Origin of the sequence: Paraglaciecola hydrolytica (genome assembly GCF_001565895.1) — a bacterium.
In the GTDB taxonomy this organism is placed as follows: domain Bacteria; phylum Pseudomonadota; class Gammaproteobacteria; order Enterobacterales; family Alteromonadaceae; genus Paraglaciecola; species Paraglaciecola hydrolytica.
The window spans coordinates 2,333-117,675 of record NZ_LSNE01000011.1 but is presented as its reverse complement, the minus strand read 5'-3'; the positions used below and the strand labels follow the sequence as shown (position 1 = coordinate 117,675).

Sequence of the window (115,343 nt, the reverse complement as noted above, 5' to 3'; positions counted from 1 at the left end):
CAAGCTTGTGACCATCGGCTTTAGCTGAAGATAACAACTGATTTAAACCATCACGTTTAGTTGACCAATCGGCTTCTTGTTTTTTGATTTCAACTACGCTGTCTTCAAACTGGCCTTGATGCACAATAATGCTGGCCGCTAACTTACTTAAGTCAAAATCAAACTGCAGTTTTAACTCAGCTAAACGTAACTCACTTTGGCTGAGTTCATGATCAGCGCGCTCTAACTTGGCAAATTCGGGGCGAATTTCATCAAACTCTTTAATTAAATGACATTCACGGATCCAATCTTCAACCCGGTTGCGGCTTAAGCTGGATGTGGGTGGTTGCACGCCATCTTCTTCTAAAATCGCTGCAATCATGGCCTTGATGGTTTCCATCTTGCCTTCTTTGGAATGCACCGCTTTAGCCAGTTTTTCAATATGACGTAAATGATGGTTGCTGGCACACAAACTAAAAATACGCGCATAACCTAAGACTTCGCGGCTGTTAGCGCAGCCATTGAGCACACCACGATCATTTTGTAATATCGCGCGATAATCTTTGGTATTCAACAAGTTAGTCACTAAGACATTAGAACGTTTGAGGCTGCGGGCCAGTTCATTCATTGACACAGGAACGTGTTCACCCCCTTTGTTTTTATACAAATAATCGCTTAACTCAAAGGGTTTGCCGATAAAACGATAGTTCACGCCATTACCGTTTGAAGCCAACACTACCTGACATAAATCCTGCTCATTACGCTCGTATTCGTAAATGATAAAACTCGACTCACGAGGCAAATACCAGCGCTCAAAACTATCGCGGGTGGCGGGCACCACGCGGCTGGGATATTCACCATAAAATACCGGGATCAAGCGTTGTAAGGTAGTTTTACCCGAGGCGTTAGTACCACAAATATTGGTATGGCCTTTTAGTTTTAATTCCACCACGCCGGGTAGATGGGTATCAATCAAAATAATGCGGTGTAAGCCTGGCATAAACATCCTTCAATCAAGGCTAAAAATCAATCAGTGCGCTGGCTGGAGCGCAAAGTCAAAGGCCGCATACTACCGAGTTTTAACTGCGTTTAACACCCTGTTCAGCACAAGAGTTCTATCTGCATAAAAATAGGCGCTTACGCCAATGATAAGTGGGTGATATCACTGCGAATTATTAATTTATAGAAAACAACCGGCCGAGTTTAGCGCTGAGGACATAAACTCCAGAGCTCGATTTTTAACCTTGATTTTATTTATAAGCTGGTTATTATCCAGAGTCTATTTTGAGGGAAAAATGCTTAAACATCGCACCACCATCAAGAGTAACCTACTCACCTTACCAAGTTAAGCCGAGCGTAATCTTTACGCTCGGCAGCTATTCCTGTTTGTTCATTTAATTTAATTTTAATAATTTAGTCCGGTTGGAGATTTCACCGTGCTTATGTCTTTGTTCAAGCCTAGCAACACGTTTGTTGGTTGCCCTTTATTTGTGAAAAATACAGCCTTCGGCTTTATTAACTGGCTACGTGCACTGAACATCGTACTTAATCCACACCGCGACCTAAATAAAAGCCTTAGAAAACCTAAAGACAAATAAAGCCCAAACACAAAACTAAGGGCTCTATAGAGCCCTTTTTTTGTTAATTGAATTTTTGTTTATTTACTTTTTGTTCATTTTAATAGGTAAAACATTATGTCAAAACAACCCGATATTATTATTTCAGATTTAGATTTAGCAGCGATAGAGCGTCAACTTGAAAAAGCCAAATTGCCTGCCGATTTTGTTAACGCCCTAGAACAAGAACTTTATCGTGCGACGATTGTGAAAGCCAAAGACCTGCCTACTGATGTAGTGGCCCTTGGCAGCCAAGTTACCTTTAAGATCTTAAATACCAACAACATATTTACCAAAACCTTATGTTTTCCTGCTGACATGAATAAACACCAAGATGGTATTTCGATATTTGCCCCTATTGGTTCTGCCTTGTTGGGTTTAAAAGCGGGTCAAAATATTAATTGGCAAACCCTGAGCGGTCAGCAATCTGTAGAAATTGTACAAGTTCAGGCTAAAGCAAGTTAAGCCAGCTTTAGATGACAACACTGCACTATTTTGCACAGCTAAAAGCGAATTAATTATAAAAAACGATTTTTCACCTGTTTCTAAACATTAACTTATAGGAGAGATGAATGGAGTACATTCATAAAACAATTTCGGACTTAAAGCATAGTAGCCCGGCGCAGGCAGAATTTTATCAAGCTGTTGGCGAGGTATTGGATTCTTTAGCCCCAATACTGGCAAGCAACACAAATTACCAGCGTCAGGCTATTATTCAACGTCTTGTTGAACCAGAACGTCAGATTATGTTTCGGGTACCTTGGGTTGATGACAAGGGCGAGATTCAGGTTAATAAAGGCTATCGAGTTGAATTTAATTCAGCGTTAGGCCCCTATAAAGGCGGTTTGCGCTTTCATCCCTCGGTGAATGCCAGCATTATTAAATTTTTAGGTTTTGAACAGATTTTTAAAAATGCCTTAACTGGTTTACCTATTGGCGGCGGAAAAGGCGGCGCCAATTTTAACCCTAAAGGGCGCAGCGACGGCGAAATCATGCGTTTTTGTCAATCATTTATGAATGAACTTTATCGTCACATTGGCCCAACAACCGATGTTCCAGCAGGTGATATCGGTGTAGGCGCACGAGAAATCGGTTATATGTTTGGTCAGTACAAACGCTTGACCGGTCGTTATGAGGGTGTGTTTACCGGCAAAAGTTTGTTATGGGGCGGCTCATTGGTGCGTAAAGAAGCCACAGGTTACGGTGCCGTTTATTTTGCCGATTATATGTTGCAAGCGCGCGGACATAACTTACAAGGTAGGCGCTGTTTAGTCTCTGGTGCCGGTAATGTCGCCATTTATGCGATGGAAAAACTTTATCATTTGGGTGCAACACCAATCAGCTGCAGTGACTCTTCTGGCACCCTTTACCATGCTGAAGGTATTGATCTTAAGTTGATCAAACAACTTAAAGAACAACAACGTGCTAGCCTTATTGGATACCTCGATAACTATCCTGACGCTAAATATACGCCGGTGTCCGACTATCCTGTCGATGGTCATGCGGTATGGCGCTACAAGGCAGACGCAGCCTTTCCTTGTGCAACACAAAACGAATTAACTAAAGCCGATGCCGAGGCTTTAATAACCAATGGTTGCCAACTTGTCAGTGAAGGCGCCAATATGCCATCCACGCAAGAAGCTATCGACGTTTTTATTGAAGCACGTATCGCTTATGGCCCAGGCAAAGCGGCAAATGCAGGTGGAGTAGCCACCAGCCAATTAGAAATGGCGCAAAATGCCAGCATGCAAAAATGGACGTTTGAAGAAGTGGATCAAAAACTCCAGCAAATCATGAAAAATATTTTTGTGACTGCCAGTGAAACAGCTAAAGAGTTTGGTCAAGAAGGTAACTTAGTATTAGGTGCCAATATTGCCGGTTTCCGTCGAGTAGCCGATGCCATGATTGAACAAGGTGTGGTTTAATTCAGCTGCTTTAAAAATATATGAGTTAGCAAAGTGAAAAGCGAATTCTGACCTACTGAAACTGGCGGGTGTAAAGTAGATTATGTTGAAATGAATGCAGTAACTTAAACAAACGTCGAAACCAGTTTAACGTTACTGCATAATTAAATCCCAAAGCGAGAGTTCAAATATCATCCAAAACTGTTACAATTAGTTAGAACGTTTAATTGAATGAGTTAGCTCTTTGAAATCTCAAGCCATTCATTAAGCCACTGTCAATTTAAAGGATTAAATATGTTTGCGTTTTTAAAATCTAACCCTGTCAAAAAACTTCGAAAGATCTATGATCAAAAATCCACTGAGGCGATGTTTGCCCAGCGCAAAGGCGATATACGCAGTTATTCTCAGCTAACCGCTGAAGCGGAAGAGCTGTGGCAACAAATTCTGGCATTTGAGACTAAAACCAAACGATAAACTTGCCAAATTAGTTACTAAGTTGGCGAATGGCATTTTGTTGCTACACTTTCTGTAAGAAGTTTACTGCTGGCAAAGTAGGTCTAACAGATGAGTATTAAAACATACCGCAAAATTTTTGCCGATTACCAACAAGGTTATCTCAGCGCTTTTAGCATTTTTCGTCAACCACTGCCGCAAAAATCAGAAGTCATTTTAGCGACAGAAGATTATAGCAAGTTGCAAGATTGTGTGGCTAAAGCGCTCAAAGGCCAAGTGATGACACTGCTACTCGTCGAGCAAGCCACCTCCAATAAAAGCTTGATCGTTAATAGCCTCGCTCAACAGTCCAAAAAAGCCATATGTGTAGTTGATTGTGTGCAGCTTAATAACAAATACATTGGAGAGACGGAAAAAAATCTGGCGCGCATTATTGCCGATGCCCATACCCATGATTGGATTTTGTTTTTTGATGAAGCCGATGCCTTATTTGGTAAACGTACTAAGCTAACGGCAAATCATGAGCATTATGCTAATCAGGAAGTGAGTTATTTATTTAAACTATTCAACCAACATGCAGGTTTGTATGTGCTGGCTTGCGACGAAGCCAATTTATGCAAAACCTTAAAACAACGTGTGTCCTATAGTCTAAGACCCCTGCCAAGCTCTGTACCAAGCCCACTCGCTTAGGCTGGCATTGGTATATGTCCATCCAATAAAAAATCCTCTCGATAAAAAGTAAGAGGTAGTGATCTGGCAGACTGGGTGAAACTGACTTTATCCGTTAAAGTTAAACATAACCAATTTTGGCAAGACTCTGGCTCAGTGGAAATGATCGCCTGCGGATTAACAATCGCGATATTTATGCCGTTTTCGATACGCGCGGATGGGTAACGAATGACATCGACCTGAGCTTGCGCCTGCAAATAATGCCCGACAGCTTGGCTAAAGAGGTATTGGCTAGGATCCAATAAAGTAGATTTTACCGAGGCAAAATCATCCAAACTTAAATCAGCACAGTTGCTGGTTTTTACTTCCAAATTAAACATCATATGCTGCGAACGGATAGGCTTGTCGTAGGCAACTTGCATATGGTGCAAAAACACAAATCGATAATAGGCGACTTCCCCCAAACACGCATGTTCATCTTCAGAGGCATAAAAAAAGCTTGGTAATAAACGGGTCCCAAAACGTGAACCATATTTGAGCGGAGGATAACGAAACGGGGTTTTAAGCAGATAGTGCATATGCTCCGTGCCTTCACGATAACAAGGTTTAACCTCATCAAGCATTTGTTCAAGTAAATATTGCTCGTCGAGATCATCCACTAATTGAGTTGTAGCAGCGACTTGCTGAGTTTCAACTAAACGTTTAACCCAAGCACGATAACTCAGTGGGCAGGGGCTTTGTTGATATAAACCTTTGAATTCATCCAATATTGGCATACAACAGGCGCTTAGATTTTGCCGCGCATAGCGTCTAAATAATCATTGGTTTGCATTAAACCCAACACACTTTGCACCAACTCCACAGGTTTACCACCTAAAGCCATGTTGGGCGTACTAAACCAATGGCGCATAAAGGCTTGATCACCACCGGATATGGCAAACAATGAGCGATACAAACGGATAAAATGTAAAGACAACTCAGAAGATTTAGACTCAGTACCTAAGCCTGAACCTTCTTTGCGCGATAGAGTAGAACGATTAACCCCAATGATTTTTCCCGCTAAGGCTTTACTGACACCGAGTTCTCTACAGGCATTATTAAAGGCCTTAAATAACACTGAGGCTTTATCACTGTTAGTTTTAGCAAGAGCAGACATGGCTGACTCCGTTTAGTTGGTTTGACATGACCCTACCTCAAAACGCAACATTTGTCACTTTTTACTATATTTTGATGCATATAAAGCAAGAATACACATAAATACTTAAGATAATAACCAACAAAACATATTGAATTTAACGCTAGTCAGGTCATGATTGGCTCCCAACAATTTTGTTAGCAAGCAGGTTTAAACATGAAAGCAGTTGCCTATCGCCACTCTTTAGCTACCGACGACCCATTGTGTTTAATTGATGTGCAAATAGAAAAACCTGAAGCCACCGGCTACGACTTGCTGGTAAAAGTGGCAGCAGTGTCGGTTAACCCAGTTGACTGCAAAGTACGCCTTAACGTTGATCCTATGGGTAATAATAAAATACTCGGCTGGGATGCGGTTGGCACTGTGGTCGCAATAGGTGAACAAGTCAGTCTATTTAAGGTTGGTGATGAAGTATTTTATGCTGGCGATATAACTCGCAGTGGTAGCAATGCCGAATTTCAGTTAGTTGATGAGCGTATCGTGGGGCATAAACCCAGCACCTTATCTAACGCCGAAGCGGCGGCACTACCCTTAACATCAATCACGGCTTGGGAAATGTTGTTTGACCGACTCGACATCAACAAAAACACCAAACCCATTTTGTTAGTGGTAGGAGCATCTGGAGGGGTGGGTTCTATCCTGATCCAATTGGCTAAAAATCTAACTCAGGCAACCGTCATTGGTACGGCTTCACGCCCTGAAAGCCAAGCCTGGGTAAAACAACTTGGGGCTGATTATGTTATTGATCACAGCCAGCCACTCAAACCTCAGCTTGCACAACTCAACATTGCACAAGTTAGCCATGTGGCCTGCACTACTCACGCACATCTACATTTGCCCGCCCTTGTAGACTTGCTCAAACCACAAGGAAAACTAGCCATAATCGAATACGCAGCGCCAAACTTAGATATTAATCTGTTGAAAGATAAGAGTATTTCACTACATTGGGAGTTTATGTTTACCCGCGCCAAACATGCAAGCGAAGACATGGTTGAACAACACCATCTGCTCAACAAGGTCGCTCAGCTGATTGATCGGGGCACTTTAATAACGACCTTAGGCAAACATTTGGGAAGCATCAATGCAGTAAATCTACGAAGTGCTCACCAACTTAGCGAGAGCAATCAAACAATAGGTAAAATAGTACTTGAGGGATTTTAATAGCTGGGCGCTGTTAGTTATCAGCGCCTAAACTAAGTAAGCTATTTTTTATTTAAGGCTGGCCTAAGTTTTATTTCAATATCAGTTTTTGAAGTGTTCTTTATTGCGTTTATTAATACGGCTACGAAATTCAGCCACCACTAAGAGTGTCATTAATAATCCACCTACTAAAAAAAATACCGTTGTCATACAACCTCCTGTTATATTTTTGATGGCGCACTCATCCGTAAAATATGTTCTTGTTTACATTCGTTAAAAATAATCTCGTCTTTACAACGCAACTTCTAGTTAACTACTAGGTGCACTAAGTATTGGCGTTATACGGTAACTATTTTTACTCTAGCGACTATGTTTGTTATTGGATCTGTTATTGAGTTTTGTCGCTAGCTCATAAAGTATACAGCAAATAGCACACCAATTCAGATAAAGTTGAGTAACAAATAAAAAATACCTAAACAAATCATACTGATAGCCTTATAAATAATAAATAACACACTATTCTAAGCCGTATTAACCACGCTGTTGCACCAAAATAAGTATCAATTGACATACAGGTGTGAACACGTCGCATAATTATAAAGTTTGATAGCTCATTATTATTCCGTTTCTTTACTTAAGGCTTTACCATGGTGTGATTAATAATTAACTCAGGTTTTTTAACATGACAAACAAGCTTAATGACGACACGCTGATGGCACTAAAAATTGCTTTTAGTTACATGCCAAAAGCCATCGAAGTCACTAAATACGAGTATGGTGAGCGCTATATAACTGTGCTTGAGCATATCGAAACGGTACGTGAAGAATTAATCAGCAACGATGTAGATCCCGAAGAAGTCTATGGTGAAATTAATGCTGATATTGCACCAAATTCCAGCTATTAAGCTTTAGTAAGGTCACTTTAAAGTCTACTGTATTAAAACACTCTAGCCGCTTTAAAGAGTTGCAAATGTGCGACAACCAAAGCGGTGATATCGCGCTGATAACCGCCACCTATCACAGCTACGATGGGAAAACCTTTATGCTCACAGGTAGAAAACACTAAGCTATCTCGTTGATAAATCCCTTGTGTGCTGATATGCAAATGACCTAGGTCGTCATTGATATGAATATCCACTCCTGCGTCATAAATAACAGCGTCGGGTTGAAAGGTGTTAAGCGCCAAATTTAAAGCCTGATCCACCGTTTCTAAATACTCGGCATCTTGTGTACCTTTAGCTAGATTAAAATCCAGATCAGATTGTTGTTTACGTGCCGGAAAATTCTTTTCGCCATGAATAGACACCGTATAAACCTGCGGATTATTGCTTGCAAGTTTTGCAGTGCCATCGCCTTGGTGCACATCACAATCAAAGATCAGCACCTTATCAATGCCCTTGTGTTGCAACATGCTCAAAGCAGCCAGATACAAATCATTAAACAAACAAAAACCGGCGCCATAGTTAGCAAAAGCATGATGATAACCACCAGTAAGGTTTAAGGCCTTGCCATGTTCAAGAGCTAATTTAGCGGTTAAGAGAGTGCCACCAACAGCAGTCAGTGAACGTGCAATTAGCTGCTCAGACCAAGGAAAACCTATCCTACGCATGGCTTTAGGATCAAGTTTTCCCGTTGTTAATTGCTCAACATAAGTGGGATTAAATACCTGAGACAATTCAGCTGGAGTAATCGCTTGAGGTTGGTAAAAATGCACATCAGGCACATGTAATTCGGCCAGTTTATCGCGAATGCCCTGATATTTTTCGATAGGAAAACGGTGTTTAACTGGCAATGTAAGTTGGCTATAAATTGGATGAAAAACTAATGGTGTCATTTACAAACCGAAAAATAAGAACTAGCGTACAGGGCTTAACTACAATAATAAAAGGCATGTAGATGAAGTACCAGCATATCAACAAACATTCAAAACAACTAAAACCCTTTTTTCTACCTTTGATTTTAATTGCCGGATTAAATCACAACGCGCAAGCCGACGTTACCTACCAAGACCAACAAAATTTGCATGAGATCGTTAAACAAATCTCACCAAAAAACATTGAAAAAGACGTTATTAGCTTGGTCAACTTTGGTACCCGTCATACCCTTTCTGAAACAGAATCTGATACTCGTGGCATCGGTGCAGCAAGACGCTGGATCAAAAGTGAGTTCGATGCCATTTCAGAAAAATGTGGAGGATGTCTTAAAGTTTATTATCAATCGCAGATTATCCAAGGTGAAAGCCGGATCCCCAATGCCACTGAGGTAGTCAGTGTTATCGCGGTCCAACGCGGTATCAGCGACCCAAATAGATTTGTCATGATGTCGGGGGATATCGACTCCCGGGTATCTGACCCGATGAACTCTAGTTCAGATTCCCCTGGCGCCAATGATAATGCCTCAGGTTTAGCTGGCACCTTAGAAGCCGCGCGGGTTTTAAGCCAATATAAATTTAATGGCAGCATAGTGTATGCAGCCTTAGCTGGTGAAGAACAAGGCTTGTTTGGCGGTAAAATTTTAGCCGAAGCGGCTAAAAAAGACGGTTGGCGTTTAAAAGCAGTATTAAACAATGACATGATTGGCAACATCGCTGGCATCAATGGCGTTATCAACAATACCAGCGCACGGGTATTTGCCGAAGGCACACGCATGACCGAAACCCCAGAAGAAGCCCGTTCTCGGCGTTTTACCGGTGGCGAAGTTGACTCACCAAGCCGCAACATAGCACGTTATATTGACTGGATCGCCGATCGTTATATTCCTAATCTCGATACTATGGTGATTTATCGCTTAGATCGTTTTACCCGCGGCGGCCATCATCGCCCCTTTAATGATCTTGGTTATCCCGCAGTGCGTATTATGGAAACCAACGAAAACTATAATCGTCAACACCAAGATTTACGCACTGAAAATGGTATTGAATATGGCGATACCTTAGCAGGGGTTAACTTTCCTTACGCCGCTAAACTCACCTCACTTAATGCAGCATCTTTAGCCAGTATGGCGTGGGCTCCCTCCCCTCCAGCTAAAGTCAGTATAAAAGGTGCTGTGCAACCTAGTACCACCTTAAATTGGGCAGCCTTAGATAAAAAACAAAACCCACAGTTAGCAGGCTATAAAATTTATTGGCGTTATACCGATGCACCACAATGGCAATACAGCAAGTTTGTTGGTGATGTCACTGAATACACACTCGACAATGTCGTCATCGACAATTACTTTTTTGGTGTAGCCAGCGTGAGTACAGAAGGTTACGAAAGTCCGGTGGTATTCCCAGGGGCAGCGGGTGCTTTTGGTGAGTAACCTGGAGATTTTTTAGCGACGATTTTATTAATCGCAGCTAAATGCAGGTTAGATATATTCCACACAGTGTCGCTCTGTTTTATCGCTTAGGTCTATGCTACTTAAAGTAGCATAGACCTCAAGCCTAAGCCTAAAATCAGTACGCCCGCAACTTCTCAACGCTTTTATCAGGCTTTTTTCTTGTCTAATTCAATGACTTCAGCAGTGTCTTCAAGTAACACCTGCTGAGCAGTACTGCCTTTTAATAACTTAGTAAGGGCATTTGAGTTTTTAGCTAACATGATACCTAGCTCTTCCAGTACCGAGCCTTCAATTGCAAGACCTTTCGCTTCAATAAACTCGCTAAGGTTATCTGCCAAATCCAGCATCTTGTCATACTTGTCTGCTTCTTTTTTATCTGCCGTCACAAATTTCTCAACCCCTTTATGTTCTACAACATAGCGAATGATAATGGCCATTTCAGGTTCCTCTGGTTATTACAATAAATTAATACAGAACACGTTTAAGCTAACACAAACAACCTTACTAAAATGCATTGTTTGAGTTGCGTTTTGTTATGGCAACATACTACTGTATAAACAACTGTATAAGCAATGAGTTATTGATCACTATTTTTCTAAACTCTGATGTTGTGTTAATTTTTGTTCTTTCTAAAAAATCGAATAAAAGCTCTCATTTTAAGGGTTTTATTTCTCTTCCATTCAACCTTATAGTGTCTATATAAATGCAACAATAGCGACTTTCATTTTTGTTAAAAGACACTCAACAAAGCTATGGCTGGCTCACTATCAGCCTACATTGGCTAACCACCTTTACCGTTCTGAGCATGTTTGCATTGGGTTTGTGGATGGTAGAACTGGATTATTATAACCCTTGGTATAAAGATGCCCCTCACTACCACAAGAGCATAGGTTTGTTATTAGCAGCCGTGTTAATACTGCGTTTGATGTGGAAACTCAAACAAGTCAAACCTGCTGGTATTGGTAAACCTTGGGAACAACGGACTGCAACTGTAGTTCATGCCTTCTTATATCTCGGTTTGTTTAGTTTGTTTTTAAGCGGCTACCTGATTTCTACCGCTGATGGACGCGGCATAGACATATTTAGCTGGTTTACTCTTCCCTCATTGGGACAATGGTTTGCTAATCAGGAAGACCTCGCTGGAGATATTCACGAATGGTTGGGTTATGCCTTAATCGCTCTTGTCGCGGTACATGCCGGCGCGGCACTAAAACATCATTTTATAAACAAGGATGCGACACTAAAACGCATCGTTAAACCATTAACTCCAATAAAGGATCCAAAATGAAAAAAACGTTACTCGCCGCCAGTTTGTTAAGTACTTTGGCGTTTAATAGTGTCGCAGCTGATTATGTTATTGATACTAAAGGGGCCCATGCTTCGATTAATTTTAAAATTCAACACTTAGGTTACTCTTGGTTAACGGGTAGATTTAACGATTTTAATGGCAAGTTCAGCTATGACGCTGCCACACCAACAACATCCAAAGTCAATGTGACGATTAATACTGGCAGTTTTGACTCTAACCATGCTGACCGAGATAAACACATCAAAGGCGAAGACTTTTTACACGCCAGTAAATATCCAGAAGCTAAGTTTGTCAGTACCAAAGTTGAAGACTTAGGTACTGGAAAGCTAAAAATTATCGGGGACTTCACCTTACATGGTGTGACGAATTCCATTGTGATAGAAGCCAGTAAAATAGGTGAAGGTCAGGATCCATGGAAAGGCTATCGTGTAGGTTTTGCAGGCACCACCCGTATCGCACTGGCGGATTATGGTATCACTTATAATTTGGGTCCTGCTTCTACTTATGTGGAACTTGAACTACAAGTTGAAGGCATCAAACAATAAGACAACTTAGGCTGCCTTGAGCCTGTCCTTGTGACAGGCTTTTTTTATTGGTTTTAAAATAACCAACGAGCAAGTAATATACCCAAAGCAGTGGAATTGCACGGCGGCGGCAATTGAACTCAGAACCATGAACTTAGCCGCACTAAGTGTTGCTTAATTTACAAATCACGGTGAGTGAGTGCAGCAAACAAACTTGCAGTTTCGAGGAAGAAGGGTATATCTTGTTTAGCAGTAAATAAATAAGGAACAGAAATGAACCAGAAAAAACTAATTGGATTGGTAATCCTGATTGTCGGTTTAGTCTTATTGTATTTTGGCTTTAATCAGGCTAACTCCGCAGTAGGTGAAATAGGTGAAGCCATTACCGGAAAATACAGTGATGAAACCATGGCATATTTAATTGCAGGCTTAATTGCCAGCGTTGTGGGTTTGTTTACTGTACTGAAAAAATAAATGCAAACCATCGGCCTAATTGGCGGTATGAGCTGGGAATCTACCGCTAGTTATTATCAACTGCTAAACCGTGAAGTAAAACAACGACTTGGTGGTTTACATTCAGCCAAAATAGTTTTGGTGAGTGTTGATTTTGCTGAGATAGAACAGCTTCAGCATCAGGGCAATTGGCAACAAGCTGGCGATGTTTTAGCTCAAGCCGCACAAAGTGTAGAGGCTGCCGGAGCAGACTTTTTCCTTATCTGTACCAATACCATGCACAAGGTAGCGGAGCAGGTTAGCGCCAGCGTATCCATCCCCTTATTACATATCGCAGATGCCACTGGTGCCGTGTTAATTGAGCATAAAATTAAAAAAGTTGCCTTACTTGGTACACGTTTCACCATGCAAGAAGACTTTTACAAAAAACGTATAACTGAGTCTTTTGGCATTGAAGTACTGGTACCTAGTGCAGATGAGCAAACTTTGCTGCACGACATTATTTATCAAGAACTGTGTTTAGGTATCATTAAGGATGATTCTCGCCGAACATTTATGCAGATTATGCAAAACTTAGTCACTCAGGGTGCAGAGGGCATTATTCTCGGTTGTACCGAAATTGGTCTACTAATCAGCCAAGCCCATACGCAGTGCAAACTATTTGATACCACCTCCATCCATGTCAACAGTGCAGTCAATCAAGCCTTAAGTTAAAACCAATTCTATTAAATGCACGGTTTTACATTTGTTTACATTGTGCTGCGAACCAAATGCTCTGCATTGAATCAAAATCCTGCACCATTGCAAAATCGAGATTCTGATAAACTGACTTAAGGATAAAACACCATGCCAAAAGTGAATGCTTGGATAGTACAACACCTCAAAGACAACCTGATTTTTCTGCTGGCAATTTTAGTTTTATTTGCCTCACGTAGCACCCTAGCAGATTGGTACATAGTGCCAACAGGCTCGATGCAGCCCACCATAGTCGAGGGAGATAGAATATTAGTTAACAAAATGGCTTATCGCATTGAACTGCCTTTTACTGATATTGGTTTAATAGACATAGCAACCCCACAACGGGGTGACATAGTCGTATTTAATTCTAAAGCCGCAGATACCCGTTTGGTTAAACGAGTGATTGGTTTACCCGGTGACAACATCGCCATGGTCGATAATCAACTGGTAATCAACGGTCAAGTCATTACCTACCAAACTAACGAGGACGCAAATGCAATCAGCGAATTATTAGCTGAGAAATCACACGCAGTGCAATTTATCCACCGTGAGCAAGTTATAGATAATTTTAACACCGTCACCGTGCCCACTGATCACTATTTGGTATTGGGCGATAATCGTAATAACAGTTCTGATTCGAGAGTTATTGGATTTGTACCTTTTAGCGAAATTCAAGGTAAAGCACATAGAGTACTGGTATCTCTTGATCCTGAAAATTACTATCTGCCACGTACATCACGAACGCTTAGCCCATTAATCTAAAAATAAAACACTTTAAAATCAATCAATTAAAAATTAATTAAAAAATATTTTATTTATTGAGTTGAAAAATGTTTGTGCAGATATATATCTAAGTTGTAGTCGCCGAAAGGGACTACAACTTAAACCAAACCGCCGCCGCTTGTCGGGGCATTTAAAATTATATTGCTTGAATTATGAGGATATACAATATGCGTAACATCGATCTAACTCCATTATACCGTTCATTCATCGGCTTCGATCACTTAGCTTCTATGATCGACAGTGCCACCCGGAACGAAAAACAATCCACTTATCCCCCCTACAATATTGAATTGATAGCCGAAGATAAGTATCGAATTACTATGGCAATTGCCGGATTTGCTAAAAATGAGGTCACTATCGAAGTGGTCGAAAACACCTTACAAGTCACTGGCACTAAACCAGAAAAAGACGAACAACGTAAGTTTTTACACAAAGGTATTTCAGAACGTAGCTTCGAGCGTAAATTCCAACTCGGCGATCATGTTAAAGTGCTTTCTGCCGACTTAGAAAATGGCTTATTACATGTTGAATTAGAACGTGTTGTGCCTGAAGCGAAAAAACCTCGCAAGATTGAAATCGGCAGTCAGCTACTTGAGAATAGCCAATAACTATTGGTTGATGCAAAACAAGTAAAACTAAAAATGGCGCTATAAAGCGCCGTTTTTTTTATGCTGGTTGATAGAGCACCAACACGTTTAATATCGCGATTTCTAGCAAAGCGATCAAGCTCAAAATCATGCCCGCCACTCTTTGCCAACTTGCCCCAGCATGTCGCTTTAAACCTATAGCATGCAATATTCGCCCTACGACTAAAGATGCTCCGGCAATATGCAGATACTGATACTCAATATGATTAATTTCGGCGATCAACATGAGTACGAGGATTAAAGGAACATATTCGGCAAAGTTAGCATGAGCTCTGATTAGTCTACTCATCTCTTTGTCATTATTATCCCCCAAACCTATTCTTTTAGTGCGGCGCCCTTGCATCACTAAGACACTGAGATAAACAAACAAAAAAGCTAATAAACCTGCGTAAAAAGCGGTAATAGGTGTATGCACTGTGCTTTCCTAAATTGTGTATTAACAATTAATAGTGGCTCAGTGTGGGCTAAAATTTGAGTAACAACAATAGATTAGCTAAACCTAAAATCTATTATCAGTAAAATAACCATTTTAAAGTTGCATTGGTAATTCTTTACGTAAGTTTAAATCACCCTCTTTTTTTTTACTTTTTATTAACACCGCTGTGTATTAATTAAGCTGCTTCGGTCAAACTATCGACCCAACCAGAACTCACCAAAGCTGCAGCTTACAACAGGACGTTAATTTGAAAGTATTAGTCTTGCTCTATCTTGTCTTTAGTTTAACACTTGTTTTAAGCGCCAAAATTAACGCCAAACCAAACGAAACAAATGCTGAACTCATGCAGCAATGGATAACACTAGAAAGTCAAAAAGGTAAATTGCAAACCGATTGGCATGAGCGGCGTCAACAATTAAAACAGCGTTTAGCCCTATTCGAACTTGAACATGAAGCCTTACAACAAATTATTAAAAAGTCTTCCGAAATAAGCTCAGAGGTAGATGAACGTCGTTTAGCATTAGTGTCTGAGCAAACAAAGTTAGAAACAGAGCAACAAAAAGTTAGTCAGCAACTTCAACATATCAGCGAAAATATTGAATATTTAATGCTGCGTTTGCCCCCTCCTATCCAAGAACAATGGCAGCAAAAAATCACACTTATTAATGATTCCATCGCCAGTAACAGCGAAAAACTGGAGCGCTTGTTAAATTTATTTATATTGGCCGAAGATTTTGATCGACGCATCGCAATAAACCGCACATCAATGTTGCTTAACAATAGTCCGGACAACCCCATACATATGATGGTTACGCAGATATACATCGGCCTAAGTCAAGGTTGGTATGTCAATGATGATGGCAGTGCTTATGGGTATGGACGCGCCAACAAACTAGGCTGGCAATGGTGGCATCAACAAGATACGCAACAAGTACTTGGCTCTCCCTTGTCATCCAAAGCCTTACTGAAAATACGTGACTCACTGGATAATCCAACCACTGCGACTTACCTTGCCCTGCCAATTACCCTGCACCAAGGGGCTGAAAATGATCTTTAATTTCAGCTCCCCCAAGACTTTATTGCTCAATAACATCGTGCTGATATTAGCCTTATCGGTATCGTATTGCAGTCAGGCCGCTCAGTCCGAGGCAGAAATTCAGGCAACCATTATCGAGCGCATCAGTAAATCCAAGGCCGAATTAAATAAGCTCGAAAAAGACATTAGCCAACAAAGTAGCGAGCTGGCGAACAAGTTAAACGATGAACAGTTGGCGATAAAAAAACTACGCGAGCAAGCCGCAGCCGTACAGCGTGTGGCAGATGAGCGTGTGCTCGGTTTAGATAAATTGCAGGAGCGGGTCAAACAATGGTCTAACCAAAGTCAATACCAATATCAGCTACTGAGCAGTTATGCAGATTCCAGTCACTTACTTGCGACCATCAATCAGCCTGATCTAACTGTGACTAATATTGATGTGACTATCATTGAATTAGCCTACCAGCAACTAGTCAAAAAACTCTCACCTGACTGGCGAAACAAAGAAGTAATCGCCAACGATGGCAGCATTAACAAGTTGGCGGTATTACAAATAGGTCCAATAGAAGTCGCGCTAAACAGCGCTCAGAATCAGGCCGGCCCACTTAGTCGAGGTACTAACAACGAAGCCCACTTGCTGAGTAATATTTATGACGATGATGCGGTACGGGCATTAATCAGCCTGCAAAATAGTGGCAAAGGTGAGCTTACTTTCGACCCAAGCCTTGGTAACGCCAATAAACTACTCAAACAAGAACAGGGTCTGCTTTCCCATATTGAAGCCGGTGGCGTTTGGGCGCTACCTATTCTATTTTTTGCAGCCTTATCTTTGCTTGTTTCATTAGTCAAAGCCATTCAACTACTGCGTTTACCACGCATTATTCCTTTACTGGCAGAAAAAATAGCAGCCCTTGAAGTTGCCTCCAACTTAACTGACGCCGAGCGCCATACACAATTAAATCAATACATAACTCAATGCCAAGGCGCACAGCTTAAGCTTGTGAAAATAGCTGAAAATGCTGAGGTTTCGCAACAAAGGGATGACTATTTAGTGGCCTATTTACTCGAGCACAAACATAAGCTCGAAAAATATCTGGGGGTGATTGCCACCAGTGCAGCCATTGCGCCTTTATTAGGATTATTGGGCACGGTGTCGGGTATGATCAGCACATTTAAAATGATGAAGATATTTGGTACTGGTGATGCGTCTACTGTGTCTGGTGGGATTTCAGAAGCCTTAATCACCACAGAATTAGGTCTGATTGTGGCCATTCCCTCGCTGATTATAAGTGCTCTATTAAATCGCAAAGTAAAAAGTTACCACGCGCAACTCGAAACTCTGGCGATCAAGCTCAGTAAAATTGACTTCAAAGGCAAGGGGCAGAAAGCATGACGCTAATATCTTCCCACCTCTTTCTATTAAACAATGGGGTTATCTGGGCCATTTTTATACTAGCGATTGTTTGTTATGCCTTACTCATCGAGTTATGTTTTATCAAACCTTGCTGTCACCACTGGCAACAGAAAACCCACAACTGGTCGGCAAGTATTAAGATCCTGTTGTCATCTTTACCCTTACTTGGGCTATTAGGCACCATTAGCGGTTTGTTAAAAACCTTTGAATACATGACTTTGAACAATGGATTTGCCATACAAGAGCTATTGAGTGGTGGTATTGCAGAAGCGTTATTTACTACCCAACTCGGTTTAGTAATGGTTATCCCAGGTTTACTGATGTTTAACTATCTACAGCGGCGCATGGTTAGTTGGCAACTCGAGCAATCAGCATGAAATCACCGATTGAGCAAAAAATCGAAGCAAGCCACTCACAGGATATTGATTTAGCACCCTTGCTGGATGTGGTATTTATTTTGTTAATATTTTTTATTGTGACGACCGTCTTTGTCAAAGAAACCGGCGTGGAAGTAGACAAACCCACCGCCGTATCCACCCAAGAATTGCAAAAAAATATTCTGATGATAGCCATTACCGCCAATAGAGAAGTGGTTTATGCCGGCACTACCATTGGGGTCAAAGGTGTGCGTGCCACCATAGCCCAGGAAATCAGACGAGAGAATAAACCGCTGGTTATCCAAGCCGACAAAAAAGTACCGACAGAACTGTTGGTCGAGGTTATCGATCAAGCCAAATTGGCTGGGATCGAAAGTGTTAGCATTGCTACGCTCAATGATTAATCCCTTATGACTGCATCTATGCCACTTGCCAGCCCCAATCCCAAGAATGGCAGGGTTGCAAGTAGACTTTCCACCCTACTCATTAGCGCAGTAAGTTGGAGTTTGGCAGTCGTTTTGGCGCTGATGTTTATCGCCTTATTATTATTACTACAACAACAGGTATTTGAGCCTGAAAGCGAGCTGCTGGTCAGAAAAGTCGAGCTTGCTTTACCTCCACCTCCCACTCCGCCGCCACCGATAAAAATGCAACAACAAGAAATAAGTCCACAAACACCTTCGATTAATGTCACTGGACTTGGCGGTGGACCGACCATGAACTTTGCCAGTGTGCCCTCGCTGGGATTGAACAATCTGGAAAAAGTTGAGCAACCAAAATTTGATATCAACACCTTAAGTGTGCGTCAGTCGATGTCGGTAGACTTTCCGATTATTGAAATGAAAAACCTCGACAAACGCCCTCGCTTGGTGTCATCCCAATACGTGCAATTTCCGCCGAGTTTAATCAGAAAAGGCGTTAAAAATGTCCATACCAAAGTACAGATTATTATTGATGACAAAGGCAATGTGTATATTAAAAAGATTACCGATCCCGTTTATGCCGACATGGTCGATGTTATCCGTATGTGGGTGAAAAATGCTCGTTTTACCGTTCCCACCAAAAATGGGTTACCAGTGCAAGCAGTGTATGACTACAACCTGATTTTTGAATACCGAATTTAAGCTAAGTGTTAACAACAGGAGCCCTACCTTGTCCATATTAAACAAAACAACGTTGCAGCTTATGCTCTTTGTGACGATCTGTATAATTCATTATCAGGGCCATACTGCCACGCCGATGCAAATTGAATTGGCAACACCTACTTTTGTTTTGCCTCAATTTACCGGACCTTATCGAGAACGTGAGGCCTCAGTAGCACCGGAAGAATATGAAATTGCCGAACGTTTACGTTCTTTGCTCGAAAACAATCAACGTGATGAAGTACTTAAAGAGCTGAATAACTTTTATGATATTGAGCTCAGCCCAGCGATGTTAACACTCAAAGCGCAGGTGTATTTTTCACTCAACATGTATGACGAAGCACTCACAGTCTACCAAGCTGTACTCGTGCGCAAACCGGAACTGGTCAGAGTCCATGCAGACTTAGGGCAGCTTTACCTTATTCGTCAAGACTTCACCAATGCACGTAAACATTTTGCCAAAGCCATCACTTTTGGTTCGAACTCGGCACTGATCCATGGCCAGTTAGGTTATCTTAACCTAATGCAGTACGGTGCGTTCAGCGCCATTTCATCCTATCAACAAGCGATGGCCTTAGAGCCTGAAAACTCGCAATGGCAGCAAGGATTATTGGCGGCACTCACTCAGGCTAAAATGTATCCTGCGGCCCAAGCTTTGCTAGAAGAAGCATTAAATAAACAACCTAGTGACCCACAGTTGTGGTTAAACAAAGCGGCATTGGCGCTCAATGTCAGTGATCCACAAGGAGCCTTAGCTGCGTTAGAAATGGCTATTTTGTTAGGTGAAGATAGCGACAAAAACCTTAAAACCGCGGCGCAGCTGCATTTACAACTCAATAGTTTTGCCCGGGCACTACAACTTATTAGTCAACATATCAATCGTACTCAGTTAGATATGGTTTTGTTAAATGAATATTTAACCTGGCTGGGACAAACCGAAATGTGGACTTATGCCGAGCAATTACTCGACAACGTCGCCCCCAAGTTAAGCGCCATGAGCACCAATGATCAAGGTTTGTATTACAGCCACCGCGCTCGTATCCAGCAGGTTCTACAACATCCCAAAGAAGCTGAAAAATTCTATGGCTTAGCTCTGGATAAAAATCCAGCCGAGGGTGAAACCCTGCTCAGTTATGCTGATTTCAGCGTCACCCAAAAACATTATGTACGAGCAGAGTTACTTTATGTTCGTGCCGAAGGAATTAGAAAAACTGAAAAACAGGCAATACTAGGCCGTGCTCAACTCTACATCAATAATAAAGATTTCCAATCAGCATTAACTCAGCTCAAACGTGCCTTGAACAAATTTCCTGAACTCTATGATTTAAAAGATAAAATTGAAACCATTGAAAACATAGTACGTGCGCAAAATCAACTCAGTAGTTAATTATTAAAAACCCAATATAAGGAAAATACACATGCTTAAATTAACGCTTATTTTAATAGGTATTAGTAGTTTACTCAGTTGTGGTTCAACCCCAGATACTGTGGTTAATTGCTCAGTGCAAAGCTGGCATGAACAAGGAAAAAATACGGCTTTAGACGGTAAATCAGTTCGCAACTTTGAACACTATGTTAAACATTGTGGTGAACGTCTTCCTGCCGAAGCCAAAGCAGAATTTATACAAGGGTTTAGTGTGGGGATAACAGAATATTGCACTTATGAAAATGGCAATAAACGTGGACTCAATAATCTGCCCATCACTAATAACTGCCCCTTAGAAGCCAGAGCGAATTTTGAGGAAGGTTACAAAAATGGCGATTTTGTCTATCGTGACAACCAGCGCAATATCGACAGGATGAGCAAGAGGAATGAGCAAGAGACGATGCAAGAAATGCGTGAAAAACCGGTAGAAGAAGTTAAGCAGTAAGCCCAAGTTATATTAATAACTTACTGATTGACTGATATATAAAGCCAAAAGCCCGCGCACGGCGGGCTTTAAGAGCAAAACACAAGATTAAACTTACGCTAACAATTGCGCCAGGTGCTGACTTACCTGTTCAACAGGTTGTGTACCATCTAGTTTATGGTAAGCACAGTGGCCAGCCTTCGCTTCAGCAGAATAATAAGCAACCAGTGGCTTAGTTTGTTCGTGATAAATCCCCAAGCGTTTACGCACGGTTTCTTCTTGATCGTCCGGACGTATAGCAAGTTCTTCACCTGTTACATCATCCAAGCCTTCAGCCTTGGGCGGGTTATAACGTAAATGATAAACACGACCTGAACCAGGGTGAACACGACGTCCACTCATACGTTCAACAATCACTTCATCGTCCACATCAAACTCGATGACGTGGTCAACTTTAATACCTGATGTTTTCATGGCATCAGCTTGGGGAATAGTGCGAGGAAAACCATCCAGCAAAAAGCCTTTGGCACAGTCTGGCTGAGCAATGCGCTCTTTGACTAATCCGATGATCAATTCGTCTGAGACTAATTTACCTTCACTCATAACTTGTTTTGCGGCGAGGCCTAATTCTGTGCCTGCTTCAATTGCGGAACGCAACATATCGCCAGTAGAAATTTGTGGGATGCCAAATTTGCCCATTAAAAATTGAGCTTGAGTCCCTTTACCTGCACCCGGTGCTCCGAGAAGGATAATGCGCATACTATGTCCTCTGCTTTAACCCTGCAAAAATATAAGCCCGCAACTTTACACATTCACCTTTAATGTTACAAGAATATTAAGTTTGCAAGGCCGTTCCTAATGATAATTTTTGAGGTTTTAGATAGTTGACACAAAAACGGGCACTAAGGCCCGCTTTTACTTATCTAAACCTAACAATGACAACGTTATTTCACTAAGTTAATTAGGAGCTTGTTTAAATTCTGCACAAAGCTCGCAGGGTCCTTCAAACTACCCTGTTCAGACAAGGCTGCTTGGTCAAACAAGACCTCTGTCCACTGTGAAAATTGCTCTTCATCTTGTACATCAGCCAGTAATTTAACCAGTTGATGTTCAGGATTGAGTTCAAAATGATACTGAGCATCTGGCACTGGCTGACCTGCAGCCTGCATGAGCTTAATCATTTGTGTGGTCATGCCATTTTCATCCGCCACGATACATGCCGGAGAATCCGTTAAACGATGGGTAAATTTCACATCTTTAACTTTATCACCTAAAGCAGCTTTAACTCGCTCAGCTAAACCTGAAACTTGTTTTTCTGCTTCTTTAAGGGCATTTTTGCTCTCTTCATCGTCTAAGTCACCTAAATCTAAGGCGCCATGAGTAATCGACTGCAAAGATTTTTCTTCAAAATCAGACAGATGAGACATCAACCATTCGTCAATACGATCAGACATTAACAATACTTCAATGCCTTTTTTGCGGAAAATCTCTAAATGCGGGCTGGATTTAGCTGCTTTATAGCTATCAGCGGTGATGTAATAAATCTTCTCTTGTTTTTCTTGCATGCGACTAATGTAATCAGCCAATGAAACGTTTTGCACATCAGAGTCATTATGCGTAGACGCAAAACGCATCAAACCAGCAATTTTATCTTTATTAGCGTGATCTTCAGCTGGGCCTTCTTTTAATACATTACCAAACTCACCCCAAAACGCTTGATATTTATCAGCATCGTTTTTGGCGATTTTTTCCAGCATCTGCAATACACGTTTAGTGCAACCCTGACGCATGGCTTGAGATACTTTGTTGTCTTGCAATATTTCGCGAGATACGTTTAAAGGTAAATCATTTGAATCTAATAAACCTTTCACAAAACGCAGGTAGTTGGGCAGCATCTGCTCCGCGTCATCCATGATGAATACACGTTGCACATAAAGTTTTAAACCATGTTTTTGCTCGCGATTCCACAAGTCGTAAGGCGCTTTACTAGGAATATACAGCAAACTGGTATATTCAGTTTTACCCTCTACCTTATTGTGTGCCCATGTCATAGGATCCGCAAAGTCATGGGAAATATGTTTATAAAATTCTTTATATTCCTCATCAGATACTTCTGACTTATCACGAGTCCACAAAGCAGTGGCTTTGTTTACCGCTTCCCATGTGGCTGGAACAGCTGGAATTTTTTCCTTTTTACCATCTACTTCAGGACCATCACGCTCAGGTACTTCGGCTTTGTACATTTTGACTGGAATACTGATGTGATCAGAATATTTGCTGACGATGGAGCGTAAACGCCAATCATCTAAAAATTCTTTTTCCTCTTCACGTAAATGCAAAATAATTTCGGTACCACGTTCAGCTTTTACGATGTCAGCGGTAGTGAATTCACCTTCACCCTCAGATTGCCATTCAACACCGGTGTTTTTATCTGTACCTGCGGCACGAGTGCGTACAGTTACCTTATCGGCAACAATAAAGGCTGAGTAAAAACCTACACCAAATTGACCGATCAACTGAGAATCTTTCGCTTGATCACCGGATAACTTACCGAAAAATTCTTTGGTGCCTGACTTAGCTATAGTGCCTAAGTGTTCGATTGCTTCAGCTTTAGTCATACCTATGCCGTTATCGGCAATAGTAACAGTGCCGGCTTCTTTATCTATGCTCAGCTTGACGTGTAAATCGCCATCACCTTCATACAAACTGTCTTGGGACAGTGCTCTGAAACGCAATTTATCTGCCGCATCGGCCGCATTAGAAATTAGCTCTCGTAAAAATATTTCTTTATTGGAATAGAGGGAATGGATCATCAGCTGAAGAAGTTGCTTAACTTCAGTCTGAAAACCATGTTTTTCTGGATGAATGGCTTCAGTCATGGACAAAAATCTCCTAATAATTAGTTACAAAAACGACAGACAGGAGATAGGGACTAAAAAACACTTTTCAAGCATTAAATTATTTAAGTTTTAACTGAGCTTGCGTAGCTGCGGTACAAAAAGCTCGCCAAGGTAGCCAACCAAAGCAGCAACGCCCCTCCCAAACCGCAGCTTGTTAGTTCATCTTTGCTATGTTATTAAGTTGCCAATTGCTTTAATAAAACAGGTTTTTCTATGTCGATGCCGCTTCGGGCATTCTTTTACAGTTTATTGCTCATTGTAACGCCGGTATCTGCCAGCTCTGCTATTCAAACGCCAATGACATTGCAGTTGATTACTGAACACAATCCACCCGCAGAGTTTTTAGATGACCAAGGTAAGGTTAGCGGAGTTACCGTCGATTTAATCACGCTATTAATGCAGCGCTTAGATGAACAAGGCAGCTTTATCATCATGCCTTGGAGTCGCGGTTTACTACATGCCCAAACCCATGAGAATGTGATTTTATTTGAAACGGTAAAAACCCTTAATAGAGAGCCCTTTTTTAAATGGGTTGGCCCACTGAAAAGCTATAAAATTCATTTGTACGCTCGATCACAGCGGCCAGACAGTGAGTTTACTGCGGAGCAGCTCAATCATAAAAATATTGCCTGCAGTTACCGTAAGTCAGCCATTGTCGATGATATTAAAAAGCTAGGTTTTTCGGAAAATACTAACCTTGTCCTCACCAGTAGAAGTGGTGAATGTATTGATATGTTGCGTTTAGGTAGAGTTGATTTAATTACCTTAAGCGAATTAATGGCTACTGAGGTAGTCGATGAATTAGCTCGACAACAAATCGACATCAAACCTGTGCTATATCTGAAAGAAAGCCAAATGTATTTGGCATTTTCAAAGGATTTTTCTGATGAAAAAGTGACACGCTGGCAACAAGCACTTGAACAAAGTTACTTAGACGGCAGCATGCGCCAGTTGTATCAGGGTGTGTTTGCTGAAACCATTATTGAACGACTGGAATCTTTTGCCAAACAACAGCAAAAGTAAACAAGCATCTTGAATGCGCAGTTATATTTTGTCGCCAATATTACTCACTATCTTTAAACCCAGAGTCCTTCTGCGTTACAAACGATACACACAATACTTGCAAACCACAGATTAGCGTATACGTTTAATCGGTCATTCTTTGTTACGACTGAGAGATAACACCTAGCGCAAAATACCTTAGACTGATTGGGTTTTGAGTACGAATGATTGAAACACTGTATACCCAAAGTCATTGGAATTGCACGGAGGCGGCACATGAATGCCCCTATGAGCTTAGCAGTACTAAGTGCTAAGTTTTTTTACATATCATGGCGAATGAGTGAAGCCAACAAACGTGCCGTTTCATAGATAACGGATATAAAACTAGAATAAACACACACTAACTACTGGTAATCCAAATGAAAAATATCAATAAAGCAGTTTTAGCCTTGTGCATCCAAGCAGCACTAGCAGGTCAAATAGCCAACGCTCAAGACTCCGGTAAAAAAGTAGAAGACAAAGGTCTTGAACAAATCACAGTTACGGCGCAAAAACGTACACAGAGCATTCAAGAAGTGCCGATTTCTATTGCCACTTTAAGTGGTGAAAAGTTTGAAAGCATGTTTTCAGGCGGCGAAGATATTCTGGCGCTAGCGGTACGTGTGCCCGGTTTATATGCCGAAACATCCAATGGTCGTGTAGCACCGCGTTTTTATATTCGAGGTTTAGGTAATACCGATTTTGACTTGGCTGCCTCACAACCGGTTTCCATCGTGATGGATGATGTGGTCAAAGAAAACGTTATCCTCAAAAGCTTCCCTCTATTTGATGTTGCGCAAGTTGAAGTGATCCGCGGTCCACAAGGTACCCTTTTTGGCCGTAACACAACCGCCGGTATCATTAAGTTTGACTCAGTCAAACCAACTGAAAGTTTTGATGCTTACGCAAAATTAGGTTTAGGTAATTTAGGCACGGTCAATTTTGAAGGTGCAGTAGGCGGCGGTTTGGCTGAAAATTTATCGGCCCGTGTCTCGGTTTTGTCGCAAAACCGCGAAGACTGGATTGATAATGCTTACACCAAAGAAAAAGACGCTTTTGGTGGCTTTGATGAAAAAGCCTGGCGTGCCCAGTTACTTTATTCACCGAGTGAAAATTTTTCTGCCTTATTCAATGTACATGGTCGTGAACTTGATGGCACAGCCTCGGTGTTTCGTGCCAACGTTTTTACCAAAGGCAGCAATGACTTAAATCAAAACTTTGACCGCGATGTGGTGTACTACGATGGCGACGTAGATGGCAATGGTGCTGATAACAACCCACAAACCTATGAAAATTATGGAGCCTCGTTAAAACTAGAATTTGGTTTTGATGGCATGGACGTTACCAGTATTACTGCCATAGAAAATGCCGAAGGTTTAAGCCTTGGTGATATCGATGGGGGTGTTTCTTTATTTGCTCCGGCGGATATTAATGGCGACGGCACTGAAGAGTTAACCTATCCGGGTTTTATCGCTTTTGGTGCAGTTACTCAGGATAACTTGGATGATCTAAAACAATTCACCCAAGAGATCCGTTTTGCTAGCGCAACTACTGACGCACTTAGTTGGCAGGCAGGTGCGTTTTATTACGACTCATCTTTCAACGTAACCAGCATTGATGGCTATTATGGTGCGACTACGGTATTTCACGAAAACACCAGTTGGGCAGTATTTTCACAACTATCTTACGCAGTAAACGATAAACTCGATATTACCGGCGGCCTACGTTACACCTATGACGAAAAATCATTACGTGTTGGTGCGCAAAACGTTAACGGTTTTGCTTTAGTAACCGGAGATGCCAGCATTCAAGATTACGACGATATCAATGTAGACGATGGGCAAGTGAACTGGGAATTAAGCGCAAACTATCGCCTAAATGAAACTACTTCTGTGTTTGCTCGTGTTGCTAATGGCTTCAGAGCGCAAACCATTCAAGGTCGTGATGTGGCATTTGAAGGCGCGCCTTCTGTGGCTGATTCTGAAACCATCAATTCTATCGAATTAGGTTTCAAGTCTGATTTATTGGACAACTCACTGCGTTTAAACGTAGCAACCTTTTATTATGTGATTGACGATGTGCAGTTTTCAGCCATTGGTGGCGGAGCCAACAACACTGCGCTGATCAATGCTGATAAAGGCATAGGTTACGGCTTTGAAGTCGATGCGCAATATGTGGTAAACGATAACCTGATGTTAACTGCCGGCTACAGCTACAACCATACTGAAATTCAAGATGACACCCTAACGGTATTGCCATGTGGCGCTAACCCAGCGTTTGGTTCAACCGGCAACTGTACGGTACGTGACCCACGTCCAGACGGATTTAAAGCCTCAATCGACGGCAATCCTTTCCCACAAGCACCTGAATCCATCTTTAATGTTACCGCGCGTTATTCAATGCCAATGGGTAATGACGGTGAGGTTTTTGTGTATACCGATTGGGCTTACCAAGGTGAAACGAGCTTATTCCTATATGACTCAGTTGAGTTCACGACTGATGGAAATGTGGAAGGTGGTTTACGTATAGGTTATGAAAACTTCGCCAATAATTATACTGTTGCCCTGTTTGGCCGCAATATTACCGACGCAGAAAACGTCAAAGGTGCGATAGACTTTAATAACCTGACAGGTATCGTCAATTCACCACGCATTTTTGGTATCGAAGCTAAAATTAATTTTTTCTAAACACTAAATAAAAGTAGAGCGCCAAAAACAACAAAGCCCCATTTTATGGGGCTTTTTCATAAATGAGTTTGACAACAGACATAAAAAAACGCGACATCACTGTCACGTTTTTTAGTTGCGCTAATACTTAAGCGTAAACGGGGAAAGCTTCACACAAAGTCACAACTTCTGTTTTAACACGCTCAACCACGCTTTCGTCGTTGATGTTATCTAATACATCACAGATCCAGCTAGCCACTTGTTTAGCTTGCTCTTCTTTAAAACCACGACGAGTGATTGCTGGTGTTCCGATACGTAAACCACTGGTAACGAATGGTGAACGCGGATCGTTAGGCACAGAGTTTTTGTTCACGGTAATGTGGGCACGACCTAGGGCAGCATCGGCATCTTTACCTGTAATGTCTTTCGCGATTAAGTCCAACAAAAACAAATGGTTATCCGTACCGTCAGATACAATTTTATAACCACGTTGTTGCATTACCGCAACCATAGCTTTGGCGTTTAGTAATACTTGTTGTTGGTATACTTTAAATTCTGGCTCTAAGGCTTCTTTGAAAGCCACAGCTTTAGCGGCAATAACATGACACAAAGGGCCACCTTGATTACCAGGAAAAACGGAGCTGTTCAGTTTTTTATAAATGGCTTCGTCACCACAAGATGACAAAATCAAACCACCACGTGGACCCGCTAAGGTTTTATGGGTAGTGGTAGTCACTACATGAGCGTGAGGCATTGGGTTGGGATATAAACCAGCGGCAATTAAACCGGCAACGTGAGCCATATCCACAAAGAAATACGCGCCGACTTTATCAGCGATTACACGGAAAGCCTGCCAGTCTACAATGCCAGAATACGCCGAGAAACCTGCGATGATCATCTTAGGTTTATGCTCTAGGGCTAAGGCTTCAACTTGCGCCATATCGATTTCACCTGTTTCAGGGTGTAAACCATATTGCACTGCATTATAGGTTTTACCGGAAAAACTCACCGATGCACCATGTGTTAAGTGACCACCATGAGCCAAGCTCATACCTAATACGGTATCGCCTGCATTTAACAAAGCCATAAATACAGCAGAGTTTGCTTGTGAGCCAGAGTGTGGCTGTACGTTAGCGTAATCCGCACCAAACAATAACTTGGCACGTTCAATGGCTAAATCTTCAGCCACATCAACATACTCACAGCCGCCGTAATAACGTTTGTGTGGATAACCTTCAGCATATTTATTGGTTAGTTGTGAACCTTGGGCTTCAAGTACACGTGGGCTACAGTAGTTTTCTGAAGCAATCAATTCAATGTGATGCTCTTGGCGTTGGTTTTCGTTTTGAATCGCTTGATATAATTCTGGATCAAAATCAGCAATATTCATGTTACGTGTCAGCATCGGCTATCCTCAAACTCATTTTTTGGCAAAAAAGACGGGGCATAAAAAAGAAGCGCATATTCTAGCCATTTTAATCACTTTGTATAGTCGCAAAGCGCCATGAACCATAACCAAATGATGTAACGCTTAGTTGGCACCAGAGATTTTTATGTCATCAGCTTTTCGCTGACATCTACCCAAGCAACTTGGAAATAGAGTGTAAACTCAATTAATGCTTGGTTTTGCGAAGACCTTGCTCGCTTCTTTTTACAGGCTGAATTGTGCCGTCGTCATTGAAATACAAATACTCAGCCGCCGTATGGCGCTGCCTCTGAATGGTGTCACACTGAGTGTTTTTTTCTAACCAACGATGGTAAAACAAAATCCACTGGCCTTGATACTCCACAATAGAATGGTGATTATTACCGTGCTCTTCACCCATAAAAACACCTCGATACAACCAAGGTCCAGTAGGTGATGTAGCGGTGTAATAAGCTAATTTTCGATTATCTTCTGGCATGGTGAAATAGTACAAGCCCTTGCGTTTAAACACCCAAGGCCCTTCCATTTTAGGTTCATAACCACCCATATCCATTTTAATTAACTCACCTTTTACGCTGAGTAAATCATCGGCCATTCTTGCCACGTGATAATCACTGTTGGTGCCATGAAAATACAAATAAGCTTGGCCGTCATCATCAATAAACAAGCTGGGATCATTAGCATAGGGCTCTGTCCACAGGGGTGCGCCTATGGCATCTTTAAACGGGCCAGTGGGTGAATCACTAACGGCCACACCTATGCCCATCCATTTAGTACTAAGTTCAGGATTAACGCGATCTTTATGACCCGTACCAGCCGGAAAAATCAAATAATATTTACCATTTTTGTAGGCAGCGTCGGGGGCCCAGGCGTAGTTATCAGCCCAACTAAGCTCATCCACTGACAGACTCGGCCCATGGTCAACCCAGTTAACTAAATCGCTGGATGAAAAGGTATGCCAGTTTTTCATCCAAAAGTCGACCTGACACTCTTCATCGTGGGAGGTATACAGATACATTTTACCGTCAGGCCAGACATGAGCAGATGGATCAGCGGTTTTAATCTTACTGCCAAAATTCAGTGGGTTTTGTGCAAAACCATTGGTCGCTTGGCAGAGCAAGCTCAGCAGCAACATCGTTTTTACGTTGATCGTCATTTTGTAAACCTTGCATAAACACAAAACATCACTCTAACAGTCAAGCAGCATTCAGCAGCAGATTTACTGCACTAAAAACGCAATTTATTTCGTATTTGAATCAGGCTCAGAGCGGGAAAAACAAGGCAGCACATCTTGCAGAAAATAAGGTGTTTGGTCGACCCAAAACCCAGGATGATAATAGGAGGAAAATCAACACGCTATATTTCCTCTTTGTTTCCTATTAATCGACAACTGATTTATTGAGCAGCATTGCGATCACCCTTCAGCCCTCGTTGTTCTACTCTCCTATAATATTCATTCATTTTTTTTGATTGAAGAATAGCGCTAATTTGCGGATTGATCCGTGATAAAAACTCACGATTGGCTGGATTGTCGTGGCAGGTAATAACAATTTTTTCTGACCATAATGGACTATTTACATCGTGGTTGGGAGAAGCAAAGTTTAATCTACTGGCTTGCAACAAAAAATCACCACGATCATGTACCGCAACGTCAATTCTGCCGAGATAAAGCATTTTAACCAGAGTGGCTAAATCATTGACGCCGACAAATTTAATATTTGCGTCTGCCATGTGGCTCGCGTAATTCCAGTGATTGTTGTCTCTGATCATGCCCACAATCTTTCTTTCTAAATCAGAGATTTGTTTAATGACCGGAGTATTAACCGTAAAAGCAGTAAAACGCCCCGTGGCGAAACTGGTACTGTGAATAACCGGAGTGCCTGTAAAATAGGGCGCATAATCTGCCGAGGGCACTAGGCAGTCGGCTTGCCCATTAAGAAAAATTTGTACACCCCGTGCCGGCACAAATACCTCATATTCCAAAGGTAAAGCCAACTGCTGCGCAATATCCTGCAACATATAATCAAAGGCACCATGTTTGTCAGACTGCACGGCACCAGTAAATTCCATGGCAACCAACTTCGCAGGCTCGGCGGCAGCACATTTTAAAATAATGCCAAACAAAAGTGCAGACAACAGGCTAACTAACTTCACTCGGCTCACTACCACATCCCTCTTATTTCAGTGATGGCTATAACTCAAAAACAACTGGTTCAGGCAATACTAATGGGCTTCTAACTCGTCGCCGTAACGCAAACCAATCTGCCGACGTATTTCATCCATCACCCGCATGACCGCCAAACTATCTTTATGCGGCATCAAATCACTGCACAACTTACCTTGTTCGATACAGGACATCGATTCTTCTATTTGATGTTCAAAACCATTTACTTGATGGGGAAAGTTCAATTTTTCAACCAGTTTACCATCCAGCCACAATTGGACTTGTTCACCCACCCAAAAATGCTCAGGCAAATGTATTCGGCCCTTGTCACCTACCAGCGTCATACTGTTACTGCACTGGGCTTTGATTGAACAGCTAAATTGCGAAAGTTGACCATCAGGATAATGCATATTCACTTGCGTCGTTTCATCTATGCCACTTTCACCTATATGGCTTATGGCCTGAATAGTATCGGGTACTTGCTCTAACAAAAACTGACTAAGACTGATGCTGTACACACCAAGATCTAACAAAGCTCCTCCGGCTAAGAGGGGATTGTTCAGACGGTGTTCTGGTTTAGGCCCAAAGGCAAAACCAATATCCGATTGTATATACTGCAACTTGCCAATTTTACCCTCTTGCAACAGGCTTTTGAGCTTGGCAAAACCGGGCATAAAGCGGCTCCACAAGGCCTCCTGAAACAAAACACCCTTGTCTTGTGCCAGCTCAATCAAGAGTCGAGTTTGCGCCGCGTTAATGGTCAAAGGTTTTTCAAGCAGAATATTTTTACCCGCCTCAAGGCACTGTTTAGCAAGTTGAAAATGATGACTATGAGGTGTAGCGATATAAATGATGTCGATGTTCGGATCAGCCATCAGTTCACTATATTGGCTGTAGATCTGCTTAACGCCAAAACGTTGGGCAAACTCTTGAGCGCGCTCAGGTGAGCGACTAGCGATAGCGGTTAATGTGCCACGTTCAGATTTTACCAGCGCTTCGGCAAATTTATTAGCGATGGAACCAGGGCCAATAATGCCCCATTGAAAAATCGACATAGTACTTCCTATTCCTTGTTTGCTATTTATTAAGTAGAGAGAGGCGATATAACAACACCGCGGTTTTCTCAATGTTCTGAGCAAAAGTACTCATATCTGCCACTTCATCTTTAGTATGACCGCCAGTGCCCATCAGCCCCAAACCATCAATCGCCATATCGACATGGTCAGCCACAAAAGAGATATCCGCCGCCCCCGCATTACGTGGGTTAACCGCACTCACCGGTTTATAACCTAAATCCACACTGACCTTGCTATACATGGCTAATAAGGCCACATTGCCCTGAATTTGTTGCATAGGCGGATAACCTTCATCAAACACCAAGGTTGCATCTGTCTTGGCTAAATGTTGAGTCACGATATATTGCATGGCGGCTTGGGTATTGGCTAATTGCTCGGGCGAGACGGCCCTTAAACCACCTTTAACAATGGCGCTTTGTGCTACCACATTCCGTTTTCCAAAACTTTCAATGGTCGCACCTTTGTCAGATAAACGGGTGCCGCCGGCAATCACGCCAGGGTTAAAACTCAGTAAAGGGGTATCGGCTAACTGCTCACGAAATTCATTGAGAATTCTAGCGAGTTCAAAGATCGCCCCATAACCCACAGCCTCAGTAAAAATTTGTGATGAATGCGCGGCGTTGCCAGTGCTAGTCAATGTCCAGCCAACCGAACCTCGACGTGCGGTTACTGCGGTATTAATATCCCCATCGGCATCTTCAAAACCCAAGGCGATATCTGCCCATATCGCTGCATCCACTAGGGCTTTTTTAGACTTTTCCAAAGGCCTCCCGCTAGATTCTTCATCACCCGTCATCACCACTTTAATATTGAGCTGCTCTAACAACCCCAATTTATGCAAGGCTTGTAGTGCGGCCAACATGATCACATTGCCGCCTTTCATATCGGTAATACCTGGGCCCGCCAATCGGTTTTTGCCCATGTCAGTGACAGTCTGAAATTCATCGTCCTGCGCAAATACGGTGTCTAAATGGCCAATCAGCATAATTTTAGGCGCGGTGGGATTGACCGATGATTCGTAAGTGGCGACAAGGTGTCCGGCTCGGCCAAACTCACTACCATCAATCCACTGGGTGCTAAAACCAATACTATCAAACTGAGTTTTTAATATTTGGCCAACTTGCCGCACACCGGCAAAGTTCATGGTGCCGCTATTAATATTGACCAGTTTTTCTAATAATTTTTGCGAATCATCTAGTTCACTATTGATTTGATTAACGAGCTTTTTTTCAATGCTAACTTCAGCTAAGACCAGAGAAGAGATAAAACAACATGAAAGTAAAAACAGCGAGGTTTTAGTGAACATAGAACAATATTCCGCGACAGGCTAAAAAGTAAATACTAACCTAGCCTGCCATAAGATGCATCTATCCCCTTCATCTGTAACATGCATGTTGGTTGGCCACCTTAAAACTGCTGCTCTGCTTAGTTCAATGCGAGCGTTAGTGCCACGGGGCAATGATCAGAGCCATGTACTTCATTATATATTTCAGCCTCTGTTACTTGGCCGACCAAGCTTAGTGAACACAGAAAATAATCTATCCTCCAGCCAACATTTTTACCTCTGGCACCAGCGCGATAACTCCACCAACTGTATTTAACTTGTTCAGGGTATAAATGCCTGAACGTATCCACAAACCCAGAGTCGACTAAGTTATCCAAACCATCAATTTCCCGTTGAGTAAAACCCGCACTTTTATTGTAATTGGCTTTAGGACGAGCAAGATCAAGGGGTTTATGCGCCACATTTAAATCGCCACATACAACTACTGGTTTACTTTCTTCAAGCTTTTTAAGGTAAGCCAAAAAATCAGCGTCCCATTGCTGGCGATAATCTAAACGTTTTAACTCACTGCCAGAATTTGGGGTATACACTGTCACCAAGTAAAAATCTGCAAACTCAGCACATAGCACTCTGCCCTCTAGGTCATGCTCAGCAATGCCCATATCTCGGGTTACACTAAGAGGTGCTACGCGAGTGATAATACTAGTGCCTGAATAGCCTTTTTTAAGGGCAGAATTGGTAAATATCTGGTAGCCCTGAATGGTCGCCAAGGCTTCGATGACTTGCTCATCCTGGGCTTTGGTTTCTTGTAAACACAGCACGTCACAATCCATGTTGGCAAAGGAAGCCGCAAAGTCTTTGTTCATTGCCGCTCGAATACCATTTACATTCCAAGATACTAACTTCATTTTATGCTCCGTTATCAAATTGCCCTCATTGTAACGGCTAACACAACAAAAGCTAACCCGCTTCGTTGTACGCATCTTGGATAAAAGTAAACAATTCAGCATCCACCTGACTGACGTCAGTTAGTTGCACCCGATGAGTGCACATAGTACCAAATGGCCCTGAACTTTCTAAACGCCCAGCTACAGCTCGGTCATTAAACTTTAAACCCAGATCAATACGGGTTTTGGTACTGGGTTGCACTAAGGCAAACTGGCGTTTGCGCCGAAAAGACACCGCGGCTTTTTTAGGCGCAACCTCCACGTCATCAGCTAATCCACTGATAAACTCATGTAAGGCAGCATAGATAGGGTGTAGGTTTTCTTTATCCTTGTATTGTAATGCCACTAAGTCTTCAGCATTACTGCTGCCGGCATCCGCTTCTCGAAACTTCAAAGCAATTAAATTGGCATAACCATGAGTAATGCCACACTCGCCTTTAAGATAAGCCATAATTTCGCCGTGTTTGCTAAATGCTTTATTAGCTAAAACGGTTTTCCATTGGTCGAGAGTTTTACCGGTTTTTTCACTTAGGTTTTGTTCCATAACTTGCTCCTAAAAAGCTGTCTATCGCGGTTTATCTAAGCAGACAAGTGCCTAGCCTTTCAATATTTTGCGAGATATATTGGTTAATTGAGGTTTTAAAGCTTGTTAAGTCAAGCCTAGCGTAAAATATCTCGTTCACACCTTTTACCTGTCTGGTTCCTTGCATTACACTATGGCAAATTTTCAGGAAGCAATTACATCATGGCGCAATACGTTTATAGCATGCACCGTGTGGGCAAAGTTGTCCCACCCGGCAAACATATTCTTAAAAACATCTCATTAAGCTTTTTCCACGGCGCAAAAATAGGCGTATTAGGTTTAAACGGTTCAGGTAAATCTACTTTATTACGCATCATGGCGGGCATAGATAAAGACATCGAAGGTGAAGCCAATCCGCAAGCGGGTTTAAAAATCGGTTATTTACCCCAAGAGCCAAAACTTGACGAAACAAAAACCGTACGTGGCAACGTTGAGGAAGCCGTGGCCGATGTCGCCCATGCACTAAAACGTATAGACGAAGTGTATGCCGCTTATGCCGAAGAAAACGCTGACTTTGACGCCCTCGCCAAAGAGCAAGGTGAACTCGAAGCCATCATCCAAGCGAAAGATGGTCACAATTTGGAAAATGCCCTAGAGCGCGCAGCCGACGCATTGCGCTTACCACCTTGGGATGCCGATGTCAGTAAGTTATCAGGTGGTGAACGTCGCCGCGTAGCACTGTGCCGTTTGTTGTTAGAAAAACCCGACATGTTATTACTCGACGAACCCACCAACCATTTGGATGCAGAATCCGTGGCCTGGTTAGAGCGTTTCTTACATGACTACGAAGGCACCGTTGTGGCTATTACCCATGACCGTTATTTCTTAGATAACGTGGCCGGTTGGATCTTAGAGCTTGACCGTGGCCAAGGTATTCCGTGGGAAGGTAACTACTCGTCTTGGTTAGAACAAAAAGACGCCCGTTTGCAACAAGAAGAAAAAACCGAAAGCGCTCGTCAAAAATCCATTAAAACCGAATTGGAATGGGTACGTTCTAACGCCAAAGGTCGCCAATCTAAAAGCAAGGCCCGTATGGCGCGTTTTGAAGAGCTTAATACCGGCGATTACCAAAAACGTAACGAAACCAACGAGTTGTTCATTCCACCCGGTGAGCGTTTAGGTGAAAAAGTATTTGAAGTCACAGGCCTGAAAAAATCCTATGGTGACAGACTACTAATAGACGACTTAAATTTCAAAATGCCTAAAGGCGCCATTGTGGGCATTATCGGCCCTAACGGTGCAGGTAAATCTACCCTGTTCAGAATGTTGACTGGCATCGAAAAACAAGACGCTGGCACCATAGATATTGGCAGTACAGTACAACTGGCCAGTGTTGATCAGTTCCGCGATCACATGGACGGTAACAACACGGTTTATAAAGAAATCTCTGACGATTCAGACATTATCCGCATCGGTAACTTTGAATTAAACAGCCGTGCTTATTGCGGCCGTTTTAACTTTAAAGGTGTGGATCAACAGAAGTTTGTTAAAGACTTATCAGGCGGTGAACGTAACCGGGTGCATTTAGCCAAGTTATTAAAAGCCGGTGGCAACGTACTTTTGCTGGATGAGCCCACCAACGACTTGGACGTTGAAACTCTACGCGCCCTAGAAAACGCCATTTTGGAATTTCCTGGCTGTGCCATGGTTATTTCCCATGACCGTTGGTTCTTAGATCGTATCGCTACTCACATCATGGACTACCGTGACGAAGGAAAAATTAACTTCTACGAAGGTAATTACACCGAATACGCCGCCTGGTTGAAAGAAACTTATGGTAAAGATGTAGTAGAACCCCATCGCTTGAAGTACAAAAAAATCAGCAAATAATTGCTGATTTTGTAAAAACCAAACAACGCAAGCCTAGGCTTGCGTTGTTGTTTATGGTCTAAGACACTTATATCCCTACGCGACCAAGATTATGCGCTGAGTGTTGCGATAACCTTTCAAAACATTTTAAAAAAGCCAAGTTGCGTGGCAACACCATTCGTGAGCAGCTAAAAAAGAAGCTTAGGGAAGTGCTACAAAATTAGATTACCTCGCTCCAGCTACAGACTGATATCTCAAGTACAAGAGCAAAAAGTCATTATTTTTGTTGTAGCCATTGGCAAAAGAGAAGCCTACACGTCTTACAAAAGTTGAAAAAAATATAGCCACTATTCAAACCTTAGATAATGCAAAACAGATGTTGCCGTATCTGCGAATCATTCAAGCGAATGGAACTTAGATACAATATAGGGTCACCTCAACAAAAAATGTAAAACCTACCTATTTTTACTGTAAAGATTACAGCTCGATGTGATCACTCGCCAACCTACAGCGCTACACCCCTTATCTGACGTGGAATAAGCAATGGTCTGCAACTTGCTATGATTTACTGTGACCCAAATTATTATGCAAATACAGGCTGTCTCCAATGGCCTTTAATAGAAACATAAACTCGGGGAAATACCCTTAACATCACAGGAAAACCTATTATGAAATTACCTAAATTGAGTTTTTTTAAAACGCTGGCTTTGTGCTGCACTTTACTCATTGGCTTAGCGAGTTGTGCCACAATTGAAGGTGCAGGCAAAGATATTGAAAGCGCTGGTGAAGCCGTACAAGATGCGGCGAATTAGACCAAATACGATCAGCAAAAAAGGCCAGTTACTGGCCTTTTTATATTAAATAAAAACGTCACTGCTATATGACGATACAGATGCCCCTAAAGCTTAGAATGGTTTAAGCACTTTATTATACCCGCGCTATGGTGAAATCTGCCTTACTAACCTATTTATTAATCATCGATAAATACGGCAATTGCCTGACTTACAGGACACACTCATGCTACTTCGTTGGTTTTTTCGTGGTGCTGTTGTATTAACACTAATACTCTTTAGTGGTTTCATTTTTGTCTACTTAGCCAGCGAGGCGCATTTACGCTCATTTTCTCCCCCCTTAGCCTTTGATTTACCAATCCCCGACGATGCCGAGGCAATGAGTCGTGGTGAGCATTTGGTGCAAACCCGTGGCTGCCGTGGATGTCATGGTAGCGACTTGGCCGGTAAAATCATGTGGGATTTTGCCCTTGCCCCAAACTTAGTCGAATACGCTCAACATGAAACGCCTAGGACATTTGAAGCAGCTCTTAGACATGGTATTGGTCGTGATGGAAGAGCGTTATACGCGATGCCTTCATATAACTTTATACGACTACGTGACCAAGATGTTGCTGAGATAATAGGGTACTTACGTACAGTGCCACTGGTAGAAAAAGACCTAGCCACGCCCTCTTTACCTTGGGAGATCCGCAAAGATATTGCACTGGGCAATGACAAAGCCATAGCCCAATATCTTGATTTAGTTCCTGCACTGCAACACCAAGAAAACCCCAACTCCAGTCTCGCCCGTGGTGAATACCTCGCCATGACTACCTGTAATGAATGCCACGGTTTTAGCTTACGTGCCGATTCTCCTTGGGATGATGAAACCGCACCAGACTTAATAATTGTTCAAGCATATGAGGAAGCAGCATTTCGTCACTTAATGAAAACCGGTATTGCTATCGGCGAGCGTGAGGTCGGACTTATGAGCATGGTTGCCCGCTCTCGTTTTGCACATTTTACTGATGAAGAGGTAGGTGATCTTTATCACTTTTTGCAGGATATGAGCAAAAAAGCCAATGCTCCATAGGCCTAGGTCTGTTGAGTACCTTTACTCAATTAATCCTTAAAGCATGTTATAACTCAGGTTTATAACATTGCTTGCTGGTCATCGTGTGTTTGTTATTTATTAGATTTTGTCAGTCAAGCAACATTCTTTTGCAATGTTTTGCATCCAAATTCACTTATCACTCGTTTAATACATTAGCTGATTGATCAAAAAGCAAATAGGAAAACCATGGAACATGAAGAGCATTTGAAACTGCTGGGTAAAACCGCTGCCGGCGACCAGCACGCGTTTGCCTGTTTATATGAGGCAACAAGTCCACAGCTTTACGCCATCTGTTTAAAAATGTTGCGCCGCAAAGAGTGGGCCGAAGATGCAGTGCAGGATGCCTATGTGAAAATCTGGCATAACGCGGGTGAGTATCGCAGCGGCTTAGGCACGGTATTGACCTGGATGGTGAGTATCGCCCGTTATCGTTCCTTGGATATGCTGCGTTTTTACAAAGTACGTAATGAACAAGATATTGACGACCACATCCTACTTGGTGAAGACGACTTACAAGAGCTCTCCAGCGCTGATAAACAGCAGTTAAATTTTTGTTTGGATGAATTAGAGGACACACAAAAACAAGCGATCCATTTAGCGTTTTATTGTGGCCTGAGTCATCAGGAAGTGACCACCCATATGGACGCGCCATTAGGCTCAACCAAAAGCATGATTAGACGCGGCTTGCAGTTATTAAAGAGGTGTTTAGGAATATGAATTATTTAACCCAACAACGACGTGACGCACTCTCAGCAGAGTATGTATTGGGCACATTACGAGGCTCTGCACGAGTACGTTTTAAACGACTCATATTGCAATATCCTGCCATCCGCAGCTCGGTTGAATTGTGGGAGCAGCATATTAATGCCTTAGGCACTCAGCTACAGCCCATCGCACCCGACCCAATAGTGTGGGAAAAGGTCAAACAACGTTTGCAGTTTGATGGGGCAAACCTTGCTAGCGAGCAAGCTGTGGCAACTAATGTGGTGACTTTGCCACTTAAATCTAATCGTAGGTGGAAAGGTTTATCCTTATTAGCTAGCGCGGCGGCTGTGGTATTAGCCGTATTGTTAGTGCAGTTGCAACCTATACCAGTGGCACCCGTGCAGCAGTTTACGGTAATGCAAAACGAAGCGAAAGAGTCCCTCTGGTTAATTGAAATCACTCAGCAAACCCTTGAAACTCGCGCCACGCAAAAAGTTACCCAACGTGCGCAGAATGATTATGAGTTATGGATGGTGCCTACCGGTGGCCAAGCTCCTATTTCACTGGGCTTATTGCCACAGTCTGGCGTCGCATCGATTGCCAAACATCCACAGTTTGATCAAATCGATATCGCGGCATTAGCAGTCAGTTTGGAGCCCAGAGGTGGTTCGCCTAATGGTGCGCCCACAGAAGTGCTCTATGTGGCTGAAATAGCGATATTGTAGTTGCACTCAACAAACAAAAACGCCTTAACTCGGTTGAGTTAAGGCATTTCTTTAGACACCAACATCCCCAATCATCAATATTAAATTAATAAGCGCCCGCGCTGTAAATTAACTCATAACTGTGGCTGTATATTTCCAGTATGTTGCCAAAAGGGTCTTCCATATAAATCATGCGATAAGGCTTTTCACCCGGGTAATAAAAGCGCGGCGCTGCCATGCGTTTTTTGCCACCAGCGGCGACTATGCGCTCAGCCAATTCTTCAACATTGGGATCTTGCACACAAAAATGAAAGATGCCGGTTTTCCAATATTCAAAATTGTTCTCAGGGTTTTCTTGGTTTTTAAATTGGAATAATTCAACTCCAATGCGATCGCCAGTCGACAAATGGGCGATTTTAAAACTGCCCCAGCCTGCACCAAACACCTCGGTACACATTTCACCAATGGGGCTGTCATCTTCAGTAATGTCGGTTGGTTGCATGATGACGTACCAGCCCATCACTTCAGTATAAAATTTTACGGCTTGCTCTACGTTTGGAACCGACAAACCAATATGCGAAAAACTACGTGGATACACTTTGTTCATAAATATTCCTGTTGATGACCATTCGCCAACAGTTTATAAATCACCTATCATTAAGTAAAATTATCATATTTAATAATTATAAGTGCCAAACGTAATGATAAATCCTATCTGGTTACGCAGCTTTTGCACCCTAATTGAAGAAGGCCACTTTACGCGCACCGCTCAGCGCTTACACATGACTCAATCCGGTGTCAGCCAGCATATTCAAAAACTCGAAGAACATTTTTCCACGCCGCTTTTGATTAGGCAGGGCAAGCAGTTTTCATTAACCGATGCAGGAGAACGCCTTAACAGCGAAGCCAAAGACTTATTGTTGGCCATGGACAAAATTGAGCAGTTTGTTGGCAGTGATCCTGCCTATGAAGGAGTGGTGCGGATAAAATCACCGGGTAGTATCGGGCTTAAATTGTATTCTCATTTGTTAACACTGCAGGTGGCCCACCCCAAACTCATCATCGATTATCGTTTTGCCCCCAATGCCGAAATAGAACGTTCCATTAGCGCCCATAATACTGATATCGGTTTTATGACCGAACAAACAAAAACCGATGATGTTATTTGCCAAGCGGTAAGCACAGAGTCTTTGGTGTTAGTTACCCCGGCAAGTATGCAAGAGCCAAGTTGGCAAAACCTCAACAGCCTAGGTTTTATTGCTCACCCCGATGGTCAGCATCACGCCAACCTATTATTCAGGGATAACTATGTGGAGTTTGAGCACATAAGTCAGATTAAAACGTCGGGCTTTTCCAATCAGATCAGTTTGATCCTCGAGCCGGTTAGCCTAGGGCTCGGATTTACCGTACTCCCTGCCCATGCGGTGGCGGCGTTTCATTCACCCCATTTAATAACTACCTTTGCCTTGGCAAAACCGGTTAATGAAACGATTTACCTGTGCACTGCTCGGCATAAAAGCCCGGCGAATCGAGTTAAAACTGTCATTAACGAAGCCTTAAAATGGCTATAGGTATTATTTTAATCTGCCTATAACCCAGCAAACTAGCAGCTTAAAGACGGAATTTGAAAATAGTAAAAATTAATTAACTTATTTTGCATCCACTTGTTCATCTGGATCGTTTGGCTTTAGGACAAAGTTAAAACAACAGAGGAATATGTCATGAACAAGTCTTCACCCAAACTCATTTTGAGCTTATTAGCGACTGCAGTCATCGGCCAGTTTGCCCACGCATCCAGCCATAGAGAAGCCCCCAACATTACGCGTTTTCCCACTTTAGATTCGACTGATTTTTATGCTTTTAATAGTTACGAAGAAGGTCGTGGTGATTATGTCACCCTAATTGCTAACTATATTCCATTACAAGATGCTTACGGTGGCCCCAATTATTTTGCCATGGATCCAGCGGCGGTTTACAGCCTGCATATTGATAACGACGGCGACGCCGTGGAAGATATAAGCTTTCAACTGCGTTTCCAATCCATGTTGCCCAATAACAATCAAGGTGTTGAGTTGACGGTTGGGCCAGAGGGTAATCAACGTATTGTGGGTGTACCACTCAAAAACATTGGTGGTATATCGGCTGCAGATCAAAGTGCGGCAAATTTTAGCGAGTCGTATACCTTAACCTTAGTCACAGGTCCTCAATCTACTGGCACTGCCACTACCCTGCAAAATTCCGCAGACGGTAGTGACACCTTTCATAAACCCCTAGATTTTATTGGTAATAAAACCTTTACTGACTCAGCTAACTATAAAATGTATGCCGACAGTTTTGTTTCTACCTTTGCTATACCAGGTTGTGAACAGATGGCTAAAGTATTTGTTGGCCAGCGTAAAGACCCCTTCGTGGTTAACTTAGGCAAAACCTTTGATTTGGTTAATTATGTGCCAGTAGAAGGTGATAGTGCTCCAAGTGCAGGAGATGCAGGTGGTTTCCCAGGTGGTATCACCCAATCAGCAGCTAACGATAATTTGGCCGACAAAAACGTCACGGCCATTGCCATTGAAGTCCCTAAAACCTGCGTAACAGGTATGGGTAACGGTACTATAGGTGCGTGGACCACAGCGAGTTTACCCCAAGCACGTATCTTAAATCCGGATGCTAAGTTTGCCGCAACTGAAGTTAACGGTGGCGCACTGACTCAGGTATCACGTTTAGGTAACCCTCTGGTTAACGAGTTAGTCATTGGTTTGGCGGATAAAGATACGTTTTCTACCTCACAACCTAAAAACGATACGCAGTTTGCTGACTTTGTTACCCACCCCAGTTTGCCTGAATTGCTTAACATCTTATTTAAAGATGCGGTCAACACAACTCTGGGTACTGACATTGCTACGCTGGCACCAACTAATTTCCCGCGTAACGATTTAGTTACTGCGTTTTTAACCGGCTTCCCTGGGGTAAATCAACTAGCAACGGTGACACCATCTGAAATGCTACGTTTAAATACTGGCATACCAGCAACAGCTGCAGATATGCAGTCTTCTTTTGGGGTAGCAGGTGACGATTTAGCAGGTTTCCCTAACGGTCGTCGTCCGGGTGATGATGTGGTGGATATTGCCTTACGCGTGGTAATGGGTCGTTTGTGTTACCCCATTCCCGTTGCAGGTGTTGAAACTGACTTAGGCTTGTGTGTTCCTGAAGATGCCAGCGTAGGTAACGTCCCCTTTACTGACGGTGCACCGGTAAATGCCTCAATGATGATGAATGCCTTCCCTTACTTAGCCACGCCTTTATCTGGCTCAGAATAAGGAGTCTGTTATGAAACATGTATTACTAAAAAGTGTCATCGTCTTAAGCAGTTTCACTGTGTTAAGTGGCTGTTTTAACTCCAACGATGATGATATGCCTGAGGTTAACACCTCGCCCATGGCAGTGGGTGCAAACTTAACCACACAAACCGACACCGCCATTATGGATAGGTTAAGTGCAACGGATGCACAAAACGATGCCTTGAGCTTTAGCGTAAAAACTGAGCCCACCAGTGGCACTGTGGCTGTGATGAATAATGGTAGTTTTACCTATACACCGGCAGCAAATTTTGTGGGTAGTGATAGTTTTGTATTTAGTGTGACGGATGGCATGACCACGCCAGCCGAAGCCACAATCAACATTACCATCGAAACCCTACAAGTCAGTTTTGCCGATTACAGTCGCCAAGCGTTTAACCAAATGTCATCTGATACGCCTCTGCCCTTAAATGGTCGCGAGTTTACTCAGGATGTGACGGATGAAAACGCCTATGACGACTTATTGCCTGATTAATCTGGCAGTACTGTAAGTTTCACCAGGAAGGTAAGTCTTAGTGACTGCCGCCAAGGACGGCTTTTTTATTTTTATTTTTTTGCCCCTAAAACCCAAAGGATGATTTATGCGCAGCCAACAACGTAGTTTGATGATTATATTGATTCTGCTCGCCCTGTTAATTGCCTTTGGCAGCCAAGCTCGGCCTTATACGCCAACCAGCCAACAACAGATAGTCGCGAGTTGGGATAGCCAAACCGAGCTTCAAACACAAGACATGGATTTGTCACAGCGTATAGACAAAGCCAACTGGCATATTCAACAAGGTCAGTATGCCGGTCAAGCCAACAAACATTATGGCCGAGCCCGTGCCTTATTAGCTCCGCTTTTTGATGACAACCACAACTTAATAGCAGTGGAGCAAAGCTCGTTCAAAAAAAGCCAACTTAACGCCATGTGGGCCCGTGTCTTACAACACCAACATCAGTTTGTATTGGCTCAGCAACTATTAGATCAGGCTATTAGTTTGGATCCCAAAAACACTAATGCCATCTTATTAAAAGCCAACGTATTGCTAGCCCAAGGTAGCTTTGAGCAAAGTAGACAAGTATGCACTCAACTGTTAGGCGCGGCTGACTTAGTCATCACCACGGCTTGCGTGCTCGAAGCAAACGCCAATCTGGATAAACTTACCAGCAGTTATCAGCAGCTAAGAACCTTGCTTAACAATCGAGCTGCACATCAACAACAAGACTGGCTAGTGCAACTAGCCGCCGACATGGCGCTACGCCTAGCACAACCTCAAGCAGCGGCGCAGTGGCTTGAACTCGCCTTAAACCAAGAGCAGCCACTTACCAACAAACCACTAAGTTTTATTGTGTTGTGGGCCGATGTGCAATTAGCGTTGCAACAAGATGATAAGGTGTTAAGCGTGCTCGCGACTATTGTGCAACATGCCGGATTTAAAGATGATGCCCTGTTATTGCGTCTTTCTTTAGCTGAAAAAACCACATCGTCGCAGTACTGGCAAAACCTATTGGCCGAGCGCATTGAGCTACGACTCGCCCGCCAAGACAGTTATCATAGTGCCGAACTCGCCCGTTATTATTTGGATATTCAACCTAATGCCGAGCAGGCCTTACATTGGGCACAAATTAACTGGCAAAAAGCCAAATTGCCTGACGATAAAAACCTATTGGATAGAGCCTTGATGATGCAAAATACGGATATAAGTGCATCATAATTTGTTGGGCCTTTATTGCCTGAAATTTAACTGAATGAGTTTGGAATAAACCACTATGCCGTATTTGTTTCGCTGCCTGCGAGCAGCCTGTGTATTGATCGTTTTTTGTGGCAGTTTACACACAGCCCATGCCCACCAAATGAGTACGGCCTATATCAATTTGGCTCATAGACCGCTACAAGATGAGCCGCTACAAAGTCATCCTCAGCAAGAAATCAGCAAGACCGAAAGCCAAGGTTTGTATGGTCAATTGCAAATAAGATGGTTTGATTTAGAGCTGGTGATTGGCTTAGATGCCAATACCGATGGAGAATTGTCTTGGGCCGAAGTGAATGCCCGTAGCGCAGAAATTAAAGCCTTTGCTCTAGCTAACTTGAAGATCAGCAGCCAGCAGCAAGACTGTGTATTAAACATTCACAACGACATTCAAACCGACATGCACTTTGATGAAGGTTATTTAGTGCTTAATTTCGAAAGTAATTGTGTCCTGCTAGATATTAACGACAAACCACAAGAATTGGCCATTCGTTATGATGCAATCTTTGCCCAAGATGCCGATCATAAACTCTTAGTGAATGCCGACTTATTTGAGCAACACTTTAGCGGCGTGATCGATAGCCAAAATCATGTTTATCACATTGAGCCTGAAAATAATCCCATCTTAAAAGTAATCCGCACTTATATCTATCAAGGTATCTTGCACATATTCAAAGGCACCGACCATATCCTGTTTTTATGTGCGCTATTACTCACCTGCGTATTACAACGCCGTGACCAAGAGTGGGCGGCCAACAACAATAAACGTCAGGTGCTCAAACACACCGCGTGGATCATCACGGCCTTTACGCTGGCTCACTCCATTACCCTTACAGCAACGGCCATGGACTTGATTGTGCCCAGCAGCCATTGGGTCGAGTTTGGTATTGCCTTATCTGTGGTGCTTACTGCGCTGAATAATATCTGGCCTTTAGTATTGCGTTTAGGTTGGATCACCTTTGCTTTTGGCCTGTTGCACGGCATGGGCTTTGCGGGAGTACTAGGTGAACTTGGCCTAGCTAAAGAGCAAAAACTGCTATCGGTACTGTCATTTAATCTCGGGGTTGAAGTGGGTCAACTGATGATACTCGCAGTAGTAATGCCTCTACTATTTTTTGCCGCTAAACGCCGCTGGTATCAACGTTACGGCATACAAATCGCTTCAGGAATAATTGCCCTTATCGCCCTGCAATGGTGTATTGAACGATTATAAAATCCATATTGTTAGGCAAGTTTAAGGCTAAATATGATATAAAATCCTCCTGCAAATTTGAGGATCTTTTATGTTACTTAGCCTTACTCCCTTACAAGCCAGAATTATTGGTGTCTTACTCGAAAAAGAAAGCACCACCCCTGATCAATACCCCTTATCCCTTAACGGCTTGACCTTAGGTTGCAACCAAAAAAGTAATCGCGAACCCGTGCTGGAACTCTCTGAGCAAGAAGTGCAACAAGGGCTGGACGAACTACACGAAAAAAAGTGTATTTTTAATATCACGAGTGCCGGTAGTCGTGTCACCAAATACAAACACCGCTTTTGCAATACCGAATTCAGCTCTTTGCAATTTACTGCGCAGCAACGCGCCATCATCTGTGTGTTGTTATTACGCGGCCCACAAACCCCTGGCGAATTACGCACCCGCACCCAGCGTTTAGCCGAGTTTGCTAATGTGGATGAAGTCGAAAGTAGTTTGCAGGCCTTGTTTGAACTGAAGGGCGAAAAAATCGTCACTAAACTGGCCCGTGAACCGGGCAAAAGAGAATCCCGTTATGCCCATTTATTTTGTGGTGAAACGGGTTTTGAACTACCCAGCGCCGGATCAGAAAGTGAATACGCCTCACCACAAACCAGCAACTCAATGGCTACGCGGGTAAGCGAGCTTGAAACCCAAGTTGATGAACTGACCAAACAACTAGCTGAGCTTCGTGAGATGGTTGAGATACTGAGCGCTTAGTTGCAGAAAAAGCAGAGAGAAGCAGATAAATGCAGTAGATAGATACTAGATGCTAGTATCTAGATAAAGCTAAAAGAGGCTTAACCACAGAGGAAAAGCAAATGGTAAAACAAATAATGTCGAGAACAACAATCAAATCGAGCTGTAACCAATGCGATTTGCTCGTTAATAAACATTAGAGAGAAAGTGTCGTTTTTAGCATCAATGTACTTCTCTCGGTGTTCTCTGTGGTGAACATGTTTTGGTTTTTAATTAGCCAATAATTACTAGCCTCTCGTTTTTTTAATCACTGCTCTTAACTGCTTTTGGCGCACTAAACGCTTTGCTGTAGTAGCCAGAGGGGTCAAAACAACATACACGGCGTTTACCGGATTGCAGCATGTCGCAGGCATCGTTAATTCGCTTAACACGGGTTTTTACCTGCTTGGCCGACGTGACCCAATGTATCCAATCAAGTCGTGCGATGGTGGTGGTATCGTCCCACGTTGCTTTAGCTTCGGGCATAGCCACTAATGCCTCAAACAAATCAGCGGGTACTTGTGGTTCCGGCTCTTGCTCTACTGCTCTAAGTTCAAAGCTAACTGTATCACCAATATTTACGCCCGCTGTTTGAAGTAACTCTTGCTCTAACTTCAACCAGTGACTTAATTGACCATCGGGTTCAAGGGTTACCTGAAAAGCGTGGCCGTTAATCGTGCCATCTACCGAGGTTCGTCCTCGGCGCGGGAGTTTTTCACTGACCTCTTTAGGCAATACCACAAAAGCCCAAATATCTTCATTGTTCGACAGAGTTGGGCATAACAAGGTGGCTGCAAAGCTGGAATGAGTGTCATCTTTTGTCATCTTGATTAGCCTTTTTCTTGCATTTTTACCAATACTCTTTAACTAAGGATATTTTGCCCTCGGTAAAACCAAAGAGCACCAATAAAGCGTGGCTTGCTTGCCATGAACCGTCAGCTTGAATCACGCCATGAGAATACTCTATCGCTGTATGATTTTTACCCGCAATACTGTTCAAAATGCGCACTTCATTGGCTCTAGTGTTTTGATAAGCACCACGTTCTACATTGCGCATAAAGGCTTGGCGCCAGGTGGTTTTATCAAAATTAGCATCGTATTCCACATGGATATAGTTAACGCTATCGTGAGTTAAGGCCAGCAATGCATCGATATCTGTCGGTGTCGAACCTTGGCGGCTAACCTTATCTAAAGCTGCAAAATACGCCCTAATCTGTTCTAACTGACATGATGACTCACAACTTGTCGCCAGTGCCGAAAATGCCAACATACTAACCAACAAGGCAAGTTTTAATTTGTACATAATTTTCATCTCAGCTCCATAGTTCAATTGTCCAATAGTTGGATCACACAATTGATGGCGACTAATAGCAGGTAAAAATGATACGACTAAGGCCTGATAACAGGCCATAAACGCGCTATTTCCTCACTTTGCGTTTGGAGAAGAATTCATCCTCCACCACATTATTGGTTTTACCCAAAGCAAAGGCTTTGGCACTCTCTGCTGTCAGTGGTTTGGCAAAAAGAAAACCTTGTCCTAAGTCACTGCCCATCTCACTTAGCATTTGATATTGTTTGCGGGTTTCAATACCCTCCGCCACCACCTTTAAACTTAGATTGTGCGCTAGAGATACCATAGCGCGCACGATTTCAGAGGCATTGCCATTTTCCGAATGAGTGGCGGTGAGTGCATGCACAAACATACGGTCAATTTTGAGAAACTGCACTGGTAGTTGTTCCAGATAAGCTAATGAAGAATAACCTGTACCAAAGTCATCAATCGCAAATTCAATACCCAATAAATTTAATGCATCTAGGGTTTGTCGTACCGTATCGGCATTTTCCATCAAGGCAGATTCTGTGATTTCCAGCTTTAATACATTGCCCGTGCCCCCCGTGGTCAGCAATATTTCACGGATCTGTTCGATGAGCTCAATGCCGCGGAGTTGTTTAGTCGAAATATTAACTGACATGATGAGCTCAGTACTTATGTCTGGATCATCCTGCCATAAACGTAATTGCTTACATGCCTGCTCAAGTACCCAACGACCAATCTCAATGATTTGACCTGATTCTTCAGCCATAGGGATGAATTTTTCCGGTGAAATAAATCCCTTTTCAGGATGTTCCCAACGTAACAGGGCTTCAAAACCAATGAGCTTTTTACTTGGCATATCAATAATAGGTTGATACATCACAAACATTTGTTCTTTGTTAATGGCTAGGGCAATATCGGTGTCCAGTTTGATACTTTCTATGGTTTGATCGCGCATCTTATTATCGAACAACTGACAAACCCCGCGTCCCATGTCTTTTGCGGTGTACATGGCAATATCTGCGTCACGTAATATTTGCTCTGGTTTATTGTATTGCGAGTCACAAATGACCATACCAATACTTAAACGGAAAGGCACTTTGATACCATCAACTTCTAATGGGGTTTCAAAGGCATTGACGATAGATTGCCCTAAAATTTTGACATTTTTACTGTTTACTTTACCTTCAATAATAACAGTAAATTCATCTCCACCCAGACGCACAGCATGATGTTCACGAGGTAATAAGTACTCTAACCTCCTGGCCGCTGCGACCAAGACCATGTCGCCCACTATGTGACCGAGCGAATCATTTATCTGTTTAAATTTATCACCATCAAGAAACATTAAAGCGAATTTTGCGCTCTTATGTTGACGATTTTTTTCAATCAATTCGTCTAAGTGCTGGATAAGCCATGAACGATTGGGTAAACCTGTTAACGCATCATGAAAGGCCATGTGAAATAGTTTTGCTTCTGCCTCGCGGCGCTCTGCCACCTCAACAAATAATTCGGCGGTACGCTTTTCTACGCGGCTTTCGAGTTCAGCATTAAGTTGCAATACAGTGGAGTTTGCCTCTTCTAATTCCCGAGTTTTTTCCACTACCATTTTTGACAATAATGCTCTTTTACGCTCATTGCTGTGTGACAACCATCTGAGAAATATCGTCAGCAACAATAAAGCCGTCAGTACAAACAGGCTTCTCGCCCACCATGTCATCCACCAAGGACGTAATACCGTCAATTTGATTGTGGCTGGGTCAAGATTCCACACATTGTCGTTATTTGAGGCCACCACCATAAAAGTATATTGGCCAGGATCCAGATTGGTATACCTCACGCGCCGCCTCGTGCTATCAACTTCTGTCCAGTTTTTTTCTAAGGCTTCCAACTTATAGCGGTATTTGTTTTTATTAGGAGAAATAAAATTAAGGGCGGCAAATTCAAAGGTAATATCGCGCTGAGCATAGTCGAGCACCACTTTTCTGACTTCATTAATCGGTTGTTTGATGATCGCGTTTTCACCCGATATTACAGGTTGTTGAAACAGGTCGAGGCCAGTAAAAACGATATTAGGTATATAACTATTACGCGGCAAGTGATTGGGATTGAAACGACTTATTCCGGCAATGCCACCAAAATACATTTCGCCGTTTTTTGTACTTAAATGGCTATAACGATTAAATTGCATACCGGCCAATCCGTCTCCGGTATCAAAAATTTCAAAGGTTTGACTAACAGGATCAAAGCGGTTTAAACCCGAACGAGTTGCCAGCCAAATATTGCCGTCATTATCTTTTTCGATAGAAACAGCCAATTTATCACTCATACCTTGCTCAACTGAGTAACTAGTCAATTTGCCCGAATCTGGTTCAAAATAGAAAAACCCCTGGGTGGCGGCAATCCATAAGGCCCCAGATGGCTCGGGATATATATCAAAAATAATGTCAAATAAACTGCTGCTGGAATAGGATGTAAACTGTTTAGTCAGAGGATCGAATAACTGCAAGCCACCGTTGCCCGCCACCCAATAATTACCCTTACCATCTGCGGCAAAATCATTAATCATCGAATTTAGTGCACCACTGTCACGGCCTAAACTATTGGGAAAGTATGACTCAAACATGGCCGTTTCAGGGTCGTAGATTTGCATCCCACTACCCCACACGCTTATTAACAAACGTCCATCTGACATGGGCTCAATACGAAATATGTTATTGTTATCTAAACGTTTATTTTGCGGGGCCGACGGGTCACGTTTGATATGGCTAAAAGTTTGGCGGTGTTTGTCAAAAATACTAATGCCACCATTCCAAGTACCAATCCATAATTTACCTTTATTGTCATCGGCTAAGGCCAACACGGAATTACTGCTTAGACTAGTGGGATCATTTGCATCATAGGTAAAATGGCTAAATTGCTTAGTAATGGGATCATATCTATCTAGACCCTCACCATCTGTCGCGATGTAAATACTACCATCTTCGTCTTCGTGTAAGTCCATAACATTATTTAATGCAAGGCTATTAGGGTTAGCACTCTTATGTTGCAGGACGGAAAATTTTTCAGTACTGGGTGATATTCTGCGCATCCCAAAGTTATTAAAGGCTAACCACAAGGTACCTTGCCTATCTTCATAAATATCAAAAATAGACACCGCAGGTAAAGCTCGTTTATCTGAGTTAGATGCTGGGTAATGGATGAAGTTGTCACCGGAAGGATTATAACGATGCAAGCCGGTTTTATCGGTACCAAACCATAACTGGCCTTTAGAATCCTGAAAGATTGACCAGAAAGAATCTGAACTGAGTTGCCCAAGTCCAACATCACCTGCGCGATAATGGCGCACCGTTTTTGATGTCGGCTCCATTGCCATAATGCCTTCGTGGGTGGCAATCCATAGGGTTCCCTCATCATCAACCAAGAGGTCTCGTATGCTGCTACCACCCGCTTCCATATCACCAGGTAACTCATACTTTTCATAATCCAGGCTTAAACGGTTTATTTTGAATAAGCCTTCGCCCGAACCAATCCAAAAATAATCTGGATCACTGGCCTGGGCGATGGTTTCAATCACTTTGCGGTCGCCGGTTTCATCCTCACCGTCAAACAAATGGTGAACTACTTCACCGGTTTTGGGATTGAATGATCTAAGGCCAAATCCATCGCCCCCCAACCAAATGAGCCCCTCCACATCTTGATAAAGCGCATGGATGGTTTTAGCGTCGCTTATTTTAAAAACTGTAAAAGATTCATTTGAGGGATGGTATCGACTCAAATGTTTGCCCGCGACCCACAACACATCATCTTGGGTAATTAATAGTTTTCTGGCTAAACTACTGCCAAGGCTAGAGGGATCATCGGGATTATGGGTAAAAGTTTTTAATTTATAGCCATCATAACGACGTAAACCGTTATCCGAACCAATCCATAAAAAACCTTGTTTATCAACGACAGATGAGTAGGCAGCGTCATCCAATAAGCCGTCCTGTAAATACAAGTCATGCACATTTAAAGCGTTATTTACGAAATTGCTACTCTTAGCCGTTTGTATGACTGAAGCAGAAGTTTTAGTACTTGGAGCAGCACTGAGATTGAAATGAGTAAAAAATAATGTAAGAAGAACCGTTATATACCACTCGGATGCTCTTCTGTTCATGCGGATCTTCACTATATTTACTATCTTATTTTTTATACCTTGAAACTACCATCATCGTCGCATTTAACGAAGTTTATTTACAATAAATTAACACATTTAGTAATAGCGATACTTAATGCAGCTATAAACTAAGAGCGGTTTAACACCTGTAACCAGCCTAGATTGGGTATTCAATAAGCAGCTGATCCAATTTGGGTTAAACATGGTTTGTTTTAGGGGCAAGCGTTATACGAATTCCATTAAATAAATAGGCACGTAGAACGCACGGCCCTTACCCTTTCAAATAGCGAGAACGCAGAGCCTTATCCGCTGGGGCGTTCCCTTAGGGCGAGTTTTAAAAGCACATACTCAGCGTTACTCGAACTCGAAAGAGCGCCACTACTACTTCATTCAAGCGCCTTGATTATGTGCTTTTAAATTCTCGCTGAGTGTACATTTATTTAATGGAGTTGGTATTAAAGCCCTGCAGACTGATTTATGCAGTCAAAATCAGTAAACAGAGCCTAAAAGAATGGTGGTATAACCTTGTTAGTCCTGATAACCCCAAGGCGCAGCAGGTTTAGCTATTTCTTTGCTTAAATCAAAATCAACTCTAAATTCTCGACCTTCGCGGATCAAACGATAGGTAAACACCTCTGGGTAGATATACATCTGCCAAATATTGCTACTTGATTGGGGGATGCCCTGTTTCACAAACATTTCCTTTGAATACTGGTCGACAGGGAAAGATTGTACCTGTGCCCAACCTGCATCTTGAGTATGGCCACCATACATAGTGGATTCATCATGGCTACCATCAGCGTGGCGATGATCGTGTTTTAGCGATAATCCCGAACCCGTTTTAGTGATGATCCAAGTGCGCGAGGCATCATCGCCAACATGAAAAGGGATCTGTAACTGTTGCTCGTTACATTTTCTAACATGCATGACTAAAGGCTGCTCATCCATACTACTTGGGCCTTGGTTATCCAAGGTCACCTTGCCCGCAAAAGCTTTACCACACAAAGTCTTAATACTGTCGAAAAAAGCATCATGACTAGGAATAGATACCAGCGGTGCTGGGCTTATTAGCTGTTTAGCACTAAGTGCTATTGGGCTCAATAATACAAAGCTGGCTAGACCCCAGCAGGTTAATTTTTGTAACATTATGACTCCTAAAAAAAGTAGTTTTTTCTATAAAACATTGAGTTAGTGAAGCGTTGAGTCAGGCGCAATGCCTTTAATATATTGATTGTACCAACTCAAATAACGCTCAAAACGGTCTTTTTGAAAAGTCGGCCGATTGATGCCGTGAAACTCCCCCGGATAAACCACTAATTGAGTTTGACGCCCCAAACGTTTCATGGCCTGATACATTTGTTCGGAGTTAAGAATAGGTACATTCCAATCGCTACCGCCGCCCATCCATAAGGTTGGCGTGGTGATCTTAGCCACATCGTTAAAGGACGATATTTTTTCCCAGGCTGCGGCGTTTTCCCAAGGTAAACCTAACTCAATCTCCCAGCCTTGCTGATATTGATCATGGCCATAGTTAGAGCGCATCAAAGCTTCACTGGCACCTGAAATTGCGGCTTTAAAACGTGTCGATTTAGTAATAACGTAGTTGGTCAGTATGCCACCGTAAGACCAACCACCTACCCCAAGCTTGTCAGCGTCAACGTAGCCCTGTGCTACTAGATAATCCACTCCCGCCATCACATCTTGAAAATCGAGATTGCCCCAATCGGCAAAAATTGCCTGTGAAAAATCCTGCCCATATCCAGACGAACCTCGAGGATTAGGTTGCAATACCACATAACCATTGGCCGCTAATAATTGTGCCTGAAAATTAAAGGCAAAGGAGTATTGTGCCACCGGTCCGCCATGGGGATGTAAAATCAAGGGATATTGCATAGCCGGATTAAAACCTAGGGGTTTGGTCACAAAGGCTTCTATTTCTGTGCCATCAGCACTTTTATAATGAATATTTTCGGTTGTGGCTAAATTTAATTGCGCCATTAATGCTTGGTTTGTCGTGGTCAGTGGCACTAACTTAGCCGAGTCCACAGTATACAACTCAGCCATTTGCTCGCGCTTGCTACTTAACACCACTGTGGTTTTTCCGTGCATGGCATAGGCTTCGATTTCCATTTCACCTTTTACATGTTGTTTAATACTGCCGCCTTTAACCGAAACCGACGCAAGATTTTGCTCACCACTGTCTTCGAGCACAAAAAACACCTGACGCCCATCGGCAGAGAATGTGGGCTGGATAATGTTACGATCAAGCTCTGGTGTGAGTAAGCTTGCTTCTCCACCTTTAGCCGATACCAACGCTAACTCATTGGTGGCGTACCACATTAGTTTTTGTGAGGCGGTAATAGTGCTGTAAGCGATACTTTTGCCATCGGGGCTCCACACCGGTGAATCATCTTCACGTGGGTTAGTGGTTAACTGAAATAAGGTAGCGCCCTTATCGGTGTTATCCGCAGATACTATCCAAATATCAGTATTGGCATTGCTGTCTGGCTCGTTGGTACGATTACTCACAAAAGCAATCGACTTACCATCTGGGCTCCAAGCAGGTTGGGAATCATCAAAATCACCTGAGGTAATTTGCCGTGGTGCTATGTCAGAGTGGGGTGTATACACGTATAAATGGCTGCGGTAACGGTCAAGATAACCTTCATAATCGAGTTTAAATTGCAGTCGATCAATTACATGAGGTCTGGGTTTTTTATCATCTTCCTTGTCTTCCGTTAACTCAAAAGGCTGTGGATCTTTAATCAAGAGTAACAATTGTTTGCCATCGGGCGACCATTCGTAGCCTGACACACCTTGTTTTACCGAGGTCAATTGCTGTGCTTCACCACCCAATCGATTTAAGGCCCAAACCTGGGGTTTGTCTTCACTGTCTTTTTTGTCGTCGCCACTTTCACTGCGTTTGGCAATAAAACTGAGGTATTTACCATCAGGACTAAAACGCGGCTCAGAGGCAGAATAGCCTTTGGCTGTCATAGGTAAAGCATCGCCACCCTTAGCGGGGCTCATCCACACACGGGTCTCAGATTTATCCTTGGTTAAGTCACTGCTCGTAATGGTATAAGCAACCCATTTTTCATCAGGGCTTATTTGTGGTTCTGCTATTTTATTGATCGCAAAAAGATCATCTACTTTCAGTGCACGTTTAGTATTTTGTGCCGCCAAACTATTGCTGCTAGTTAATAAAAATATTAACGCAAAACCAATATTTATCCCGTTTTTCATTTACTCAGCCTCTTAATGTGCCATTTATCATTGTTGTTTGTGTGCATGCTCTTATTCAAGCTCACTCTTATTCAAGCTCAATTAACCCAAAATACATCATGGCTCTTTTTAAGAGCTTGCAGTAGTACAATTCACCAAATAATGATTTTTTTCATCATTTTCCGGTATATCGCTCGTATTACAATTTATTAAGCACCTGATTTTAAAGTACTTTATCCTTGGTTCACTTTATGCTTTAACAAGCCACTTTGACACAAATAGAGACCTTATGATGAATAAAAATATGCTTTGGTTAATTGTTATCATCGCTGGCATGAGTTTTTGGGCTTACAAAATTTTTAATACTACACAGGCCTATCACCACGCCAAAATGGCGATACAGGATAGAACTGAATTAGTGCAATCCCTAGGTCATTATGAAGTAACTTACGATTGGTGGTTTGGGGTATTTAGAGCTTTACGTTATGGCGCGGTGCAAGAATTTGAGTTTCATCTATACGCTGACCAAGCAGAAGCAGTAGGTGTGGTTGAAGTGGTAAAAAATGACGGTCATTGGGCAGTGAGTTGCATCAATGTGGTAAACGGTGAATATTTAAACAAACGTATCATTCACGATTGTAATGGATCAGCCAACTCACCATAAATGTGTTTACAAAATTCCAACAGCTCGCTAAATTTCAAGTTAGAATTGAGAGCTAAGCAATTGTTAATAAATCAAATTTTTCTGTATAACATAACATTTACTCAGCAAAAATTAAGTATGATCAAGATGCCTATGATCAGTTTTGGAAAATATCACTATGCCTTATAAAATAAAGAAACTTGAAGAACTAGGCATCATTCAAATAGTTTATTTAGGTGAAGTATCCTTAGATCAACGAATGGCTATTATTACTGAGCTTGCCCTTGATCATATCCATTGTGACAAGCCTAAATTATTGATAGATGCTAGAAGCTTGTTGAGCAGTATGAGTGAAACCGAACAAAAAATTTGGGGTAAATTTGTAGCATCGCGAGAAGAACTAAAAAATGCCACAGTCGCTGTTATCTACAACTCTAATATAGAAATTAATAAAACCGCCATGAAACATGCACAACAATGTGGCCATATTGTCGAACAGTTTCACACTGAACAAGATGCAATCAAATGGTTGTTGTCGAGATAAGAGATATTAGTTTTGAGCCTCGTGTTGCTGAGTCAAACAATAAAAATTGAGTTGATATTGAAAGGCCGCAGAGTTGTACCTACTTATTTATTAATACATTTAACTTAGGATTAAGCTATTGTTAAATAATATGTTTATTTCCCTCACTTAAAAAATGAAAAAGAAAATAACCAGCCTAATTTGCATTATGCTTTTGACTCTCATTGCAGTTAGGGTAACGGCTAAAGAAACCATTAATTGGATGGTAGTAGACTGGCCTCCGCTGATGATTTTAGAAGGGGACGATAAAGGCAAGGGGCTTGCCGATGTATTTCTAACACTTTATCAACAAAATCTCCCCCAATATAAACACCATAATATGATGATGAATTTTGCAAGATATTGGCATGGAGCCAAAAATGGCGAACCTATTTGCAACCTACTTACTTTAAAAAATCAAGGGCGTGAAGACTATATGCACTTCTCTATTCCAGCAGCGATGACCTTGCCTAACAGTATTATCATGAAGCAAGAAAATATCGCTAAGTTGGGCAATCCTAAGTCATATTCCTTAGCAAAACTTATGGTCGATAAACAATTTATAGGGATCTTAGAAAGCGGACGATCATACTCTCAACAAATTGATGTTTTGCTAAATGAGCATCAAGCATCCTCTAATTTAATTCGAGGAGTAAATAGCGCTAGGCAGTTGATCCAAATGTTAGAGTTAGGACGCATCGAGTATATTATTGAGTACCCTTACATAGCAGACTATTTGCGCTCTCAATATACCAAACAGACTCAACAATTTGGCAGTATTGGCATAGACGAAATTCCGCCCTATTACTTAACTTATGTAGCCTGCCCTAAAACAGATTGGGGTAAAAACGTTATTGATTCAGTTAATCAAATGTTGTTAAAAATCCGTCCAACACCTGAGTACCGCGCAGCCAATGAACGTTGGTACGTTTATCCCCGTGAGATTGAACTTATTCGCCACGTTTATAAAACAGAGTTGTTAGATAGTCGTTAACTTAACATGAGCGGCACCCAACTACCTGGAATAGTTAATTGTTTATCCTGCACTGAATAACTTAGCCATTTGGTTAGACAATTTTAAACCTGACACTATTACCACAGTAATAAAGACACACTCAGGATTAAAATAGTACTCTTTGCTCTTTGTTATTTGTGTCCTACCTACTCCCTGTGTTTATAGAGGGTAAATGGCTTAGGATTTTAACTATCCTCTAGTCACTATCTACTATTCACTGCTTTTACTTGCCTTAAACATCACCAAACAACGTGCTAAAAAGGTACCGCTAAAAACACCATATAACATACAAATTAACGCAATAAATACCATGTCGTTAATTATGGGCAGACTTCGAGCAACGGCAAAACCCATAAAATACTTTGTGAAAAAAATGGCCATCATCAAGGCAAGAGGAGTCCAACTGCCAGGAATAGTTAATTTATTATTCTTTAGTGAGTAGCTAACTACCTTAGGGTAGGCAAGTTTTAGTCCCAGCATTAAAGCGAGTACCAAGCCTAAAACCCAAAGTGCCAGAGTTACCAGGGAAAGACCAAAAACCGAGTAAACTCCAAACAAAGAAAATAGCACCATAGCCAGTGGCAGAATAAAAATGGTCTTAACTCTTACTTTACGTTGTTTGCTTTGCATAAAACCCAAGGTCAGTAAGGCAAAAAACACCACAAAAACCCAAGTTGGGGTATGGCTAATAATCTGTGACACAGGCAACATCCTTTTAAAATAGTGATGGTTTTAGATTTGCGCCGATTGTACAAGTCTGTTGCTACAAAAGATAATTGGTTTGTGGCTAGTTACTATTTGCTAGCGACTATTTTCTGCACTTATGGCCTTTAATATTTCTGCCACAAAAATGCCATATACTGCAGCGGATTATTTAAGTAAGCGGTTTATTCGATGTTGTGGCGACTGTGCACCTCCAAACTTGGTTACATTGTTAGCTTATTATTGCTCAGCGTAACAAGCCTCGCGACCATGTTGTATTTTTCAACTCAGCGTATTGAACCTCTTACCTTAAGTGATTATTACCATTATCGCTGTGATATGCAGCCGCAATCTAACCCTACATTGCCGCGTTTTCGTTTTTTAGCCGTGTCATCTTTGTATGCCGATACCATCGCCGAGCGCTTGTGCCAATCCCCTTTGGTGGCACAATATTATTCTGGAGTGACGATTTCATGGAAACCACGCTGGTTGTTGTCTCCCGATGAAGTGATCAACGAAAACTATGATCTGATCTGGAGCCGTGAAAACGCCTTAAACGGTTTGGTACCTGGTTTTGCTGAGTATTATCAGTTGTTGATGGATTTTGGTAATTACCAAGTATTTTGGTTCCGCAAAGACACGCGTAACCTTAGTTTAACTCAAGCCTATTTTAGCGATAAACTAGAAATCGCCGCCCGTTTATTACCCCTTGAAGGCGGGCGTAACTTTCGCGACTTAGGCGGTTATGCAACCACAGACGGCAGAACCGTTAAATGGGGCAAAATATACCGTTCAGGTGTATTAGCCGGTTTAACTGAGCAGGACTATCAGTTCATTGACGAACTCGACATTAAAACCATAGTGGATTTTCGCGCTAACTCCGAGCGCAGTAGCGAAGTGACCAAATGGCATGACTCTGAAGTTAAAGTTATCCAAAAAGATTATGAAATGGACTTTGATTTTAGTGAAATTGGCACCTTGCTCAGACGCCCAGATTTGTCTAAAGAAATGCTCGAAGGCATGATGGCGCAGTTTTACCCCAAAATTCTGGACGACCAAAAACAAAATTATACTGAGATGTTTAGTAGCTTAGTAAAAAGTGATGATGGTTTATTGTTCCACTGCACCGCAGGTAAAGATCGCACTGGTGTTAGCGCAGTCTTAGTCTTAAGCGCTCTGGGCGTAGATAAACAAACGGCTATTGAGGATTATTTAGCGACCAACCACTATCTTGATCCCAAAGCCTTAATGCCAAAAAACAATGCTGATATGGATCCCAAAATGGCAGCCATGATGAAAATGTTTGCCAGCCTGCCACCCGACGTTGCTCAACCTCTAGTAGGTGTAACACAACCCTTGATTGAAGCCGCCATTGCTAAAATGGAAGCAGAACACGGCACTATCTTGGATTACATCAAACAAGAATTGGATGTTAGTGATGAAGATTTGTTGGTGTTACGTCAAAAATATTTAAACTGATTTAATTGTGTCTTGGCACCAGTTACTAACTTAGCTGGTGTCTTTTTTAGCTGCTGTTAAGCAAATTAACTTGCCTAAAACTGGTGCAGTCAGCGCACCAAACATCACACACAACAGCTTTAATCTGAGCATTGTCCAAGCTCTTCCTACTTTCTTTAATTATTGTGCCCATGCTTACACATATAAATTTAACCGACATTAAACGATAGTTAACACTCACATCAATATCAAAACCACTAATGCCTCTTGTTTGGAACAAGCATTGCTTAACTTACTTATTAGGTCGCATCAAACCCGCTAACGCACTATCAGCCGGAGCACCAACCATGAGCGGACACAGCGACACCACCAAACGTTTTTTACTGGCGGCTAAACATGCAGAAATTTCTGCCTTACAACACTTGGCCTCAAACTGCCAAGTGGTAAGTTCTATCTGTGAATTAATTCATCAGTTTCAAAAAGAACGCGGGATCAGCAATATCTTCCTGAGCTCAGGTTGCGAACGATTTGCCCAACAGCGCAGAGTGCAAATTGTAGAAAGTCGTGATGCCGAGGACTTATTACGCAGTCAATTACTTGCCAAATATCTAGTTGGCGATGAAATAACTGGCAATATGCGTTTGCTTAATAGCGTCACCTTGGCACTGCAAGGTATGGATCATGTGGGTGTATTACGTTACAAAGTGGAACATCAGGCCATATCTGCGCTCGAATCCACCCAAGCTTATTGCCGTTTAGTCGCAGGTTTATTGGCGGTGGTTTTTGAAGCCGCTGATGTCGCCAGTGACCCTACTATTACCCGATTGCTGGTCGCTCTTTTTAACTTTATTCAAGCCAAAGAATACGCCGGACAAGAACGTGCTTGGGGCGCCATGGGTTTTGCCAAGAGCCATTTTGACCATTCTCTGTGTGAACGTTTAGAGCAGTTACAACACTCTCAATTACACAGTTTTGATACCTTTATTGAATTTGCTAATCAAAACGAGCGACAGTTATGGTTAGACTTAGAGAAGCATTCATCCACCATCGCCTTGAATCAAATGCGCTCTATGATCCAACAACTGGCTGACGGTTCGCCCATCGATTCTGGGATCAGTGAAATATGGTACGAGCTGGCCACAGAACGCATCGACCAAATGCACTTGATCGAACAGCAACTTGCAATTCGCCTGCTTAAGGTGGCCAAACAAAGAGTTAAAATCGCCAACGAAGAACTGCATTCCCATAAAAAACGTTTGCAAAAACTCGCAACGATGACTGCAAGCCAAGACTCACCCTTGAGCATGTTATTCGACGCTTCCCTGCCCGGTTTGCATGGCTCAGAAAGCAATACCGAGCACAAAAAATCACATACCGACTCGCTGGCTGTGCACCACTCGTTTTATGATTTACTGCGCGACCAATCCGAACACATTCGTAAAATGAGTGAAGAACTCAATAATGCCAAACGCACTATCGCTGAACAAAAACAAATCGACAGGGCTAAACTCCTATTGATGCAGCAACTTGGTCATAGTGAAGCTCTCGCTTATCGCACCTTACAAAAACGTGCTATGGATCAAAAAATACGCATCGCAGATATGGCCGAATTAGTGATTAAAGCCGCACAAGACGAGCTGCAGATGAAACCTTGTTAGGCCTTTTTAAAACCAGCAACCTTACCTTCGAACAACGCAAGGTAGATAGCAACAATAAATAAACCACCGAATTCTCGCGCTGATTCAACATATGGTTTAGCGCCCGACATACTGCCGTAAATAGATGAGTAGTCTTCGGCTGTAAAGTAATCGATTACCCCAGGACCAGAGATAAGCAAGCCCGCCACGACCATACCAATAGTGACTTTAGATAGTGTTTCCAGCCTTGACCCAAAACATAAACCAGCGGCAACCAGTGCCCCAGCCATGTATACCACCATCCAATACAGCGGGTCTGGGTCATTCAGCTGTATAGCCGCCATGGTAAAAAACAATAAAGTAGATAAGGCATGAAATAATTTGAACATAAAACTCCGATATTTTATTACGTATTTGACGATCTAAATCGACCTAGGTTGATACAGTTCCAAAAGGATCCTGTCGGGGTCGCCTGCCTTTAACGAGACTTTGTATTTTTCCTATTAAAAACCATGAGCAATATATTTTCCATAGATAAATTAATTACTTAGTGTTTTTATAAGCCTCCGAGGACTATGTGCCCTTTGTGGCGAAGCCCCTCGCTCTGCCAGTTGGTGGTGGGTGCTTTATCTAGGTTATAGAAGGTCGCAAGGCACTTTTAGCATTCAATTATATTGACTTTACTTGGATTTAAGTCAACAAATAGGTTGACCTAAATCCAAGTAAAGTAAACTAATTTATTGACCAATCATCACTTTAGGTATACATATATGTATACCTAAAGTGATGTTTACATACACATAAATATTGATCATGAGCATAAAAAAGATAGTTGCCAAACAATATCGAGACAAAGTTAACCGAGCTGTGAGTCAGTTTGGTAGTTTATCGATGCTCCCTAACTACGGGCTTCCACAAGAAGGTTGGCTGCGCACCGTGAGAACAGCGCTTGGTATGTCTGGTACGCAATTGGCTAAAAAACTAGGCGTTACGAAAGCCAGAATATCTAAAGTTGAACAAGATGAGCCTCATGGTAGTGTTACTTTAAAAACCATGCAGACCATGGCTGAGGCGATGGACTGCAAGTTTATTTATGCGATTGTGCCAAAACAAAACATTGAAAATGTGATTAAGGAACGTGCCATAGAGAAGGCGCGGGCTCAAGTCAAAAGCGCATCCACTCATATGGCGCTTGAAGCACAAGCATTAAATAAAGAGCAGCTTGAATATGAGATTGAGCGCATAGCCTCACAAATCGTGGATAAGTTGCCATCAGACTTTTGGAATGATGAATGACAGATGAGTATGCAAATCTTGTCGAGAGTCCTGATGGCGCAACACCGCTTGATCCTGATGAATTGGCAGGGCTTAAATTTAAGCACCTATCAACTAGGGGTGAATTAGACCAGCTTGAACAAGCAGGTCTAACAGATGGTTTAAAATGGCTGGCTAAACAAAAACATCCAGACGTATTGTCGGAAGGTTTTGTTTTAGAGCTTCATAAACGTTTGTTTGGCAGTGTGTGGAAATGGGCTGGTACATTCAGGCGTACTGAAAAGAATATCGGTGTAGACCCTGCACAAATTGCTATTCAACTAAGGCAGTTACTGGACGATGCCAAATATTGGCTAGAGCATGAGACGTATCCGCCAAAAGAACTGGCTGCACGTTTCCATCACAAGTTGGTCTATATCCATCCGTTTCCAAATGGTAACGGCAGGCACGCGCGAATAATGGCGGATGCTGTTTTGACCAAACTATTAAATGAGCCAGCCATTGACTGGGCTGGTGGATACAGACTGGAAGCCATGAATGAGCGCCGTCATCATTATATTTCGGCGCTTCGAGCCGCCGACGGGCACAACTTCAGTGCCTTATTAAAATTCGTCGAGGCTTAAAAAACACTTCGCTTAAAACAGGCCAATTACCAAATAAGCTAACAACATCAACACTATCCACAAAGCGGCAACGCCAGTAGAGGTGGATTTTGCCAACAAGCCCTGCACGGCATAGTTTTTCGATACATAGTCACTCAATCGTGCTAAGTGTTGCCCACCAAAAGCATTTAAGCTTTGCATACTAGTTTGTTTAAACTGCCCTAAACCTTGCCATGTTTTAGGTAACAAGCGGCGGTAGATCCAATCTACTTCTAAATTCACTGACTTTAATTCTGGCGGATACATTTTGTATAAATTGAGCCACACAAAAGCCAGTGCCGAGAAGAACAACAACTGAGTTTGTGCCAATACATGGGTCGCGTCGTAAGGGTTGTAATCCAAATCATAAGGTAGCAATTGGTAAAGCAACTCTGGGAAAATACCTATGGTGATACACAGTGTTGCGGCAATGGTCATGGCCAATAACATATTAAGCGGTGGCTCTTTGGCGCGTATGCCAGAGTCATGGGCGAAAAAGGCAAAATATGGGATCTTAATTCCTGCATGGTGGAACACACCAGCCGACGCAAACAGCAACATTAACCATACCCAAGTATGATCGTTATTTAAGGCCGCGCTCATGATCATGGATTTACTGACAAAACCACTAAACAGCGGGAAGGCCGAAATCGATGCCGCGCCGATAATGCACAAGATGGTGGTTTTGGGCATGGTTTTGTACAGCCCGCCTAACTCGGAGCCGTTTATCTTGCCGGTAACATGTAATACCGCGCCCATGGACATAAACAACAAACCTTTAAAAATAACATCGTTAAAGGCGTGGGCCACAGCACCATTAATGGCAAGAGCTGTGCCGATACCAATACCTACCACCATAAAACCAAGCTGGTTAATTAGGCTGTAAGCCAAGACTCGGCGTAAGTCGTTTTCGATAACCGCAAAAAAAATGGGGAAACAGGTCATCGCCGCGCCGATATATACCAATAACTCCGTGCCCGGATAACCGCGGGCCAAGGCATAAACAGCCACTTTAGTAGTAAACGCACTGAGAAAAACCGTGCCGGTAGGGGTGGCTTCGGGATAACCATCGGTTAGCCAATTATGTAAAAACGGAAATCCACACTTAATGCCAAAGGCAAGGAAAATTAACCAGCCATGGATGCCGGATAAACCAATATCCTCAAAAGCGAGCGAGCCATGTACATTGGCGTAAGCAATAATGCCACCGAGCAATAACAAACCCGAGATCACCTGAAACAACAAATAACGCATACCCGCATGATAAGACTGCTCAGTACGCCGTGCCCAAATCAAAAATACCGAGGTCAGTGCCAGTAATTCCCAAAATACAAACAGAGTTAATAAGTCGCCAGCAAACACGGCGCCCAAGGCACTACCTGCATACAACATACTGGCGGTTTGTTGCATGCGATCCTTCACGTGCAATGAATAGACAATGGCGATAAAGGCGGCCAGATGAAATAAGTAACCAAACAAAATGGCCAAACGATCAACTCGTAACAGGTTCAGTTCAAAGTCTAAAAAGGATACCGCCCAATAACTGCCTTCTGGGGTCATCCATAAATTGATTGCACCTAATATGGGGGCAGCCAACATAATCGCCCCACGTAACCAGCCCTGAGTAAGGGCAGCCAATACAGCAGCGATAAAAAATATTACAAAGGGAGCCATTTCAATCCCGAACATGTTTATCTCCCGCGTGTAATACTGCCGCTGTATTTTCTGCTTTTCCTGCTATTTCTGCTTTCTCTGCTAAGTCTGCCTTATCAGCGGTCTCTGGTGAGTCGTAATAATCTTCGTCACGCATCAAAATAAGTCGCATCCAACTCGCGACAAATACCAATACCACACAGCCAACAAAACCGTAAATGGGATAAAAGGCCCAAAGGTTTTCCCAGCTATGGTAAACCTTACGCTTGATTACAAAATCAAGCACCACCAGCAATCCACAACAAAAGTACAAGGCGTAGAGCAAACGTTTGACGTTTTTGGGATTATCAAATAAATGCGTTTTTTCTATGTTCATGGTGCGACTCCAACCATCTTCGCCAACTCAAACAGAGGCTGCGGGAAAAAGAACAACAAAACACAAGCCAAGGTCGTAATGATGATGGCAATCAGTGCTGGCAGCGGCGCTTCTTGGATAGTTTCGCTGCCTTGAATCGCTTCGCTACCATCACTTGCTTGCGATACTGTTGATTTAGCAGGGAAGAACCCGCGAATTGGAATAGGCAATAAATAGGCAATATTAAGTAAGGAGCTGATCATCAAGACCGCCATTAGCACCCAATGCTGGGTTTCTAAACTGCCGAGTAATAAATAGTATTTGCTCCAACTGCCGCCCGTGGGTGGCAAACCAATGATACTCAGTGAGGCAATAAAAAACGCAATCATGGTGATGGGCATTTTACGCCCTAGCCCACCCATTTGGCTGATCTCGGTTTTATGACTCACCACTAAAATGGCGCCTGCACAAAAGAACAAAGTGATTTTGCCAAAGGCGTGCATGGCAATATGCATGCTGCTACCTAATAAACCCGCTTCGCTTGCCAGTAATACGCCCAAACTCACATAGGCTAACTGGCTAATAGTTGAATAAGCTAAACGGGCTTTAAGATTGTCTTGTTTCATCGCTATTAACGACGAGGCTAGTATCGTAAAGGCAGCCAAATATAAGAGGAAATCTGTGGTGATGAGCTCACCGACGGTATCCATACCAAAGATAAATACCACGGTTTTCATTAAGGTAAACACCCCTGCTTTAACCACGGCTACCGCATGTAACAAGGCGCTCACTGGTGTGGGTGCCACCATGGCTGAGGGCAACCAACGATGAAAAGGCATCATCGCGGCTTTGCCAATACCAAAAACAAAAAATACCAGCAAAATGGCCAACCACAATGAGGGGGTATCATCGGCAAAGACACCGCCGACAGTAAAAGATAAATTTCCGGCAATGGCCCAAGTGGCGATTAGTGCGGGTAAGAAAAACACAATAGAAGTGCCAAGTAATATTCTTAGATAAGTTCTGCCACCTTTTTGGGCTTTTTCGGTGCCTGCGTGAGTCACTAATGGGTAAGTGGCTAGGGTTAATACTTCATAAAAGATAAACAGGGTGAAGAGGTTTTCAGAGAATGCGATGGCCATTACCGCCGCAATCGAGATGGCAAAAAAGCTATAAAAACGCGTTTGATTTTGTTCATGGTGGCTGCGCATATAACCAATGGCGTACAGCGTAGTGACTATCCATAAAAAACTGGCGATAAGGGCAAACAATACGCTTAAGGCTTCGGTTTTAAAACTCACGTTCAGCCCAGGCAGGATGCTTATCCAATGGACCAAAGCTGTTTCACCGTTGATGATTTGGCGATATAACAGAAAAACTAAAATAAAAACGCTGCTAGCAATAGTGAGAGAAATCGCCTCTCTAATATTAGGATGACGATGGCTTAACACCACGCCAGCAGCCGCCACTAAGGGCAAGAGAATAATCAGCTGGATCAGCAATTCGGGGGATAAATTCATTGTCCGCCTCCCATTAAAAAGCTCGCCGCGCTAGCGCTAGCTTCTAAGGGCAGGCGGGTATCAATGCCAAAATACACATTAGCGATAACCAATAACCACAAGGGGATAAGCAGGCCTAGAGGCGCTTCTTTTATCGGAGCAGATGAGGTAGCAGAGGCATCTGCTTTACCAAAATAGGCACTCTCGACCAAGGCCCACACGTAGTACACCGCAAGCAGTGAGCCAAGTACGATAAGCAAGGCCACTGGCCACATGCCACTGTCTATACTGGCCAAGACTAAATACCATTTACTAATAAAACCCACGGTAAGTGGCACACCAATTAAGCTCAAACCAGCAATCACTATGGCCGCCATGGTCCACGGCATGTGTTTTGCCAAGCCATTAAAACAAGTGCGGTCGGTGCTACCTATGCGGTAAACCACAGCCGCCAGCGCTAAAAATAGCGCCCCTTTCATCAAGGCATGATTAAACAAATGCAGCAACGTCCCCTGTAAACTTAGACTAGTCCCTATGCCTATGCCGATGATCATGTAACCAATTTGCGCAACACTGGAGTAAGCAAATAAACGTTTTATATTGCTTTGTTTAATTGCCACCGTTGAGGCAACAAACACACCTAATAAACCAAGAACGATAAATATAGGCTGGATAAGTTCCCCGCCAAAGTCAGCGCCAAAAATCGAAAATTGCACACGGATCAACAAATAAATCGCGACTTTAGTGGCAGTAGCGGCCAAAAACGCAGTGACGATGGACGGTGCATAAGTATAAGTATTGGGTAACCATAGATGCAGAGGGAACAACGCCAGCTTTAAACCTATGCCCACAATCATAAAGATAAAAGCCGTGTAAACCGTGCCGGAGTTAGTATCCACAGGCAGACGATTCGCCATGTCCTCGATGTTTAAGGTACCCGTCATGCTATACAGCAAACCAATACCTATGAGTAAAAAGGTCGCACCTATAGTGCCCACAATGAGGTATTGATAAGCCGCCAGCAAAGCGCGGCGATCGCGGCCAAAAGCAACCAGTGCATAGGTAGCCAGCGAGGATATTTCTAAAAAGACAAAGACATTAAAGATATCGCCCGTTGCTACAATGCCTAACAAACCGGCCATACACAGCAAGTACAATACATAAAATAGGCTTTGTTTGTCTGCCGCGATCTCCTGACGAATACCGGTATTGGCCGCCAGCAAAACAATAGTGCCTAAACTACTAATGATCAGTAATACATAGGCCGAGAGTAAATCAATACGATACTCAATGCCCCAAGGCGCTTCCCAACTGCCGAGCATGTAAGAAATTACACCGCTTTGTTGGACTTGAACTAACAACGCCACACTAATAACCAGCGATATCAGTCCCGCCAAACAAGCAAATAACCAAGCTAATCTGGCATTATTTAACAGCAAACAGGCCGGTGCAGCCAATAAGGGCACTATCACCTGTAATATGGGTAAATGATCTAACACTAGTGATCTTGCTCCTGCAATTCGTCATCTTCTACCGTACCGTAGGCACTTTTAATCCTAACAACCAAAGCCAGCGCCAGCGCCATAGTGGCAATGCCTACCACAATGGCAGTGAGGATCAACACATGGGGTAAGGGATTAGAATAAACACTGTGGGTGCTGGAAAAAATTGGCGCGGTGCCCTCACTGACCTTGCCCACACTGATATAAAAGATAAATACCGAGGTTTGGAAGATATTCAGGCCAATGAGTTTTTTAATTAGATTGCTGGGTTTGATAACGATATATAAACCTATCATCATCAAAATGATGACCATCCAATAGTTGTATAAGTCGTAGTACATTATTGCTCTCCTAGCTGAGTTTCAGCCTGCTGGGAAAAAGCAAAAAATATCAAAATCATGCCAGCGGCGATGGTGATACCTACCCCCAGTTCGATGACTAATATGCCAAGGTGTTGGCCGATAACGGGATCATTGGCTAATACCGAATAATCCAAAAAGTTGCCGCCGGCTAACATACTCACCACACCCGTTGTGCCATAGATGAACACGCCTAAGGCACACAATACACGCAACACTGTGGGTTTAATCACTTGGCGCGCCTTATCCAAGCCATACAGCATGGTGTAAAGAATGATGCCCGCAGCAAAAATTACACCTGCTTGAAAGCCACCGCCAGGCCCGTATTCGCCGTGAAATTGCACATAAAAAGCGAACAATAGAATAAAGGGGATCAACATCTTGCTGACTATGCGTAATACATTGTGTTCGTGCATTTCGTTTTTTGCTTTGTTTTTGCTGGCTGTTACTTGGCTAAAAAGTTGGCTTGAAAACAAGGCCAACACGCCCATGGCGGCAGTAAAAATGACCAGTACTTCACCAAAAGTATCATAGCCACGATAGCTGGCTAACACTGAGGTCACCATGTTGGGAATACCAATTTCAGTGGGCGATTGTTGAATATAACGAATATTGACATGTTGCTGGGCTGGCGCATCGGCGGCACCAAAAATCGGCATATCCAGCGTGCCAAACACTAATAAAGCCCCTGTGACCAGTAACGCCAACACAAGGGCGAGCTTTTTCACAACATCGGCTTTTATTGGTACTAATTTGGTTTTTTCATAACGCCCAGTAACGCCCAATACCAACATCATTAATAAGGGAAAAATGCCCGCGCCTACTGCGGCTTCGGTAAATGCCACGTCAACTGCATCGAGCGCCACAAAAAAACTCGCCGACAGCAAACCATAAATGCCACTTAACATTACCGCCGCAAAGAGATCGCTCACCCGCACTATGGCAAGAGCAGTGACAACCAATAACAGCAGTAATGTGATATCAAATATCTGTAAAATATGAATTCTCCTTCTTAACCATAAACAGCATTAATCCCCTGCCAGCTATTTTGCTGGCTGATCATAGGTGATAGGTTTGAGTTTTCCGTGCAGGGCTGCTTTAGCCAACGCATGGCTAGCGGTGGGGCTAGTAAGCATAATAAATAGAAATATCAGGGCTAGTTTGAACATGACCAAACCCCACCCTGCGAGCATCATCAACCCAGCCAAGATCAAACTTGTGGCGAGGGTTTCGGTGATACCAGCAGCATGCATGCGCGTAAAAAAGTCTGGAAATCGCAAAATGCCCACGCCGCCCGACAAGATAAGAAAAGCACCAAGAAGAAAACAAACACCACTTATCAACTGAATTGCCAGTTCCATCACGACTCTCCTTCGATCTGTTTGTTATCGCTGTATTCAAAATAACGCAGTACACCAATCACACTAATAAAATTAATCAGTGCATAAACCAGTGCAATATCGAGAAAATCCGGGCGACCAAATAAAAATCCCATGACGGCAATCAACAACACGGTTTTGGTACCAAACAAATTAACCGCTAAAATTCGGTCGTAAATACTGGGGCCGAGTAAGGCTCTAACTAAGGCCATTACCATGACGGTTAACAACACCAAGGCCAACATGATTAACATTTACATCTCCAAGCGATCAACTGCGCGCGCCATGTCATTTTGTTGCAGCTCTTGCATACTTTGCACAGTTAAGGAATGAATGAGCACGGTATTGTTTTCGATATTCATCGCCACAGTACCCGGTGTAAGCGTGATGGAATTGGCATAAATAACCTTGCCTATTTCACTTTGTTGACCAATCGGTAAACTCGCTATACAAGGGCTGATGGCTTTATTACCACGCCAAATAAGGATCACCACATCGATGTTGCTTTGGACTATTTTTTTAGCCAACCAAAAGTAATAAGCCGGTAAGTTACGGCTAAGATGTATAGGTTGAGATTCATCATCGATAATACCCATTCGCGCAGACAACCAAAGAACAAACAGCACCGACACTACACCCAATGACAGTAACAAGGGTGTATAAATCCCAGAGTTAAGCAGCCATAAGGCGGCTAGAATGAAAAACAAACTCACTGTGTGTTTATTCATCGAGCAATCCCCCCCATTGCCGAGCATTGATACCCATATTCAATGCATATCTTAAGTTTATTTGGCGCATTGAAAATTCTGTTGTAGAACGCTTTTAATTAAACTCTCAGCCGAATCATCTGCCGCTGGACGCTGCTTATTAATGAGTATGGCAATATCTTCAATATTGGTGGATTTTGGGATGCAATAACTGATGTCATCGCCTAGTTGATATTTTTCTAACAAGCCACCAGCCCTTGACGCTAAAGCTTTTTCTCGAAAGGTCGCAGGTGGTAATGTTTCAGCACGATAGAGGTTTTCACCGGCCAAAAAACCTTTTAAGTACATGCTACAAAGTGATTTGTTATTGTTAAGCTCCGACGTCTCTTTTTTACTAGCAAAGGCTTGGCAAACCGCTTGTAATTCAGCGGCATTCATTTTCTCAACTGCTTTGGCATTAAAAGCCGCCAACAACACAACAAGCACTGAAATTTGCAATATTACGTGTTTCAACATGGCATTCTCCTTAATTTTCAAAACTAAGCGCTACATTGATTCTTGCATTGTGACTATTGGAAAAGATTGTCAAAAGTGTAAAAAAGTGTGGCAACGCACAGAGTGCATATTTTTTTAGGTGCGGGTGATGTATGTTAAAGATCAAGGTATTTTTAGCAGCACATAGCCGCTCACACTTACAACAAATAGGATCACAACAGCATAATGCTTAACACCACAAATCCATCGACAGCCACAAAAGTCTTAGTGGTTGACGACAATAAGGATATTCGCGAACTGGTTTGCCGCTTATTGGAAGCCGAAGGATATATGGCCGCCGAAGCGGTGGATGGCGATGACATGTGGCAAAAATTAAGTGCAGAACAAGCCGATATCATTTTATTGGATGTGATGTTACCCGGCACCGATGGTTTTGAACTGTGTCGGCAACTTTGTGCAGATCCCAATATGCCGCCGGTGATCATGTTAACCGCCAAAGATGAAGAAATAGACCGTGTTGTTGGACTAGAACTTGGCGCAGATGATTATATTGTGAAACCCTTTGGGCGACGTGAACTCATCGCGCGGATCAAGGCCGTATTACGCCGAGTAAGAGCTGGCAGTGGCCAAGCAATTAAAGGTTTATATAGTTTCGCTGGTATGAGTTTTAAACCCAGCCAAATGGAAATGTGTAATGCCGCCGGAACCATTATTCCTCTATCTACTAGTGAGACACAACTCTTACTCACTTTTGTGCAACACCCACGTATTCCCTTGTCTCGCGACCGCTTATTAGATTTAACCAAAGGCCGCAACAGCACACCTTTTGATCGCAGTATCGACTCCCATGTCAGCCGCCTGCGCCGTAAATTAGGCGATGACAGCAAAAAACCCGAGATCATCAAAACATCTTGGGGCACAGGTTACATCTTCACTTGTCAGGTAGAAACTCAGTGAAAATCTGGCAATCCATGACACTTAAGGTCCGAACTATTGTGATTTTGGGTGTGGTGTTTATTCTGTCACAGTTGATCACCCTGATTATTTTCGAACATAACCGTGATAACGTGGTGTTATCCACCGAAGCCACTGATTTGGCTGATAGGATAATCGGCATAGTGGATTTAGCTTATAGCTTTCCACAGCAAGATCGTCGAAAAATATTAGCCGCCGCAGAAACACAATTTTTGGCATTGTTCCCCGACGTCATTTCGACCGATGAAGTTGCCTGCCAACAAAACGACTTTTCTACCCATATTTCCGACAAACTCAATCTGGCCTTTGCAAAACTTCCAGGGATTGATGCTCAAGTTTGTGTGCGGCGCTTTGAAAATACCCCACTATTGGACAGGCGCACCACTTTACGTCAGGGCTTTGATGTCCTTATCTTGATTAACTTTGCCAATGAGCAGCAAATAACGTTTCATTCGGAACTACCCGAAAGCCAATCTTTATTACAGGATTCTGTCATTTTCTATATCTTGCTGGAAGGTACTATCGCCTTATTGCTCGCATGGTATTTGATCCAAAAAACCGTGGCACCCATTGAAAAGCTCGCCGATGCGGCCAACCACCTCGGTTTGGATATTAACAATCCACCGTTGGATGAAAGTGGTGCCAAAGAGATAGCCATGGCCGCCAAAGCCTTTAATACCATGCAAGCACGCCTCGCCAATTTACTGCATAGTCAAAGTGAAATGTTGTCGGCCATTTCTCATGATTTACGTTCGGCGGTGACCCGTTTGCAATTGCGGGCTGATTTATTAGAAAACGAACATGAGCGCAGCGGCATGCTGAAAGTAGTCACCGACATGCGCCAGATGATCCAATCAGTTTTGGACTTTTTGCGCGGACAAAATCCCGATGAACCCATGCGCAACGTTAACATCAACGCCCTAGTCGAAAGTTTATGCAGCGACATGGCCGACGAAGGTTTGCCAGTTAGTTTTCAACACGATGATAACTCGATAAATCTAACCTGCCGCCCTACTGAAATTCGCCGCTGTTTACAAAATATTATCGATAACGCCATCAAGTATGCCGGTAACGCGCAACTCAGTATTTATCGTGATAAAAGTGTCGCTAAAATTCTTATAAAAGACACAGGCGCTGGCATTCCAGAAAACCAATTGCACTACGTATTACGACCTTTTAACCGTCTTGAACAATCCCGCAATGACGATACCGGAGGCATAGGGTTAGGCCTGAGCATTGCTGAAAACATCGTAAAGTCACACGGCGGCATATTAACCCTAGCTAATCATCCAGAGGGTGGTTTACTTGTGGAGATTCAACTGCCCTTGAATGGTTAAGTCAGCCATGTTTTCGGCCCAGATTTATAACGTGTGGGATCTGTTTATTATCAAACCTCTATACCCCTTATCATTGTAGGGTTGAGTCTGTCAGACTGCCGAGCGCCAATTAACGTCATTCCTGCATGCTGCTAGCAGGAAGCCACCAGTGATAAAACAACAATGGATTCCGGCTCAAAACACTACCGGAATGACGAGAGGGAATATCGAGACAATATTAGGTTTATAACTTTCAATGCACCCCGCAGATTCTTAAGCCTAACAAACCATGCCGATAGCGGTTTGGTACTAGAGATACAACTGCCGTTGAATGGCTAAGACTGACAGACTTAACTGTGGCAATAATCGTCATTCCGGTCGTCCTTTAAGCCGGAATCGCACCTTTTAACTGGGAAAGTTAAAAGCGCAATGCATTTTCACCCAAGAGATCACAGAGGAAAATCAGGTGAAAAAGAGAGTTGTTATTAGGTTAAAAAGCTAGGACTGACAGGCTCTAAAGTGCCAGGAGCGGTCATAGCGTCTGCTCGATAAAACTGGTGTTAACGCTCTGGTTTGCCACCACTGCTGACAGCTAGGGATTTGAGTATTAACACAGCACAACCATTGCGGTCGGTCGTGTCATTATTTCTATGCCAGCAGGTGCGACATAGCTGACCTAAGCGATGTCGATTTTCAAGCCTAAAAAAACAGATTGGTAAAAAACTATTGTTAAATATTAACTACAATCTCTTTAGACCCATTTAAATTTTGAATGAAAAATGTTTACGGATTTAGGGTAAGCTCAGGTTGTCATTATTAGCGTTTCAAGGAGGATCTAATTTGCTGAAGAACAGAGAAATATTAGGGAGAAATTGTTTCGACGAAATCACAAATCCCAAACAATTATTTGAATTTGAGTCCGCAGGAATTCTCTGTGTGTCGCATTCTTATAATGCTCAATGGTCTGGCCGCCATTTAGGACTATGTAAAGAGAACTTAAGTATTTACAATTCTAGTTCATTGGAATTAATTGCACATATAGATTTTCTAAGATTCCCCATAAATGACGTAGATTATGATGAAAAAAAGCAATTACTTCTCATAGCTACTGGATCATATGATGGCGGTTGGTCTTACGAAGGAGAGCTTTACGCTTATGACTTCATAACGAAGCGACTTATCAAATTGCTTGATGACAATCGAGAGTTCACCTTTTGTCGTTTTGAAGGAAATCAAATTGAAATTAAAGTACTTCCACCTGATGACACCGACGAAAAATTATATCTAAAAACTTATTTAATAAAATTACTACTTAATGTTCGTCAAAAACTTCAGGATTTTGAGCCTATTGAGATCACATCTTACCCAGAAGGTGAATTCAACTTTGAATCTTCACAAGAAAAATTAAAAGTCTTATCTTTACGATTAAGCTCCTTAGCAAACAAAAATGGCTTTGAATATGAGCCTTGTTCAATGGCATGGGATCTCAAATTTATTGATGATGGATCTCTATTTATTGGGTTCGCAAATGGAACAGTTGGGATTTTAAAACTTGCAACAGATGAGTTAATTACAAAAAAAATTGTCGCGAGTGGTGATTTTTCACAAATATTCAAGGGTGTAAATCAAGAGTCTCTGTACGTTAATCTATTCACCTATAAAGTTGATAATGATGAATACAATACCGTTTTCAAAATTGATAATACCTTGACAAAATGGGAGAAAGTGACTGCGGGCATATTTAGTCTTTCTCAATCGCTTAATGGTCACTTTTTAGCCAGGCAAGCTGATTGGAAGGATAAAAAGAGAAATGATATTCTTTTTGATGAATTCTTTAACAAGATCACTGAATGCCGCTTGGGGCATTACGATTTATTTAATCATTACATAAGAATAGATGGCGAAGAGCATTTTTGCGCCTTACTTGGAACACCAAATAGCCAACATCAAAATAAAAAACTGATTGAACTTTCCTCAACTGATATGCGGCCACTCTCGGAAATAACCTTAGAATTGCAACCTGAACATTATAATAATTTAAACGCGATAAAAGTTGGGGGCAGGTATGTGATTGAGGCTAAAGTATATAATCCTAATCCTAGAATTAATGCTCATGTAGTCATGGCCTTCAATTGCAATGGTGAGAAACTGTGGACAAAAAACATTTCAGCGCAAGCATCTGGAATGACGAAAATAGAAAGTTGTCCTGATAAAGTGGCTCTATCACTCATTAATGGAGAATTTATAATTTTAGATAGTTTAACGGGACGAGTTACATTGAAATTATCAAAAAATGAGGAGATCAACGGGTACCCTTTAAGCATTTCAAATAATGGTAATAAAATTGCCATTGGATATGACAATGGATTGATTGAACTAATAGAACTGGAAAAATAGTTGTCAGTAATTAAATTGACATCCACCGTAACATCACTCTATGTTTCGTTGACGCTGTTTTTTAAGCATGTACGCTGAAAATCAACAAAAGCTTATGTCAGTTTTCAGACAATTTTTGGATAACTAGGGTCAGTATAACGTTAATTTAACTATCCTTGTTTTTTCGCCATCCAGTTCGCCGGATAACTAACCGCTGATTCATTTTTAAAGCCCATCACTTTCGCGTTATAAGGATCAAATAACGCTGCCGATGCTGTGCTACCTGCTGCTAATTCATCCCACACATCCGTTTTACCAAAAATCCGAGAGTACATACTATCCATTATTTTTTAAACATCATTTAACACCAACCCGTGATAACCAGTGAATCTAAGGTTGCATGGCTAAACGTTAAGGATTTCAAATAAATCTTATCCATCAATTGCCTGCCCAAATAACATTCTGTGCCCTTCGGGGGTTTCGACTTCAAATTCTCTCAAACCCCAAGGTTTATCGGCAATTTTTTGCTTAAATTGCACACCACGTTGTTGATATTGAATATACAACTCATCGATTCCTGTACAGTTTATGTAGGCAAACAGCGAGTGATTATGAGTATCTTTGGCTGGCACTTCGCCCCTGCAATCACCCACCATCAGAAAAAAAGTATCTAAGTGTAAAAAGGCCCAGCCGTCGATGATATGTTCTAAAGTGAAACCGAGTTTGTCGGTAAAAAATTTTATAGCGTCATTAAAATCATTAACTGCTAAGACGTGTTGGGTTCTAGCCACTTTAAACATAGAAATCACCTGAGCTTGCGCGAAATTCAACATGGCGATTATTAAAAACCATATAGCTATTATTTTCCATAACTAAACAAGAGCCAGCAAAACTAAGCTTATGTTACAGTCCCAAACCATAATGATATGGACAGGAATAAAAATAGATGCCAGCTAGAATTTTATGTGTTTTATTACTTATGTTTATGACCACGGGCTGTGTATCTCAGGCGCTTCGACAAACAACTTCAGTTCAGAGGAATAGCACAGTGGAAGTCATCTCGTTATATCAAGGCGCTATTCCCGGTGCAATTCAGACCACAGATTTAGAAAATATCCGCGATGTTAATCACCCCGATACTTTTATCATGGATATCACTCATCCTAGTATTACCGCCTATTTTCCTGATCCGACCATCGCCAATGGCACCGCCGTAATTATTTTACCCGGTGGGGGTTATTCGGGTGTATCTATCGTCAAAGAAGGTTATCAGGTTGCCGAGCGTTTGAATCAACTTGGGGTAACGGCCTTCGTACTTAAATACCGTATGCCTCTTAGTCAGAGCATGACAGATAAAAGTACGGGGCCTTTACAGGATGCCCAGCAAGCAATACGCCTAGTGCGTAGTAACAGCCAAAAGTGGCAACTTGATCCTAACAAAATCGGCATTATGGGTTTTTCGGCGGGTGGGCATTTAGCGGCATCGGCGGCGGTGCATTTTGACCATGCCGTTAATGACGAATTAGCACAATACAATCTACGCCCAGACTTTCAAATTTTGATTTATCCAGTGATTAGTTTTATGCCACAGATCACCCATCAGGGTTCGCGGGATAATTTGATTGGCCCAGGATTAGACCCAGCGCAACTCAGGTATTTTTCCAATGAACTACAAGTTAACAGTCGCACTCCCCCAGCATTTTTGCTGCACGCAGGTGATGATCAATCAGTGCCGGTAGAAAACTCACTGGTTTATTATCAAGCCTTACATCAACATAAAGTGCCAGCCCAATTATTGATCGTACCCAGCGGTGGTCATGGTTTTGGCATGCGTAATCAGTTTGATTGGTTTAACGATTTAGGCCGTTGGCTGGACAATATGGCACTGCTGACTAAAAAGCCTTAAGCCATGATTAGCCAGTCAAAATACCTATTATTACTGACTCTATGTGCGCTATTGCTGGCCTGCAACCCTAGCCAAAACAATGGGCAAAAACTGGCGCTGATTGAACAAGATAAAACTATCACTCCACTTAGCTGCGATCATTTTGCCAGCGTAACGACGCCTATTGGCGACTTACAAAATAATGTGTGGAATGCCCATTCGGCAGGTGATTATAAGTGGACGCAATGTGTGGCTAGCCGCAGTGTTGAAGACTCTATCCATGGAAAACAGACTCAATATGGTTGGTACTGGCAATGGCCTGCAAATGGCACGCAGGTTTACGCCCAACCACAAATTACCTTGGGCAACAGTCCTTGGCTCGACCACACTAGCAACAAGTCGAATTATCCTATCTCAATCAAAACCCTTGAATCACTGAACATTGATTATGCGCTTGAGCTTAAAAGCGATAGTGCGCTCAATGTGGCTTCAACATTATGGCTTACTACTTCACCGACTATTCAAACCAAGATAGATAAATCCACTATTGCGGTAGAGATGATGATTTGGACTTATGCCACAAAAGGGTTTTACCCTAATCCAGCCGGCGAGAAGGTGGGAGAACTACGCAGCAATGGCATAAACTGGGAAGTGTGGCTGAATAAAAACTGGCACGACACGTCCGGCGTAAACGACAATCACTGGACGTATTTAGCCTTTCGCGCCCTTGAACCAACACTGACTGCCACTATTGATGTTGCCGGACTATTAGGTTACAGCGTTGAGCAACAGTTTATCGATCCCAAGCTGTATATTGCTGACATCCAGCTAGGCAATGAAGTGATGAGTGGTACTGGTCAGGCTTGGATACAACATTATCAGGTAAACATTAACAATCAGACCGCTGAGTAGCGGTCTGAGCTTAATCGTAATATTTCAAGGTGTACACTGGCCTTTATTGGTTTCTGTGGCAGTGACCGTAAAGGGAAAGAATAAAACATCACCCACCAACTGCAATATCTCATTAGTTGGTACTAACCTGGCTCCTACCACTTCCATTTGATAATTTCCAAAGCTAAAAATTTGCAGCAAAATATACAGTTCCCCAGCCAGATTCAGTTGCACAGTTTGCGTTATCACTCCCGCTGGGGTAGTAATTTCCAGAGTCAGTTCAATATCTGTAAAAGGTGAATTGTCGAGTTTATTAGCGGCCCATAACCACTCCATTATACTCGGTGAGCTTTGCCCGTGATCAGTGTGGTTTACACAGGTTTTTGGCGTACCTACAAAACTAATTTGTTGGGGTGCCCGCTCAAAATCCCCTTCTTCGCCCATGGTATAACCCAATCGTTGGTGATTGACGTCAGTAAATTCGATCCGAACCTGCTCATCCAACACGGCGCCATCAACTAAGATCCTGAAATTAATTTCATCCTCAATGGGATCGTCGCTGAACACTCGTATCCCCCCTGGTGCGTCTTCAACCTGTAAACCAGCAGGCAAACCAAGTGGAAAACTCACATCACTCCAGCGCGGATTTTGCAGCCCCAAAATAAATTCGAAATCATAAATTTGGCCAACCAAATCATCGGGTAAATCTAAGAAAATTTCATATTCATTATCTGCAATCGGATCAAACAAAGTTCCGGTAGAATAGCGTTGAGTTTGCTCATGAATATAAATATTCTTAATCTGATTAAATGCTTCGGCTTTGGCGTCATCCACTTCAGTACTTGCATTAGCAGCAAAGTTCCAGCTATCTGTGTCGATACCGTGCAGGTTGTCGAAAAATGCCTGAGAGTCAAACATAGTAACGCCACCGTCATCATTACGACGACTATAGTTGACGGTGTCTTCAGCAGAACCAACATAAATATTTTCGACCATATCCTTAAGATTAGGTACAAAACCACCACTATAACAAGACACCATCTGCATCATAATATGCACGCCTTTTGCGGCTAGTGGTTGCAATATGTTGGCAAATTCGTCATCCCACAGAACCTCACTGCCCCACAGATTAATGCCTTCATGAAAGGCAACCTGATCGGCTTTGTCGCCATCGAGATCCCAATCTACACCGCCATCATTTGAGTCAATTACATAGTCACTATTAGTATCCCTTCCCATTTCTTTCCATTGATTATTATCCAGTCTTTCCACCACAAAACGCTCACCATCCCAGCGAACACGTATATCCATAGTGCCGTCATGGTCGCTATCCCACTCGTTTGCTCGGTAGTTTCTACCTGTAAGTCGCTGTCCTAGTCTACTAACAGACAATCCGTAATCTGCATCCAACGTATCACCATCACCGTTTATATCTTCGCCACCCAGTTCAGTTTCACTAATGATACCGTCGTTATCAGTGTCACTGCCTTTTAATTGCCAATTTTCACCTACACGTTTGTACACATTTAATTTACCCTCCTCCTCTTTTGCCACAAACCATTGCGCACCTCGATAAACAAATGAAGCTGAGGTACGGTAGGTTTTTGCTCTCGCATCAAACTTAAAAGTGCTTTCATCATGGGATAAACCATTGCTCGCTTCATCTCCACTTAAGGCTGGTCGTGCTCCTGCATAACTTTTTGCCGGATTAAAACCGGTACCATGGTCACCGATAAAAATAGTCAAAGTACAACTGCCCGGCATCTCTTCTGCCAGCTTGGCAAAATGTGCCAGTATTTCGGCTTTGCTGGCGCTTTTATCCACGATCGTCACACCAGCACCACCATCAATGGCAGTACCATTGTTGTAAAACACTTCGATCTGATTTTCACTAAAACCCAACTGCCGCAACTTATTAAAATTGGCATAAGTATTTTGTCTGTAACGATCGTGGTTATTACTTTCATCCACACCACCACTGATAATCACTGCGCGATCACATGCCTGTGCCTGAACTCCAGGCGCTTTTGCCGCAAGCGAGCTAAATGATTTGGCCGCGTAATTAGCTTGATAATCGAAAGTATGTGACTGGGGGCTATCAGCCTCTGCGGCATTTTCTGGTGCTATATCAGGCGTTAACAGATTGGCGTTGACATCATTATTTTGCACAAACTCACTCACCAGCTCGTATTTTTCTACACTGATTAAGGGTGTGGGTTGGATGGCAGGAAAACCAGTGACCGTGCTGTAATCCTTAATTTCACCATAAGCTAAGATCAAATTACCTTGCCAGTCTGCTGGCGGTAAGGTGCCATCAATACGGGCAAAAGAATGATGAGGTAAGGCCTCGTTGGAGCTAAGAATAAGCATGTTATCCACCAGGTAGCCCTTACCATCCGCATTGTCTAGTTCATTACCGTAATAGCCCAGCACCCAGACTTTTTGCCCAAGCATATCTGCATATTCAAAATACAGCTCATTGAGCAACATCGCGGGTTCTAATTGGGACAGAGGCACAAAATTATCAGCGAGCGGATTAACAAATATATTCACCGTTGCGCTAGCCGTGCCTCCTTCGTTATCCGTCACTGTCACATCAAAACTCAGGGTAGTCACTGCATCAATATCTGGTGCAGTAAAACTCGGGCTGACCGTGGCCGCATCACTCAGAGTTACAGCCGTGCCTGCGGTTTGCATCCACATATAACTGGCAATGTTGCCATCATTATCGCTACTGGCAGCAGCACTCAGTGTTACTGTTGTTTGCTCATCAATGGTTTGTTCGTTGCCTGCGCTGGCGATTGGAGGGGCATTTACTGGTTGTACACTGATACTCACAGAATCACTGGCCGTTGCCCCATCGTTATCTGTCACCGCTAATTGGAAGGTCAAAGTGGCTGCAGCGATTAAAGTGGGGCTGGTAAAAGTCGGGCTAGCAACGGCTGCATTACTTAGCGTAACAGCCTCACCTGAGGTTTGACTCCAAACATAGCTAGCAATACTGCCATCACTATCACTACTACCACTGGCAGTTAAGGTGACGCTGCTTTGTTCATTTACTGTTTGATCGACGCCTGCATTGGCCGTCGGAGCTTGATTAGTGGGAGTTCCCCCTCCTCCATCACCATCATTATTACTGCCACCACAGGCATTTAGGCAAAAGATAATAAAAACCAATAACAGAGGGCGTAAAATTGAATAATAAGTTCTTGATATACCAGCAGGTGTATTAACGTTCATGTTGATTTCCCTAAATAACAAACGGTTTTTAGACAGGTTGTGATTTAGGTATAAACAAAAGGAGTGCGCCGATCTTGAAAGTTTTTTGAAAGATTTTGAAAGTCTTTTATTTCAATGGTTTAGCATAAATTAACCTCATTGATGAGGATATAAAGGCAAAATAAGTTGATAAAGTTGTTCAGGATTTACCGCCACTCCCTGACCATGGTATTGCTCCATGAGCTCATGTTGGGCATCGGTTAATACTATGGTGTATAAAAAAAACGGGGTGGCATTGTGTTTAGCGCGCATGGTTTTGAGCAAGTTCAAACCTGCCAATACTTCGCCGTCTCTGCCCATATCAGAGATCACAGCCTTATATTCATAAAGCTCCAGACTGATCAAGGCTTCTTCAGTGGAACGCACTTGATAAACCGTGACATTATGCTGCTCAAGATATTGCCTTTCGACGGTATTATTGTCGGGATTATCATCAACCCACAACAATCGTCCAACCGAGTTAGCTGGCTCACTCACCACCAAGCCTTGCTGACTTGAATCTGACCATAACCAAACTCCCGCCAACACCATGACTAAGGCCACCGCAATTAGCAGCAGACCAGAATTACTTTTAGGCTGTGTCGGTAAAACCGATAGCGGCTGCGGTAAATCTGTTTGTTCACTTACTGTTATTTGCTCACCCAATTCAGCATTAAGACGATAGCCCCTGCCACGCACAGTTTGAATAATTTCATGTTCATAACCATGTTTTTTAAACAAATGACGGGTATCAGACACTAACTTGGAGACTGACCAATCAGATACCACAGTCTCCGGCCACAGTTTTTCGAGAATAAAATCTTTGTCGCAGTGTTGTGGATAATGCTCTACAAGTTCAATTAGTAGACTAACCAAACGATCTTCCGCCTCAATAAGCTGACCGTTAATATGCAAGCACATACTTTCGCTGTTCAGACTAATGGATGCAAACTGATAGATCATAAGTAAACCGCTTGATTTTTATACAAAAAGAATAAGCTTAGTAGGCGATAAAATCCAGTTTTGAGCTAGTGTGAAAACCACAATAAGTTAATGCTTTTGACACAGTTGTACACCTTATTGCTGGCGATCTTGTTGAACTTACTCTTGAGTATCCAGTACATTACTGTCTTCAGTGGCGAGGACTAAAACACTGAGTATCAGTGACTCTGCGACGCCAAATCAGCCTAATTGTTCTAATGCGTCGGCATAATTAGGTAAGTAGGCCACTTGCTGCTTGCCAAGTTAACAGCAATATCTACCAGCTTGTATGTAGGGCTCACTCTAGAGTTAGCAAAAAACCACGTATAATTCTTGCTGCTTAAGTCAAACTCTAGGCCAACTTAACTGTTGAAATTAAATATAAAATACACAATCATATTTAAAAACAATCAACAATTAAGATACAAAATGTTCACAAAAATATTCAAAAAGCTTGTCTTCACTTTGCTTGTCTGTGGTGTTTTATCACCCGCTGTCAGTGCCCAAGAAAACAGCCCTTTTGTAGTCTACGATGATGAACTTAAAAATGGCTGGGTTAACTGGAGTTGGGGCAAAATAAGCATGTCTCATCCGGCGGGTAGCGCTAAACCTATTAAAGTAGAAGGTGAACCCTGGTCAGCTTTAGCTCTGCACCATGAGCCATTTTCTATCGAAGGTTTCAGCAAACTCACTTTTTTTATTAATGGTGGGCTAGAAGGTGGGCAAACTCTTGCGATCAAACTCATTGTTGATGGCAAACCTTTAGACTCAAACTATCTGATCCAACCAAAAATGAAAAGCTGGGCCGTGGCAGAAGTCCTATTGAGTGACTTGGGTGCCAATGGCAGTCAAATCGATGGTATCTGGTTTCAGACTCAGGCAGAAAAAAGCGCGCCCTATTATGTGACGCGTATCCAATTTGAATAAATAAAGTAAAGCCAGTCCACCACGGACTGGCTTAGTTTTTCAAAGTTTTCTAAGACGTAAACTATCCCTCAGTACTTCCCAAGCAGGAAACAAGGCGATAATAAATAACGATACCATCGCGCTATGTTCCACTTGTGCATGACTAAATACTCCCTGCCACTGCTCTGGTGTTACACCTAACAAAGGTGAACTGTTAGCCAGATACAATACAATCAGCATTGCTGTCAGATTCAGCAAAATATTGGCGATCAATAAAGCCTTGCTCCAAATCCTAACCCTGAGTTGCCATAAACTGTTGACCAATCCCAGCACAATCACTGGGCTGGCCCACTGTAAAATCAGGCGGGCATTGTCACTTAACAACGAGCTGCTTGCTGCCTGCGACTCTGCGATAAACCACAGTGGATACCAGATCACCAACAACAAAAATAAGTAAGTCGCTAAATCAGTAAAAATATCGCTCATATCAATATATTGCCAACCTGGCTCGGCTTTAGGTAAGTCTTTTGGTTGCCAATTATTACAGCGACTTGCTTGTTCATCGAGTCTAGTGGACCCCGTAAAAACAAAAGCCAAGGTGATAGCGGTAAAACCAAAACAGGCACTTTCAATAAAACCACTTGCCAAACCATGTAAAAAACCAATAAGTCCCATATCGAAACTACTGAGCCATGCCGTTGTAGTTTCAACTGTTTGTAATAAAAACAAAATGCCTAGCACCATAAACAAGGTGTTTTTATACAGTGGCATTGAACTCGTTTGGATCAAAGGTTGTGGCGGTACAAATTGCCATGCAACTTGGCGAGGATGCCCCATGTTTACTAACAGAGTTGAGATATCATCTTCATTCAATTGACCTTTTTGTTCGGTCAATGCGTCTATTTGATCCATGATGTTGGCCTTGAGTTCACGACCAATTTCCTGCTGTTTAGCTTGTGGCAGTTCACGTTGCACTGCCGCGATATAACGTTTAACGAGTTCCATTATGGTGTCTCCTGTGTCTTAGTCGCCAACAACGAAGCCAGCGAAGTATTAAGATGTTGCCATTCGTCAGTTAACTGACCGAGTAAGCTAGTGCCCAGCTCAGATAGCTGGTAATAACGGCGCTCCCGCCCTTCTGCCTGACGCCATTCGCTGTCGAGCAACTCTTGATCAGCTAAACGCCTGATCAGGGGATACAAAGTCCCTTCGTCAATATCAATGCCGCCATCTTGCAATTGTTTACGCAACGAATAGCCGTAATGAGGCTGTTTAAGCGAGGCAAGCACCGCTAATACCAATACCCCGCGGCGTAATTCCAAACGCATTTTGTCTAATTGTGCTGTTGTCATAGTGATAAACTCCCATACTGTGCGTCACATACTGTATACCGCACAGCAATATACTAGGTGTCACACAGTAACATTGCAAGAGCTTGTTTAAACAAATCTCCTAAAATCATTTAATTTTTTGATTTATAAGGAAATTAAAATAGCTATCTAGCTGCGCATAGCGACTTTGGTTTACACTCATGGTTTACCACATTCTAATACGCCTTATCATTGGAATTGCACGTCGGCCGCAAATGAATAAGACACCATGAGCTTAGTTCTCTAAGTGCAAAGTAATTTACACATCATGGCGAATGAGTGAAGCCAACAAACGTGCAGTTTCAAGGATAAAAGGAATATCAACTACAGGAACCCAGTCGTGGAGCCAACTACTAATCCAGTAACTACTGAAACATCACAATCCTTACGTAACATTATCCGCCTATTGGGCCCGGGAATTTTAATGGCAACGGCTGCGATTGGGGGCAGTCATTTAGTGGCATCGACTCAGGCCGGTGCTAAATTTGGCTGGCAACTGGCCATATTGATTTTGTTGGTTAATGTCTTCAAATATCCCTTTTTTCGTGCGGGAGTCAGTTACACCATCAGCACCAAACAAACCTTACAACAAGGTTATTACCAGATGGGCAAAGGCTATTTACTCACGAGTTTTGGCTTAAATATTATCGCTGCAGTGGTTAACTCAGCGGCCTTATTGCTGTTTTCGGCCAGTTTGTTGGGTTACTTTTTACCTCTCAGCCTGCCGCTAACGTGGTTGTCCGCCATTGTCTTAATCGCTAGTTTAGTCATATTGATTGCTGGTCATTTTGCCGCGTTAAATAAAGTCGCCAAACTGATCATGTTCACCCTTGTGATTGCGACTTTAAGCGCGGCGGCCATGGCTTGGTATCAAGGCCCGGTGGCTCCTAACGATTTTATCTCACCCTCACCTTGGACTTTAGCCACCATAGGATTTTTAGTTGTGACTATGGGTTGGATGCCGGCTCCCATCGAAATATCACTGATCACCTCGTTATGGTTAAAACAGCAATGCAGTGATCAACAAGTGACTCCGCGCTCCGCGCTATTTGATTTTAACTTGGGATATATAATCACCTTGCTTTTAGCCATCGTGTTTTTAGCCTTAGGCGCATTAGTGCTGCATGGCAGCGAACAAGAAATGGCCACTAGCGGAGTAGGCTTTTCACATCAACTGGTTAACTTATATGCCAGTACCATAGGTGAATGGTCACGTTATTTAATCGCACTGATTGCGTTTTTATGCATTTTTGGTTCTTGCATCACCGTATATGACGGTTATTCACGTGCACTAGCTGAAGGGTTTTCAATATTAAAAGGCCAAGACAAAGCCGATAACCGCCAATTTGTGCGCTGGTTACTGTTTGTCGCCATAGCCAGTTTTAGCATAGTGCTGTTTTTTAACTCAGCACTGTTAGCTATGTTAGGGTTTGCCATGACCTTAGCGTTTATCACCACTCCCATGTTCGCTTGGTTAAACCATAAACTGGTCTACAACACTCAGATGCAAGAAGAAGTGCAAGGCGGTGTCGCCTTAAAAATTCTCAGTTATATGGGACTGGTTTATTTATTTGGCTTTTTAATTTTATTTATTGTGTGGAAGTGGTTTTTGTAAGTGTAGTGGCTTGTAACTCGCTTGGCATTGCTACTTTTATCTTTCATATTCAACAAATTAGTAAATAAAGTGACAACATTTAGATTTATTGAACCCTAAAAAAAAGGCTACAATAACCACCTTAACGCCACTACTTTCGCACCTGGAGTCAACATGGACAAAAATGTCAGCTCGCGTACTACTACGCAAAAAGCCTTACGCTTGAATTTAGATGAAAAAAAATACGGTACGATAGTTGAGATTGGTGCAGGACAAGAAGTTGCCAGACAGTTTTTTATTGCCGGCGCTGCCGCCGGCACCATAGCTAAAACCATGTCAGCCTATGACATGAAGTTTTCAGATGCGATTTATGGTGTACAAGAAGATGGCCGTTACGTCAGTAAAGCACGAGTTAACGCCATGATGGAGCAAGAGTTTGACTTAGTGGTTGAGCGTGTTGGCGACATTCGTTCAAAATCATCGCGTTATTTTTCTTATGCGGCTACGGTGGCGGCCAAGCGTTTTAACCAAGACAACGAATGCCATGCTTGGTGTGGTGTGCGTATACAAATGTATCCTGGTGCGGAGCCTTCCGATATTACTATCCATGTACGCATGCTCGATGACAACGCCGAAGCACAGCAACATGCTTTAGGGGTACTCGGTGTTAACTTGATCTATGCCGCCTATTATTATTTCGAAAATCCAAAAATGATCATCGATTCACTCACGGATCAAATGAAACCAGGTCGCATTGAAATTGATTCAATTGATTTTAAAGGGCCCTATTTTGAAGATTTAGATAATCGCGCCATTAATTTGCATTTGATCAGAAGTTGGAAAACGCGAGCGATCATGTTTCGTCCAGATGGCAGTGTTGTGGTTCCTGCCGAAATTCTTTATAAAAAGAACGTATTAACGATACGTGGTTCATTTCGCCCAGTAACAAATTTAAATGTCGATATGATTGAGCAAGGTAAAAAATCCTTTTTTACCCAAGTCGATGTCAACGCCAAAAACACTGTGGCAATCGCTGAAATATCACTGAATGATGCCAAAGGCCACGATGCCAAAGTGCCAGAAGGAGATATTATTCAGAGGGTACGATTACTCAACTTACTGGGTTACAACGTTATGGTATCGGACTATACCCGTTACTTTTCGTTGCGTGCTTACTTCCGCCAATACACCAAAATGCAAATAGGTATTGTGGTGGGCATGGTCAATATTAAACAAATTTTTGATGAAGATAGCTATCGTGGCGTCGAAGGTGGCATTCTTGAAGGTTTTGGTAAATTATTCCCTGACAATACCCGCTTATTTATTTATCCAGAACTGACTGACAATGGCGAGATAAGCGATTTTACCGCGGTTAAAGTCCAAGATCATTTGCGCTTCTTATATCGCCACTTATTGGAAAATGGTTTCTTAGCTGGCATAGAAAGTAGCGACGTAAATTTATTTAAAATCTATTCACGGGAAGTACTTAAACAAATAGCCAGTGGCCGTGGTGAATGGGAAAAGAGCCTGCCACAACCCGTCGTTGAAGAAATTATCAATAATAAACTCTTTGGTTTTAGAGGCTAAACCAAGCTAAAAATAACTGATTGCCCTCGTAAGAGGGCCTTCAGCGCCGAAGCTTTTGCCTTTTCTTTTGCCGTTGTTATCAACTATTCACTAGCCTCTATTTACTGCTCTTACTGCTTTGTCTGATTATTCTGATTATTCTGATTATTCTGCTTTCTCTGCTTTCTCTGCTTTCATCCGCTTAAAATTTAATCTTTTTCTTGCACTGTGCATATCTGTGTATATACTGAGTATATTGTATATACACAGTAGTGCACGGAACCGGGAAACTTAATGACATTTGGACTGTTTTTATCCAACACAGATAAAAAACCCATGTATTTGCAAATTGTCGAACAGATCACCAGCAAGGTGCTGATTGGCGATTGGCCTGCTGATATGCCATTACCTTCTATTCGTGAGTTAGCCGCCAGTACTCAAGTCAGTGTTATTACGGTTAAACGTGCTTATTTGGAATTGGAGCGTGCTGGCGTCATCGTCACTCAGGCAGGTAAAGGCTCTTATGTATCAGCTAATACCGATTTAAATCAGCAGCTTAGACGGCAAGAGTTTGAGCAACAACTGGCTGACACCATTAACCTTGGCAAACAATTACAGTTAAGTGATGAACAAATTATCGACTGTGTAGCACAACAACTGCTTATGCAAACCTCGCTTAAATCGGGCGTGAAAGCTGGAGAACAATAATGCAAAACTATGCATTTGAAATGAACGATGTATCGATTCGCTACCCACATTTTAAGATGGAAGGGCTTAACCTCTCCTTACCTCAAGGTCAGGTAATGGGTTTGGTTGGCGTCAACGGGGCTGGCAAATCGACCACTATCCGCATCCTGATGGGTTTGGTTAAAGCCGATAGTGGGCAAGTTAAAGCATTAGGCTACAACTTGCCTGAGCATCAAGTCCAAGCCAAATACGATATTGGTTTTGCCTCAGACGATATGCGTTTATATAAAAGTCAAACCTTGCAATGGCACATGGATTTTATCAAAAGTATTTATCCTAAATTTGACTCCGCCTATGCCGCCGATCTGTTAAAACGTTTTGATTTAATTGCCGATCAACAAATCAAAGGTATTTCCCACGGTCAACGAGTTAAAGCCTGTTTGCTGTTAGTTCTGGCTCGCCGTCCTAAGTTACTAATATTGGACGAACCTACAACCGGTCTTGATCCCGTCGCCCGCGAAGAAGTGATTTGTGAGCTGGCTGATATCCTACTCGACGACGAGCGCAGTGTATTGTTTTCATCCCACAATACCCATGACATCGAAAAACTCTCGGACCAAATTGCCTTTTTAGACAGAGGAAAATTATTAGCCCTACAAGATAAAGAAAGTTACTTAGAAAGTTGGGCACGTTTTAGATGCCAAATAAACAATACGTCGAGTGAGTCTGTACTTGGTGCAGTCAGCATTAAACGTAATGGCCAGATAGCAGAAATTGTGACTGCTCAGTATTCACCACATTACGTTGCGCAACTCCAACAAGCCGGTTTTAGTGTGTTAGAACAGCACCGTATGTCCCTCGAAGAGATTTTTGTCGCCAATATAAAACGCAGTCGCTAGGAGTGCACTTTATGACAACCTTATTTAAAAATACCAACATGATAAAACGCCTGATTATTAAAGATTGGGAATTGATGAAAAAAGGCATCGCAGGTTACATGGCCGCAGGTATTGTAACCATTGGCATCATGGGCATGGCCACCGAAATCACTTTTAATGTAGGGGCCATTTTAATGATCACTTTATTGATCGTGATAGGCGCTCGCTCTGCTGTCGAATCCATAGTAAATGAAAAAAAAGACCAAACCATGCCCTTTATTTTGAGTTTACCAATCAGTCCCCAGCACTATGCTTTGGCTAAGTTATTGTCGAACTTAGTCTTATATATAGTGCCTTGGTTGATCTTGGTACTAGGTATGTTGGCGGTTATCATCAGTACCCCCATTTACAATGGTGTCATACCCTTGGTCGTGTTAGTCAGTGTCTATATTTTAGCGGCCTATTGTTGTTATCTTGCCACAGCACTTTTGACTTACTCTGAGGGTTTTACCATTGCTGTCATGATCGTAACAAACTTACTTATCAATGCTTTTATTATTGGCATAATGCGGATGCCAGAAATTAATCAAACCTTTAAGGCCGCCACCGCCAGCTGGAATAGTACCTCACTGACTATTTTAGCCGCAGAACTTGGTTTTACTTGCGTTATCCTAGTATTAACCGCCTATCTGCAACAACGTAAAACCAACTTTTTATAAAGCATTAACAAACCACCACAGGAGTTTTGACTATGAATATTGGTCAGGGATCAGTGCGTCTGTTTTATATGGACAATTTACGCGCCTTAGCCATGTTAACTGGTGTATTTTTCCATGCAGCTTTAGCCTATAGCCCAATGTTACATTCGATGTGGCCCAGCGCCGATCAACAAAATCATTGGTTTTTTGATGTCTTCGCGTGGGGCAGCCACCTGTTTAGAATGCCAGTGTTTTTTGTGATGGCCGGCTTTTTTTGTGCCTTATTATTGCACAAACAAGGCGGCAAAGCGTTTTTTAAAAACCGCTTGTTACGCATTGCTTTACCCCTGGTATTATTTCTCCCTCTACTGAGTATCGCCATGGGCTACATAATAGAATTTGGCTTAGAACAAGTGCAAAACCCGTCGCCCTTTTTAGCTTTTGTCAAAACACTGATGACCATGCCTGAAACACCCACAATGCCATTAAGCACCATGCACTTATGGTTTTTATACCACTTATTATTTTTATATTTACTTACCTATATTTGCCATATTTTAGTGGGAGCAAAATTTGCAAATTGGTTTGTAACTCTTAAGCCCAAACACTTATTAACATTATTGATATTAGCCATTATGCCAGCGCTATACGTGGTGCCAGTACCCTTCCCTGCGCCAGAGTGGATCTTCCCTGCGCTTTGGGCGCTGTGGTTTTATGGATTGTTTTTTGCTTTAGGTTTTGGCTATTTTACCAAGCCAAAACTAATCGAACAGTTTGAAAATCAATTAGCCTACTACCTGCTAACCGGTTTGCTGTGTTACGCACTCTGTTACTATTTATTACCCGCTAGTTTATTGCCTGACAACCAGCCCACAGGTTTATTAAAATTAGGCCTTACTTTGCTTGAATCTGCTGTCTCCGTGTTACTAACGATTTGTGCTGTACTTTACGCCAAACGGTTTTTAAACAGTAACCATGCTGTTATGGCTTACATCTCAAAGGTAAGCTACTGGGTGTATATCGTGCATTTACCCCTGTTATTTTTTATCGGTTTTTTACTACTGGATCAAGACTGGCACATGCTTATTAAATTTGTGGTGAGCTGCGTGGCAACTATTGGCATTAGTTTGCTGAGCTTTCATCTACTCGTATCTTGGACATGGCTGTCAGGTATATTGGTGAGTAAAAGCAGCGGATAGCAGTAGGTTGTTAAATAACAGCAAGATTCGATGCAGAGTGTTCATAGGTGTTCAATTAGCACTCGCTAAAATGAACAATTTTAATAACTAAAATATATATACATAGCCTGTCAGTTATTTTTACAGATATAAAAAAACCCGCCTAAGCGGGTTTTAAAATGACTAACGATTAACCTTGGAATGGGTTACGTTTGGTATTGCCACCTTGTTCGTCTGGTATGCTACCAGCGAAACCTTGAGTTAACTCAGCTAAACTGCCTACTTTAGTTAATTCAGGCTTTGTATATGCAAGCTTTTCAGACATGTTATTTTCCAATGTATTCATAATTATCTCCTTAAGCTTGTTTACGACGTGAACGTACTGCTAAACCTAATAATGCTAAACCCATTAAAGATAAAGCTGCTGGAGCTGGAACCACCGCGTCAGTATCCATTGTAAACATGGTTTGACCAAAGCCGATGTCATTTAGCGTTAAGCCTGTATACAATTCATCTTGAAATTGGCCTGAAAATGACCATCCTATAGCCGGAAATGCAATGAAGTCACGACCAGGACCTGAGCCATTATTAGGACCAAAACCTTCTAGCGTATCGAATACAAAAGCGGAGCCTAAATTGATGAATAGTGATACAAGAGCTTGATTACTGTTAGATAATATCCAAGCACCAACCAAAGAACTTCCATCATTCATCATAGTATCGCCATCAACCATCAACGACCAATCAACACCACTAACGCCACCAGCATCACCACCTAAATCTTCCCATGTAAGGGTTTGACTTGGTGTTTGATCGCTATAAGTTGCGGTGACTTCAATACCAGCCATGTCAGCACCAGTTACATCCCAAATAAATGCAGCTTGCGCCTGGCTAGCAAACATTGCGACAGCTAAGCCTAATCCTAAAAGTTTTTTCATATCTATCCCCTATCAAAAAAGTTGACTCTGGTATGCGGTAACGGCTAACTGCTTATTATCCCTGCAACACCGCTTAATCACTTGGCGTTATACAACTAAATTCATTAAAGCAATTATTATTCCAACTAATATATATCCTTATATTTCAAATAGATACAATTGTTAACTTAATGTTAACGGTCAAATATATGCTCTTTTTTACTTTGTCGAATGAAAAATGTAAAAAATACTGACGAAAACTGCACAAAAGCATTTTGTATTTTTACAAAATCGACAGGAAAATTGCAATTTTAGGTTAATTTTTGCAGTGCATTGATGCATGCTATTCATAACCGTCAAATACTCAATTTATAATCAAATGAAGCATTTGTTTGCCTATATAACATCCCTGTCATCAAACCAAACTCATAGCCAACAGTGGTTAACGGAGCGTATTGATAACAATAACGCAGGAATTGTATCTGAAATTTTTGCAACTAAAAACCCAGAGTTAACAATGGGATCGTTTTTTATTGGTGATAGATCAAATGTAAGCAATTCAAATACAAGCAATTTTTATGCATCTGAAGATGGCGATTGCATGTTATGCCACACCAATTTGAGCAATCCACAACCCTTAGGATCACTAACGGACCATAAGGGACTAAGCAAGGTGCAAAGTGCCACCACATTGGTGCAAAGGTTGACGAAACAGGGTGGTAACTTTATTCGTGGTCTCAATGGGAGTGCAGTTTATTTTGCTTGGGATCAGCAAAAGCGGCAACTACACGTAGGTAAAGATCCTCTAAATGCAACAGCCTTGTATTGGATGCATACACAAGGTGGCGTATTACTTTCAACGGATCTGCGGTTTTTGTCTTTAATTGCAGATAAGCCACTTACCTTATCCGAACAAGGGCTTGCCAGTTGGTTAGGCGGATTTCCTAACCCTGCGATTTCGCTGTTTAATGAAATCCATGTATTAGACAGTGGATATCGCCTTGAGATAGATAGTGCTCTTAGGCTTACTCAACATAAGTTTTGGGATATCGAACCAAGTAACAAAATCATTTATACCAATCCAGCAGATTATGCTGAGCAATTTCGCGCGTTATTAACTGATAGTGTTAACACAGCCTGCAACACAGATAAACCTATTGTTGCTTCACAAATGAGTGGGGGTTTAGATTCAACCAGCATTACCTCACTGGCTAACAACTTATTGCAATCGCATGGCAAACGGGTGCTGCCCTTGTCCCACTTATATTCTCAAGCTGAACGTTGTGATGAATCACTGTTGATCAAACACATGCTCGAATTCTTAAAAATAGAAGACAGTTTGCAACTCACCGTTGATGGTGCAGACGACAGAAATTTTTTAGACCTTTATCCCACTGCATTAGAAAGCCCAGGCACAGTATTGTCACCTCGCTATAAACATGAACTTGCTGCGGTTAAGGCTGCCGGTGCTGATGTTTTGTTATCTGGCAATGGTGGTGATGAAATGTGTTGGGGCCATAGTGTGGCCTACACCCAACGTTTGCGAGAGGGTGACTTTAGCGTTATTAAAGAGGTATTGCAGGCGAGTAAATTGTTAGGCATGTCACGTAAAAAAACGCTGACTAATTTATTTGTGAAGCCCTTTTTACCCGATATGTTATTGCGCATACTAGGTGCAAAACCCGCATCCGATATGACCACCGCTTTGCCATCGTGGTTAAGTGTAAAAGCCAAAGCTTTAGCACTTGAAGAAACCCAAATTGTTAATCCGTTTAATCAAAAGATTGATCCAATGGGATTCAATCGTTATCAAAGTCTAAAAACCACCGCAACTTATAATGCAATGAAATCTTACCAGCAATTAAGTCAAAATTTTGATGTTGCGGTAAGACATCCCTTTTTTAATACGGCATTGGCGGAGTTTACCTTTGCTGTGCCAGCCAAACAGTTAATCCAAGGTGCTTATCCTAAATGGTTGTTACGCCAGAGCATGACGACCCATTTGCCCGAAAGTGTATGTTGGAATATTAAAAAAATTACCTTTGATCAACACTTTGGCAATTTGGTGCGCGAAAATGCCGATGAAATTCGCCAACTTTTTCAACACGATACATTGACTGAATTAGAGCTGGTTGATCGCGATATATTACTCGCCGAATTTGAGCGGGTAGTGAATGATAGGAGTTACCCATTACACGTTGATTTGCTCTACGCAATTTTAACCTACACCTGGCTGAATACACATTTTCCTGAAAAGCAGATAAGAGCAGAAACTAGAAACTAGAAACTAGAAACTAGAAACTAGAAACTAGAAACTAGAAACTAGAAACTAGAAACTAGAAACTAGCAACTAGCAACTAGCAAAGAATTTAAAGCCAATGCAAGCCACGGTAGTGTTAGGTAATTAAATTTTTAATAAAACTGGCTGTTTGCAAAAAGTGCGTGATAACCTTTAAACCTTGACCAATACCTGACCGCCGTTAAATGGATTGATAGACCGAGCATGTTAAATAGTCTGAGAGTAGAGTACGGCCTAAAGGTATTTAAAGAGCATCAGTTAGCCTTTATTTTTGTCGTGTTTTTGATGTTGTGCGAAACCGCTGTGAGTCTGAGTGTGCCATTTTTTGCAGGTAAATATTCAGCCTATTTTATTGCCGAAAATCATGGCATCTCTAACAACCACACCTTGATATTGCTACTTTGGTTTGCCTTATTCGGCGTACACGCACTACTCCGTTTTTTATCAACTTATAATGTCAGTCTCATTGGTGCACGTTTAATGGCAGAGCTTAGCAGCCGTTTGTACGATCACATCCAAGTACTGCCCATGCAATATTTTAAAGAAAACAAACGAGGCGACGTGCTCTCCATGCTGAGCAATGATTTGGCCGTTATCAGCTTTTTTGCCTCTAGCGTATTAACCAATTTAGTTCCTAATGTACTGGTTTTAGTGGGCGCATCGATTTTGATGTTTAACATTGAGCCAAGTATCGCGATATTAATCTGCATATTTGTGCCGCTGATTTTTATCGTACTCAAGATAGTCAGCCGCGGCATGCAACCTATTTCACGAGCGTTGGTGCAAACTCAGGCAGATTCGTTAGCACTTGCCAGCGAAAACATCGGCGCTATTTCCCTAATTAAAGCGTTTAACAAAGAATCCTCGGAGTCTATTCGTTTTAAACGTAAAACCAGCGAGTTACTCGAATTACGTAGCCAGCAACTTAAATTACAGGCTTTATTGTCGCCTTTGGTGCAGTTTTTAGCCTCGACTGGCATTTTAGTTGTGGTAGTAGCAAGTTTTATACGCTTTCAAAATGGCTCGATCAGTATTCCGGATATGGTCAGTTTAATGTTGTACGGCTTGGTATTTACTCGGCCATTAGGATCATTAGCCAGTTTATATGGCCAAACTCAGCAAGTGATTGGTGCCTCAGAACGTTTACTTAAGTTTTATCATTTAGAGTCCGAACCTAATCACAGCCACAAAATCGATGCCAAGATCCAATCAGGCGATGTTCGTTTTGAAAATGTCTCGTTTTCATATCGCAATCGAGCTGAAGTACTAAAAGAAGTGAATTTTCACTTACCCGATAAACAAACCCTATTGTTGTACGGCGAAAACGGCGGGGGCAAAACCACCTTATTGCATTTATTAATGCGTTTTAACGAGCCTACATCAGGCAGAATTTTGCTGGATGGTATAGACATCGCACAAGCCAGCAATTCTTCGGTACGTAGCGCTATCGGCTTGGTATCACAAGATGTACTGTTATGTAATGGCACCATTGCTGACAACATTACTTATGGTGTCGTTAATCCAAGTAGCGAAAAAATGCGCGAAGCTTGTAAAGCCTCAGGGGCGGACCGGTTTATCCAGCACTTGCCTCACGGTTACAATACTCAGGTAGGAGAAGGCGGCGTATTGTTATCCGGTGGCCAAAAACAACGTATTTCTCTTGCCCGAGCCTTATTGTTAGAGCCTAAAATATTGCTACTCGATGAGCCCACTTCGATGTTAGATGATTTTTCCAGACAATCTTTTAAAGAAGAATTCAGTGGCTTGTTTAGCCGCTACAGCGTGATTTTGATTTCCCATGATCCCACTTTAAGCGATGTGGCCGACAAGGTTTACAAGCTAGAGTTGGGGCGACTTATCGCTGAAAACTAAACATAATATTCAACTACAAACCAAGGAGGAAGAGATGCAACTGGTACTAAAAGAGGGATTATTGATCCAAAAAGTGGTTGATGAACTGGTGATCTTAGAACCCCAATCAGGTGACTATTTTACTTTAAATAACATGGGAGCCTTGATGTTAGAAAAATTGCAAGCCGGCCAGTCTCATCAACAGATCGCGACACACATTAGCGCAGAATATGCGGTGGATACAGCGGTAGTAGAGCAAGATCTAAACGCCCTACTTACCCAACTAGCACAAGTAGGCTTAGCGAAATAAAGATAATGAACTCGCCACTTAAACAGCTATTTAAGTTGAGCCTTAAACAGCAAATGTTGGTGTGTTTGGCTTGGCTGCTGTTTATAGTGTGGCATGTAAAAATCTCTTATTTGCCTTATCGTTGGTGGAGCAAGTCGCTGAGCTCCCACGCTGATATTCAAACACAGCCCAATATTCATTTACCCGCGATGCAAATAGTCAATCTCATCGAAAAAGCAGCACGCCATCATTTTGTTAAAATAAACTGTTTACGCCGCTGCATGGTGCAAAAACAGCTCTTGCATCTTCACCATATCAATAGCCAACTGAGTATTGGAGTGAAAAAAGAACAAGGTAAATTCGCCGCCCACTGCTGGCTGGTGGTCAACAACCATATAATTAATGATTCAGCAGAAGAGACCAGTCGCTACGTTGAACTCAAACGCCTTCAAGCAGGCGAAAATCAAGATGCTGACATAGTTAAAAATTTAGTTTAAAAAGCAGATGCTAGATGCTAGATGCTAGATGCTAGTAAATAGTGTAAAGCCAAGGCCACAGCAAGAGATAAAGCTATTTACCACAGAGGTCACCAAAAAAAGCCCGTCGATGCCAAAAACAACACTGTAGGAGGTCCTTTAGGGCAGAACAACTATAAAACATAAAGCAAAGCTTCCCGGCTGAAGTCTGCTCTATCGTTCGTCATTCCTGCATGCTTTTAGCAGGAATCCACTAGCAACTAAATCAAACCGATTCCGGCTCAAAAGACCACCGGAATGACGAAGGGCCAAACCACAGCAAAAGATCGAAAGGCATCTAACCAAAGAGGCTACGCAACACAGAGAACAGCAAAAACCTGGGTGTTAAGAAAATAGTTTAAAAAACACAATATATTATCTTACCCAATATAATACGTTGCTTTGGCTAGATTCTAGTTTCTAGTTTCTAGCATCTAATTTCTGCTGTACATCTTAACCAATATCCCGCTTTTCCTCAGATTTCTCCGTGAACTCTGTGGTGAAAAGCCCTTATCTTTTGCTTTTATCTAGTTACTATTCAACACAGAGGTCAGCAAGTAAATCAAACCGATTCCGGCTCAAAAGACCACCGGAATGACTAAGGGCAAAACCACAGCAACAAATCTAAAGGCATCTAACCACAGAGGCTACGCAACACAGAGAACAGCAAAAACCTGGGTGTTAAGAAAATAGATTTTTAACTACCCCTACTGCTGATTTCAAACCAAGTCTATATATCGTCACTCCAGCCACTAAAATCGACCCTGCTCTATCTATCGTCATTCCTGCATGCTTTTAGCTGGAATCCACTAGCAACTAAATCAATCCGATTCCGGCTAAAAAGACCACCGGAATGACGAAGGGCCAAACCACAGCAAAAGATCTAAAGACATCTAACCGCAGAGGCTGCGCAACACATAGAACAGCAAAAGATCTAAAGGCATCTCACCACAGAGGCTGCGCAACACAGAGAACAGCAAAAGACTTGGTTTTAAGAAAATAGTTTAAAAAACACAATATATTATCTTACCCAATATAATACTTTGCTTTCGCTAGATTCTAGTTTCTGCTGTACATCTTAACCAATATCCCGCTTTTCCTCAGATTTCTCCGTGAACTCTGTGGTGAAAAGCCCTTATCTTTTGCTTTTAACTAGTATCTAGTCGCTAGTATCTATTTACTGCTCTTGTCTGCTCTTAAGCTCATCCAACATATTTGCAAGCTGAGTACGCCAATGGATCGTTTGCATATTCACTGATGCCTCTGCAGTAGTTTTATCAATAACTGAAAAACTGGGACGTTTTGCCGGTGTAGGATAAGCACTGCAAGGTATTGGGCGAACCGGGATCTTCTCGGTCAGCAAGCCTTTTTCTAAACCAAGCTCCTGAATCGCCATCGCAAAGTCATACCACGACGCTACACCTGCATCGGTCCAGTGAAAAACTCCACTTACTGCGGGTTGAGCTGCAACAGCCCATAACCAACGAGCTAAACCTGCCGCCCAAGTCGGTGTACCAACTTGATCGTAAACAATGCCCAGTTGGGGTTTTTCGGCCATAAAACGCAGCATAGTTTTGACAAAATTATTACCATGAACCGAATAAACCCAGGCAGTCCTTACTATCACTGAATCTGGCAAAATTGTTTGTACAGCCAGATCACCCGCCAGTTTTGAGGCCCCATAAACACTCAGTGGATTGGTTAGGTCATCGGTCTGATAGGGAGTGGTTTTGCTGCCATCAAATACAAAATCTGTGGAAACATGTAACAATCGGCAATTGTTGGTTTTGCAAGCTTGTGCAATGTAAGTAGCGCCTTTTTCGTTAACTGCATAGGCAGTCGTTTGATCGGTTTCGGCTTTATCCACCGCAGTGTAAGCGGCGGCGTTGATCACAACATCAGGCTTATGCAGGGCAATAATTTGCTTGACCGCAGTAGCATCACTTATATCTAGCTCAGCCCGGCCCAACAGCACAAGCTCAATATTTGCAGGGCAATGTTGAGCTAATTCCCAGGCAAGTTGCCCACCTTTACCCGTAACTAATACTTTCATTAAATGAGTCTCTACTTAAACTTAGGCGCATCGGCAAACGCCGTGCCCGCGATATCTTTAGCCGACAAATTGGGTTGTTTTCCATCAACTAAGGGCCACTCAATACTTAAACTTGGGTCATCCCACTTAATTGCCACTTCAGATTGTGGATGATAATAATCGCTGCATTTATAAACAAACTCAGCCGTTTCACTAGTGACATAAAATCCATGAGCAAAACCGGGTGGCACCCATAATTGACGATTGTTTTGTGCTGATAATTCAATGCCAAACCACTGACCAAAGGTTGTTGATGATTGGCGTAAATCAACCGCTACGTCAAAGACAGAGCCCTGCACTACTCGCACTAATTTACCTTGAGTATGTTCAAGTTGATAATGCAAACCACGCAAAATACCTTGAGCCGATTTGCTGTGATTATCCTGCACTAAAGGCAATGAACCCGTTTGCTCTGTAAAAAAATCACTGCGGTAGGTTTCCATAAAAAACCCGCGCTCATCACCAAATACCTTGGGCTCAAATATCAATACATCGTTTAACTTGGTTTTAATAACGTTCATTGTTTACCTTTATTTTAAAAACAGTAAAGACAGATTAATCAGACAATGCAGAATAAGCAGATAATAGCAGTAAAAGCATCTTACCATAGAGGCTGTGCGGCACAGAGAACAGCAAAAAACAGGGTGTTAAGAAAACAGACTTTGCTGCTTTCAAACCAAGTCTACATATCGTCACTGCAGCCACTAATATCATCATCCCTGTTCTACCTAACGTCATTCCTGCATGTTTTTAGCAGGAATCCACTAGTGACTAAAACAACCCGATTCCGGCTAAAAAGACCACCGGAATGACGCAGTGAAAGACACTAAGGTCTTATTCTTAACCAACACCATTCTTTGTCTTTTCCTCCGTGTTCTCTGTGACCTTAGTGGTTCAAATGGATCTTCCAGACTGTAGGAGGGACTTTAGTCCCGAAGCTCTTTTTTAAAAGATTCGCAGCTAAAGCAGCTCCTACTTTGTTGTCTTACCCATCTATACTTTTTTCTCTGTGAACTCTGTGGTAAAACCACTTTTGTCTTTTGCGCTTAACTAGTTTCTAGTCACTGCTCTTATCTGCTTATTCTGCTTATTCTGCTTTGTCTGCTCTTATCTGCTTATTCTGCTTATTCTGCTTATTCTGCTTTGTCTGCTTATTCTGCTTTGTCTGCTTATTCTGCTTTGTCTGCTTATTCTGCTTTGTCTGCTTTGTCTGCTTTGTCTGCTCTTAAGCTACTTATATCCATCAGCTACTTTAAGCAAATATTGGCCGTAACCCGTTTTGGCCAAACCTTCGCCGCGTTTTATTAATTGCTCAGTGTTGATCCATTTTTGGCGATAAGCGATTTCTTCTAAACAAGCTACTTTTAAACCTTGGCGGTGTTCAACGGTTTGTACAAATTGTCCCGCTTCTAGTAGCGAATCATGAGTGCCGGTATCTAACCAGGCAAATCCACGACCTAACAACGATACGTTTAACATACCCTTTTGCATATAAGCCAAGTTAACGTCGGTAATTTCTAATTCACCGCGATGTGATGGTTTGATATTTTTTGCAATTTCTACCACTTGGTTGTCATAAAAATACAGGCCAGTCACCGCATAATTGGATTTAGCTTTAGCCGGTTTTTCTTCAATGCTAATGGCTTTGCCGTGTTCATCAAAATCAACTACCCCAAAACGCTCTGGATCATTGACGTGATAACCAAATACCGTGGCACCAGTTTCAACTTTAGTGGCATCTTTAAGGTAGTCAGAGAAATGCTGACCATAAAAAATGTTGTCGCCCAAAACCAAGGCCACATTGTCACTACCGATAAATTCTTCGCCAATGATAAAGGCTTGAGCCAAACCATCGGGAGTCGGCTGAATCGCGTATGAAATCGCAATGCCATAGGCACTACCATCGCCCAACAACTTCATAAAGTTGGCTTGATCTTCTGGTGTGGTAATAATTAATACGTCGCGAATACCTGCCAACATTAAGACCGACAAGGGATAATAAATCATCGGTTTATCGTAAATAGGTAACAACTGCTTTGATGTACCCTGAGTGATGGGATGCAAACGAGAACCCGATCCACCAGCTAAAATAATACCCTTATACTTTGCCATTTCCCTTCCTTATTAAATTACAAAATCAGTAAATAGTGACTAGATGCTAGTGGCTAGTGGCTAGTGGCTAGTAAAAACTACAGCAACAACAAACGATAAAGCTATTCACCACAGAGGTCACCGAGTAAAAGCAATTTGGAGCGGCTACGCCGAAAGCCACATCAAAAGACACTTGAACCACAGAGGCTACGCTACACAGAGAACAGCAAAAACCTGGGTGGTAAGAAAATCAAACCAAGTCTATATATCGTCACTGCAGCCACTAATATTGACCCTGCTCTATCGATCGTCATTCCTGCATGCTTTTAGCAGGAATCCATTAATGAATAAAACAACCAAATTCCGGCTCAAAAGACCACCGGAATGACGCAGTGAAAGACATTAAGGTCTTATTCTTAACCAATAGCGCTTTGTCTTTTCCTCCGTGTACTCTGTGATCTCTGTGGTTCAACGCCGTTTATCTTTTGCTTTTTCTTAACCTCAGCTTTCTCTGTGCACTCTGTGGTAAAAAGCTCTTGCTCTGGCTTTTACTAGTTTCTAGCATCTAGTCACTAGTATCTGCTCTCAAGCGCCTAATCTATCTAACTTATACGCACCGCTTAATACACGTTGCCACCAGTCTTGATTGTTTAAATACCACAATACGGTTTTACGAATACCCGACTCAAAGGTTTCGAGTGGTGCCCAACCTAATTCACGTTGAATTTTGCTGGCATCAATGGCGTAACGTGCGTCGTGGCCGGGGCGGTCTTTCACAAACGTTACCAACTCACGATAATCATTTATGCCCTCAGGTTTATTAGGTGCCAGTTCATTGAGCAAATCACAAATGGTTTCTACTACCTGCAAATTACGTTTTTCGTTGTGCCCACCAATGTTATAGGTTTCGCCAATCTTGCCTGACTTAACCACCACATATAAGGCACGGGCATGATCTTCTACAAACAACCAATCTCTAATTTGGCTGCCGTCACCATATACAGGTAATGCCTTGCCCGCTAAGGCATTCAAAATAATATGTGGCACCAGTTTTTCAGGAAAATGATAAGGGCCATAATTATTTGAGCAATTGGTGATTACAGTGGGCAAACCATAAGTACGTTGCCATGCGCGCACTAAATGGTCCGAACTAGCCTTGCTTGATGAATAAGGCGAACTCGGTGCATAAGGCGTTTCTTCGGTAAATAAAGGTAATTCTGTGCCAGCTGGGTGCTCATTGGGGTGAGGTAAATCACCATACACTTCATCGGTCGAAATATGATGAAAAATAAAGCCTGCTTTTTTATCGCCTGTTAGGTTTTGCCAATAGGCTCGGGCCGCATCCAATATAGTATAAGTACCCACCACGTTGGTTTGAATAAATTCCCCTGGGCCATCAATCGAGCGATCAACATGTGACTCAGCCGCCAAATGCATCACCGCGTCGGGCTGGTGTTGCTCAAATACCCGTTTCACTTCTAGGGCATCACAAATATCGACTTGTTCAAAAACATAACGTTCAGACTGCAATTCACTAGGGATAGACTCTTTATTACCCGCATAAGTCAGTTTATCCACATTAACAACACTGTCGTTCGACGAGGCTAAAATATGCCTAACTACCGCACTACCAATAAAACCAGCGCCACCTGTTACCAAAATTTTCATGAAACTTCCCTACACACGAACATTGTTATCAAAAATTACCCAGCGCATAAGTCTAATCAAAGTTCACGCCAAGCTAAACACTTGAAACCAATAAAATCCATAATTATGCGTATATTAAGTGAGGACAGGCAAATTAGTATTAATTTTTAATGACAAGCTACTTTTCATCGTCCCTTTGCGATAACCTGCCGCGCAAAATTTGCACTATTTTACCGCATACAGTATTCATTTGGTGCATTGATTTTTAAGCAAATGTAGCAAAATCAATACTACGCTGGTTTGTAATTTAAAGTTAAGGGCATAACTAAGCTTATTTTGGCTAAATGCGTTTTCGGCACAATAAATGTAAGGTAGTATAAAAGGCCTTGCAAAAACGTCTGTGAATGGAAAGATTCTGATAATTTAAAGTCATAAAATATTATCAGTACGGCTTAGGGTTAGTTGAATGGAAACACAAAATTCAAAGATAAAAGACGAAGTTGCAATTAAAAATCTGTTAAGTCGCATGCCTGATGCTGTAGCAAATAGCTTTACAGATACACAATTAATGCATTTGAAATTGGCTATTGGTGCCCGGCAATGGGGCAAACATAAGGTCGATTTCAGAGGTACATTTCCTGTGCCATTTGTACGTAGTAAGATTTACTACGTATTTTTAATGGGCCGCAACCATCGTGATTTATCTCGTAGAGAGCAACTTATCTCTGCATTAACCTTAGCGCTGTTTGTTACTTTATTTATTACCGTTTCAGTTTTGTTTGGCATCCTCGTGTTGTATTTACTTAAATCCGCACTGGGCATAGATATTTTTAAAGGGTTTTCTTTCGGAATTTGGACTTGGTTTAAAGGGTTATGGACATGATCAAAATAAAAAAATGGCTTTTGGTATCCGGCATAGTAAGTGCCAGCACCTTGTTATCTCATCAGGCTTTGGCACAAGAAGCCGGCTTTTCTGCCGCAGTAGATTCGCGTTTAACTTACGACGACAACATATTACGCACTGCCGATGACTTTGCCCAAAGTGATACCAGTTTAGTGGTAGCGCCAGAACTTACCTTAGCCGGCATACTGGGTAAACAACGTTTTGCAGCGGTTTACAAAGGTGAATACGCTAAATATGCCGACAATGGCGACGTAGATTATACCGACCACGATATATTGGTGCGTGCCGATCTTGATCACTCCAACCGTTTAACTTCTCGTTTTGATTTACGCTATCTGGATAAACATGAAGATTTTGGCGACATCAGTAATATTTTTACTAACCTGACTGAATTTAACCACTTTACCCAAACAGACATTAACGCACGTTTAGCTTATGGCCGTGACGATAGCTTTGGCCAGATTGTATTGGGTTTAGGCCACAGCGACAAAGAATATGACAATAACGATCAAGAGTTTCGCAGCCATGATCGTGACCTAGCATCTTTAGCTTTTTATTACCGTATTGCACCGCGCACTCGAGTATTGGCCGAGGTGGTATATCAAGATTATAGTTACAACCCCGATGCCGGTTTTATTGATTTAGACAATGAATATGTGCGTTACCAGGCGGGTATTGAATGGGCTTTAACCAACCAGTTAGAAGGTACAGTAAAGGTCGGTTATCAAGACCGTAATTATAAGCTAGATACCTTAAATGATATTGATGGTTTAGCTTACGAGGCCAGCATTGATTACACCCCTAATACCTTTACCACGATTAATTTAGCGGCAAAACGTGAAAGTTTAGATTCGTCTTTAGCAGGTGCAGGCGGCTTTTTACGTACCAGTTACAGCATTGCTGGCAAACATGGTTTAACCGAATTATTAAAACTAGATGGCCAAGTTTATTACGCCAAAGACGATGGGGTATTTGGTGGCACACGCCAAGATAAACGTTTGCGTACTCAAATTGGCCTAATTTATAGCGCCTTACATTGGGTGGACGTTGGTGTTAATTATAGTTATGAAGATCGTGACTCGACTAACGTACTTGCCGATTATAAATCCAATAGTATTAACCTAACGCTAAAAGTCGCTTTTAACTAAGGTATAGAGAGGGATCTATGTTACAGCAGTTGAACAAACCACAATCCAGCCTATGGCAGACTGTGTGGTGTTTTAGAACGATAATGGTTTTGTTAATGTTAGCTATTACCGCACCCAGTTATAGCCAAGCCCTTAGTCAGTATCGCTTGGGGGCCGATGACGAAATTTCGGTCAGTGTATTTAACGAGCCTGACTTAAGCCTAACTAAAACCCGCGTATCGGCCAATGGCAGTATATCCATGCCGCTCATTGGCCAAATCGTGGTTAAGGGCTTAACCCTAGACGAGGTCGAACTTAAAATCACTAAATTGTATTTAGGTGATTACCTTAAAAAACCTGATATTACCGTGGCCATAGTGGAATACCGCCAGTTTTATGTAAATGGCGAAGTCAACAAACCCGGTGGTTATAGCTATCGTGAGGGCATGACTATACAACGGGCTGTGTCGCTAGCGGGCGGTTTTACCGAAAGGGCATCTCGCAGCAAAATTAAACTCATGCGCGAAAACAATAGCCAAAACGTAAACAGCGTGGATCTAAACACTCCCGTAATGCCCGGTGATGTGATTACCGTTGAAGAAAGCTTTTTTTAAGGATGAAAAACGTGGCAGCAAGTAATACACCCGCAAACCAGTTGCACACAGCTGACGAAGATACCATCGACTTAAGCCAGTATTGGCGCATTGTTTTAAGGCGTAAATGGAGCATAGCTTTAGTTACATTGTTGTTTTTTGTTTTGGGTTTGTTTATAGCGATTAAATCAACGCCCATTTACCAGGCTAGCGCTAAAATTCAGGCTGATCCTGTGCAACCCAATGCTACCGCCAGTGACCAATACATCATGAATTCCATGGTGTTTTTGTTTTACGAAACTCAATACGAAATTATTCAATCACGTAAAATTGCCGAAACCGTAGTCGATAAACTCAACTTGGTTGAGCGTTATAGACAAGAGCAAGCACAGTTAAAATTGTTGGGTGAAGAAACGAGTTTAATCAGTGAGCTTAAAAATAGCATCAAAGGTTTGCTCGCAAGTGACGACGAGGCACAAACTGAACAAGTGCCAATGACCGACGAGCAACTGCGTATTATGCTGGCCTATGGCATACAAGCCATGTTATCGGTAGAAGGTGGTATGCAAAGCCAAATCATTAATATAGCCTATCAGTCAGATGACCCTGAAGAAGCCGCCGAAGTAGTTAATGCCATTGCTGATGCCTATATCGAGTTTGGTCTCGAATCGCGTTTAGGTACCTTAAAAGATACCGCCAAATGGTTAGGTAACCAGTTAGATGAATTAAAAGCCACATTGCAAGCCTCTGAAGACAAACTAGCTGCTGTACGCAATAGCTCGGGGTTAATGGACAGCGAACAACAAGCGCGTATTGCTAATACGCAATTATCTAACCTGAATACCGAGTTGGTGCGGGCGCAAACCTTGTTATCACAAGCGCAAGAAATGTACAGCCAAGTGCAAAAGCTCGATCGCAGCAAGGGCGATTATTTGTCACTAGGGCCGGTATTACAAAACCAAACCATACGTGATTTAGTGCGTGAAGAGTCTAACCAAAAACGTGCGGTCGAAGAGTTGGCCGAACGTTATGGCGAAAAACACCCCAAACTCATTGCCGCCCGTTCAGATTACAGTGGTGCAGTAGCAAACATTAATCGTGAAGTGGATAAAATTGTCGAAAACATCGCCAAAGAATATCGCCTGGCCCAAGTGCAGCTAGAAAACGTAAAAGAACTGACAGCAAAAACCAAAAATGAATTGCAAAGTTACCAGGGCAGTAGCTTTGAGATTACCCGTTTAGAGCGTGAAGTAGAAAACAACCGCCGAGTTTACGAATCGTTTTTAGGCCGTTTGATGGAGGCCGATGTATCGGGTGATTACGATGCATCTAACGTGCGTATTATCGACAGAGCGACCGTGCCTGTATTCCCGATAAAACCCCGAGTCAGTTTAATCGTCGCCGCTGCATTAATGGCTGGTTTATTTTTTGGTGTAGTGCTGGCTTTTTTACGCGAGGCACTGGGCAATGTTTTCAGAACACCCGACCAAATCGAAGAGCAATTACAAATACCGTCCTTAGGTATTACGCCTTTAGTTAAAAATACCAAAACCTCAGTCGCACCTGAAAAACAATATTTGGCTGATCAACGCTCTACCTTTGCCGAGGCCATAAACACCATACGTACCGGTTTATTATTTAGTGATATCGACAACCCACCACAAACTGTATTGATTACCTCTACCGTGGGCAGCGAAGGCAAGACCACCTTAGCGATTAACTTGGCAGTGGCCTTTAGCCAATTAGATAAAACATTGTTGATAGAGCTCGATTTACGCAAACCCGCTATCGCTAAAGATTTAGGCTTTAAAAACAAAAAAGGCTTAAGCGATATACTAGGCGGCGCGGAGTTAAACAGTGATGTATTAAACCAGCTGGAAGGCGCAGCAAATTTAGACGTAATCACCTGTGGCACCATACCACCAAACCCAATGGAATTGTTGTCGTCTAAACGCTTTGCCAAGCTCTTAGATAGCTTAAAAACCCAATACAGCCATATCGTGATAGATAGCCCACCTACCCTGCCAGTAAGCGACGCGGCAGTATTGTCTAAGCTAGCCGATTGCACAGTAGTAGCAGTAAAAGCCGAAGGCACCAAAATCAACATGGCCAAAGAAACAATCGCTCGTTTACGTAAGGTAAATGCCAACATCACCGGCATAGTGCTAACCCAAGCCTCACCGCAAAAAATGAGCTACTACGGCGCCCATTATTACCAAGAAGGCTATTACGGAGTGGATCCAAAACAAGCGTAGAGCGACAGCGAACAGCCTTTTCACCACAGAGCCCACCGAGTAAAACAACTCGGTGCGGCTATGCCGAAAGACACAAACCACAGCAAAAAGCTATTCACCACAGAGCCCACCGAGACAATCCAAAGTTAAAAGCGAAAGACAAAGCGATCTCTCCACAGAGGACACAGAGTATTCGAGTCGTAAAATCAACAGACCAAAACAAAAGCGGTTTGCCAAAGAGAACAGGAAAATCAAGGTGATCTTAACCATAATCCTTATTAGCATTTCCACCTCGAACTCCGTGGTTCAAATTAGCTTTTAAGGCTTAGAGCGATTTCACCAGAGCAGTAGAAATCCCAAAAAAAAGAATATTCACCACAGAGGACACAGAGTATTCGAGTCGTAAAATCAACAGACCAAAACAAAAGCGGTTTGCCACAGAGCGCTACGCTCCCCGAGAACAGCAAAATAATGTGATGTTAAGAAACGGAACTAAGAAAAACATGTTTGGATCTTAACCAAATTTCTGCTTATCTAAGTCTCTGTGTTTATTAGCTTTTGGAGTTTCTTACCCAGTCAACTCTCTGTGAGCTCTGTGGTTCAAATGCTTTTGTCTTTCGGCGCAACCGCTTAGTTATCCCTCTGTGGCGAAGTAATCTCTTTATCTTTGTCGTTTTCTTGCCTAAGTACATACGCTGACCAATACTCTTTTTCTATTGGCTGGCAACTAAGGATGGACTCATGGAAAAGGACCTTTTAACCCAAAAAGTAATCGGTGCTGCGATAGAAGTTCATAGGCATTTAGGACCTGGTTTATTAGAATCTTGTTATGAGCAATGCCTCATTTATGAGTTACAAAAATTAGAATTAGATGTACTAAATCAGGTATGTTTACCCGTCAACTACAAAGAGTTGGAGATTGAAGGCGGTTTTAGGATCGACCTGTTAATTCCTAATAAATTAGTTATAGAAATCAAAGCAGTAAATGAATTGATGCCTGTTCATACTGCTCAATTACTTACCTACATGAAGCTAGCGGGCATACATAAAGGCTTACTGATCAATTTTAATTCAACCAAATTAATAAATGGGGTGAAACGTTTAATACTCTGATTCATTAATGTCATAACCCAAAATTCCTCTGTGACCTCTGTGTTTATTAGCTTTTATCATCTAAAAAGACAAAGCAATTTCACCACAGTAGTAGAAATCCCAAAAAAAAAGAATATTCACCACAGAGTACACTGAGTACAACAAACTTGTGCGGCTGTGCCGAAAGTCTAAAGCAAAAATATTTGAACCACAGAGCGCTGCGCTACACAGAGAAAAGCATAAACGATTGGGGATAATACAAGCTCGAAATTTGAGCACAGCCAATGTCATGCAGGTTTAAAGTCTTAACCAATATCCTGTCTTGTCTTTCCCTCTGCGCCCTCTGTGGTGAAAGCTCTGTCTTTTAATCTTTACTTCTTATTACTCCGTGAGCTCTGTGGTTAAACTGCTTTTGCCTTATGCTTTTTCTTAACCAGTCAACTCTCTGTGTGCTCTGTGGTGATTAGCCGTTTCTTTTAATCTTAACTTCTTATTTCTCTGTGTACTCTGTGGTAAATTGTCTTTAGTATTTTTAAGGAATGAAAAGCAGTGATTGATATTCATAGCCATATTTTACCTGGGGTTGACGACGGGGCTCGTACCTTAGACGAGGCACTCGACATGCTGCGCATGGCCGTTGATACCGGTGTGACTATTCAAGTACTTACACCCCATATTCACTATGGCCGCTATGAAAACCAAAAAGCCGATCTACAGCAGCGCTTTGCTGTTTTTCAAGACCAGGTAGACAGCGCCAATATAAAGATAGGTCTGCAGCTTGGCAGTGAAGTACGCATTGGCACCGAGATAATGCAACTAGTAGCGCAAGATGCCATCCCTACCCTAGGGGTGTATAACGGTAAAAAAACCTTCTTATTAGAATTTCCCCGTATCGACGTACCAGTAGGTTACGAAAACTTAGTGAAATGGTTAATCAATAAAAACTATTTACCTATTATTGTGCATCCCGAACGTAACCAAACCTTTGTACGTTTGCCGCAAAAACTCAAAATTTTGACTGATATGGGTTGCCCCTTACAAATCACCGCTAGCAGCTTAACGGGCTTATTCGGTGAAGAAGCACAGCAGAATGCAGAGTTACTGTTACAAGAGGGCAGAGTGAGCGCTATCGCCTCTGACTGTCATAATTTAAAAGGCCGCAAGCCTAACTTAAATGAAGGTGTGCTTGCTGCTCAATCATTAATTGGCGCTAGTGTTGCAGAAACACTAGTAACTACAGTACCCAATCAGTTGATCGCAAATGTTTAATGCCTTAGCCATTTTGAAATCAAAGTAGATAGTATGCGTGACGATGTAATAAACACCTTAGAGGTTTTTAGGTATGCCTGTAGTCATCAATCCCAGCATGTAATTTGGGATCAGCAGGCCCTTAAGCGCATAGAAAAACAACTGTTAATTAATCCTAAGCTAGACCGCTTACATGCCCTTATTTATCAAAATGCCATTGAGCGTAATCAACTAGCTTGGTTTGATGCTAGTACGCAAACAATATTGAAAAAAACGACCTATTCAATAGTGGCAGATATTGCTGCTAAACGTGCTTTTATCCAGCAACTTGCTGCTGCGCTTGAGCACAAAAACATAGCGATAATACTGTTAAAAGGTATGGCATTTAACGACGTTTTATATCCAACTGCAGCCCCAAGAGGAACATCAGATATTGATATACTGATTAAGCCGGCGGATAAAGAAAATTTTGAGTTAGTGTTAAAAGAATTAGCCAAGCCAGTAAAGTTAGACAATGAACATCCATTTGATGGCTTATATGAACAGAGTTGGATTGTATTAGCGGGAGCAAACCAGTTTATTGATGTTCACACCTCTCTGACAAACCCCTTACTGTTTAATGTTAACTACGATATGTTATGGCAAACAAGTTATAAACACCCCACTTACCAGTCTGAAAACGTCAGACTAATGGATAATGAAAATACTTATGCCTATCTCATTACCCACATGATTAATGACACTAATTTTTATCATTATAATCTTATTGATATACATGAATTGTTGGCCAAGAATACGCTTCAGCCCATAATAGTAGAGCAAGTTATAAGAGAGTGGGGAGTAAGCAAAGCTTCTAAATATGTGCGATTGAGTGCTGAAACTCACCTGTTGACTAATTTTGACCCGAAATATAGTGCAAGTGATAAGGGAGGTTTTTTCGATAGTTTTAATTGGTTTTTTGTTAAGCAAGTTATGCTTGTTTCTGCATCTGACAAAAGTGTTTTACAACGTATAAAGCAGATAGTTACTTATTTTTTGTTTGTAGATAGTACTAAGAATGTTCTGAAGCTCATTAAAAAATACCTACTTATTCGGTTTACGTCACGACATATTTAGACAGGTTTTTTGGTCTGTGCAAAGTAGGTCCTTATGATTAAAATATCTTATGGAAGAAATGTCCAAAATCCCAATCTACGTTTTACTACGTAAACGGCTGCCAAGTTAAAGCTAATAAGTCCAATTGAAGTAGCAATTGCTGCACCTACCACAGAAAACAAATTAACTAAAATTAGTGACAGTATTACAGTACACATGCCGCCAAAAATATATAATTTCATAAAATCTTTGTAGTGCCCCGACATATTTAAAATGTAACCAACCGACCCGGTTAGCACATTGATATATTGTCCTATCGCCATAATCACAAATAATAAACTGGCTTCACTATATTCAGGACCAAATAATTGAAGAATGAGATCGGAATATATACATATTATAAGAATGGCCGGAGTCACAAGAAGAAATAGGTAAATTGTGGACTTAAATGATAGTTCTCGCATGCTTTGAATATCTTTATTGTTCCATAATTTCGAATAACGTCGCGCATTCACCATATTAACAACCATAAGTGCAAAGCCGATTAACATTGATAATCTTTGTGCGGTTGAGAAATAAGCTACTTGTGTTGAAGCTAAAAATATTCCAGAGACTAAAACACCAGACCACTGCATTAACAAAGCCATAGTAGAAGATATCCACAATTTAGTGCTATCTCTTGATATTTCCTCTTTATTAAGAGTGTAATTTTTTTCGATTGTAAGTGTTCGAAAGCTTTTATAAAAAAAATAGGTAGCAAATAAATAAATTAGAAAAGCCGACGACAGATATATTATTGATAATAGATTAACGTCTATCTCAACTTCTAATACGAAATAGGCGCTCGTTGAAGCCAATAAAAAGATAACCGATATGCCTAAATTTTGGAAAAAACCAGTTAAAAATAATTTGTTTAGACCTTGTGATATTTGGCTAATTAAGAAAGAAATCGAAATAAATGGTATGGATATTAGAAATATTAGAAGTACATTAGATAATTCAATTTTATTAAAAACGGTAGTAGCTAAAAAATCTTTAAAAATAAGTAAAGTTATCGTCCCTATTACAGAAAATATAATCACTTTTTTAAGTGCGTATTTAACGATAACCTGGGATTTTATCTCTCTAACGTCAGAAGATACAACTCGTAAAATAATGTTATCAAAGCCCATACGAAACATATAACTGATAACAGTTACAATGGCTAAACAAAGGAGAAAAGCGCCAGCTGAATCGGATGATAAAAACCGAGTCACCAGTAAGGTCAGGAAAAAACCTGAAGTTGCTGAAAATAGTTTTACTAAAGCAGCAATAATAAATGATTTGTTAATTTTTGGCATTTATTTTCTTCTAAATGAATGTCGCAACACAAGAATGAAAATATAAGGGCCATCAATTAAGTATCTTTTCCATAAACGCTTTGGAGATTGAAGTAATCTGAATGCCCACTCTAAACTTAGTTTTTGAATTATTTTTGGAGCACGCTTTTCTGCTCCAGAAAGAAAGAGAATCGAAGCGCCAACACATAAAAATTCACCTTTCACACCAGCATCTCGTAATGCTAATGCCAGTTTTTCCTGTTGGGGTGAGCCAACACATACAAAGTACAATGAATTGGGATATGTTAAACACTTTGTCACTATGCTGGTTATTTCATCGGGTCTATTAATAAAGCCAAAACTTGGTTCGATATGGGTGATTGTCCGCGTTCTATATTTTTCTTTGACAGCTAAAATATCATTTTCTGTTGCACCAATAATCACTACGTTTTTCTTTTCTGTATCAAGCCTTTCAAAAATACATTGCGTTAAGTCACTACCTGGTACCACATTATGAATTTTATTATTGGATAAAAGTTTAAGTATTCTACTGTCATTTAGATATATATCTGCTTTGTCGTAAACCTCTCTAAATGAAGGTTCTTTATGATAGCGAACGATATGGTCTACATTTGGCGTTACTAATATTTTATTGGAAAATTCACCTGAAAATAATTTATCAATTACTTTTTCAATGGGAACATCAGAAATGTTTAGGCCTAAAAAATGTGTCATTACTATTTCTTCCATCTTTTAACCTTGGTTTTTAGTCCTACAAAAATCCCATGAATTCCAGAGAATATATTTTTCATACTCTTTCTTTCTACTATGATATGAACTCCCATTAATAAAAAAGCAGATAAAAGAGTAAAGCCTAAGCCGTAAAATTTTTTATTATATAAAATAGCCGCTTTATTTCTCATGAAATGATAGGTTGGACTTCTGCCACCGGAACCACCAGAGCCTAAATGGAATACATAAGATGTTGGTGCGACTATAATTTTCCAGCCAAAATTTCTAGCTCTTTTTTGCCAATCAACTTCTTCAGAATACATAAAGTACATTTCATCCATTAAGCCTACTTCATCGATGAATTGTTTTGTTAAAAGTAAACTGCAGCCCATAATATAATCGGGTGAAAGGTCTGAATAACTTATTATGGCATCCTTGTCTTCACCCTTTAAATAGAGTTTTGCTTTTCCTAGTAATGGATAGACGATACCACCACCATAACACTCTAATTTACCATCTGAACTGCGCAAAATAACTGAGCCAACGATACTCTTGTTGTTTTGGTCGATGTATTCAAGCATTGGGGCTAGTGCATTCGATTCTAGATAGCAGTCGTTATTTAGGATCCATATCTTTTTATACTCGAAATGAGTATTACAATAGGCTATGCCAAAGTTATTTCCCCCACCGTAACCATTATTCTCATGATTAGAAATGAGAATTACTTTACCTTGTACATTCTGCTCGTTAATCCATTGTTCGATTTTCTTTGCAGACTCATTTGGAGATGCGTTATCGACTATTAATATTTTATCAGTGTTGGTATATTTTAATACTGACTCAACACATTTGATTGTTGAACTGTAGTCCATCCAATTTAAAATAAGTGAGATAATCACAATGTTGCACCTTTAGCTAATT

At 42.0% G+C, this 115,343-nt stretch carries 111 protein-coding genes (1 of these 111 cut by a window edge); 63 read left to right on the top strand and 48 right to left on the bottom strand.

The annotated features are described in order from the left end of the window. Positions 1-979 carry the start of an ATP-binding protein gene (locus AX660_RS18975; protein ID WP_068380578.1) on the bottom strand. 2,744 nt of this gene lie to the left of the window's left edge, so the window shows 979 of its 3,723 coding nt (coding positions 1-979); it begins with the start codon at positions 977-979; its stop codon lies beyond the left edge, outside the window. Positions 980-1,673: 694 nt separating this feature from the next. On the opposite strand from AX660_RS18975, the gene rnk reads away from it, so the two are divergent. The 4 genes from rnk (at position 1,674) to AX660_RS18955 (ending at position 4,642) form a co-directional block, all read left to right on the top strand. Further along, positions 1,674-2,060: a nucleoside diphosphate kinase regulator gene (rnk, locus tag AX660_RS18970; protein WP_068380575.1), complete on the top strand. Its 387-nt coding sequence runs from the start codon at positions 1,674-1,676 to the stop codon at positions 2,058-2,060. A 107-nt stretch (positions 2,061-2,167) separates the two neighbouring features. Next, entirely contained in the window at positions 2,168-3,520 is a 1,353-nt protein-coding gene (gene gdhA, locus AX660_RS18965) for an NADP-specific glutamate dehydrogenase (RefSeq protein WP_068380572.1), read from the top strand. A 273-nt stretch (positions 3,521-3,793) separates the two neighbouring features. Further along, complete coding sequence (locus AX660_RS18960) at positions 3,794-3,973, top strand: DUF6435 family protein (RefSeq protein ID WP_068380565.1); 180 nt, start codon at positions 3,794-3,796, stop codon at positions 3,971-3,973. A 90-nt stretch (positions 3,974-4,063) separates the two neighbouring features. Beyond that, positions 4,064-4,642 carry an AAA family ATPase gene (locus AX660_RS18955; protein WP_068380562.1) on the top strand — a complete coding sequence of 193 codons (579 nt, stop codon included), beginning with the start codon at positions 4,064-4,066 and terminating at the stop codon, positions 4,640-4,642. Here AX660_RS18955 and AX660_RS18950 read toward each other — a convergent pair. Further along, positions 4,639-5,397: an RES family NAD+ phosphorylase gene (locus AX660_RS18950; RefSeq protein WP_082769015.1), complete on the bottom strand. Its 759-nt coding sequence runs from the start codon at positions 5,395-5,397 to the stop codon at positions 4,639-4,641. The two genes, AX660_RS18955 and AX660_RS18950, sit on opposite strands and share 4 nt — an antisense overlap. Before the next feature lie 11 nt (positions 5,398-5,408). Beyond that, positions 5,409-5,777 carry an MbcA/ParS/Xre antitoxin family protein gene (locus AX660_RS18945; protein WP_068380555.1) on the bottom strand — a complete coding sequence of 123 codons (369 nt, stop codon included), beginning with the start codon at positions 5,775-5,777 and terminating at the stop codon, positions 5,409-5,411. Between the two features lie 195 nt (positions 5,778-5,972). Between AX660_RS18945 and AX660_RS18940 the strand changes: the two genes are divergently transcribed. Both AX660_RS18940 and AX660_RS18935 read left to right on the top strand, forming a co-directional pair. Continuing rightward, the gene (locus AX660_RS18940) at positions 5,973-6,977 is read left to right on the top strand and encodes a zinc-binding alcohol dehydrogenase family protein (RefSeq protein ID WP_068380551.1); all 1,005 of its coding nucleotides are present in this window, start codon (positions 5,973-5,975) and stop codon (positions 6,975-6,977) included. Between the two features lie 661 nt (positions 6,978-7,638). Beyond that, a complete protein-coding gene (locus tag AX660_RS18935) occupies positions 7,639-7,860 on the top strand; it encodes a penicillin-binding protein (protein ID WP_068380548.1) in 222 nt (73 codons plus the stop codon). Positions 7,861-7,892: 32 nt separating this feature from the next. Here the strand turns inward: AX660_RS18935 and AX660_RS18930 are convergent, their stop codons facing one another. Continuing rightward, entirely contained in the window at positions 7,893-8,789 is an 897-nt protein-coding gene (locus AX660_RS18930) for a histone deacetylase family protein (RefSeq protein WP_068380545.1), read from the bottom strand. A 62-nt stretch (positions 8,790-8,851) separates the two neighbouring features. On the opposite strand from AX660_RS18930, the gene AX660_RS18925 reads away from it, so the two are divergent. Beyond that, positions 8,852-10,255: a M28 family metallopeptidase gene (locus AX660_RS18925; RefSeq protein ID WP_082769014.1), complete on the top strand. Its 1,404-nt coding sequence runs from the start codon at positions 8,852-8,854 to the stop codon at positions 10,253-10,255. Between the two features lie 167 nt (positions 10,256-10,422). On the opposite strand, the gene AX660_RS18920 is transcribed toward AX660_RS18925, so the two are convergent. Further along, positions 10,423-10,713 carry a YebG family protein gene (locus AX660_RS18920; protein ID WP_068380543.1) on the bottom strand — a complete coding sequence of 97 codons (291 nt, stop codon included), beginning with the start codon at positions 10,711-10,713 and terminating at the stop codon, positions 10,423-10,425. Between the two features lie 290 nt (positions 10,714-11,003). On the opposite strand from AX660_RS18920, the gene AX660_RS18915 reads away from it, so the two are divergent. The 6 genes from AX660_RS18915 (at position 11,004) to AX660_RS18890 (ending at position 14,691) form a co-directional block, all read left to right on the top strand. Continuing rightward, a complete protein-coding gene (locus tag AX660_RS18915; RefSeq protein ID WP_068380541.1) occupies positions 11,004-11,564 on the top strand; it encodes a cytochrome b in 561 nt (186 codons plus the stop codon). After that, complete coding sequence (locus AX660_RS18910) at positions 11,561-12,130, top strand: YceI family protein (protein ID WP_068380538.1); 570 nt, start codon at positions 11,561-11,563, stop codon at positions 12,128-12,130. The genes AX660_RS18915 and AX660_RS18910 overlap by 4 nt, the downstream gene beginning before the upstream one ends. Positions 12,131-12,382: 252 nt before the next feature. After that, positions 12,383-12,583 carry a DUF3185 family protein gene (locus tag AX660_RS18905; protein ID WP_068380529.1) on the top strand — a complete coding sequence of 67 codons (201 nt, stop codon included), beginning with the start codon at positions 12,383-12,385 and terminating at the stop codon, positions 12,581-12,583. Continuing rightward, positions 12,584-13,276 carry an aspartate/glutamate racemase family protein gene (locus AX660_RS18900; RefSeq protein ID WP_068380525.1) on the top strand — a complete coding sequence of 231 codons (693 nt, stop codon included), beginning with the start codon at positions 12,584-12,586 and terminating at the stop codon, positions 13,274-13,276. It begins immediately after the preceding gene. Between the two features lie 132 nt (positions 13,277-13,408). Then, positions 13,409-14,062 (top strand): signal peptidase I, encoded by a 654-nt coding sequence (gene lepB, locus AX660_RS18895; protein WP_201027477.1) that lies wholly within the window; start codon positions 13,409-13,411, stop codon positions 14,060-14,062. Between the two features lie 188 nt (positions 14,063-14,250). Next, positions 14,251-14,691 carry an Hsp20 family protein gene (locus AX660_RS18890; protein WP_068380521.1) on the top strand — a complete coding sequence of 147 codons (441 nt, stop codon included), beginning with the start codon at positions 14,251-14,253 and terminating at the stop codon, positions 14,689-14,691. A 58-nt stretch (positions 14,692-14,749) separates the two neighbouring features. Here the strand turns inward: AX660_RS18890 and AX660_RS18885 are convergent, their stop codons facing one another. After that, a complete protein-coding gene (locus AX660_RS18885; protein WP_068380519.1) occupies positions 14,750-15,145 on the bottom strand; it encodes an MAPEG family protein in 396 nt (131 codons plus the stop codon). A gap of 268 nt (positions 15,146-15,413) precedes the next feature. On the opposite strand from AX660_RS18885, the gene AX660_RS18880 reads away from it, so the two are divergent. Genes AX660_RS18880 through AX660_RS18850 form a run of 7 tightly spaced genes read left to right on the top strand, consistent with a single transcriptional unit; the run spans position 15,414 to position 21,006 of the window. After that, a complete protein-coding gene (locus AX660_RS18880) occupies positions 15,414-16,223 on the top strand; it encodes a DUF3450 family protein (protein ID WP_068380517.1) in 810 nt (269 codons plus the stop codon). After that, positions 16,213-17,595 (top strand): MotA/TolQ/ExbB proton channel family protein, encoded by a 1,383-nt coding sequence (locus AX660_RS18875; RefSeq protein ID WP_068380515.1) that lies wholly within the window; start codon positions 16,213-16,215, stop codon positions 17,593-17,595. Before AX660_RS18880 ends, AX660_RS18875 begins: the two co-directional genes overlap by 11 nt. After that, a complete protein-coding gene (locus tag AX660_RS18870; RefSeq protein WP_068380514.1) occupies positions 17,592-17,993 on the top strand; it encodes a MotA/TolQ/ExbB proton channel family protein in 402 nt (133 codons plus the stop codon). Before AX660_RS18875 ends, AX660_RS18870 begins: the two co-directional genes overlap by 4 nt. Next, on the top strand, positions 17,990-18,397 hold the full coding sequence (locus AX660_RS18865) for an ExbD/TolR family protein (RefSeq protein ID WP_068380513.1): 408 nt from the start codon (positions 17,990-17,992) through the stop codon (positions 18,395-18,397). The genes AX660_RS18870 and AX660_RS18865 overlap by 4 nt, the downstream gene beginning before the upstream one ends. Positions 18,398-18,403: 6 nt before the next feature. Beyond that, positions 18,404-19,117 carry a hypothetical protein gene (locus AX660_RS18860; protein WP_082769012.1) on the top strand — a complete coding sequence of 238 codons (714 nt, stop codon included), beginning with the start codon at positions 18,404-18,406 and terminating at the stop codon, positions 19,115-19,117. Between the two features lie 28 nt (positions 19,118-19,145). Continuing rightward, entirely contained in the window at positions 19,146-20,522 is a 1,377-nt protein-coding gene (locus AX660_RS18855) for a tetratricopeptide repeat protein (RefSeq protein ID WP_201027476.1), read from the top strand. Positions 20,523-20,553: 31 nt separating this feature from the next. Further along, positions 20,554-21,006, top strand: a complete 453-nt coding sequence (locus AX660_RS18850; protein ID WP_068380508.1) for a DUF2799 domain-containing protein — start codon at positions 20,554-20,556, stop codon at positions 21,004-21,006. A 93-nt stretch (positions 21,007-21,099) separates the two neighbouring features. Here the strand turns inward: AX660_RS18850 and adk are convergent, their stop codons facing one another. Next, positions 21,100-21,744, bottom strand: a complete 645-nt coding sequence (gene adk / locus AX660_RS18845) for an adenylate kinase (RefSeq protein ID WP_068380507.1) — start codon at positions 21,742-21,744, stop codon at positions 21,100-21,102. A 185-nt stretch (positions 21,745-21,929) separates the two neighbouring features. Beyond that, the gene (gene htpG / locus AX660_RS18840) at positions 21,930-23,864 is read right to left on the bottom strand and encodes a molecular chaperone HtpG (RefSeq protein WP_068380506.1); all 1,935 of its coding nucleotides are present in this window, start codon (positions 23,862-23,864) and stop codon (positions 21,930-21,932) included. Between the two features lie 234 nt (positions 23,865-24,098). Here htpG and AX660_RS18835 point away from each other — a divergent pair, with 234 nt between their 5' ends. Next, positions 24,099-24,908: a substrate-binding periplasmic protein gene (locus AX660_RS18835; protein WP_068380505.1), complete on the top strand. Its 810-nt coding sequence runs from the start codon at positions 24,099-24,101 to the stop codon at positions 24,906-24,908. Between the two features lie 398 nt (positions 24,909-25,306). Beyond that, a complete protein-coding gene (locus AX660_RS18830; RefSeq protein WP_068380498.1) occupies positions 25,307-27,613 on the top strand; it encodes a TonB-dependent receptor in 2,307 nt (768 codons plus the stop codon). Between the two features lie 127 nt (positions 27,614-27,740). Here AX660_RS18830 and glyA read toward each other — a convergent pair whose 3' ends face one another. The 7 genes from glyA to AX660_RS18795 all read right to left on the bottom strand — a co-directional run bounded on the left by glyA (position 27,741) and on the right by AX660_RS18795 (position 35,034). After that, positions 27,741-28,997, bottom strand: a complete 1,257-nt coding sequence (gene glyA / locus AX660_RS18825; protein WP_068380497.1) for a serine hydroxymethyltransferase — start codon at positions 28,995-28,997, stop codon at positions 27,741-27,743. A 208-nt stretch (positions 28,998-29,205) separates the two neighbouring features. Next, a complete protein-coding gene (locus AX660_RS18820; RefSeq protein ID WP_082769011.1) occupies positions 29,206-30,174 on the bottom strand; it encodes a family 43 glycosylhydrolase in 969 nt (322 codons plus the stop codon). A gap of 239 nt (positions 30,175-30,413) precedes the next feature. Continuing rightward, entirely contained in the window at positions 30,414-31,181 is a 768-nt protein-coding gene (locus AX660_RS18815) for a type 2 periplasmic-binding domain-containing protein (RefSeq protein WP_068380496.1), read from the bottom strand. A gap of 60 nt (positions 31,182-31,241) precedes the next feature. Further along, positions 31,242-32,237, bottom strand: a complete 996-nt coding sequence (locus AX660_RS18810; protein ID WP_068380492.1) for a Gfo/Idh/MocA family protein — start codon at positions 32,235-32,237, stop codon at positions 31,242-31,244. A 22-nt stretch (positions 32,238-32,259) separates the two neighbouring features. Beyond that, positions 32,260-33,564, bottom strand: a complete 1,305-nt coding sequence (locus AX660_RS18805; RefSeq protein WP_068380488.1) for a M20/M25/M40 family metallo-hydrolase — start codon at positions 33,562-33,564, stop codon at positions 32,260-32,262. A 119-nt stretch (positions 33,565-33,683) separates the two neighbouring features. After that, positions 33,684-34,451, bottom strand: a complete 768-nt coding sequence (locus AX660_RS18800; RefSeq protein WP_068380485.1) for an exodeoxyribonuclease III — start codon at positions 34,449-34,451, stop codon at positions 33,684-33,686. 52 nt (positions 34,452-34,503) lie between these two features. Further along, positions 34,504-35,034 carry a DUF5655 domain-containing protein gene (locus AX660_RS18795; RefSeq protein ID WP_068380483.1) on the bottom strand — a complete coding sequence of 177 codons (531 nt, stop codon included), beginning with the start codon at positions 35,032-35,034 and terminating at the stop codon, positions 34,504-34,506. Between the two features lie 201 nt (positions 35,035-35,235). On the opposite strand from AX660_RS18795, the gene ettA reads away from it, so the two are divergent. From ettA to AX660_RS18775, 5 genes are all read left to right on the top strand, one after another. Beyond that, a complete protein-coding gene (gene ettA, locus AX660_RS18790) occupies positions 35,236-36,903 on the top strand; it encodes an energy-dependent translational throttle protein EttA (protein ID WP_068380480.1) in 1,668 nt (555 codons plus the stop codon). Between the two features lie 647 nt (positions 36,904-37,550). Further along, the gene (locus tag AX660_RS22895; RefSeq protein ID WP_082769010.1) at positions 37,551-37,694 is read left to right on the top strand and encodes an entericidin A/B family lipoprotein; all 144 of its coding nucleotides are present in this window, start codon (positions 37,551-37,553) and stop codon (positions 37,692-37,694) included. A gap of 205 nt (positions 37,695-37,899) precedes the next feature. Continuing rightward, complete coding sequence (locus tag AX660_RS18785) at positions 37,900-38,748, top strand: c-type cytochrome (protein ID WP_068380477.1); 849 nt, start codon at positions 37,900-37,902, stop codon at positions 38,746-38,748. A 207-nt stretch (positions 38,749-38,955) separates the two neighbouring features. Then, positions 38,956-39,486 (top strand): sigma-70 family RNA polymerase sigma factor, encoded by a 531-nt coding sequence (locus tag AX660_RS18780; RefSeq protein WP_068380474.1) that lies wholly within the window; start codon positions 38,956-38,958, stop codon positions 39,484-39,486. Further along, positions 39,483-40,199, top strand: coding sequence for an anti-sigma factor (locus AX660_RS18775; protein WP_068380471.1), 717 nt, complete (start codon positions 39,483-39,485; stop codon positions 40,197-40,199). The genes AX660_RS18780 and AX660_RS18775 overlap by 4 nt, the downstream gene beginning before the upstream one ends. A gap of 85 nt (positions 40,200-40,284) precedes the next feature. Here the strand turns inward: AX660_RS18775 and AX660_RS18770 are convergent, their stop codons facing one another. Beyond that, positions 40,285-40,785, bottom strand: coding sequence for a lactoylglutathione lyase family protein (locus tag AX660_RS18770; protein ID WP_068380468.1), 501 nt, complete (start codon positions 40,783-40,785; stop codon positions 40,285-40,287). Between the two features lie 94 nt (positions 40,786-40,879). Between AX660_RS18770 and AX660_RS18765 the strand changes: the two genes are divergently transcribed. The 6 genes from AX660_RS18765 (at position 40,880) to AX660_RS18740 (ending at position 47,219) form a co-directional block, all read left to right on the top strand. After that, a complete protein-coding gene (locus tag AX660_RS18765; RefSeq protein WP_068380465.1) occupies positions 40,880-41,749 on the top strand; it encodes a LysR family transcriptional regulator in 870 nt (289 codons plus the stop codon). A 150-nt stretch (positions 41,750-41,899) separates the two neighbouring features. After that, complete coding sequence (locus AX660_RS18760; protein WP_068380462.1) at positions 41,900-43,492, top strand: DUF4331 domain-containing protein; 1,593 nt, start codon at positions 41,900-41,902, stop codon at positions 43,490-43,492. A gap of 10 nt (positions 43,493-43,502) precedes the next feature. After that, on the top strand, positions 43,503-44,006 hold the full coding sequence (locus AX660_RS18755; protein WP_068380459.1) for an Ig-like domain-containing protein: 504 nt from the start codon (positions 43,503-43,505) through the stop codon (positions 44,004-44,006). A gap of 106 nt (positions 44,007-44,112) precedes the next feature. Further along, a complete protein-coding gene (locus tag AX660_RS18750; protein ID WP_068380456.1) occupies positions 44,113-45,228 on the top strand; it encodes a tetratricopeptide repeat protein in 1,116 nt (371 codons plus the stop codon). 55 nt (positions 45,229-45,283) lie between these two features. Then, on the top strand, positions 45,284-46,477 hold the full coding sequence (locus AX660_RS18745) for a HupE/UreJ family protein (protein WP_068380451.1): 1,194 nt from the start codon (positions 45,284-45,286) through the stop codon (positions 46,475-46,477). Between the two features lie 70 nt (positions 46,478-46,547). Next, complete coding sequence (locus AX660_RS18740) at positions 46,548-47,219, top strand: YceH family protein (RefSeq protein ID WP_068380438.1); 672 nt, start codon at positions 46,548-46,550, stop codon at positions 47,217-47,219. A 282-nt stretch (positions 47,220-47,501) separates the two neighbouring features. Here the strand turns inward: AX660_RS18740 and AX660_RS18735 are convergent, their stop codons facing one another. From AX660_RS18735 to AX660_RS18715, 5 genes are all read right to left on the bottom strand, one after another. Beyond that, the gene (locus AX660_RS18735) at positions 47,502-48,062 is read right to left on the bottom strand and encodes a YdeI/OmpD-associated family protein (RefSeq protein WP_068380433.1); all 561 of its coding nucleotides are present in this window, start codon (positions 48,060-48,062) and stop codon (positions 47,502-47,504) included. 25 nt (positions 48,063-48,087) lie between these two features. Further along, positions 48,088-48,648, bottom strand: coding sequence for a nuclear transport factor 2-like protein (locus tag AX660_RS18730; RefSeq protein ID WP_235594791.1), 561 nt, complete (start codon positions 48,646-48,648; stop codon positions 48,088-48,090). A gap of 7 nt (positions 48,649-48,655) precedes the next feature. After that, the gene (locus AX660_RS18725; RefSeq protein WP_082769009.1) at positions 48,656-52,711 is read right to left on the bottom strand and encodes an EAL domain-containing protein; all 4,056 of its coding nucleotides are present in this window, start codon (positions 52,709-52,711) and stop codon (positions 48,656-48,658) included. 528 nt (positions 52,712-53,239) lie between these two features. Then, positions 53,240-53,857, bottom strand: coding sequence for a hypothetical protein (locus AX660_RS18720; RefSeq protein ID WP_235594790.1), 618 nt, complete (start codon positions 53,855-53,857; stop codon positions 53,240-53,242). 42 nt (positions 53,858-53,899) lie between these two features. After that, positions 53,900-55,957: a S9 family peptidase gene (locus AX660_RS18715; protein WP_068380427.1), complete on the bottom strand. Its 2,058-nt coding sequence runs from the start codon at positions 55,955-55,957 to the stop codon at positions 53,900-53,902. A gap of 268 nt (positions 55,958-56,225) precedes the next feature. Between AX660_RS18715 and AX660_RS18710 the strand changes: the two genes are divergently transcribed. From AX660_RS18710 to AX660_RS18700, 3 genes are all read left to right on the top strand, one after another. Continuing rightward, positions 56,226-56,600 (top strand): hypothetical protein, encoded by a 375-nt coding sequence (locus AX660_RS18710; RefSeq protein ID WP_068380424.1) that lies wholly within the window; start codon positions 56,226-56,228, stop codon positions 56,598-56,600. Between the two features lie 157 nt (positions 56,601-56,757). Continuing rightward, on the top strand, positions 56,758-57,123 hold the full coding sequence (locus AX660_RS18705; RefSeq protein ID WP_068380422.1) for a hypothetical protein: 366 nt from the start codon (positions 56,758-56,760) through the stop codon (positions 57,121-57,123). Between the two features lie 154 nt (positions 57,124-57,277). Continuing rightward, positions 57,278-58,135 carry a TIGR02285 family protein gene (locus AX660_RS18700; RefSeq protein ID WP_082769008.1) on the top strand — a complete coding sequence of 286 codons (858 nt, stop codon included), beginning with the start codon at positions 57,278-57,280 and terminating at the stop codon, positions 58,133-58,135. Positions 58,136-58,366: 231 nt separating this feature from the next. Here AX660_RS18700 and AX660_RS18695 read toward each other — a convergent pair whose 3' ends face one another. After that, positions 58,367-58,858: a DUF6622 family protein gene (locus AX660_RS18695; RefSeq protein WP_131811834.1), complete on the bottom strand. Its 492-nt coding sequence runs from the start codon at positions 58,856-58,858 to the stop codon at positions 58,367-58,369. 192 nt (positions 58,859-59,050) lie between these two features. Between AX660_RS18695 and AX660_RS18690 the strand changes: the two genes are divergently transcribed. Together AX660_RS18690 and AX660_RS18685 are read left to right on the top strand one after the other, a co-directional pair. Further along, entirely contained in the window at positions 59,051-60,337 is a 1,287-nt protein-coding gene (locus AX660_RS18690; protein ID WP_068380415.1) for a tyrosine-protein phosphatase, read from the top strand. 326 nt (positions 60,338-60,663) lie between these two features. After that, positions 60,664-61,974, top strand: a complete 1,311-nt coding sequence (locus AX660_RS18685) for a nitrate regulatory protein (protein ID WP_068380412.1) — start codon at positions 60,664-60,666, stop codon at positions 61,972-61,974. Here AX660_RS18685 and AX660_RS18680 read toward each other — a convergent pair. Beyond that, the gene (locus AX660_RS18680) at positions 61,971-62,342 is read right to left on the bottom strand and encodes a transmembrane 220 family protein (RefSeq protein WP_068380407.1); all 372 of its coding nucleotides are present in this window, start codon (positions 62,340-62,342) and stop codon (positions 61,971-61,973) included. The two genes, AX660_RS18685 and AX660_RS18680, sit on opposite strands and share 4 nt — an antisense overlap. A gap of 478 nt (positions 62,343-62,820) precedes the next feature. Here AX660_RS18680 and AX660_RS18675 point away from each other — a divergent pair, with 478 nt between their 5' ends. Both AX660_RS18675 and AX660_RS18670 read left to right on the top strand, forming a co-directional pair. Then, on the top strand, positions 62,821-63,249 hold the full coding sequence (locus AX660_RS18675; RefSeq protein ID WP_235594789.1) for a mobile mystery protein A: 429 nt from the start codon (positions 62,821-62,823) through the stop codon (positions 63,247-63,249). Further along, positions 63,246-63,851, top strand: a complete 606-nt coding sequence (locus AX660_RS18670) for a mobile mystery protein B (protein WP_068380400.1) — start codon at positions 63,246-63,248, stop codon at positions 63,849-63,851. Before AX660_RS18675 ends, AX660_RS18670 begins: the two co-directional genes overlap by 4 nt. A 12-nt stretch (positions 63,852-63,863) precedes the next feature. Here AX660_RS18670 and AX660_RS18665 read toward each other — a convergent pair whose 3' ends face one another. From AX660_RS18665 to AX660_RS18620, 10 genes are all read right to left on the bottom strand, one after another. Then, positions 63,864-65,558 carry a Na(+)/H(+) antiporter subunit D gene (locus tag AX660_RS18665; protein WP_068380398.1) on the bottom strand — a complete coding sequence of 565 codons (1,695 nt, stop codon included), beginning with the start codon at positions 65,556-65,558 and terminating at the stop codon, positions 63,864-63,866. Then, on the bottom strand, positions 65,545-65,898 hold the full coding sequence (locus AX660_RS18660) for a hypothetical protein (RefSeq protein ID WP_068380395.1): 354 nt from the start codon (positions 65,896-65,898) through the stop codon (positions 65,545-65,547). Before AX660_RS18660 ends, AX660_RS18665 begins: the two co-directional genes overlap by 14 nt. Further along, positions 65,895-67,397: a proton-conducting transporter transmembrane domain-containing protein gene (locus AX660_RS18655; protein ID WP_068380394.1), complete on the bottom strand. Its 1,503-nt coding sequence runs from the start codon at positions 67,395-67,397 to the stop codon at positions 65,895-65,897. The genes AX660_RS18660 and AX660_RS18655 overlap by 4 nt, the downstream gene beginning before the upstream one ends. Next, complete coding sequence (locus AX660_RS18650; protein ID WP_068380391.1) at positions 67,394-68,875, bottom strand: monovalent cation/H+ antiporter subunit D family protein; 1,482 nt, start codon at positions 68,873-68,875, stop codon at positions 67,394-67,396. Before AX660_RS18650 ends, AX660_RS18655 begins: the two co-directional genes overlap by 4 nt. Next, a complete protein-coding gene (locus tag AX660_RS18645; protein ID WP_068380388.1) occupies positions 68,875-69,219 on the bottom strand; it encodes a cation:proton antiporter subunit C in 345 nt (114 codons plus the stop codon). The genes AX660_RS18650 and AX660_RS18645 overlap by 1 nt, the downstream gene beginning before the upstream one ends. Further along, on the bottom strand, positions 69,219-70,217 hold the full coding sequence (locus AX660_RS18640) for a Na(+)/H(+) antiporter subunit B (protein WP_327082866.1): 999 nt from the start codon (positions 70,215-70,217) through the stop codon (positions 69,219-69,221). The genes AX660_RS18645 and AX660_RS18640 overlap by 1 nt, the downstream gene beginning before the upstream one ends. Positions 70,218-70,280: 63 nt before the next feature. Continuing rightward, entirely contained in the window at positions 70,281-70,598 is a 318-nt protein-coding gene (gene mnhG / locus AX660_RS18635) for a monovalent cation/H(+) antiporter subunit G (RefSeq protein WP_068380385.1), read from the bottom strand. Further along, positions 70,598-70,870 carry a monovalent cation/H+ antiporter complex subunit F gene (locus tag AX660_RS18630; RefSeq protein ID WP_068380382.1) on the bottom strand — a complete coding sequence of 91 codons (273 nt, stop codon included), beginning with the start codon at positions 70,868-70,870 and terminating at the stop codon, positions 70,598-70,600. The genes mnhG and AX660_RS18630 overlap by 1 nt, the downstream gene beginning before the upstream one ends. After that, positions 70,871-71,344: a Na+/H+ antiporter subunit E gene (locus tag AX660_RS18625; protein ID WP_068380368.1), complete on the bottom strand. Its 474-nt coding sequence runs from the start codon at positions 71,342-71,344 to the stop codon at positions 70,871-70,873. Between the two features lie 57 nt (positions 71,345-71,401). Beyond that, positions 71,402-71,839 carry a hypothetical protein gene (locus AX660_RS18620; RefSeq protein ID WP_068380365.1) on the bottom strand — a complete coding sequence of 146 codons (438 nt, stop codon included), beginning with the start codon at positions 71,837-71,839 and terminating at the stop codon, positions 71,402-71,404. A gap of 204 nt (positions 71,840-72,043) precedes the next feature. Here AX660_RS18620 and AX660_RS18615 point away from each other — a divergent pair, with 204 nt between their 5' ends. The 3 genes from AX660_RS18615 to AX660_RS18605 all read left to right on the top strand — a co-directional run bounded on the left by AX660_RS18615 (position 72,044) and on the right by AX660_RS18605 (position 76,506). Continuing rightward, complete coding sequence (locus AX660_RS18615) at positions 72,044-72,775, top strand: response regulator (protein WP_068380364.1); 732 nt, start codon at positions 72,044-72,046, stop codon at positions 72,773-72,775. After that, entirely contained in the window at positions 72,772-74,130 is a 1,359-nt protein-coding gene (locus AX660_RS18610; RefSeq protein ID WP_068380361.1) for an ATP-binding protein, read from the top strand. The genes AX660_RS18615 and AX660_RS18610 overlap by 4 nt, the downstream gene beginning before the upstream one ends. A 915-nt stretch (positions 74,131-75,045) precedes the next feature. Beyond that, positions 75,046-76,506, top strand: coding sequence for a hypothetical protein (locus AX660_RS18605; protein WP_157884356.1), 1,461 nt, complete (start codon positions 75,046-75,048; stop codon positions 76,504-76,506). 149 nt (positions 76,507-76,655) lie between these two features. Here the strand turns inward: AX660_RS18605 and AX660_RS23235 are convergent, their stop codons facing one another. Both AX660_RS23235 and AX660_RS18600 read right to left on the bottom strand, forming a co-directional pair. Beyond that, entirely contained in the window at positions 76,656-76,820 is a 165-nt protein-coding gene (locus tag AX660_RS23235) for a hypothetical protein (RefSeq protein WP_157884355.1), read from the bottom strand. A 96-nt stretch (positions 76,821-76,916) separates the two neighbouring features. Next, positions 76,917-77,318: a VOC family protein gene (locus AX660_RS18600; RefSeq protein WP_201027475.1), complete on the bottom strand. Its 402-nt coding sequence runs from the start codon at positions 77,316-77,318 to the stop codon at positions 76,917-76,919. Between the two features lie 113 nt (positions 77,319-77,431). On the opposite strand from AX660_RS18600, the gene AX660_RS18595 reads away from it, so the two are divergent. Together AX660_RS18595 and AX660_RS18590 are read left to right on the top strand one after the other, a co-directional pair. Then, positions 77,432-78,391, top strand: coding sequence for an alpha/beta hydrolase (locus tag AX660_RS18595; RefSeq protein ID WP_235594788.1), 960 nt, complete (start codon positions 77,432-77,434; stop codon positions 78,389-78,391). 3 nt (positions 78,392-78,394) lie between these two features. Next, complete coding sequence (locus AX660_RS18590) at positions 78,395-79,282, top strand: GH12 family glycosyl hydrolase domain-containing protein (RefSeq protein ID WP_082769006.1); 888 nt, start codon at positions 78,395-78,397, stop codon at positions 79,280-79,282. A 24-nt stretch (positions 79,283-79,306) separates the two neighbouring features. On the opposite strand, the gene AX660_RS18585 is transcribed toward AX660_RS18590, so the two are convergent. Continuing rightward, complete coding sequence (locus tag AX660_RS18585; RefSeq protein ID WP_068380354.1) at positions 79,307-82,501, bottom strand: PKD domain-containing protein; 3,195 nt, start codon at positions 82,499-82,501, stop codon at positions 79,307-79,309. 135 nt (positions 82,502-82,636) lie between these two features. Continuing rightward, positions 82,637-83,482: a winged helix-turn-helix domain-containing protein gene (locus tag AX660_RS18580; protein ID WP_068380352.1), complete on the bottom strand. Its 846-nt coding sequence runs from the start codon at positions 83,480-83,482 to the stop codon at positions 82,637-82,639. Between the two features lie 447 nt (positions 83,483-83,929). On the opposite strand from AX660_RS18580, the gene AX660_RS18575 reads away from it, so the two are divergent. Continuing rightward, positions 83,930-84,427: a hypothetical protein gene (locus AX660_RS18575; protein WP_068380350.1), complete on the top strand. Its 498-nt coding sequence runs from the start codon at positions 83,930-83,932 to the stop codon at positions 84,425-84,427. A 39-nt stretch (positions 84,428-84,466) separates the two neighbouring features. Here AX660_RS18575 and AX660_RS18570 read toward each other — a convergent pair whose 3' ends face one another. Continuing rightward, a complete protein-coding gene (locus AX660_RS18570) occupies positions 84,467-85,411 on the bottom strand; it encodes a hypothetical protein (protein WP_068380347.1) in 945 nt (314 codons plus the stop codon). Then, complete coding sequence (locus AX660_RS18565; protein ID WP_068380344.1) at positions 85,411-85,758, bottom strand: PadR family transcriptional regulator; 348 nt, start codon at positions 85,756-85,758, stop codon at positions 85,411-85,413. The genes AX660_RS18570 and AX660_RS18565 overlap by 1 nt, the downstream gene beginning before the upstream one ends. Before the next feature lie 442 nt (positions 85,759-86,200). Between AX660_RS18565 and AX660_RS18560 the strand changes: the two genes are divergently transcribed. From AX660_RS18560 to AX660_RS18535, 6 genes are all read left to right on the top strand, one after another. Continuing rightward, on the top strand, positions 86,201-87,391 hold the full coding sequence (locus tag AX660_RS18560; protein WP_235594794.1) for an NRAMP family divalent metal transporter: 1,191 nt from the start codon (positions 86,201-86,203) through the stop codon (positions 87,389-87,391). 153 nt (positions 87,392-87,544) lie between these two features. Then, a complete protein-coding gene (locus tag AX660_RS18555; protein WP_068380340.1) occupies positions 87,545-88,957 on the top strand; it encodes a nicotinate-nucleotide adenylyltransferase in 1,413 nt (470 codons plus the stop codon). Positions 88,958-89,230: 273 nt separating this feature from the next. Continuing rightward, positions 89,231-89,644, top strand: coding sequence for a GntR family transcriptional regulator (locus AX660_RS18550; protein ID WP_082769005.1), 414 nt, complete (start codon positions 89,231-89,233; stop codon positions 89,642-89,644). Continuing rightward, positions 89,644-90,522, top strand: coding sequence for an ABC transporter ATP-binding protein (locus tag AX660_RS18545; RefSeq protein ID WP_068380338.1), 879 nt, complete (start codon positions 89,644-89,646; stop codon positions 90,520-90,522). Before AX660_RS18550 ends, AX660_RS18545 begins: the two co-directional genes overlap by 1 nt. An 11-nt stretch (positions 90,523-90,533) precedes the next feature. Further along, on the top strand, positions 90,534-91,220 hold the full coding sequence (locus AX660_RS18540; RefSeq protein ID WP_068380335.1) for an ABC transporter permease: 687 nt from the start codon (positions 90,534-90,536) through the stop codon (positions 91,218-91,220). 32 nt (positions 91,221-91,252) lie between these two features. Next, a complete protein-coding gene (locus AX660_RS18535; RefSeq protein WP_068380332.1) occupies positions 91,253-92,398 on the top strand; it encodes an acyltransferase family protein in 1,146 nt (381 codons plus the stop codon). Positions 92,399-92,567: 169 nt separating this feature from the next. Here AX660_RS18535 and AX660_RS23055 read toward each other — a convergent pair whose 3' ends face one another. Continuing rightward, entirely contained in the window at positions 92,568-92,723 is a 156-nt protein-coding gene (locus AX660_RS23055; protein WP_106404112.1) for a lasso RiPP family leader peptide-containing protein, read from the bottom strand. A 10-nt stretch (positions 92,724-92,733) separates the two neighbouring features. Further along, positions 92,734-93,315, bottom strand: a complete 582-nt coding sequence (locus tag AX660_RS18530; protein WP_068380329.1) for a PEP-CTERM sorting domain-containing protein — start codon at positions 93,313-93,315, stop codon at positions 92,734-92,736. 358 nt (positions 93,316-93,673) lie between these two features. On the opposite strand from AX660_RS18530, the gene AX660_RS18525 reads away from it, so the two are divergent. The 4 genes from AX660_RS18525 to AX660_RS18510 all read left to right on the top strand — a co-directional run bounded on the left by AX660_RS18525 (position 93,674) and on the right by AX660_RS18510 (position 98,230). Continuing rightward, on the top strand, positions 93,674-95,578 hold the full coding sequence (locus AX660_RS18525; protein ID WP_157884354.1) for an asparagine synthase-related protein: 1,905 nt from the start codon (positions 93,674-93,676) through the stop codon (positions 95,576-95,578). Between the two features lie 219 nt (positions 95,579-95,797). Further along, positions 95,798-97,465: an ABC transporter ATP-binding protein gene (locus AX660_RS18520; RefSeq protein ID WP_068380323.1), complete on the top strand. Its 1,668-nt coding sequence runs from the start codon at positions 95,798-95,800 to the stop codon at positions 97,463-97,465. 34 nt (positions 97,466-97,499) lie between these two features. After that, a complete protein-coding gene (locus tag AX660_RS18515) occupies positions 97,500-97,754 on the top strand; it encodes a PqqD family protein (RefSeq protein ID WP_068380320.1) in 255 nt (84 codons plus the stop codon). A 5-nt stretch (positions 97,755-97,759) separates the two neighbouring features. Next, a complete protein-coding gene (locus AX660_RS18510; RefSeq protein ID WP_068380317.1) occupies positions 97,760-98,230 on the top strand; it encodes a lasso peptide biosynthesis B2 protein in 471 nt (156 codons plus the stop codon). Positions 98,231-99,425: 1,195 nt separating this feature from the next. Here AX660_RS18510 and rfbD read toward each other — a convergent pair. The 4 genes from rfbD to rfbB all read right to left on the bottom strand — a co-directional run bounded on the left by rfbD (position 99,426) and on the right by rfbB (position 104,099). After that, the gene (gene rfbD / locus AX660_RS18505; protein ID WP_068380314.1) at positions 99,426-100,301 is read right to left on the bottom strand and encodes a dTDP-4-dehydrorhamnose reductase; all 876 of its coding nucleotides are present in this window, start codon (positions 100,299-100,301) and stop codon (positions 99,426-99,428) included. Positions 100,302-100,312: 11 nt separating this feature from the next. Then, positions 100,313-100,861, bottom strand: a complete 549-nt coding sequence (gene rfbC / locus AX660_RS18500) for a dTDP-4-dehydrorhamnose 3,5-epimerase (RefSeq protein WP_068380311.1) — start codon at positions 100,859-100,861, stop codon at positions 100,313-100,315. 709 nt (positions 100,862-101,570) lie between these two features. Next, positions 101,571-102,452 carry a glucose-1-phosphate thymidylyltransferase RfbA gene (gene rfbA / locus AX660_RS18495; protein ID WP_068380308.1) on the bottom strand — a complete coding sequence of 294 codons (882 nt, stop codon included), beginning with the start codon at positions 102,450-102,452 and terminating at the stop codon, positions 101,571-101,573. 564 nt (positions 102,453-103,016) lie between these two features. Next, entirely contained in the window at positions 103,017-104,099 is a 1,083-nt protein-coding gene (gene rfbB / locus AX660_RS18490; RefSeq protein ID WP_068380305.1) for a dTDP-glucose 4,6-dehydratase, read from the bottom strand. A 445-nt stretch (positions 104,100-104,544) separates the two neighbouring features. On the opposite strand from rfbB, the gene AX660_RS18485 reads away from it, so the two are divergent. The 7 genes from AX660_RS18485 (at position 104,545) to AX660_RS18455 (ending at position 112,392) form a co-directional block, all read left to right on the top strand. Further along, positions 104,545-104,961: a 3-phosphoshikimate 1-carboxyvinyltransferase gene (locus AX660_RS18485; protein WP_068380302.1), complete on the top strand. Its 417-nt coding sequence runs from the start codon at positions 104,545-104,547 to the stop codon at positions 104,959-104,961. Continuing rightward, a complete protein-coding gene (locus AX660_RS18480) occupies positions 104,958-106,130 on the top strand; it encodes an outer membrane beta-barrel protein (protein WP_068380299.1) in 1,173 nt (390 codons plus the stop codon). Before AX660_RS18485 ends, AX660_RS18480 begins: the two co-directional genes overlap by 4 nt. A gap of 17 nt (positions 106,131-106,147) precedes the next feature. Continuing rightward, positions 106,148-106,723 carry a polysaccharide biosynthesis/export family protein gene (locus tag AX660_RS18475; protein WP_082769003.1) on the top strand — a complete coding sequence of 192 codons (576 nt, stop codon included), beginning with the start codon at positions 106,148-106,150 and terminating at the stop codon, positions 106,721-106,723. 11 nt (positions 106,724-106,734) lie between these two features. After that, complete coding sequence (locus AX660_RS18470) at positions 106,735-108,957, top strand: GumC family protein (RefSeq protein WP_235594787.1); 2,223 nt, start codon at positions 106,735-106,737, stop codon at positions 108,955-108,957. A 720-nt stretch (positions 108,958-109,677) separates the two neighbouring features. After that, entirely contained in the window at positions 109,678-110,049 is a 372-nt protein-coding gene (locus AX660_RS18465; RefSeq protein ID WP_068380292.1) for a GxxExxY protein, read from the top strand. Between the two features lie 528 nt (positions 110,050-110,577). Further along, positions 110,578-111,297 (top strand): tyrosine-protein phosphatase, encoded by a 720-nt coding sequence (locus AX660_RS18460; RefSeq protein ID WP_068380289.1) that lies wholly within the window; start codon positions 110,578-110,580, stop codon positions 111,295-111,297. A gap of 33 nt (positions 111,298-111,330) precedes the next feature. Beyond that, positions 111,331-112,392, top strand: coding sequence for a nucleotidyltransferase family protein (locus tag AX660_RS18455; protein ID WP_068380285.1), 1,062 nt, complete (start codon positions 111,331-111,333; stop codon positions 112,390-112,392). A 47-nt stretch (positions 112,393-112,439) separates the two neighbouring features. Here the strand turns inward: AX660_RS18455 and AX660_RS18450 are convergent, their stop codons facing one another. Genes AX660_RS18450 through AX660_RS18440 form a run of 3 tightly spaced genes read right to left on the bottom strand, consistent with a single transcriptional unit; the run spans position 112,440 to position 115,321 of the window. Further along, entirely contained in the window at positions 112,440-113,711 is a 1,272-nt protein-coding gene (locus AX660_RS18450) for an oligosaccharide flippase family protein (protein ID WP_068380282.1), read from the bottom strand. Beyond that, positions 113,712-114,440: a WecB/TagA/CpsF family glycosyltransferase gene (locus AX660_RS18445; protein WP_068380278.1), complete on the bottom strand. Its 729-nt coding sequence runs from the start codon at positions 114,438-114,440 to the stop codon at positions 113,712-113,714. It abuts the gene before it with no gap. Continuing rightward, entirely contained in the window at positions 114,428-115,321 is an 894-nt protein-coding gene (locus AX660_RS18440) for a glycosyltransferase family 2 protein (RefSeq protein ID WP_068380275.1), read from the bottom strand. Before AX660_RS18440 ends, AX660_RS18445 begins: the two co-directional genes overlap by 13 nt. Between the last annotated feature and the right edge of the window lie 22 nt (positions 115,322-115,343).

Bases quoted from the DNA above. Each gene is read 5' to 3' on its own strand.
- AX660_RS18645 (WP_068380388.1), bottom strand. From the start codon at position 69,219: ATGTACTACGACTTATACAACTATTGGATGGTCATCATTTTGATGATG.
- rfbB (WP_068380305.1), bottom strand. From the start codon at position 104,099: ATGAAAATTTTGGTAACAGGTGGCGCTGGTTTTATTGGTAGTGCGGTA.
- AX660_RS18725 (WP_082769009.1), bottom strand. From the start codon at position 52,711: ATGAACAGAAGAGCATCCGAGTGGTATATAACGGTTCTTCTTACATTA.
- AX660_RS18950 (WP_082769015.1), bottom strand. From the start codon at position 5,397: ATGCCAATATTGGATGAATTCAAAGGTTTATATCAACAAAGCCCCTGC.
- AX660_RS18580 (WP_068380352.1), bottom strand. From the start codon at position 83,482: ATGATCTATCAGTTTGCATCCATTAGTCTGAACAGCGAAAGTATGTGC.
- AX660_RS18450 (WP_068380282.1), bottom strand. From the start codon at position 113,711: ATGCCAAAAATTAACAAATCATTTATTATTGCTGCTTTAGTAAAACTA.
- AX660_RS18805 (WP_068380488.1), bottom strand. From the start codon at position 33,564: ATGTTCACTAAAACCTCGCTGTTTTTACTTTCATGTTGTTTTATCTCT.
- rfbD (WP_068380314.1), bottom strand. From the start codon at position 100,301: ATGAAAGTATTAGTTACGGGTAAAGGTGGGCAACTTGCCTGGGAATTA.
- AX660_RS18545 (WP_068380338.1), top strand. From the start codon at position 89,644: ATGCAAAACTATGCATTTGAAATGAACGATGTATCGATTCGCTACCCA.
- AX660_RS18775 (WP_068380471.1), top strand. From the start codon at position 39,483: ATGAATTATTTAACCCAACAACGACGTGACGCACTCTCAGCAGAGTAT.
- AX660_RS18690 (WP_068380415.1), top strand. From the start codon at position 59,051: ATGTTGTGGCGACTGTGCACCTCCAAACTTGGTTACATTGTTAGCTTA.
- AX660_RS18760 (WP_068380462.1), top strand. From the start codon at position 41,900: ATGAACAAGTCTTCACCCAAACTCATTTTGAGCTTATTAGCGACTGCA.
- AX660_RS18770 (WP_068380468.1), bottom strand. From the start codon at position 40,785: ATGAACAAAGTGTATCCACGTAGTTTTTCGCATATTGGTTTGTCGGTT.
- htpG (WP_068380506.1), bottom strand. From the start codon at position 23,864: ATGACTGAAGCCATTCATCCAGAAAAACATGGTTTTCAGACTGAAGTT.
- AX660_RS18940 (WP_068380551.1), top strand. From the start codon at position 5,973: ATGAAAGCAGTTGCCTATCGCCACTCTTTAGCTACCGACGACCCATTG.
- AX660_RS22895 (WP_082769010.1), top strand. From the start codon at position 37,551: ATGAAATTACCTAAATTGAGTTTTTTTAAAACGCTGGCTTTGTGCTGC.
- AX660_RS18520 (WP_068380323.1), top strand. From the start codon at position 95,798: ATGTTAAATAGTCTGAGAGTAGAGTACGGCCTAAAGGTATTTAAAGAG.
- AX660_RS18590 (WP_082769006.1), top strand. From the start codon at position 78,395: ATGATTAGCCAGTCAAAATACCTATTATTACTGACTCTATGTGCGCTA.
- AX660_RS18565 (WP_068380344.1), bottom strand. From the start codon at position 85,758: ATGACAACAGCACAATTAGACAAAATGCGTTTGGAATTACGCCGCGGG.
- ettA (WP_068380480.1), top strand. From the start codon at position 35,236: ATGGCGCAATACGTTTATAGCATGCACCGTGTGGGCAAAGTTGTCCCA.
- AX660_RS18555 (WP_068380340.1), top strand. From the start codon at position 87,545: ATGGACAAAAATGTCAGCTCGCGTACTACTACGCAAAAAGCCTTACGC.
- AX660_RS18765 (WP_068380465.1), top strand. From the start codon at position 40,880: ATGATAAATCCTATCTGGTTACGCAGCTTTTGCACCCTAATTGAAGAA.
- AX660_RS18910 (WP_068380538.1), top strand. From the start codon at position 11,561: ATGAAAAAAACGTTACTCGCCGCCAGTTTGTTAAGTACTTTGGCGTTT.
- gdhA (WP_068380572.1), top strand. From the start codon at position 2,168: ATGGAGTACATTCATAAAACAATTTCGGACTTAAAGCATAGTAGCCCG.
- AX660_RS18685 (WP_068380412.1), top strand. From the start codon at position 60,664: ATGAGCGGACACAGCGACACCACCAAACGTTTTTTACTGGCGGCTAAA.
- AX660_RS18670 (WP_068380400.1), top strand. From the start codon at position 63,246: ATGACAGATGAGTATGCAAATCTTGTCGAGAGTCCTGATGGCGCAACA.
- AX660_RS18905 (WP_068380529.1), top strand. From the start codon at position 12,383: ATGAACCAGAAAAAACTAATTGGATTGGTAATCCTGATTGTCGGTTTA.
- adk (WP_068380507.1), bottom strand. From the start codon at position 21,744: ATGCGCATTATCCTTCTCGGAGCACCGGGTGCAGGTAAAGGGACTCAA.
- glyA (WP_068380497.1), bottom strand. From the start codon at position 28,997: ATGCTGACACGTAACATGAATATTGCTGATTTTGATCCAGAATTATAT.
- AX660_RS18945 (WP_068380555.1), bottom strand. From the start codon at position 5,777: ATGTCTGCTCTTGCTAAAACTAACAGTGATAAAGCCTCAGTGTTATTT.
- AX660_RS18600 (WP_201027475.1), bottom strand. From the start codon at position 77,318: ATGTTGAATTTCGCGCAAGCTCAGGTGATTTCTATGTTTAAAGTGGCT.
- AX660_RS18705 (WP_068380422.1), top strand. From the start codon at position 56,758: ATGCCTTATAAAATAAAGAAACTTGAAGAACTAGGCATCATTCAAATA.
- AX660_RS18925 (WP_082769014.1), top strand. From the start codon at position 8,852: ATGAAGTACCAGCATATCAACAAACATTCAAAACAACTAAAACCCTTT.
- AX660_RS18550 (WP_082769005.1), top strand. From the start codon at position 89,231: ATGACATTTGGACTGTTTTTATCCAACACAGATAAAAAACCCATGTAT.
- AX660_RS18900 (WP_068380525.1), top strand. From the start codon at position 12,584: ATGCAAACCATCGGCCTAATTGGCGGTATGAGCTGGGAATCTACCGCT.
- AX660_RS18955 (WP_068380562.1), top strand. From the start codon at position 4,064: ATGAGTATTAAAACATACCGCAAAATTTTTGCCGATTACCAACAAGGT.
- AX660_RS18680 (WP_068380407.1), bottom strand. From the start codon at position 62,342: ATGTTCAAATTATTTCATGCCTTATCTACTTTATTGTTTTTTACCATG.
- AX660_RS23235 (WP_157884355.1), bottom strand. From the start codon at position 76,820: ATGTACTCTCGGATTTTTGGTAAAACGGATGTGTGGGATGAATTAGCA.
- AX660_RS18890 (WP_068380521.1), top strand. From the start codon at position 14,251: ATGCGTAACATCGATCTAACTCCATTATACCGTTCATTCATCGGCTTC.
- AX660_RS18860 (WP_082769012.1), top strand. From the start codon at position 18,404: ATGACTGCATCTATGCCACTTGCCAGCCCCAATCCCAAGAATGGCAGG.
- AX660_RS18510 (WP_068380317.1), top strand. From the start codon at position 97,760: ATGAACTCGCCACTTAAACAGCTATTTAAGTTGAGCCTTAAACAGCAA.
- AX660_RS18485 (WP_068380302.1), top strand. From the start codon at position 104,545: ATGGAAACACAAAATTCAAAGATAAAAGACGAAGTTGCAATTAAAAAT.
- AX660_RS18625 (WP_068380368.1), bottom strand. From the start codon at position 71,344: ATGAATAAACACACAGTGAGTTTGTTTTTCATTCTAGCCGCCTTATGG.
- rfbC (WP_068380311.1), bottom strand. From the start codon at position 100,861: ATGAACGTTATTAAAACCAAGTTAAACGATGTATTGATATTTGAGCCC.
- AX660_RS18920 (WP_068380543.1), bottom strand. From the start codon at position 10,713: ATGGCCATTATCATTCGCTATGTTGTAGAACATAAAGGGGTTGAGAAA.
- AX660_RS18475 (WP_082769003.1), top strand. From the start codon at position 106,148: ATGTTACAGCAGTTGAACAAACCACAATCCAGCCTATGGCAGACTGTG.
- AX660_RS18660 (WP_068380395.1), bottom strand. From the start codon at position 65,898: ATGAACATAGAAAAAACGCATTTATTTGATAATCCCAAAAACGTCAAA.
- AX660_RS18745 (WP_068380451.1), top strand. From the start codon at position 45,284: ATGCCGTATTTGTTTCGCTGCCTGCGAGCAGCCTGTGTATTGATCGTT.
- AX660_RS18655 (WP_068380394.1), bottom strand. From the start codon at position 67,397: ATGAATTTATCCCCCGAATTGCTGATCCAGCTGATTATTCTCTTGCCC.
- AX660_RS18935 (WP_068380548.1), top strand. From the start codon at position 7,639: ATGACAAACAAGCTTAATGACGACACGCTGATGGCACTAAAAATTGCT.
- AX660_RS18785 (WP_068380477.1), top strand. From the start codon at position 37,900: ATGCTACTTCGTTGGTTTTTTCGTGGTGCTGTTGTATTAACACTAATA.
- AX660_RS18615 (WP_068380364.1), top strand. From the start codon at position 72,044: ATGCTTAACACCACAAATCCATCGACAGCCACAAAAGTCTTAGTGGTT.
- AX660_RS18585 (WP_068380354.1), bottom strand. From the start codon at position 82,501: ATGAACGTTAATACACCTGCTGGTATATCAAGAACTTATTATTCAATT.
- AX660_RS18960 (WP_068380565.1), top strand. From the start codon at position 3,794: ATGTTTGCGTTTTTAAAATCTAACCCTGTCAAAAAACTTCGAAAGATC.
- AX660_RS18780 (WP_068380474.1), top strand. From the start codon at position 38,956: ATGGAACATGAAGAGCATTTGAAACTGCTGGGTAAAACCGCTGCCGGC.
- AX660_RS23055 (WP_106404112.1), bottom strand. From the start codon at position 92,723: ATGAATACATTGGAAAATAACATGTCTGAAAAGCTTGCATATACAAAG.
- AX660_RS18480 (WP_068380299.1), top strand. From the start codon at position 104,958: ATGATCAAAATAAAAAAATGGCTTTTGGTATCCGGCATAGTAAGTGCC.
- AX660_RS18710 (WP_068380424.1), top strand. From the start codon at position 56,226: ATGATGAATAAAAATATGCTTTGGTTAATTGTTATCATCGCTGGCATG.
- AX660_RS18800 (WP_068380485.1), bottom strand. From the start codon at position 34,451: ATGAAGTTAGTATCTTGGAATGTAAATGGTATTCGAGCGGCAATGAAC.
- AX660_RS18530 (WP_068380329.1), bottom strand. From the start codon at position 93,315: ATGAAAAAACTTTTAGGATTAGGCTTAGCTGTCGCAATGTTTGCTAGC.
- AX660_RS18870 (WP_068380514.1), top strand. From the start codon at position 17,592: ATGACGCTAATATCTTCCCACCTCTTTCTATTAAACAATGGGGTTATC.
- AX660_RS18930 (WP_068380545.1), bottom strand. From the start codon at position 8,789: ATGACACCATTAGTTTTTCATCCAATTTATAGCCAACTTACATTGCCA.
- AX660_RS18830 (WP_068380498.1), top strand. From the start codon at position 25,307: ATGAAAAATATCAATAAAGCAGTTTTAGCCTTGTGCATCCAAGCAGCA.
- AX660_RS18720 (WP_235594790.1), bottom strand. From the start codon at position 53,857: ATGTTACAAAAATTAACCTGCTGGGGTCTAGCCAGCTTTGTATTATTG.
- AX660_RS18515 (WP_068380320.1), top strand. From the start codon at position 97,500: ATGCAACTGGTACTAAAAGAGGGATTATTGATCCAAAAAGTGGTTGAT.
- AX660_RS18455 (WP_068380285.1), top strand. From the start codon at position 111,331: ATGCGTGACGATGTAATAAACACCTTAGAGGTTTTTAGGTATGCCTGT.
- AX660_RS18465 (WP_068380292.1), top strand. From the start codon at position 109,678: ATGGAAAAGGACCTTTTAACCCAAAAAGTAATCGGTGCTGCGATAGAA.
- AX660_RS18630 (WP_068380382.1), bottom strand. From the start codon at position 70,870: ATGTTAATCATGTTGGCCTTGGTGTTGTTAACCGTCATGGTAATGGCC.
- AX660_RS18540 (WP_068380335.1), top strand. From the start codon at position 90,534: ATGACAACCTTATTTAAAAATACCAACATGATAAAACGCCTGATTATT.
- rfbA (WP_068380308.1), bottom strand. From the start codon at position 102,452: ATGGCAAAGTATAAGGGTATTATTTTAGCTGGTGGATCGGGTTCTCGT.
- AX660_RS18620 (WP_068380365.1), bottom strand. From the start codon at position 71,839: ATGTTGAAACACGTAATATTGCAAATTTCAGTGCTTGTTGTGTTGTTG.
- AX660_RS18570 (WP_068380347.1), bottom strand. From the start codon at position 85,411: ATGGAACTCGTTAAACGTTATATCGCGGCAGTGCAACGTGAACTGCCA.
- AX660_RS18740 (WP_068380438.1), top strand. From the start codon at position 46,548: ATGTTACTTAGCCTTACTCCCTTACAAGCCAGAATTATTGGTGTCTTA.
- AX660_RS18755 (WP_068380459.1), top strand. From the start codon at position 43,503: ATGAAACATGTATTACTAAAAAGTGTCATCGTCTTAAGCAGTTTCACT.
- AX660_RS18445 (WP_068380278.1), bottom strand. From the start codon at position 114,440: ATGGAAGAAATAGTAATGACACATTTTTTAGGCCTAAACATTTCTGAT.
- AX660_RS18535 (WP_068380332.1), top strand. From the start codon at position 91,253: ATGAATATTGGTCAGGGATCAGTGCGTCTGTTTTATATGGACAATTTA.
- AX660_RS18835 (WP_068380505.1), top strand. From the start codon at position 24,099: ATGTCGATGCCGCTTCGGGCATTCTTTTACAGTTTATTGCTCATTGTA.
- AX660_RS18875 (WP_068380515.1), top strand. From the start codon at position 16,213: ATGATCTTTAATTTCAGCTCCCCCAAGACTTTATTGCTCAATAACATC.
- AX660_RS18665 (WP_068380398.1), bottom strand. From the start codon at position 65,558: ATGTTCGGGATTGAAATGGCTCCCTTTGTAATATTTTTTATCGCTGCT.
- AX660_RS18560 (WP_235594794.1), top strand. From the start codon at position 86,201: ATGGCAACGGCTGCGATTGGGGGCAGTCATTTAGTGGCATCGACTCAG.
- AX660_RS18575 (WP_068380350.1), top strand. From the start codon at position 83,930: ATGTTCACAAAAATATTCAAAAAGCTTGTCTTCACTTTGCTTGTCTGT.
- AX660_RS18735 (WP_068380433.1), bottom strand. From the start codon at position 48,062: ATGACAAAAGATGACACTCATTCCAGCTTTGCAGCCACCTTGTTATGC.
- AX660_RS18820 (WP_082769011.1), bottom strand. From the start codon at position 30,174: ATGACGATCAACGTAAAAACGATGTTGCTGCTGAGCTTGCTCTGCCAA.
- AX660_RS18730 (WP_235594791.1), bottom strand. From the start codon at position 48,648: ATGGCCTGTTATCAGGCCTTAGTCGTATCATTTTTACCTGCTATTAGT.
- AX660_RS18795 (WP_068380483.1), bottom strand. From the start codon at position 35,034: ATGGAACAAAACCTAAGTGAAAAAACCGGTAAAACTCTCGACCAATGG.
- AX660_RS18750 (WP_068380456.1), top strand. From the start codon at position 44,113: ATGCGCAGCCAACAACGTAGTTTGATGATTATATTGATTCTGCTCGCC.
- mnhG (WP_068380385.1), bottom strand. From the start codon at position 70,598: ATGGAACTGGCAATTCAGTTGATAAGTGGTGTTTGTTTTCTTCTTGGT.
- AX660_RS18865 (WP_068380513.1), top strand. From the start codon at position 17,990: ATGAAATCACCGATTGAGCAAAAAATCGAAGCAAGCCACTCACAGGAT.
- AX660_RS18595 (WP_235594788.1), top strand. From the start codon at position 77,432: ATGCCAGCTAGAATTTTATGTGTTTTATTACTTATGTTTATGACCACG.
- AX660_RS18715 (WP_068380427.1), bottom strand. From the start codon at position 55,957: ATGAAAAACGGGATAAATATTGGTTTTGCGTTAATATTTTTATTAACT.
- rnk (WP_068380575.1), top strand. From the start codon at position 1,674: ATGTCAAAACAACCCGATATTATTATTTCAGATTTAGATTTAGCAGCG.
- lepB (WP_201027477.1), top strand. From the start codon at position 13,409: ATGCCAAAAGTGAATGCTTGGATAGTACAACACCTCAAAGACAACCTG.
- AX660_RS18810 (WP_068380492.1), bottom strand. From the start codon at position 32,237: ATGTCGATTTTTCAATGGGGCATTATTGGCCCTGGTTCCATCGCTAAT.
- AX660_RS18525 (WP_157884354.1), top strand. From the start codon at position 93,674: ATGAAGCATTTGTTTGCCTATATAACATCCCTGTCATCAAACCAAACT.
- AX660_RS18700 (WP_082769008.1), top strand. From the start codon at position 57,278: ATGAAAAAGAAAATAACCAGCCTAATTTGCATTATGCTTTTGACTCTC.
- AX660_RS18850 (WP_068380508.1), top strand. From the start codon at position 20,554: ATGCTTAAATTAACGCTTATTTTAATAGGTATTAGTAGTTTACTCAGT.